This is a genomic window from Shinella sp., from assembly GCF_052438155.1.
Classification (GTDB): Bacteria; Pseudomonadota; Alphaproteobacteria; order Rhizobiales; family Rhizobiaceae; genus Shinella.
In genome coordinates, this window is record NZ_JBQVPI010000004.1 from 301,958 (window position 1) to 412,972 (window position 111,015).

The 111,015-nt window shown below is 62.6% G+C and carries 111 protein-coding genes and 1 pseudogene (2 of these 112 only partly in view); 47 read left to right on the plus strand and 65 right to left on the minus strand.

Going from position 1 to position 111,015, the window contains the following annotated elements; translation table 11 throughout:
* The 14 genes from sctU to ACT6VE_RS10330 form a co-directional block, all read right to left on the minus strand.
* A protein-coding gene (gene sctU, locus ACT6VE_RS10265) for a type III secretion system export apparatus subunit SctU (RefSeq protein ID WP_444798511.1) crosses the window boundary here: on the minus strand, window positions 1-824 show its 5' portion. It extends 292 nt beyond the left edge of the window; 824 of the gene's 1,116 nt are visible here — the first part of the coding sequence; it begins with the start codon at window positions 822-824; its stop codon lies beyond the left edge, outside the window.
* Window positions 821-1,654, minus strand: a complete 834-nt coding sequence (gene sctT, locus ACT6VE_RS10270; protein ID WP_444798512.1) for a type III secretion system export apparatus subunit SctT — start codon at window positions 1,652-1,654, stop codon at window positions 821-823. The genes sctU and sctT overlap by 4 nt, the downstream gene beginning before the upstream one ends.
* Window positions 1,651-1,917: a type III secretion system export apparatus subunit SctS gene (gene sctS / locus ACT6VE_RS10275; RefSeq protein ID WP_444798513.1), complete on the minus strand. Its 267-nt coding sequence runs from the start codon at window positions 1,915-1,917 to the stop codon at window positions 1,651-1,653. Before sctS ends, sctT begins: the two co-directional genes overlap by 4 nt.
* Before the next feature lie 12 nt (window positions 1,918-1,929).
* A complete protein-coding gene (sctR, locus tag ACT6VE_RS10280) occupies window positions 1,930-2,571 on the minus strand; it encodes a type III secretion system export apparatus subunit SctR (protein WP_444798514.1) in 642 nt (213 codons plus the stop codon).
* Between the two features lie 9 nt (window positions 2,572-2,580).
* Entirely contained in the window at window positions 2,581-3,705 is a 1,125-nt protein-coding gene (locus ACT6VE_RS10285) for a FliM/FliN family flagellar motor switch protein (RefSeq protein WP_444798515.1), read from the minus strand.
* Window positions 3,702-4,442: a hypothetical protein gene (locus ACT6VE_RS10290; RefSeq protein WP_444798516.1), complete on the minus strand. Its 741-nt coding sequence runs from the start codon at window positions 4,440-4,442 to the stop codon at window positions 3,702-3,704. Before ACT6VE_RS10290 ends, ACT6VE_RS10285 begins: the two co-directional genes overlap by 4 nt.
* On the minus strand, window positions 4,439-4,906 hold the full coding sequence (gene sctO, locus ACT6VE_RS10295) for a type III secretion system stalk subunit SctO (protein WP_444798517.1): 468 nt from the start codon (window positions 4,904-4,906) through the stop codon (window positions 4,439-4,441). The genes ACT6VE_RS10290 and sctO overlap by 4 nt, the downstream gene beginning before the upstream one ends.
* An 8-nt stretch (window positions 4,907-4,914) precedes the next feature.
* Window positions 4,915-6,309 (minus strand): type III secretion system ATPase SctN, encoded by a 1,395-nt coding sequence (gene sctN / locus ACT6VE_RS10300; RefSeq protein WP_444798518.1) that lies wholly within the window; start codon window positions 6,307-6,309, stop codon window positions 4,915-4,917.
* Window positions 6,306-6,965, minus strand: coding sequence for a type III secretion system stator protein SctL (gene sctL / locus ACT6VE_RS10305; protein ID WP_444798519.1), 660 nt, complete (start codon window positions 6,963-6,965; stop codon window positions 6,306-6,308). The genes sctN and sctL overlap by 4 nt, the downstream gene beginning before the upstream one ends.
* A complete protein-coding gene (locus tag ACT6VE_RS10310; protein WP_444798520.1) occupies window positions 6,944-7,672 on the minus strand; it encodes a hypothetical protein in 729 nt (242 codons plus the stop codon). Before ACT6VE_RS10310 ends, sctL begins: the two co-directional genes overlap by 22 nt.
* 108 nt (window positions 7,673-7,780) lie before the next feature.
* Entirely contained in the window at window positions 7,781-8,584 is an 804-nt protein-coding gene (gene sctJ / locus ACT6VE_RS10315) for a type III secretion system inner membrane ring lipoprotein SctJ (RefSeq protein WP_444798521.1), read from the minus strand.
* Between the two features lie 57 nt (window positions 8,585-8,641).
* The gene (sctI, locus tag ACT6VE_RS10320) at window positions 8,642-9,106 is read right to left on the minus strand and encodes a type III secretion system inner rod subunit SctI (protein ID WP_444798522.1); all 465 of its coding nucleotides are present in this window, start codon (window positions 9,104-9,106) and stop codon (window positions 8,642-8,644) included.
* Between the two features lie 71 nt (window positions 9,107-9,177).
* On the minus strand, window positions 9,178-9,543 hold the full coding sequence (locus tag ACT6VE_RS10325; protein ID WP_444798523.1) for a tetratricopeptide repeat protein: 366 nt from the start codon (window positions 9,541-9,543) through the stop codon (window positions 9,178-9,180).
* A 61-nt stretch (window positions 9,544-9,604) separates the two neighbouring features.
* On the minus strand, window positions 9,605-10,264 hold the full coding sequence (locus tag ACT6VE_RS10330; RefSeq protein ID WP_444798524.1) for a hypothetical protein: 660 nt from the start codon (window positions 10,262-10,264) through the stop codon (window positions 9,605-9,607).
* 144 nt (window positions 10,265-10,408) lie between these two features.
* Here ACT6VE_RS10330 and ACT6VE_RS10335 point away from each other — a divergent pair, with 144 nt between their 5' ends.
* From ACT6VE_RS10335 to ACT6VE_RS10435, 21 genes are all read left to right on the plus strand, one after another.
* Window positions 10,409-10,774 carry a hypothetical protein gene (locus tag ACT6VE_RS10335; protein ID WP_444798525.1) on the plus strand — a complete coding sequence of 122 codons (366 nt, stop codon included), beginning with the start codon at window positions 10,409-10,411 and terminating at the stop codon, window positions 10,772-10,774.
* Window positions 10,775-10,783: 9 nt separating this feature from the next.
* Window positions 10,784-12,883 (plus strand): hypothetical protein, encoded by a 2,100-nt coding sequence (locus ACT6VE_RS10340; RefSeq protein ID WP_444798526.1) that lies wholly within the window; start codon window positions 10,784-10,786, stop codon window positions 12,881-12,883.
* A 25-nt stretch (window positions 12,884-12,908) separates the two neighbouring features.
* A complete protein-coding gene (locus tag ACT6VE_RS10345; protein ID WP_444798527.1) occupies window positions 12,909-13,289 on the plus strand; it encodes a hypothetical protein in 381 nt (126 codons plus the stop codon).
* Window positions 13,286-13,714, plus strand: a complete 429-nt coding sequence (locus tag ACT6VE_RS10350; protein ID WP_444798528.1) for a hypothetical protein — start codon at window positions 13,286-13,288, stop codon at window positions 13,712-13,714. The genes ACT6VE_RS10345 and ACT6VE_RS10350 overlap by 4 nt, the downstream gene beginning before the upstream one ends.
* An 86-nt stretch (window positions 13,715-13,800) precedes the next feature.
* A complete protein-coding gene (locus ACT6VE_RS10355) occupies window positions 13,801-14,370 on the plus strand; it encodes a hypothetical protein (protein WP_444798529.1) in 570 nt (189 codons plus the stop codon).
* Between the two features lie 52 nt (window positions 14,371-14,422).
* Window positions 14,423-15,601: a type III secretion system translocon subunit SctE gene (gene sctE / locus ACT6VE_RS10360; RefSeq protein WP_444798530.1), complete on the plus strand. Its 1,179-nt coding sequence runs from the start codon at window positions 14,423-14,425 to the stop codon at window positions 15,599-15,601.
* 42 nt (window positions 15,602-15,643) lie between these two features.
* Entirely contained in the window at window positions 15,644-16,636 is a 993-nt protein-coding gene (locus ACT6VE_RS10365; protein ID WP_444798531.1) for a hypothetical protein, read from the plus strand.
* Window positions 16,637-16,640: 4 nt separating this feature from the next.
* Complete coding sequence (locus ACT6VE_RS10370) at window positions 16,641-17,126, plus strand: hypothetical protein (protein ID WP_444798532.1); 486 nt, start codon at window positions 16,641-16,643, stop codon at window positions 17,124-17,126.
* Between the two features lie 26 nt (window positions 17,127-17,152).
* The gene (locus tag ACT6VE_RS10375) at window positions 17,153-17,650 is read left to right on the plus strand and encodes a tetratricopeptide repeat protein (RefSeq protein ID WP_444798533.1); all 498 of its coding nucleotides are present in this window, start codon (window positions 17,153-17,155) and stop codon (window positions 17,648-17,650) included.
* Window positions 17,651-17,683: 33 nt separating this feature from the next.
* On the plus strand, window positions 17,684-18,283 hold the full coding sequence (locus ACT6VE_RS10380) for a hypothetical protein (RefSeq protein WP_444798534.1): 600 nt from the start codon (window positions 17,684-17,686) through the stop codon (window positions 18,281-18,283).
* On the plus strand, window positions 18,280-19,464 hold the full coding sequence (locus ACT6VE_RS10385) for a hypothetical protein (protein WP_444798535.1): 1,185 nt from the start codon (window positions 18,280-18,282) through the stop codon (window positions 19,462-19,464). Before ACT6VE_RS10380 ends, ACT6VE_RS10385 begins: the two co-directional genes overlap by 4 nt.
* Before the next feature lie 106 nt (window positions 19,465-19,570).
* Entirely contained in the window at window positions 19,571-20,809 is a 1,239-nt protein-coding gene (locus ACT6VE_RS10390; protein WP_444798536.1) for a hypothetical protein, read from the plus strand.
* Window positions 20,810-20,852: 43 nt separating this feature from the next.
* The gene (gene sctV, locus ACT6VE_RS10395) at window positions 20,853-22,991 is read left to right on the plus strand and encodes a type III secretion system export apparatus subunit SctV (protein WP_444798537.1); all 2,139 of its coding nucleotides are present in this window, start codon (window positions 20,853-20,855) and stop codon (window positions 22,989-22,991) included.
* Window positions 22,988-24,130: a MotA/TolQ/ExbB proton channel family protein gene (locus ACT6VE_RS10400; protein ID WP_444798538.1), complete on the plus strand. Its 1,143-nt coding sequence runs from the start codon at window positions 22,988-22,990 to the stop codon at window positions 24,128-24,130. The genes sctV and ACT6VE_RS10400 overlap by 4 nt, the downstream gene beginning before the upstream one ends.
* The gene (locus ACT6VE_RS10405) at window positions 24,123-24,611 is read left to right on the plus strand and encodes a hypothetical protein (protein ID WP_444798539.1); all 489 of its coding nucleotides are present in this window, start codon (window positions 24,123-24,125) and stop codon (window positions 24,609-24,611) included. The genes ACT6VE_RS10400 and ACT6VE_RS10405 overlap by 8 nt, the downstream gene beginning before the upstream one ends.
* Window positions 24,612-24,628: 17 nt before the next feature.
* Window positions 24,629-25,360 (plus strand): hypothetical protein, encoded by a 732-nt coding sequence (locus tag ACT6VE_RS10410; protein ID WP_444798540.1) that lies wholly within the window; start codon window positions 24,629-24,631, stop codon window positions 25,358-25,360.
* Between the two features lie 88 nt (window positions 25,361-25,448).
* Window positions 25,449-25,736 (plus strand): hypothetical protein, encoded by a 288-nt coding sequence (locus tag ACT6VE_RS10415; RefSeq protein WP_444798541.1) that lies wholly within the window; start codon window positions 25,449-25,451, stop codon window positions 25,734-25,736.
* Between the two features lie 127 nt (window positions 25,737-25,863).
* Window positions 25,864-26,277 (plus strand): type III secretion system chaperone, encoded by a 414-nt coding sequence (locus ACT6VE_RS10420; protein ID WP_444798542.1) that lies wholly within the window; start codon window positions 25,864-25,866, stop codon window positions 26,275-26,277.
* A 48-nt stretch (window positions 26,278-26,325) separates the two neighbouring features.
* Window positions 26,326-27,261: an ADP-ribosyltransferase gene (locus ACT6VE_RS10425; RefSeq protein ID WP_444798543.1), complete on the plus strand. Its 936-nt coding sequence runs from the start codon at window positions 26,326-26,328 to the stop codon at window positions 27,259-27,261.
* Between the two features lies 1 nt (window position 27,262).
* A complete protein-coding gene (locus ACT6VE_RS10430; protein WP_444798544.1) occupies window positions 27,263-27,442 on the plus strand; it encodes a hypothetical protein in 180 nt (59 codons plus the stop codon).
* Window positions 27,443-27,446: 4 nt separating this feature from the next.
* On the plus strand, window positions 27,447-27,905 hold the full coding sequence (locus ACT6VE_RS10435; protein WP_444798545.1) for a type III secretion system chaperone: 459 nt from the start codon (window positions 27,447-27,449) through the stop codon (window positions 27,903-27,905).
* Between the two features lie 50 nt (window positions 27,906-27,955).
* Here ACT6VE_RS10435 and ACT6VE_RS10440 read toward each other — a convergent pair whose 3' ends face one another.
* The 5 genes from ACT6VE_RS10440 to ACT6VE_RS10460 form a co-directional block, all read right to left on the minus strand.
* A complete protein-coding gene (locus ACT6VE_RS10440) occupies window positions 27,956-28,333 on the minus strand; it encodes a hypothetical protein (RefSeq protein WP_444798546.1) in 378 nt (125 codons plus the stop codon).
* 166 nt (window positions 28,334-28,499) lie between these two features.
* Complete coding sequence (locus tag ACT6VE_RS10445) at window positions 28,500-29,678, minus strand: HrpJ domain-containing protein (RefSeq protein ID WP_444798547.1); 1,179 nt, start codon at window positions 29,676-29,678, stop codon at window positions 28,500-28,502.
* A 112-nt stretch (window positions 29,679-29,790) separates the two neighbouring features.
* Entirely contained in the window at window positions 29,791-30,117 is a 327-nt protein-coding gene (locus ACT6VE_RS10450) for an EscF/YscF/HrpA family type III secretion system needle major subunit (protein ID WP_444798548.1), read from the minus strand.
* Entirely contained in the window at window positions 30,118-30,402 is a 285-nt protein-coding gene (locus tag ACT6VE_RS10455; protein ID WP_444798549.1) for a hypothetical protein, read from the minus strand.
* A 16-nt stretch (window positions 30,403-30,418) separates the two neighbouring features.
* Window positions 30,419-31,156 (minus strand): Crp/Fnr family transcriptional regulator, encoded by a 738-nt coding sequence (locus tag ACT6VE_RS10460; RefSeq protein WP_444798550.1) that lies wholly within the window; start codon window positions 31,154-31,156, stop codon window positions 30,419-30,421.
* A 377-nt stretch (window positions 31,157-31,533) separates the two neighbouring features.
* Between ACT6VE_RS10460 and ACT6VE_RS10465 the strand changes: the two genes are divergently transcribed.
* Both ACT6VE_RS10465 and ACT6VE_RS10470 read left to right on the plus strand, forming a co-directional pair.
* Complete coding sequence (locus tag ACT6VE_RS10465) at window positions 31,534-34,323, plus strand: FHA domain-containing protein (protein ID WP_444798551.1); 2,790 nt, start codon at window positions 31,534-31,536, stop codon at window positions 34,321-34,323.
* 87 nt (window positions 34,324-34,410) lie between these two features.
* Window positions 34,411-35,016 carry a L,D-transpeptidase gene (locus tag ACT6VE_RS10470; protein WP_444798552.1) on the plus strand — a complete coding sequence of 202 codons (606 nt, stop codon included), beginning with the start codon at window positions 34,411-34,413 and terminating at the stop codon, window positions 35,014-35,016.
* A gap of 144 nt (window positions 35,017-35,160) precedes the next feature.
* On the opposite strand, the gene ACT6VE_RS10475 is transcribed toward ACT6VE_RS10470, so the two are convergent.
* The 5 genes and pseudogenes from ACT6VE_RS10475 to ACT6VE_RS10495 all read right to left on the minus strand — a co-directional run bounded on the left by ACT6VE_RS10475 (window position 35,161) and on the right by ACT6VE_RS10495 (window position 41,722).
* Window positions 35,161-37,074, minus strand: a complete 1,914-nt coding sequence (locus tag ACT6VE_RS10475) for a protein kinase domain-containing protein (RefSeq protein WP_444798553.1) — start codon at window positions 37,072-37,074, stop codon at window positions 35,161-35,163.
* Between the two features lie 12 nt (window positions 37,075-37,086).
* Window positions 37,087-37,542, minus strand: a complete 456-nt coding sequence (locus ACT6VE_RS10480; protein ID WP_444798554.1) for a type III secretion system chaperone — start codon at window positions 37,540-37,542, stop codon at window positions 37,087-37,089.
* A 174-nt stretch (window positions 37,543-37,716) separates the two neighbouring features.
* Window positions 37,717-39,813 (minus strand): type II secretion system secretin GspD, encoded by a 2,097-nt coding sequence (gene gspD, locus ACT6VE_RS10485; protein WP_444798555.1) that lies wholly within the window; start codon window positions 39,811-39,813, stop codon window positions 37,717-37,719.
* A gap of 921 nt (window positions 39,814-40,734) precedes the next feature.
* A pseudogene (locus ACT6VE_RS10490) lies at window positions 40,735-40,907 on the minus strand (IS30 family transposase); the annotation flags it as partial.
* Window positions 40,908-41,044: 137 nt separating this feature from the next.
* Window positions 41,045-41,722 (minus strand): CerR family C-terminal domain-containing protein, encoded by a 678-nt coding sequence (locus ACT6VE_RS10495; protein ID WP_444798556.1) that lies wholly within the window; start codon window positions 41,720-41,722, stop codon window positions 41,045-41,047.
* A gap of 109 nt (window positions 41,723-41,831) precedes the next feature.
* Between ACT6VE_RS10495 and ACT6VE_RS10500 the strand changes: the two genes are divergently transcribed.
* Genes ACT6VE_RS10500 through ACT6VE_RS10515 form a run of 4 tightly spaced genes read left to right on the plus strand, consistent with a single transcriptional unit; the run spans window position 41,832 to window position 46,787 of the window.
* Window positions 41,832-42,755: an efflux RND transporter periplasmic adaptor subunit gene (locus tag ACT6VE_RS10500; protein WP_444798557.1), complete on the plus strand. Its 924-nt coding sequence runs from the start codon at window positions 41,832-41,834 to the stop codon at window positions 42,753-42,755.
* Between the two features lie 4 nt (window positions 42,756-42,759).
* Window positions 42,760-44,523: an ATP-binding cassette domain-containing protein gene (locus tag ACT6VE_RS10505; protein WP_444798558.1), complete on the plus strand. Its 1,764-nt coding sequence runs from the start codon at window positions 42,760-42,762 to the stop codon at window positions 44,521-44,523.
* Window positions 44,520-45,668, plus strand: coding sequence for an ABC transporter permease (locus ACT6VE_RS10510; RefSeq protein WP_444798559.1), 1,149 nt, complete (start codon window positions 44,520-44,522; stop codon window positions 45,666-45,668). Before ACT6VE_RS10505 ends, ACT6VE_RS10510 begins: the two co-directional genes overlap by 4 nt.
* A complete protein-coding gene (locus ACT6VE_RS10515; RefSeq protein WP_444798560.1) occupies window positions 45,669-46,787 on the plus strand; it encodes an ABC transporter permease in 1,119 nt (372 codons plus the stop codon).
* Between the two features lie 70 nt (window positions 46,788-46,857).
* Here the strand turns inward: ACT6VE_RS10515 and ACT6VE_RS10520 are convergent, their stop codons facing one another.
* Entirely contained in the window at window positions 46,858-47,304 is a 447-nt protein-coding gene (locus tag ACT6VE_RS10520) for a VOC family protein (RefSeq protein ID WP_444798561.1), read from the minus strand.
* Window positions 47,305-47,561: 257 nt separating this feature from the next.
* Here ACT6VE_RS10520 and ACT6VE_RS10525 point away from each other — a divergent pair, with 257 nt between their 5' ends.
* The gene (locus ACT6VE_RS10525) at window positions 47,562-49,457 is read left to right on the plus strand and encodes a potassium transporter Kup (protein ID WP_444798562.1); all 1,896 of its coding nucleotides are present in this window, start codon (window positions 47,562-47,564) and stop codon (window positions 49,455-49,457) included.
* Window positions 49,458-49,479: 22 nt separating this feature from the next.
* Here the strand turns inward: ACT6VE_RS10525 and ACT6VE_RS10530 are convergent, their stop codons facing one another.
* From ACT6VE_RS10530 to ACT6VE_RS10545, 4 genes are read right to left on the minus strand one after another with little or no spacing between them, the layout of a single operon-like run.
* Window positions 49,480-49,725 carry a hypothetical protein gene (locus ACT6VE_RS10530; protein ID WP_444798563.1) on the minus strand — a complete coding sequence of 82 codons (246 nt, stop codon included), beginning with the start codon at window positions 49,723-49,725 and terminating at the stop codon, window positions 49,480-49,482.
* 36 nt (window positions 49,726-49,761) lie between these two features.
* Window positions 49,762-49,914, minus strand: coding sequence for a hypothetical protein (locus ACT6VE_RS10535; protein WP_444798564.1), 153 nt, complete (start codon window positions 49,912-49,914; stop codon window positions 49,762-49,764).
* An 11-nt stretch (window positions 49,915-49,925) separates the two neighbouring features.
* The gene (locus tag ACT6VE_RS10540; protein WP_444798565.1) at window positions 49,926-50,846 is read right to left on the minus strand and encodes a dihydrodipicolinate synthase family protein; all 921 of its coding nucleotides are present in this window, start codon (window positions 50,844-50,846) and stop codon (window positions 49,926-49,928) included.
* Between the two features lie 14 nt (window positions 50,847-50,860).
* Window positions 50,861-51,280: a hypothetical protein gene (locus tag ACT6VE_RS10545; RefSeq protein ID WP_444798566.1), complete on the minus strand. Its 420-nt coding sequence runs from the start codon at window positions 51,278-51,280 to the stop codon at window positions 50,861-50,863.
* Here ACT6VE_RS10545 and ACT6VE_RS10550 point away from each other — a divergent pair.
* The gene (locus ACT6VE_RS10550; RefSeq protein ID WP_444798567.1) at window positions 51,279-51,497 is read left to right on the plus strand and encodes a hypothetical protein; all 219 of its coding nucleotides are present in this window, start codon (window positions 51,279-51,281) and stop codon (window positions 51,495-51,497) included. The genes ACT6VE_RS10545 and ACT6VE_RS10550 overlap by 2 nt on opposite strands.
* 116 nt (window positions 51,498-51,613) lie before the next feature.
* On the opposite strand, the gene ACT6VE_RS10555 is transcribed toward ACT6VE_RS10550, so the two are convergent.
* The 9 genes from ACT6VE_RS10555 to ACT6VE_RS10595 form a co-directional block, all read right to left on the minus strand.
* Window positions 51,614-52,060: a PTS sugar transporter subunit IIA gene (locus ACT6VE_RS10555; RefSeq protein WP_444798568.1), complete on the minus strand. Its 447-nt coding sequence runs from the start codon at window positions 52,058-52,060 to the stop codon at window positions 51,614-51,616.
* A 23-nt stretch (window positions 52,061-52,083) separates the two neighbouring features.
* A complete protein-coding gene (locus ACT6VE_RS10560) occupies window positions 52,084-52,776 on the minus strand; it encodes a response regulator transcription factor (protein WP_444798569.1) in 693 nt (230 codons plus the stop codon).
* Window positions 52,773-55,478: a DUF4118 domain-containing protein gene (locus ACT6VE_RS10565; protein WP_444798570.1), complete on the minus strand. Its 2,706-nt coding sequence runs from the start codon at window positions 55,476-55,478 to the stop codon at window positions 52,773-52,775. The genes ACT6VE_RS10560 and ACT6VE_RS10565 overlap by 4 nt, the downstream gene beginning before the upstream one ends.
* Window positions 55,479-55,537: 59 nt before the next feature.
* Entirely contained in the window at window positions 55,538-56,104 is a 567-nt protein-coding gene (gene kdpC, locus ACT6VE_RS10570) for a potassium-transporting ATPase subunit KdpC (protein ID WP_444798571.1), read from the minus strand.
* An 11-nt stretch (window positions 56,105-56,115) separates the two neighbouring features.
* Window positions 56,116-58,164 (minus strand): potassium-transporting ATPase subunit KdpB, encoded by a 2,049-nt coding sequence (gene kdpB, locus ACT6VE_RS10575; protein WP_444798572.1) that lies wholly within the window; start codon window positions 58,162-58,164, stop codon window positions 56,116-56,118.
* 199 nt (window positions 58,165-58,363) lie between these two features.
* Entirely contained in the window at window positions 58,364-60,067 is a 1,704-nt protein-coding gene (gene kdpA, locus ACT6VE_RS10580; protein WP_444798573.1) for a potassium-transporting ATPase subunit KdpA, read from the minus strand.
* 31 nt (window positions 60,068-60,098) lie between these two features.
* Window positions 60,099-60,188 (minus strand): K(+)-transporting ATPase subunit F, encoded by a 90-nt coding sequence (gene kdpF, locus ACT6VE_RS10585; protein WP_444798574.1) that lies wholly within the window; start codon window positions 60,186-60,188, stop codon window positions 60,099-60,101.
* 519 nt (window positions 60,189-60,707) lie between these two features.
* Window positions 60,708-62,444: an adenylate/guanylate cyclase domain-containing protein gene (locus tag ACT6VE_RS10590; RefSeq protein ID WP_444798575.1), complete on the minus strand. Its 1,737-nt coding sequence runs from the start codon at window positions 62,442-62,444 to the stop codon at window positions 60,708-60,710.
* A 142-nt stretch (window positions 62,445-62,586) separates the two neighbouring features.
* The gene (locus tag ACT6VE_RS10595; protein WP_444798576.1) at window positions 62,587-63,360 is read right to left on the minus strand and encodes an SDR family oxidoreductase; all 774 of its coding nucleotides are present in this window, start codon (window positions 63,358-63,360) and stop codon (window positions 62,587-62,589) included.
* Between the two features lie 140 nt (window positions 63,361-63,500).
* Here ACT6VE_RS10595 and ACT6VE_RS10600 point away from each other — a divergent pair, with 140 nt between their 5' ends.
* Together ACT6VE_RS10600 and ACT6VE_RS10605 are read left to right on the plus strand one after the other, a co-directional pair.
* On the plus strand, window positions 63,501-64,421 hold the full coding sequence (locus ACT6VE_RS10600; protein WP_444798577.1) for a LysR family transcriptional regulator: 921 nt from the start codon (window positions 63,501-63,503) through the stop codon (window positions 64,419-64,421).
* 101 nt (window positions 64,422-64,522) lie between these two features.
* Complete coding sequence (locus tag ACT6VE_RS10605; RefSeq protein ID WP_444798578.1) at window positions 64,523-65,104, plus strand: tyrosine phosphatase family protein; 582 nt, start codon at window positions 64,523-64,525, stop codon at window positions 65,102-65,104.
* 112 nt (window positions 65,105-65,216) lie between these two features.
* On the opposite strand, the gene ACT6VE_RS10610 is transcribed toward ACT6VE_RS10605, so the two are convergent.
* Window positions 65,217-66,110, minus strand: coding sequence for a LysR substrate-binding domain-containing protein (locus tag ACT6VE_RS10610; RefSeq protein WP_444798579.1), 894 nt, complete (start codon window positions 66,108-66,110; stop codon window positions 65,217-65,219).
* Window positions 66,111-66,206: 96 nt separating this feature from the next.
* On the opposite strand from ACT6VE_RS10610, the gene ACT6VE_RS10615 reads away from it, so the two are divergent.
* From ACT6VE_RS10615 to ACT6VE_RS10635, 5 genes are all read left to right on the plus strand, one after another.
* The gene (locus tag ACT6VE_RS10615) at window positions 66,207-67,229 is read left to right on the plus strand and encodes an agmatine deiminase family protein (RefSeq protein ID WP_444798580.1); all 1,023 of its coding nucleotides are present in this window, start codon (window positions 66,207-66,209) and stop codon (window positions 67,227-67,229) included.
* Window positions 67,230-67,333: 104 nt separating this feature from the next.
* On the plus strand, window positions 67,334-68,332 hold the full coding sequence (locus ACT6VE_RS10620) for an agmatine deiminase family protein (RefSeq protein WP_444798581.1): 999 nt from the start codon (window positions 67,334-67,336) through the stop codon (window positions 68,330-68,332).
* Window positions 68,333-68,358: 26 nt separating this feature from the next.
* A complete protein-coding gene (locus ACT6VE_RS10625) occupies window positions 68,359-69,444 on the plus strand; it encodes an extracellular solute-binding protein (protein WP_444798582.1) in 1,086 nt (361 codons plus the stop codon).
* A gap of 236 nt (window positions 69,445-69,680) precedes the next feature.
* Window positions 69,681-70,592, plus strand: a complete 912-nt coding sequence (yghU, locus tag ACT6VE_RS10630; protein WP_444798583.1) for a glutathione-dependent disulfide-bond oxidoreductase — start codon at window positions 69,681-69,683, stop codon at window positions 70,590-70,592.
* 9 nt (window positions 70,593-70,601) lie between these two features.
* A complete protein-coding gene (locus ACT6VE_RS10635) occupies window positions 70,602-70,979 on the plus strand; it encodes a hypothetical protein (protein ID WP_444798584.1) in 378 nt (125 codons plus the stop codon).
* A 68-nt stretch (window positions 70,980-71,047) separates the two neighbouring features.
* Here the strand turns inward: ACT6VE_RS10635 and ACT6VE_RS10640 are convergent, their stop codons facing one another.
* Window positions 71,048-72,055, minus strand: coding sequence for an iron ABC transporter substrate-binding protein (locus ACT6VE_RS10640; RefSeq protein ID WP_444798585.1), 1,008 nt, complete (start codon window positions 72,053-72,055; stop codon window positions 71,048-71,050).
* Between the two features lie 274 nt (window positions 72,056-72,329).
* Between ACT6VE_RS10640 and ACT6VE_RS10645 the strand changes: the two genes are divergently transcribed.
* On the plus strand, window positions 72,330-73,853 hold the full coding sequence (locus tag ACT6VE_RS10645; protein ID WP_444798631.1) for an ABC transporter permease: 1,524 nt from the start codon (window positions 72,330-72,332) through the stop codon (window positions 73,851-73,853).
* Window positions 73,850-74,884 (plus strand): ABC transporter ATP-binding protein, encoded by a 1,035-nt coding sequence (locus ACT6VE_RS10650; protein WP_444798586.1) that lies wholly within the window; start codon window positions 73,850-73,852, stop codon window positions 74,882-74,884. Before ACT6VE_RS10645 ends, ACT6VE_RS10650 begins: the two co-directional genes overlap by 4 nt.
* Before the next feature lie 111 nt (window positions 74,885-74,995).
* Here the strand turns inward: ACT6VE_RS10650 and ACT6VE_RS10655 are convergent, their stop codons facing one another.
* The 9 genes from ACT6VE_RS10655 to ACT6VE_RS10695 all read right to left on the minus strand — a co-directional run bounded on the left by ACT6VE_RS10655 (window position 74,996) and on the right by ACT6VE_RS10695 (window position 84,173).
* On the minus strand, window positions 74,996-76,192 hold the full coding sequence (locus ACT6VE_RS10655; RefSeq protein ID WP_444798587.1) for a GGDEF domain-containing protein: 1,197 nt from the start codon (window positions 76,190-76,192) through the stop codon (window positions 74,996-74,998).
* Window positions 76,193-76,462: 270 nt separating this feature from the next.
* On the minus strand, window positions 76,463-77,785 hold the full coding sequence (locus tag ACT6VE_RS10660) for an NAD(P)/FAD-dependent oxidoreductase (RefSeq protein ID WP_444798588.1): 1,323 nt from the start codon (window positions 77,783-77,785) through the stop codon (window positions 76,463-76,465).
* A 109-nt stretch (window positions 77,786-77,894) separates the two neighbouring features.
* Window positions 77,895-78,815 carry a DMT family transporter gene (locus tag ACT6VE_RS10665; RefSeq protein WP_444798589.1) on the minus strand — a complete coding sequence of 307 codons (921 nt, stop codon included), beginning with the start codon at window positions 78,813-78,815 and terminating at the stop codon, window positions 77,895-77,897.
* Window positions 78,816-78,881: 66 nt separating this feature from the next.
* The gene (locus ACT6VE_RS10670) at window positions 78,882-79,274 is read right to left on the minus strand and encodes a Rid family hydrolase (protein ID WP_069062759.1); all 393 of its coding nucleotides are present in this window, start codon (window positions 79,272-79,274) and stop codon (window positions 78,882-78,884) included.
* A 51-nt stretch (window positions 79,275-79,325) separates the two neighbouring features.
* Window positions 79,326-80,060: an SDR family NAD(P)-dependent oxidoreductase gene (locus ACT6VE_RS10675; protein ID WP_444798590.1), complete on the minus strand. Its 735-nt coding sequence runs from the start codon at window positions 80,058-80,060 to the stop codon at window positions 79,326-79,328.
* 23 nt (window positions 80,061-80,083) lie between these two features.
* The gene (gene proC / locus ACT6VE_RS10680; RefSeq protein WP_444798591.1) at window positions 80,084-80,899 is read right to left on the minus strand and encodes a pyrroline-5-carboxylate reductase; all 816 of its coding nucleotides are present in this window, start codon (window positions 80,897-80,899) and stop codon (window positions 80,084-80,086) included.
* 11 nt (window positions 80,900-80,910) lie between these two features.
* The gene (locus tag ACT6VE_RS10685; RefSeq protein ID WP_444798592.1) at window positions 80,911-82,209 is read right to left on the minus strand and encodes an acetoin dehydrogenase dihydrolipoyllysine-residue acetyltransferase subunit; all 1,299 of its coding nucleotides are present in this window, start codon (window positions 82,207-82,209) and stop codon (window positions 80,911-80,913) included.
* A 15-nt stretch (window positions 82,210-82,224) separates the two neighbouring features.
* Window positions 82,225-83,202, minus strand: coding sequence for an alpha-ketoacid dehydrogenase subunit beta (locus ACT6VE_RS10690; RefSeq protein WP_444798593.1), 978 nt, complete (start codon window positions 83,200-83,202; stop codon window positions 82,225-82,227).
* Complete coding sequence (locus ACT6VE_RS10695) at window positions 83,202-84,173, minus strand: thiamine pyrophosphate-dependent dehydrogenase E1 component subunit alpha (protein WP_069062754.1); 972 nt, start codon at window positions 84,171-84,173, stop codon at window positions 83,202-83,204. The genes ACT6VE_RS10690 and ACT6VE_RS10695 overlap by 1 nt, the downstream gene beginning before the upstream one ends.
* Window positions 84,174-84,435: 262 nt before the next feature.
* Here ACT6VE_RS10695 and ACT6VE_RS10700 point away from each other — a divergent pair, with 262 nt between their 5' ends.
* The 7 genes from ACT6VE_RS10700 (at window position 84,436) to ACT6VE_RS10730 (ending at window position 90,935) form a co-directional block, all read left to right on the plus strand.
* Window positions 84,436-85,476 carry a transporter substrate-binding domain-containing protein gene (locus ACT6VE_RS10700; RefSeq protein ID WP_444798594.1) on the plus strand — a complete coding sequence of 347 codons (1,041 nt, stop codon included), beginning with the start codon at window positions 84,436-84,438 and terminating at the stop codon, window positions 85,474-85,476.
* Between the two features lie 69 nt (window positions 85,477-85,545).
* Complete coding sequence (locus ACT6VE_RS10705) at window positions 85,546-86,706, plus strand: ABC transporter permease subunit (RefSeq protein ID WP_444798595.1); 1,161 nt, start codon at window positions 85,546-85,548, stop codon at window positions 86,704-86,706.
* A 10-nt stretch (window positions 86,707-86,716) separates the two neighbouring features.
* Window positions 86,717-87,829, plus strand: a complete 1,113-nt coding sequence (locus tag ACT6VE_RS10710; protein WP_444798596.1) for an amino acid ABC transporter permease — start codon at window positions 86,717-86,719, stop codon at window positions 87,827-87,829.
* Window positions 87,830-87,841: 12 nt separating this feature from the next.
* Window positions 87,842-88,582 (plus strand): amino acid ABC transporter ATP-binding protein, encoded by a 741-nt coding sequence (locus ACT6VE_RS10715; RefSeq protein ID WP_444798597.1) that lies wholly within the window; start codon window positions 87,842-87,844, stop codon window positions 88,580-88,582.
* A gap of 113 nt (window positions 88,583-88,695) precedes the next feature.
* Entirely contained in the window at window positions 88,696-89,430 is a 735-nt protein-coding gene (locus tag ACT6VE_RS10720) for a GntR family transcriptional regulator (RefSeq protein WP_069062750.1), read from the plus strand.
* 220 nt (window positions 89,431-89,650) lie between these two features.
* The gene (locus ACT6VE_RS10725; RefSeq protein ID WP_444798598.1) at window positions 89,651-90,364 is read left to right on the plus strand and encodes an SDR family oxidoreductase; all 714 of its coding nucleotides are present in this window, start codon (window positions 89,651-89,653) and stop codon (window positions 90,362-90,364) included.
* A gap of 34 nt (window positions 90,365-90,398) precedes the next feature.
* Window positions 90,399-90,935 (plus strand): hypothetical protein, encoded by a 537-nt coding sequence (locus tag ACT6VE_RS10730; protein ID WP_444798599.1) that lies wholly within the window; start codon window positions 90,399-90,401, stop codon window positions 90,933-90,935.
* Window positions 90,936-90,956: 21 nt separating this feature from the next.
* Here the strand turns inward: ACT6VE_RS10730 and ACT6VE_RS10735 are convergent, their stop codons facing one another.
* The 7 genes from ACT6VE_RS10735 to ACT6VE_RS10765 all read right to left on the minus strand — a co-directional run bounded on the left by ACT6VE_RS10735 (window position 90,957) and on the right by ACT6VE_RS10765 (window position 97,818).
* Entirely contained in the window at window positions 90,957-92,246 is a 1,290-nt protein-coding gene (locus ACT6VE_RS10735) for an NAD(P)/FAD-dependent oxidoreductase (RefSeq protein WP_444798600.1), read from the minus strand.
* A complete protein-coding gene (locus ACT6VE_RS10740) occupies window positions 92,239-92,988 on the minus strand; it encodes an ABC transporter ATP-binding protein (RefSeq protein WP_171902486.1) in 750 nt (249 codons plus the stop codon). Before ACT6VE_RS10740 ends, ACT6VE_RS10735 begins: the two co-directional genes overlap by 8 nt.
* Complete coding sequence (locus ACT6VE_RS10745) at window positions 92,912-93,742, minus strand: ABC transporter ATP-binding protein (protein WP_444798601.1); 831 nt, start codon at window positions 93,740-93,742, stop codon at window positions 92,912-92,914. The genes ACT6VE_RS10740 and ACT6VE_RS10745 overlap by 77 nt, the downstream gene beginning before the upstream one ends.
* Window positions 93,739-94,734, minus strand: a complete 996-nt coding sequence (locus ACT6VE_RS10750; RefSeq protein ID WP_444798602.1) for a branched-chain amino acid ABC transporter permease — start codon at window positions 94,732-94,734, stop codon at window positions 93,739-93,741. Before ACT6VE_RS10750 ends, ACT6VE_RS10745 begins: the two co-directional genes overlap by 4 nt.
* Window positions 94,734-95,684, minus strand: coding sequence for a branched-chain amino acid ABC transporter permease (locus ACT6VE_RS10755; protein WP_444798603.1), 951 nt, complete (start codon window positions 95,682-95,684; stop codon window positions 94,734-94,736). The genes ACT6VE_RS10750 and ACT6VE_RS10755 overlap by 1 nt, the downstream gene beginning before the upstream one ends.
* A 121-nt stretch (window positions 95,685-95,805) precedes the next feature.
* On the minus strand, window positions 95,806-96,915 hold the full coding sequence (locus ACT6VE_RS10760; RefSeq protein ID WP_444798604.1) for a branched-chain amino acid ABC transporter substrate-binding protein: 1,110 nt from the start codon (window positions 96,913-96,915) through the stop codon (window positions 95,806-95,808).
* A gap of 132 nt (window positions 96,916-97,047) precedes the next feature.
* Window positions 97,048-97,818 (minus strand): GntR family transcriptional regulator, encoded by a 771-nt coding sequence (locus ACT6VE_RS10765; RefSeq protein ID WP_444798605.1) that lies wholly within the window; start codon window positions 97,816-97,818, stop codon window positions 97,048-97,050.
* Window positions 97,819-97,930: 112 nt separating this feature from the next.
* Between ACT6VE_RS10765 and ACT6VE_RS10770 the strand changes: the two genes are divergently transcribed.
* A complete protein-coding gene (locus ACT6VE_RS10770) occupies window positions 97,931-98,689 on the plus strand; it encodes an NAD(P)-binding domain-containing protein (protein ID WP_444798606.1) in 759 nt (252 codons plus the stop codon).
* An 18-nt stretch (window positions 98,690-98,707) separates the two neighbouring features.
* On the opposite strand, the gene ACT6VE_RS10775 is transcribed toward ACT6VE_RS10770, so the two are convergent.
* Both ACT6VE_RS10775 and ACT6VE_RS10780 read right to left on the minus strand, forming a co-directional pair.
* Window positions 98,708-99,568 (minus strand): hypothetical protein, encoded by an 861-nt coding sequence (locus tag ACT6VE_RS10775; RefSeq protein ID WP_444798607.1) that lies wholly within the window; start codon window positions 99,566-99,568, stop codon window positions 98,708-98,710.
* Window positions 99,569-99,681: 113 nt separating this feature from the next.
* Window positions 99,682-101,343, minus strand: coding sequence for a cobalamin-dependent protein (locus tag ACT6VE_RS10780; protein ID WP_444798608.1), 1,662 nt, complete (start codon window positions 101,341-101,343; stop codon window positions 99,682-99,684).
* Window positions 101,344-101,651: 308 nt separating this feature from the next.
* Here ACT6VE_RS10780 and ACT6VE_RS10785 point away from each other — a divergent pair, with 308 nt between their 5' ends.
* Window positions 101,652-103,256 carry an FAD-dependent oxidoreductase gene (locus ACT6VE_RS10785; protein WP_444798609.1) on the plus strand — a complete coding sequence of 535 codons (1,605 nt, stop codon included), beginning with the start codon at window positions 101,652-101,654 and terminating at the stop codon, window positions 103,254-103,256.
* A 316-nt stretch (window positions 103,257-103,572) separates the two neighbouring features.
* Here ACT6VE_RS10785 and ACT6VE_RS10790 read toward each other — a convergent pair whose 3' ends face one another.
* From ACT6VE_RS10790 to ACT6VE_RS10820, 7 genes are all read right to left on the minus strand, one after another.
* Window positions 103,573-104,361 carry a triose-phosphate isomerase gene (locus ACT6VE_RS10790; protein WP_444798610.1) on the minus strand — a complete coding sequence of 263 codons (789 nt, stop codon included), beginning with the start codon at window positions 104,359-104,361 and terminating at the stop codon, window positions 103,573-103,575.
* A gap of 58 nt (window positions 104,362-104,419) precedes the next feature.
* The gene (locus ACT6VE_RS10795; protein ID WP_444798611.1) at window positions 104,420-105,352 is read right to left on the minus strand and encodes a sugar phosphate isomerase/epimerase family protein; all 933 of its coding nucleotides are present in this window, start codon (window positions 105,350-105,352) and stop codon (window positions 104,420-104,422) included.
* 72 nt (window positions 105,353-105,424) lie between these two features.
* Window positions 105,425-106,114, minus strand: coding sequence for an HAD-IA family hydrolase (locus tag ACT6VE_RS10800; protein ID WP_444798612.1), 690 nt, complete (start codon window positions 106,112-106,114; stop codon window positions 105,425-105,427).
* 9 nt (window positions 106,115-106,123) lie between these two features.
* Window positions 106,124-107,533, minus strand: coding sequence for a dihydrolipoyl dehydrogenase (gene lpdA / locus ACT6VE_RS10805; RefSeq protein WP_444798613.1), 1,410 nt, complete (start codon window positions 107,531-107,533; stop codon window positions 106,124-106,126).
* An 81-nt stretch (window positions 107,534-107,614) separates the two neighbouring features.
* The gene (locus ACT6VE_RS10810; protein ID WP_444798614.1) at window positions 107,615-108,952 is read right to left on the minus strand and encodes an acetoin dehydrogenase dihydrolipoyllysine-residue acetyltransferase subunit; all 1,338 of its coding nucleotides are present in this window, start codon (window positions 108,950-108,952) and stop codon (window positions 107,615-107,617) included.
* A 13-nt stretch (window positions 108,953-108,965) separates the two neighbouring features.
* Window positions 108,966-110,186 (minus strand): transaldolase family protein, encoded by a 1,221-nt coding sequence (locus ACT6VE_RS10815; protein ID WP_444798615.1) that lies wholly within the window; start codon window positions 110,184-110,186, stop codon window positions 108,966-108,968.
* A gap of 25 nt (window positions 110,187-110,211) precedes the next feature.
* Window positions 110,212-111,015: the 3' portion of an alpha-ketoacid dehydrogenase subunit beta gene (locus ACT6VE_RS10820; protein WP_444798616.1), read on the minus strand. The gene runs 201 nt beyond the window's last position; the window shows 804 of its 1,005 coding nt (coding positions 202-1,005); the start codon falls outside the window, past its right edge; it ends in the stop codon at window positions 110,212-110,214.

Consider the following 111,015-nt stretch of genomic DNA (forward strand, 5'->3'; position numbering starts at 1 on the left):
GGAGAATAGTCGATGACCACCGCGAAATGCGTCGGGTTGACGACGACGGCCGTGCCCTTGCGCGCGGCAATGCCGCCGTCGCCCATCGCCATTTCCTGTGAAAGCTGCTTGCGCTTGCCCTTGATATGGGGATCGCCCTCGCTTTCCTTATATTCGCGCTTCACCTCGTCCTTGGACATCATCAGGCTCTTGGTGTGGTGATGTTTCTGATAGGCAAAATCGGCGAGCGCCACGACGATGAAGGCCAGCGACGAATAGACCAGGGTCTGGCCGAGCGCACTCACGGTGATGTCGAGGATGCAGGGAACGCCGCAGGCGAGCGCGTTCATGTAGGGCGAGATGGAATCGCGGATAATGTAGTAGAGCAACCACGACAGGAGCGAGATCTTGAGAACCGACTTTAACAGCTCGACCACCTGCTTCATCGAAAAGATGCGCTTGAAGCCGGCCGCCGGGCTGATCTTCTCTCCCGACGGCATGATCGATTCGAAGGAAAACAGGCTGCCAATCTGCATGTAGTTCGCGGCAGTGCCGGCAAAGACGACGACCGCCAGGATCGGCAGCATGATCACCACGCTGTCCCACGCCGCGCTGTAGATGCCGGGTATGTAACTGTCCTCAAAATCCCCAATCGCGAGCTTGGCCACCGTGTCGAAAAGCGCGGTGAGCCGCTGGTTCGTCGCCCCCCAAGTCACCCAGACATAGAGGATCACCGATAGAAGCGAGATGGTGGTAACGACCTCCTGGCTCTTGGCGACCTGCCCCTTTTGGCGGGCGTCGCGCTCCTTCTTGGGTGTCGGGAGTTCTGTTTTCTCGCCGCTCACGGGTCGCCTCCGGACGAGGAGAGGCGCATCACCTCGTAGAAGCGGTTCATATAAGGCTCGAAGACCTGCAACTGGTCGCTCGCATAGGGCAGCAGCCGCGAAAAATAGAAGATCAGGATAAAGATCGCCAAGGCGCTTTTGATCGGCATGGCGAGGATGAAGACCTGCACCTGGGGCGCAAAGCGGCTCACCACGGCCAGCGCGAACTCGGCCAGGAACATGATCGCGACGATGGGCCCAGCGATGACGATGACGATGCGCATCGCCTGGTCGGCGATTGCCAGCACCAGTTCCGGGAACTGGTCCGTCAGGATCGGGATGCCGTTCGTTGCCGGCCAGAGCGCGAAGGAATGGTAGAGCAGGCCGAGGATCGGCAGCACCGCACCGCTGCTGAAAATATAGGTCACGAAAGCCTGGCTGAAGAGGATTCCAAGCGGCGAGGTTTCGTGACCCTGAAGCGGATCGATCGATGCGGCGATGGCCGCGCCGCGCTGGTTGTCAATCAAGGCGCCGGCCGACTGCACGGCCCAGAAGACCCAGCCGACAATGTAGCCGAGGATGAAACCAATCGCACATTCCTTGACGAAGAACAGCGCGTAGGACGGGATGGTCCGGTCGAAATTATCGATATGGGCGTAGTTGATGGGTGCTGCCACCATCGCCAGCGTCAGGATGATGGCCGTGCGCGCCATGCGCGGAACGGCCGTCTGGGCGATAAGCTGCGAGGTTGCCATGAAGGCATAGAGGCGCGGAAGGGTCAGCAACATCGCAATGACTTCACGATCATAGAGACCGAGAAACAGCTTGATGACTTGCTGGATGTCACTCACGTCATGCTCGGGAAATCGGTGAAGAGTTTCGTGGCGAAATTGACCAGCTCACTGCCGAGCCATCCGGCCATCATGGCAATGGTCAAGGCGACCGCGATGAGCTTGATGGCGAAGGAAACGGTCTGCTCCTGCACCTGCGTGAGGGCCTGGATCAAGCTGATCAGAATGCCGACGACGGACGCCACGATGATTGGCGGCATCGACAGGACCATCACCAGGAGCATCGATTCCGTGATCTGCTGGAGGGCAACATCAGGCGACATGCGGTTTCCCCATCAAACGTAGCTCTTCACAAGCCCAAGGATGAGCCGCGACCAGCCATCGATCATCACGAAGAGGAACAGCTTGAAGGGCAGCGAAATCGTCAGCGGGCTGACCATCATCATGCCCATGGCGAGCAGGATGTTGGAGATGATCAGGTCGATGGCGATGAACGGCAGATAGAGCAGGAAACCGATCTCGAAGGCTTCGCGCAGCTGCGTCACGGTGAAGGACGGCAGCACCACCGCGATACTGTTCATGTCCAGCGTGGCGGCCATGTCAGGGGGCCAGAGAGAGCGGGCGGCTTCCAGAAAGAACAGTTTTTCGCGCTCGGCGGCGTGCCGCGTCAGGAATTCGAGGATCGGCCCCTTGCCCGCGTCATAGGCGGTGCGCAGCCCGTCGACGGTGTCGAACTGAAAGTTACCGACAGATATGATGTTGTAGGTAGCAACGATGACCGGGGCCATGATGTAGCCGGACAGGATGATCGCCAGCGCATTCAGCGCCATGTTGGGCGGAATGTTCTGCACGCCGATCGCGTTGCGAACGAGCAAGAAAACGACGGAGATCTTGATGAAACTGGTGGCGACAACCGCAATGAAGGGAAACAGCGCCGCAGCGCCGACGATGAAGATGAGGTTTAACGGATCGACCATGCTGTGGGCCTAGGAACGCAAGAGAAAACGGGTGACCCGCACGGCGATACGCTCATCGATGCGCACCAGATCGCCCGTCCCGACCACATCGCCATTGGCCCGGATGGTGACGGCCACGCCATCGGCAAGTGCTGGCGGGTCGAGGTCGACGATCGTACCGGTCTGCCATTGGGAGAGCGCTGAAAGCGGCACCGTCGCGCGGCCGATGTCGAAATCGATCGTTACGCGCAGGTCATCCCGGGAGAGGCTGTCCGCATCCGTTTCGACCTCCTGTGCGGCGGGTCCGGTCGAACTGCCGGATGCGGCCGGATCGTGGTCCAGTTCATCCGTGTTGGCGTCGTCGTTCATGCCTCGTCCCCAATCCTGCTTGCAAATTCGGGCGCGCGCCCGAAACCCGTTCAAGGCCTGTATTCCCACGCAGCGCCAACCGTCGTCGGCCTGTTGCAGATCGAGCACCCGCTCCTCGAGGCGAACCTGATGCGTCAACGGATCCCGTTCAGCCAGGACCACGACGGCGCCCGGCTCAAGGGCTGCGAGTTCCCCGAATGTCAGCGAAATCGATCCAAGCGTGATGTCCGCCGGGACCATGATCCGCTCAGCGAGCTGCAAATGGGCCGCCGACCCCGGCGGCAGGCGGTCGCCGATGAGACGCAGCAAGCCCGCCCGGTCGACACCGAGGTCCAGGTCGATCGTCAACCCGTCCCGACCGGTGACCTGAACCGAAAACCACTGCACCGTGCTCGTCGCAAAGGCCGCGAAGGCTGTGAGGACGTTCTGTTCGCCGATATGGAGTGCGCCGGGCTGCCCGGGCGACACCGACGCGGCAAGCGCCGATACGACACCCTGGTACATCGCCTCGCGCAGGCCCGCAGGCAGCGAAGGAAGGTCCGCCACATCGAGCTCGACCTCATGGCGTTGCCGGAACGGATAGACGCGAACATGTGCAAGCAGAGTGACGTCGGAGCCGCGCGGGATCAGCTCAAGACACCAGGCATCGCCGGGCGGCGGATCGGCAAGAGCGAAGCTGACCGAGCCCCCGTCCAGCGGGATCGGTTGACCGCTCAGCGCGACAAGCGCGTTCCAGACATCGGTGCTGCCGAGACCGGCACGCGGCGGTAACCAGGGCGTCGTCACGATCGATCTCCCGGCCGCGCAAACAGCGCCGATATTTCGTCCATGCTTCGCGAAACCTCTCTTGCCGCGGAGGTTTCGAGCGCCAGGATCTTCACCGTACGGTGAGCGAACCGTGTCTGGAGACGTTCGGCCAGCGATTGCACCGCCTGGGTCATTCCAGCGAGATCGCTGATAGCGCCATGCCGGAGCACGATATCGACGCTGTCGCGGTTCATCGAGATGGTTATTCCGGCCAATCCGGCCTCGCCGCCGGGCAAATCGAGATTGAGCTTCACTGTGGCGGTCGGGTTGCCGCGTATCTCGGCCAGAATGGCCCGCTCGATCCGGTCCCCAAGGGCATTCACCCGCATGGCAGCCTCGCCGCCCGGCACCGCGGGGATCGTCACCGACACCTGCTCGGCAGCCAGAGCAGGAAGGGGCAAAGGGACGAATGCGCTTGCCATGGCAATTGCAAGAAGACGCGGCTCCCTTGCGCCATCGCTTGCACTTCCAGCGGCGTCCCGATCGCCAATTGCGCGCGCCATCTTTTCGCGGAACGCATGTTCTCGCTCGTCCGGGACGCCATCGTGGAAACCGGAATTGCCGAAACGGCCTTGCAACCCGAAACCTTCGCCGCGATGGTCCGCCTTGCCGAAGGCCGGATCGTCCTTGCCTCGATGAAGCAGCGGCTGGGTATCGGCCTGTCCTGTCGACAGGCCATCCTGCCGAGTGCCGCCTGTGCCGCCAATCCGGGTCATGCTGTCCTCGCTCTCGGACGGGAAAACAGGTCCTCGACCTCGATCTCTTCCTTGTGTTCCACCTCGACGGCCGCCGCGAGCACCAGATCGTCGGTGATGATCTGGAACTTGTCGCGCTTCTTCTGCGCATGACGATAGGCCTGCGTCAGGGTTACAAGCTCGCCTTCGAGGCCATGCTCGATGTGGCGGCATCGCTCCGCGATATCCTTGAGCACCGTGTGGTCCCTCTCCAGCCGGACGATACGGCCCTTGATGCGGTCGATCTCGCTCTGGTCGACAACTTCGCCGAGGATCTCGGCATAGATCGCGTTCTCGCGGCTCGGGAGTGCCGCCGCGCTTTCGGCGACGTCGGCCTCGGCACCGATGCGCCGGCGTCGCGCGTCGTCGAGCTGCCGGCGCTTGGCCTGCATGGCGCTGAGAGCCTGCTCTTCCTTGAGCTTCTTGACGCGCAACAGCGTCTTCATCTGCCCGATCATCGTGTCAGACCTCGCAGCTTGGTAAGCATCGTGTCGAAATCGTCGAATTCGGTCGTGCGCTGGCGCAGAAAGGCGTTGATGTCCTTGTATTTGGCGATGGCGCGATCCGCCTCGGCGTCGCTCCCCGACTTGTATTCGCCAACCCGCACCAGCAGTTCCACTTCGGCATAGGCGGCAAGCCAGCCATTGATCTTGGCCGCCATCTCCTGATGTTCCGCGCTGGCGATGGCCGTCATGACGCGGCTCTTCGAGCTCAGGATATCGATTGCCGGATAGTGGTTTGCGCTGGCCAGCTTTCGCGACAGAACGATATGGCCGTCCAGAATGGAGCGCGTCTCGTCCGCGACGGGTTCGTTCATGTCGTCGCCCTCGACCAGCACCGTGTAAAGCGCCGTGATCGAACCCTTGTCGTTCATGCCGACGCGTTCCATCAGCTTTGGCAGCGTGGCAAAGACCGAGGGGGGAAAGCCGCGACGCGTCGGCGGCTCGCCCGCCGCAAGACCGATCTCGCGCTGGGCGCGGGCGAAACGCGTGACGGAGTCCATCAGGAACAGCACCTTCATGCCCTGGTCGCGGTAATATTCGGCGATTGCCGTTGCGGTGAAGGCTGCCTTGGCGCGCTCCATGGAGCTCTTGTCCGATGTCGCGACCACGACCACGGCGCGCTTCATGCCCTCGGGACCGAGATCATGTTCGATGAATTCGCGCACCTCGCGGCCGCGCTCGCCGATCAGCGCCAGCACGGTGACATCCACCGCCGCACCCTTCACCAGCATCGAAAGAAGGGTCGACTTGCCGCCGCCGGCGGCGGCAAAGACGCCCATGCGCTGTCCTTCACCGCAGGTCAGCATGGCGTCTATGGCGCGCGTGCCGAGTGGCAGCGGGCTGTCGATGATCCGGCGCGTCATCGGGGCTGGCGGATCCTGATACACCGGGTAGTGGGTTTCCGGCACGAAGACCTCGTCCTTGCCATCGACGAAGTTTCCGAGACCATCGAGTACCCGCCCCATCAGGCCGGGACCGACGCCGATCTGCTGCACGCGCCCGGTCCGACGCACCTCCGTCTGCGGACTGATGCCTTGCGTGTCGCCAATGGGGGACAGCAAAGCCTCCTCGGCGATGAAGCCGACACACTCGGCCAGCATGCGTGATTTCGAGGCGCGGTTATAGAGTTCGACGATCTCGCCGACCTGAACGTCGGGCACGGCCGCATGGATGATCGTGCCGATCACCTTGCGCACGCGGCCTGTCAGGCCGAATGGCGTGAACGCATCGATCGAGCGCTTCAGCCGGCCATGTAGCTGGTTGAAGCGCTCGCCGATCAATTCGGAACGGCTACCGGCCAGAGTGGCGACGGTCGCGGCAGGTGGGGCAGGCAGATTGATCGTCATCCGGCGTCTCCGGCGATCGCAAGCTTCTGCAGTACCGGCCGCGCGCCCGCGGCATTGCGAATGGCAAGGGCGAGGTCGTCGATGTTGCGCCCCATGTCGCCCTCGACACGACCTATGGACGTTTCGACGATGATCTGCGGCGCTTCAAGCGTGTCGTCTGCCACGACGTCCACCAGTTCGACCTCCGGGAAATCGGCGATGATCGTGCCGATGACCTCGCGGACATGCTTGTATTGCGCAGGCGAGACACGCAGTTGCGCCTTTTTTTCCCGGCGCATCTGGCGCACTGACGCGCGCACCAGAATCTCTGCCTTGGCCTTGTCGTCGAACGTATCGACCAGCGAGCGAACCGCCGCAATGACAAGCTCCGCAATATCGCCTTCAAGCCCGGCGATCCGGCCATCCAGCATGCGCTGCTCTTCCAGAAGCCCGTTGGCGGCCTCAAGCCGGGCTTGCGCCATGCCTTCCTCATAACCGCGCCTGGTCATCTCCTCGAAGCTGCGCTGCGCGTCTGCCACGATGGCATCGGCGCGCCGGCGCGCAGCATCGACGATCGCACAAGATTCATCGACGGGCTCGAAGACCGCCTTCGGAATGATGTGGGCACCGGAGGCAAGCCGGAAGCCGAGCTCCTTCAGCCTATAATAGCCGACCACGATGGCACTCTCCGACGAATGAGTTTGACGATCAGGTCGCGATCGAGTTCAGGCATGCGCCCGTTCAAGGAAAGGTCGAAATCGGGCGGCAGGTGCCGTTGAACCAGCCGTGCGATCATCGGCGCGCCCGCCCCCGCCAAAGGCAGGAGCTGGGCAAGTCCGAAGCCGACAAAGCCACGCCGGACCTGCGGCTCGTCCATGGAAGCGGGCAGCAGCGCGCGCAAAATATCGGGCGCCTCGGGCATCGCCAACGCCGGATAGAGAACGGGCGCTTCCTGCGTGGCCACCACGAAGGCCGTCGGCCCGAGAGCAAGCTGGACGCGCTGCCGTTCGGTCTTGACCGTCGTATGGAGAACGGCGCGGTGCAGGACGGCAGCAGCGACGAGCAGGCCGATCTGCTCGATCTCCTCGACCGGCGCGCTCACGAGCCCGAGCACGAGCCGCCCCTCCGCCGTTCCGGCCATCGCCCGGACCGTGGTCGCCGGCAGGTTGAAATCCGACCCGACGACGGTGCGCATGGCGACGGCGCGCACAGCACTCCCGAAATACGGAGAGGCCGAAAGATTGCGCATTTCGCGGGGCGGCAACGACGCGCTGGACCAGGCGCTTTCATCGAAACTGTCGAAAGGGCGCGCAAGAGCGCTCGCAAAACGGGTGACATGACCGAACGCCATCCTGTCGGCAACTCCTTCCGCATTCGCCTCCATCGTTCCCTCCCCTGGGATAATCCTGTGCCCGCCGCACATCGCTCTTCACGAAATACCAATTCGGAACGGTGCGTCCCGATCCGTCCCGACCACCGATGGCGCAACGGCTCAGGACGGCTCGAGAACCATCTCTGCGCCTGTTCCCGACGCGGCTTTGCGCTGACGCGGCCGACGCCGGAACAGAAGAATTCCGGTCGCCACGATGGCCGTGAACAGGAGAAGAATCATCGTTAGCCCGCCATAGAGGAGCCACCAGAAATACGACGCGTCGGACTGTTTCACCGTGAGGCCGGGAATGACGCTGATCATCGACTGATCGGCCTGGGCGGCCGAAAGCTCCGGCGGCAGCGCCTCCGTCAGCACGACCGTCACGGCCGAATAGTCCATTCCTTCGATCGAGCTGCTGACGAGGCGCCGGATCTGGGGAACGAAAAATTCGAGATCGACACCTGGCTCATGCTTGATGAAAACGGCCGCCGAGGACGGTTTTACCGGCTGGCCGAGCTGGGGCTGATCGGGAAGCACGACGTGAACACGCGCCGTCAAAACGCCGTCGATCTGGCTGAGCGTCTGGGCGACCTCTTCGCCGAGCGCATAAATATAGCGGACGCGCTCCTCGAACGGAGACGAAATGATGCCGCCCTTTTGAAAGACGGAGCCGATCGACTGCCGCGCGATCTTGGGATAGCCCTTTGCCGTCAGGATCGTGATCGCCCGCACCATGTCGTCTTCTTCGATCCGCAAGGTGAAGGTTTCGGCCAGTTTGGACTTCTCGGTGGCAACCCCGTTGGACATCAGGATGGCCAACATTTCGTTGGCCTCGCTCTCGGTAAGGCCGGAATAGAGTTCCACCTTGCAGGCGCTCAGCACCAGCATGCAAAGCAGAACCAGTGGCAATACGAATGCGCCCATTCGCCCGCGACGAACGTCATGCAAGGAAGCGCAAGGAGCCAAGGGCATGTTCACCCGTCACTGCCCCTTCATGAGGGTATCGAGCGCCTGGGTCGACTTGCCCGTCAGTTTTGACGAGATGTCGACGAGCAGTGTGAAGTTCGCCACTTCCATCTGCACCGCCATCAAGGTGCCGGCATCGACGGTGGAGCGGTTCATCAATTCCGCCACGCGCGATTCCCGTGCGTCGAAGACGCCGCGCAGCTTCTGCAGACCGTCGAGGATCATATCGCCCGGCTGAGACTTGACCGCCTCGCCCTGAACCCCTTCAAGGCCGAGCGCACGGCGGGCGCGTTCCTGCGCGTCGAGGTCTGTTTGCGCCGTTCCGGCAACCGAGCCGACCGGCTGAACGTCCGTGGACTGGTTGACGTTCTGTCGTTGCAACGCATTCTGGAAAGCGTCCACCTGCTCCGTTGCGACAGTGCGTACAGTATCCGGTGTCGGAACGGTTCCGACGGCGGCAAGCGGCAGGGCCGTTATCATGTTCGTGTCTCCAGCAACTGTATTTCACGAGGCAAATTGATGTGTTGGCGAGCGAGATCGGGAGCCCGGGATTATCCGTCCAGATCCTTCAAGCCAGCCGCAGCGAGCGCCCCGAACGAGGTGGCGTGCGCCGTCTCCGTAACCATTTCGAAGGCGCGCCGCGCACCGTCGCGGTCCCCCGCACGGGCGAGCGCAAGGCCCAGATAGGCCATTGCCGCATCGCTCGGCGGCAGCGCCTTCAAGGTGGCGATCGCCTTGTCGAGGTCGTTGCCCCCCATCTGCACGAGCGCCAGCCCGAGGAATCCAGCTTCCGATCCCGGCCGCGCAGCCGTGACGCCCGCGAAAATCTTCCCGGCCTCTCCGTTCAAACCGGCAGACAGCGCCGTGAACCCCAGTTCAACGAGCAGTCGGACATCAGCCGTCTCCAGTAATTCCATTGTCGCCCTCGTCCCCGTCCGTGTTCTTCAATCGTGCCGACCGCGCTTGCGGCCCGCTGTCCTAGGCCAGATGCATCAAGAGCAGCGCGCGCTGCGCCAGTTGCAGTTCGCTGCGGAAATGGCCGACGCGCCGGGCGTGCCGGCACGCCGCCGCCAGATAGGCCTGCCCCGATGCCACGCGCCCTCGTTCGAGTTCGCAGATGGCAAAGATGCTGCCGGCGCGCGGATGGATCGGCTCGGCGGAAAGGCACGTCGCAACGAGACAGACGGCCTCGTCGATGAGGTTTCGCCGCAAAGCCAGAACGGCAAGGCCGAGCATCCCGTCATGGGCTCCGGCATCCGTTCCCGCCAGAATCGCCAGGAGCAGCGCGGCGTCGTCTTCGCGCGCATCGGAATCGGCTTCCAGCGCCTCGCCATAGAGGCCGCCTATCGGTGCCTCGACATCGCCCGAGCGGTCCGGCTGCTCGCCCTGTGTTCGCCCAAGGGCTGCGAGGGCTGCTTCGGCATTGCCGCCGGCTATCGCCAAAGCGGCGGCGGCCGACTTGTCGCCGCCATCGGCGCGGTTCTGGAGCGCCGACAGGCTTTCATTCACCAGCTGTAGCCGCGTCGCGAAATCCTGCGCCGGCAACATCGTGTCAATACCGACGGGAACGAACGGAAGCGTCCGCGAAATCTCTCCCCTTGGGCTTGGCGCCTGCATCGAATCAAAGCCCTTTTCCACGCCGGTGTATCCCGCCGGCGCCTCAGCTGTTTGCCGACATTCCCATATCCGGACTGGCAAAACTGTGTCGAACGGCACAGTCACGGCGCTTGCGAGGGCTATAGTTGCCGAGCCCCCCACCGAGGCGGCGTTTAAGGACAGCCAATGCTCGAAGGTCCAGAAACCAGCGTTTCCGCCAATCCGAATCCGGTTCGCGACGCCCATAAGGCAGCGCAGTGGATAGAGCACTGGCTGGCCGCGCGGGCGCCTTCGCCAACGCACCCCGAGGCCGTCTTCAACGCGCTGCGGGTGCAAATGCAGAAGATCGAAGATCGCTGGCGATCGCACTCGCCGCGCGCCGCGGAGATCATCGACGAGATCGGCGGCAGCGAGACGATGGACGACATTTTGCGCCACCTGACCCGTCTCGAACAGCATCTTCGGACAAAGGACAGCGCGCCATCGACGGGCGCAGGAGAACCCGGCTTGCCACCGCGCCGTCGTGCGGTGCGCACATTGCTCAGACTTTAAGGGGTCGTCATGGTTATCTCGAATTTCTGGGGCGGCTCCGTCGGGCTGTCGTCAAACCGCCCGGGCTGGATGATGCCGACGGCTGGCGACCTCACCATCGCGCCCGCCGCGCTGACCCCTGACAAGTTTCTGTCCTGGCCGCGTGCCGAACAGGTCAACTACATCAACCTGCATGGCGGCGGACCTCTCGAGATCGGCACGCCACCGAACGGCATGAGCGTGTCGCTCGCCGACAAGCCCACGGTTCTCCTGCAATTGCCGAACACGCCAGGCTCAGCCGTGCCAGGACAGGAGTTCACCGTCAGCCACCCGGCGCGCGACGCAACGCCGCTTGAACTGGCGACCAGCCCGAGCCTTCTCGATCCGGCCGTCTTCCTCGCCTGGAAGCGTGAGGATCAGGTCACCTATCTTCAAGGTAAACCAAGCCCGCTCGCACTTGGCGGCCAGAACGGGCAACCCAAGATCTTCGCCAGCGCCGTTCCCGACGTGCAGGCGGGCGCGGGCGTCATCCAAAGAACGTCCGGAGACGACCAGCCGATCCCCTACTACCACCTGAATGGCAGTGCGGCGGGGTCACCGTCGAGCATCGTCGCGGCAAGTGCGGAAGCGCTGTTTCCCTCGCTGAACGGCGGGAGCACGATCCTCCCCGTCGAGGAGCGCCCTGCACTGTTCGACACGCCCCCCTCCGCGCTCGGCACAGACGCGGCGAAACGGGACTTCGTGGAGGATTTCAACAGCTGGCACTCAGCCTACCAGCTCGAATACATCAAGACCCACGGCACGAACGGCGTCATCAGTATCGCTGGCCAGGACGGCAAGGCGCTGCTGACGGCGTTCATCTCCGAGACCAAACTGAACAAAGTCTACATCCTGCAATCGCTCGACAAGAACGCCATCGCGACGATGTCAAAGGCCGATCAGGTCAGAATCCCGACATTGCAGGGCGGCGCAGCGCTCATCGAAGCACTCCAGCTCAGCGCGGATGTGGCGGCGCAACTTGTCAAGGTCGATGCCCTGATCAGGCTTGTCAGTGTTCTGCGGCCGGACAAGGTGAACGGCACGACCAACAAGCAGCCGTCCCAGCTGATGCCGGCAGCCGACCAGAAGCCCTTTCTGGACCAGCTTGAACTTTTGAAGAAACAGATCGGAAACTCCGGCCTGATCGCGGGTGTCGACGTCGAGACGAAGATCAAGGACCTCAAGGATCGGTACGACAGGGCCTTCGCTTTCTTCGACGTAAAAAAGGCTGCGCAAGAAACCGCGTATATGAACAATTCAGACAGGCCGGACGGGTATACGCCGTCCGATCCGATCACCATCTTCAAGGATGTTGTCAGCCTGAACGGCGACATCTCGGGCATCGAAAACGGCTACAAGATCTTCATCGCGCAGGAACGGCGCGTTGCAGAGCTTGCGCTCAGGCGCGATGAAGTGTCGTCCATCACAGGCGCCAAGTTTGACGTTCCCTACCTCGTGGCGACCCTGCAGGCGATGTACAATCTGGAACTCGAAGCCCACGTCGTCATCGAGACCGAAGAGATCAATCAGCAGAACGCACTCCTGAAAACCTATGCGGCGATGCAGGACATCGTGAACCAGACGCTGCAGAAATTTGCCAAGGCGGACGAGGGCGGAAAATACGTTCTCGGGATTGCCAATATAGACGACTACAAGTTCCTCACCAATCCGGAGCGCAAGTGGGACGCGGCCACCAACAAATGGATCGAGGGCCCGGACAATTTCACCAATGCGATCCTGATCTCGATGTTCGAAGACATGCTCGGCAAGGGGCAGAAGCATCCGCTCGAAAAGCTCCGCAGCATCAGCAGGCCCTTGAGCGATATTTTCGACAATCCGCCGCTCTTCGTCGATCCCCAGGGAAACACGCACTACACCGGTCAGGACTATGACTTGAAGAGGTTGACGCACCCGCAATGGAGCACGATCGGCACCCGCCTTTCCGAAACCGTCACGCTGATCAACCAGAACAGCCAGATCAAGATGAACGACATCAACTCTCTCGACAAACAGCGCAACCGCCATTTCGAGCTGTCCAACAACGCCTTGGCGAAGATGAACGAAATCCTCCAGAACATCGGCCGGGCATAGGCCTGCTGGGGAAGGGAGAGCATCCATGCGGATCAGGAATCTGGATGTCGGCGTCGAGCGCATTACGCACTGGGCCGTCGGCGACGACCTCCATCTGCCACAAGAGGGCGGCAGAATTCCGGCGTTCCTGCCGCAACAGCCGGCGCTCGACGAAGTCCTGCGCCGGCCGTCGCTCGACGAACGCCTTCCCGACCTTTTGCAACCCACCAATCTCGACCCCGGCCTTCTCGACCCCTCGGCCATGACCGAGACCCGGTTCGAGCTTCAGCAGATCTTTGCACAGGGTGCAGCGACACAGGATGGCGAAACGGCCGACCTTCTACGCTCCGCCGCCGGCCTGCTTGGCGCCGACGCCTTCCTGGACCGCGAAACGCGGGCGGCCCTCGCAATGCTGCTGCGCGGATGACCACTGACGAGCATGCCTCCTTTCCGCTTGCTGCGGCCATGACCCCGCCTCGCCTGACGCGGCGCCAGCGAGACTTTCTCCTGCTCAACATTTTTGTCCTGCTGCGGCACGGCTATGTCGAGCGGGCGCGCGTGCTCGCCGAAGCGCTGCACCGTCTTGGAGACGACAGCGTGAACGTGCACCTCGCGCGCGCCGTTCTCCGTTTCGCGGCGGGTGACTGGCAGGAAGCACTCGACGTGCTCGAGAAACTGGATCGCGTCAGCCCCATCGAACGCTTCGGCTCCTACCGACTGAACGAGCAGCAGCGCGCGCGCCGCTATATCCGGATGAAATGCTTTTCCGAGATGGGCGACACGCTTCGCACCCGCGATGCGCTCGAAGCCTATCTGCGTCACGGCGACGACGCCAGCGACGCGATCGCCTAGTCAACCGCCTCGAGCTGTCATCTACGACACAGCCCCCGCCTGCGCACACGCTATCAATAGCCAATACAGGGTAACGAGGGCTTCTGATGTCCATCCTCGATGGCGCTTTCAACGACGCAAAGACCATGCATGGTGCGATGGAATTCGCTCAAGCCGTGCTTGACCAGGCAACGCCGCAACTCGACGAGAAGACACGGCACATCATCGAGCTGACCGCCGACGGCAGCTCGTTGGGCGACGCGCTCGGTATCACCAAGGAGCAGCGGTCCGCGCTCTACGACCTCGGCTCGCGCCTGTTGCAGGTCGGCGAAACGCAGAAGGCATTCGATGTCCTGATGCGCCTGAACCAGCTCGACCCGCTGGACGAGCGCGCCTATTACGGCCTCGGCGTCGCCTGCCAGACCCAGGGCGAATTGCCCAAGGCCGCCAAGATGTACGTCATGTTCCTCGCCCTCGATGCGACCAATCCACTGGGCTATCTGCGGCTCGGCGAGTGCCTTCTGCAAGCCCAGGAATATGCCGACGCCTACGTGTCCTTCGAAGCTGCACGGGATTTTGCGCAGCAAGGGCTCGGCGGCCCGGACGTGCTTCAGGAAGCGCTCGCAATGCTGGCGGTTCCTGAAATCGCGACGGCCGGCAAACGGCTCAAACCCTAGTTTCTGACGATCAGACACTTTCACACCAATTGCGAACATTGGGGACCCGATCATGACCACAATCGCCAAGCCGCTCCACGTTCCGAACAACGCCGATCTTCAGAACATCCAGGGGCATCAGGATGTGCGCGCCGAGACGGTGGGCAAGGGTGCCCTGACCGACGCCGGCGTCGTTCCGCCAACCCCGAGCGGCACCGGTGAAAAGCCCGAGCTCTCCAATGCGCTGAAAAGCCTGTCCGCATTCATGACCGGCAAGTCGTCCATCGATGTCGAGGTCCTGCTCGTCCAGGTCGCCATCGCCATGCGCGACACCGAGGCGACAACGCAAAAGAGCAAGATCAACACCGATCAGGAGACCAAGAAAGCCCAGATGCGGGAGAAGGAGCATAAGCTCGAAGAGTCCGCGAAAAAGCTTGAGAAACAACAGAACGGCAGCATCTGGGACAAGATCAAGCTGGCTTTCGAATGGCTTGGAGCCATGCTCGCCGTCGCCTTGGCGGTTATCGCAGCCGTGGCGTCTCTCGGCGGCGCATCGGCGCTGATCGTTGCCGCGGTCGCGGCGGTGGCGCTGGTCATCAACTCCACCGTCCAGCAAGCGACCGGGCAAGGCATCATGGGCAACATCGTGCTCGCCGCCGGCGGCAGCAAGGAAGAGGCCGCCAAGGCCGACATGGGGTTCCAGATCGCCGTAGCCGTCATCGGCATCGCCGGGGCCGTTTCGGGGTCAGGACTTGGCAAGTCCATCAAGGACATTGCCGGGGCAATAATGGACAGCGCCATGTCGACCCTCGGCAAAGCGATACCGGCGCTCGCGAAAACCGCAACCGATGCGGCAAGCAAGGGCGCCGATTCGGTCGCCAAGGCCGCCGGCACGGTCGCAAGTTCGACCGACGACGCCCTGAATGCCGTCCAACTTGGGGCGAAGGAGGCGATCGCCGCACAGAAGCTGATCGAGAAGGGTGCGACCGCCAACGCCGCACTTTCCGCCACGTCTGCCGTCACCGACACAGGCGTGAAAACCGTCGCGGCCGATCTTCGCGCCGAAGCGAAGCGGCTCGAGGCCAAAGCCAAGGCGAGCGAGGCCATCATGCAAGGTCTGGACGACATGATCGATCAGGCGCTGTCGCGCCTCATGGCTTCCAGCGAGCGCTTCAATGCCATCCTGGATGAAATCACATCAGCGATGAGCGATCGTGGAAACACGCTCAGCCGCGCGCGTTTCGCCGGCTGACGGCCCTGCATTCAAATCCACCTCAACGGTCAGGAGAACGTCATGATCGACCCGAATTACAGCTTGCCGAAGCCGCTCCAAATCGGAGGTGAAGGACAGAATGCGCAAGCGGTGGATAAATCTTCCGGCAACGCCGGCCTTGCACGGTCCGGCGTTCAGGCAGATCTGCAGAACGTGCCACAAGCCCGGAAAGACGGCCTCGCCGCCGTTGTGAACGATCTGACCCCGGGCGGCATTGTTCCGGCCGGCGATGTCGCCGAAAGGCTGGCGGCCGTCGACAAGGCCGCGAAGGCGATGGCCGACCCTGCCTTCGATTTTTCGGCAGTTGTGGGAAACATAGCGAAGTTTCTCGCCCGCGCCATGATCGAATCCGCCGGTGAACAACGCCAGAACGCGCTCGCCGACCGGCTGGCGGCGCGCGAGACGGCGAAAGCCGAATTGATCAGCCAGGCTGGCAAGATGGAAAAGGCCGCCGACAAGATGGCCGCAGGCGCCATCACGAACCTGGTTGCCGGCATGGTTGGCGGCGCCATGTCGATCGGCGGATCTGCGTTCTCGACGGTGAAGGGCATGGGCCAGCTCGCGGAGATGAAGGGCGTCCTCGGATCCCTGAAGACCGCGAATGCCGACGCCGTTCAATTGGGCAAGCTTGAAAAGCTGGCGCCGGGCATGAGCAAGCTGGCGCCGGATGCGATTGCGCAAAACAAGGGTACGCTTAGCGGGCTCGACAAACAGTTCAACGCACTGAATTCGCAAATGCAGGTGACGACAGCCAAGAGCCAGATCGTTACCTCTTCGGGCGATGTCACGAAAATGCTGGGCAGCACCACCGATGCCAGGCTGCAGGCCGAGGCCAAGCGTGAAGATGCCGGCGGCGCTCGTGACGCGGCCGACGCGCAGGTTGCGCAGCAGCAAGCGGAGCTGAAGAAGGACGTCCAGGACACGATGAACGAGATGATCAAGCAGATCATCAACTTCCTCAAAGAGATGAAGGATGCGGAAGTCGACGCCATGCGCGCGCTGACCCGGGTCTGAGACGGTGGCGCACGCTGTCCTGCCAGAGTTCCGGTCGGCAATCGAGGCGCTGTGGCAATCGTTGCGATTGCCCGCGCCGAAATTCGCCGAGCCTGGCGAAATCCGGCTGCGGGTCGAAAGCCTCTCGCTCAGCCTCAGCGATAGCGGACGCGGCACCATCGTCATCGAGGGGGGGGCCGGGCTCATCGCGAACGAACAGGCCCTCGCGGCCGCGCAGATACGCAAGGTTCTGCACACGAACCTCGGTTTTCTGCTCGACGGCGCGGCGGCTGTCTATCTGAAGCCCCTGCCCAATCGCGGCTTTTCCCTGGTCGCACATGCATCCTATGCCTACAGGGCGCTTTCCCCCGCCCTTCTCATGCGGACGATCGAGGATGTCATTCGTGTCATCGAATATTATTCGGCCGAACTGAAATCCGTCGTTTCGGCGCCCCGGCCACACATTTCGAAATTCGACGAATCCGAACAAGCCGTTATTTTTCGGCCTTGAAGCAAGATGAACTGGAGGCCCTCACCGTGAATGCCATGGGAAACGACAGCCTGGCCCATACCCCTTCTGCGGGGAATGACGACCTTTCGGCCGGAGATCTGGCACAGCTCCTGTCGGGCGGCCTGCGGGACGAGCTGGGTCTCACCTCCGATGTCCTCAATGTCGGCCTCGCCATCGCCGCAAACCACCTTGCGCGCGGTGCCAACAGCGAGGCGATGCGGATCTATGTCGGACTTGTCATGTGCGAACCGATGAACGTGGATTTTCAGGTCGGCCTTGCAAACTGTGCCAACGTGATGGGCGAACAAAGCGTCGCCTTGCAAGCTGCATCCGTCGTCATCATGCTCGCGCCAACCGATCCGCGCGGATATCTCCTGTCGGGTCGAAGCTGCATCATGATGGGCAATCTCGATGAGGCACGCGAAGACCTTCATGACGCGCTGAAATATGCCGGCGGCAACGAGCCCGTCGTCAAGGAGATCGAGCTGCTGCTGGGGAGTATCCCGGCGCAGACGGCAGGCTGACCTCATCCGCAACGCAAGCCGTCAAGGTGATGCATGAATTCCACCGAGGCAAAGGACGAGCGCGCGAGGGGCGACACTGCCGGGATCGGCACACACTTCGGGCTCGACCGGGAAGATGCCACGTTGATGGTCAGCCTTTGCAGCGGCCTGTTGCAGGAGGCGGGCATCGATGGCGACCGGTTCCTCGCGCGGCTGGAACAGGGAGACGATCTCGGCGCGGCCCTGGGGCTGCCTGCGGAATTGACGGAATTCCTCTATGCACGCGCCCATCGATGGTTCACCGTCGATCGCATCGACCGTGCGGAGCCGCTGTTTCGCGCGCTGTGTGTGCTGGATGGCGAGGTGGCCGACTACTGGATCGGGCTCGGCATCTGCCTGCGCATGCGGGAAAATCTCAATGCCGCCGCCCTCGCCTTTAGCACCGCAGCGCTGCTGCGCCCGCAATGGGCAGTGCCGGCCTTCCATGCGGCCGAACTGGCGGTTCTTGCCGGCGACTATGGCAAGGCAGCCATTTTTCTCACGCGCTTTCGCGAAACGGCGGATTCCACAATCCCCGACCGGATGGCGGCGGAGGCCGCGCGCATGACCGCGGCGCTGGAGCTTCGGCACACGAGCACCGGCAGCGTCCGATGAGCATCGATCCGGGCGGCATGCCTCTTCTCGCCGATCGGCTGGAGCTTATCCGAACGATCAGCAGAAACATCGCAGGCACATCCGAAACGCCCGACGGCCGAGGGGCCAAGACGCAAGAAACACCGGCTCTGCCCGATGACCCGACCGTCGATGGCTTCGTCGCGAAAGACGATGGATCGCGCTTGTCGACCGATAGCGCCGGGCGCGATCGTGCGACCCTGCTGTCTTCACTGATGCAAGCGCTTCGCCCGCCCATAGCCGGGCCGGGGCAGCATGTCCGCCAAGTGCTGAACGCGGCACTAGCCCAGCCGCTTGCGGACCTTGCGCAAGAGGACGGTACGCGCACGGCATCCGATCTGCTGGCACCGGTCAGGCTTGCATCGGGATCTTCGGACCAAATCCCGTATCCGGTCCATTATGGTGCCGGCGACGCTTTCGCGATGCCGGCCGACCTCGACCTTTCCCTGACGACGCACATTGTGACAGATCTTTCCGTGCCCGACGTCGAGGGCTCATGGATAGCAGACGCTGAGCCGTCCGGCGTAGAAACGCCCGCGACGGCCTTGAATGCCATGGCGGACGACAAAGCCATGGTAGAGGCGACGCGCTTGCCGCCCGCTTCGATGGCGGATGGGGTCGAAATGGCGTTACACCCTTCCGGCTACAGCGCATCGTCGGCCTTGGCTTCCAGAACGTTTGACGCAGCGATCCAGGCGGAGTTGATCCTCCGGGCGCTCGGCGAACTTGAACTTGGCGCCGTTGCGACCGGCATGGCGCCGATGGCGACAGAGCGCGCGGGTGTGCTGGCGTCCTTCGTGCTGAACGCCCATTTCCTGCCCGGTTGGCCACCCGCCCGCCCTATCGAGAGCCCCGAGGCCAGGGCTTTGATCGGCGCGCTTGCCCAGGACAAAAACCTGTCGAAGAGCGATATCGAACTTCTCACCTATCTGGCGAATTTCGGCGTCTCGCGCGGGCATCTCGAAAAACTCCTCAAGACCCTGAAGCGCGCAGCGCAGCGCCCAGGGCTGCTGCGTGCCCTTGCTTGTTTTCTCACCAATCTCAGTGCGGCCCTGCGGGCGCTCGGCACGGAGGTGGACGCCATCATCACGGATTTGACGCTTGAGGAGCAGTTGCAGGCCCGACACGCTTCCGGCAACCGTCGACGCATCGACCTCGGTTAGCCGACACATCCGTCTGCGGGGATCAGTCATCTTCGACACAGATGGCGCCGATAACTGCCGCTAAGCTCGTTCCCAGCAATAGCCATCCTGCGGAATTGAGGCCAGAATGTCGACGATCGCGCCATCCATTCTCCCCGGCTCCGGAGCTTTACCGGGCGCGGCACCTGCCGATGTTCAGATTGCCGGTAAAACCGATGCCCAGCAGAGCTATACGCCACTCTGGCTGGTCGGAACCGGCTCGAGCCAGGGCCTGTTTCAGAGCCTGGGCATCCGAACACCGAACCCTATCGGCGACATTGCGGCGCTGTTGTCCCAGGTCACGCTTAACCTTGAACTCTCGGACGGCGAAGGCCGCAAGGACAATGCCCTTGCGGGTCTTGCAAGCCTCGCCTCCGCGCTCTCGGCCTTCGGTCTGGACGCCATGCGCGAGACTGCCGAAAACCAACGGACCGGAAAAGAAACATCGAGCGGCACGCTGAAGGACCTTCGCGACAAATCGGCGCCACTGATATCCGAGCGCAACGCCGAAAATACCAAGATCGCCGACTTCAAGGGCAAGATCGCGACCCTCACCACACAGCTTCAAAACCCGAACCTCACGCCGGCCGAGCGGACGCAGCTTCAGGGACAGCTCACCACCGCGCAGACCGGGCTCAATGCCGCTTTGACGAAACGCGAGGGGATCGACATCAAGCTGGCAAACGTGCTGATCGACAGCCTGGACCAGCAGATCTCCGACGTCGAGGCCAGCTTGAAGCGGCTGAAGCCCGGGTCTGATGAGGCGGGTGAGGCATCCGCCCTGCTTGCCTCCCTGACGAGCCAGCTCGGCACCGCCGAAACCCGGCTGACGGCATTCGTCAACGGGCCGCGCACGGAAGCAACGCGCACGGCCTTTTCCAACAGCACCATCGCGGCGCTGAACAGCGCGACCACGGCGCTGGCATCGCGGCTGGACAAGGACGAAAAATCCTACCTCAAGACCACAAAGGACCTGGAGGAACTGACATTCCAGGCGACGGCATCGGCAGCCAACGCGCTCGCGGCCTATCGCTCCGGCCGCCTGCAGCAGGATGTTGACGACACCGATCAGAACAAGGGGTTCGAGCAGATTTTCGGGTCCGTGAGCGAACGAACGCGGGAGGCCGGAAGCAAGATCACCGCGACGATGGAGACATTGCGCAAGCGGCTTGGCGACCTGCAGGACGACAGCCGGAGCCGCACCATCGAACAGTCGGCGCAGGCGCTGCTCGCCACTCTCGCCACGGTCGTCGGCGCCATGTCGGATGCCGATCAAACGGTTCCGACCGCACCGGTCGTTGCCAACCGCTTCCGCCTGGACATCTGAAATCTCTCCGGCCCGATCCTGACGGGATGGTCAAAGGAATTGTATGCAGCGTTTTTTGATCGCGCTCTCCAAGCGAAACGACCTCCTGCTGGCGGTCCTGCTGGTCAGCATCATTTTCATGATGATCCTGCCGCTGCCGACGGCGCTGGTCGACGGATTGATTGCCATCAACCTAACCCTGACCGTTATTCTGCTGATGGCCGCAGTCTACCTGTCAGACGTGACGCAGCTTTCCGCATTTCCGTCCATTCTGCTGCTCAGCACGCTGTTCCGCCTCGCCCTCTCTATCTCCACGACACGCCTCATCCTTCTGCAGGGGGACGCCGGCCATATCGTCGAAACCTTCGGCAAGTTCGTCGTCGGCGGCAACCTTATCGTCGGCATGGTCGTCTTCCTCATCCTGACGATCGTCAACTTCCTGGTGATCACCAAGGGTTCGGAGCGTGTCGCGGAAGTGTCGGCGCGTTTCTCGCTGGATTCGATGCCCGGCAAGCAGATGTCGATCGACAGCGACATGCGCGCCGGCCTGATCGAACTCGATGAGGCGAAGCGACGCCGCAACAAGCTGGAGCAGGAAAGCCAGCTCTACGGCGCCATGGATGGCGCCATGAAGTTCGTCAAGGGCGATGCCATCGCCAGCATCATCATCATTTTCGTCAATCTGATCGGCGGCATCAGCATCGGCGTGTTCCAGCGCGGCCTTGAGGCCGGGGAAGCCCTGAACCTCTACGCACTTCTGACGATCGGCGACGGCCTGATCGCCCAGATTCCGGCCCTCTTCGTTTCGATAACGGCCGGCTTCATCGTCACGCGCGTTGCCTCCGAAGACAACAGCGATCTTGGCAGCGACATTGCCAGCCAATTGATCAGCCAGCCGAAGGCGCTGATGATCACGTCCGCGATCCTCGCGATCTTCGCGGTCGTGCCCGGCTTTCCCTGGCACATCTTCCTGATCCTGTCGGTTATCGTCGGCGGCGGCGGCTATCTCCTCGCACGCAAGGCGTCGCGCAAGACCGCCACACGCAGATCAGCGGAAATGCCGTCGCTCGCCAGCGATCTGGCGGCAATGTCCGCGCCTCCGACCCTGCCGGACGACCGGGAAGACACGACGCCCGTCGATCCTGTCAATTTTGCGCTGACAGTGCCGCTGATCGTGGACATCGCGGCAACGGTGCGCAACTCGATCCGCCCCGACAAGCTCGACCGCGAGGTCGCAAGAGTGCGGCGAGCGCTCTATTTCGATCTCGGTGTTCCGTTCCCCGGCATCCATCTGCGCCTCAACGAAAACCTCAAGGATGGGGAATATCGCATACTGGTGAACGAGATTCCGGTCGCAGCCGGCCTAGCCCGTCCGGGCTTCGTCATCGTGCGGGAAACCGAAAGCAATCTCGCGATGTTCAATATTCCGTTCGAGCGCGGGCAGGATTTCTTGCCCAACACGCCGAGCCTTTGGGTTGCAACGAAGCATCTGCCCGTGCTCGAGAAGGCGGGCATGCAGGTCATGACTCTGTCGAGCATGCTGACCTACCATCTGGCCCACATCCTGAAAGCGAATGCTCCGGATTTCATCGGCGTTCAGGAGACGATGTTCCTGATCAACCAGATGCAGAAGAATTTTGCCGAGCTGGTGCGCGAGGTCACCCGCCTGCTGCCGATCACGACCATCACCGACGTTCTGCAACGCCTCGTCAGCGAGGAAATATCGATCCGCGATTTCAGGACAGTGCTGGAAGCGCTCGTCACCTGGGGGCAGCGCGAAAAGGACGCCATCATCCTGTCCGAACATGTCCGGGGTGCGCTCAGCCGCTACATCACGCACAAATTTTCCGGCGGACAGAATATCCTTCCCGCTTACCTGGTCTCCAAGGAAATCGAGGACGCCGTGCGCGGCGCTATCCGGCAGACAAGCGGCGCATCCTATCTTGCCCTGTCGCCCGACATCCATCGCGAACTGATCGCCAGCATCAAGAACGTCGTCGGCATCCGCAAGAGCGCTGCCGCCGGCGCCTCTCCCGTTATCCTTGCGCCGATGGATATCCGGCGCTTCATGCGCAAGATCGTGGAGCGCGACTTTCCGAACCTGGCCGTCCTGTCCTATCAGGAGCTCACGCCGAGCGCGAACATCCAGCCGCTGGAGCGGATCAGGATGGCGCATCAGAGCCAACTGACCGCCGCCGAATGAAGATGCGGGCGACGGAGACGCAACCGGATGCGGACACTGGCCGGCTGCGCGCCTATCTGCTGTGTCTTACCGTCATGTTCGCGCTCTACTGTGCAATCCACGCCTATGGGCAAGGTTTTCGCGTCTTCGCATTCTGCGCGCTGACCCTCGCCGCATTGGTGGCGAGCGTGCTCCTGCCTGCAACCAACAAGCGCTTCCAGTTACTCGTACGCCTCACCGCGACCACCGCCGGGGCAACCGCGACCCTTGTTCCATTGATGGGCGAGGTTCTGGCCGGCAAGCCATTGGCCGTCGCCGTTCAGGCAGAGCCGGTCTGGCCGCAGATCCTGGTTGCGCTGTTTGCCGCGCGTGTCCTGTCCGAAGCCTGCGACCTGCGTTTTTCAGCCCTGTGGCGCGACCCGCTCGGCAGCAGCATCGCCAGCACGCAATCCATGTCCGCGGCCATCCTGCTCGGTTGCTGCCTCACACTGGTCTTCTACCAGTTTACCGGCAGTATTTCGATCGCACCGGACCGGCTGGACCCGTTGGCGATCGTCATCCGTGCCTTCACCGGGGCCACGATCATCCACGCCGCGATCATCCTGCTCTTTTTCGTCGTTGCCGCCGCCACCCTGGATGCCGCATTGCTCGCCCGCCAGGACAGCATGGCGCTCGCCAGCCTGCGCGCCCTGTGCCGCCGGCATCTGGCCGAAGCTGGTGGCCTCACCAAGGCACAGCTCGGCCATCTGGCGGGCACCGCTTTGCCCCAATACGCACATACGCGCAGCCTCAATCTCGTTTGCGAAGCCGTGCGGAATCGGGACCATCCGATCGCGCGCCGCTCGCTCGAAGCCTTTCATGCCGCTTCGCGGCATCTGGTCCGCGCCCTTCTTGCCTTCATCCCGCTTCTGGGTTTTCTCGGCACGGTCATTGGGCTGACGGCGGCGGTCGGTGGGTTGCCCAATGAACTGAACGCACCCGGCAGCGGCAATCTCGACATTGGCGCAAGCCTCCTCGGGCTCGCCGTAAAGTTCGAGACGACGCTGCTGGGGCTGACGGGCGCGCTGATTGCCTCGCTCCTCCTCGCTTTCCTGGAGAAACGCGAAGGCGAGATTGCCGCGGAATGTCTTCATCTCGTCGAAACGCTTCCCGATGAATGATCACGACGGCCCGCTGGACCTGCCCGCCTCGATGGCGGACATTTTTCTGGCACTGGTCGCCGTCGTCATCCTGATGCTGCTCTCCTTGCTTCCCGCGCTCCAGAAGCCGGGCGGGCTCGCCACCCAGCGACCTTCTGCACTCTCCTGGAACGAGATTGTCATCGATGGTGAGAAACCAGCCGTCTATGTCGCGGTGGGTGCCGGCATTGAGGTTGCCGACACCGAAACGCGGATCGGGCTTGATGACGTCCTGCAAAACCAGGCGCTGCTGGATGGTCTCCGGACCGCAGCGCAAGAACGCAGCATCCTTCTTGTCGTTCAGCCGGATGGACAGGAGAGCGCCTTTCTCTTCGCATCCTTGATGGGCACACTCAGCGCCGCTGAATTCTACCAGCTTCGGGTCGATTCCGGCTGCATCTATGTTCTCGACCCCAAACGCGCGGACCTCTGCCGGTCCTCGGCGGGGGCAGAGGTGCGATGATCGCGTGGCGGATAAACATGACCGTCCTGACCGACCTGTCGGCGAGCATGTTTGCCGCCTGCTTCATGATCCTGCTGATTTTTCTGAGCCTCGTCCAGAAGGGTGAACCGGCATCGCCCGCGCCGCGCGCCTTCGAAGCCAAACAGGCATTCATGGTGACGAGACAGCAGGTTCTCGCCCCCGCCGCCATGATCGACCACCTGTTCGCCCACGGCCGTAGCGGCACCAGCCTCGACCTGTTCGCGGATCGCGTCGAAATAAGCAACGCGGGCCGAAAAGAGGTTTGGCAGCTTTCGGGCAGCGATCTCGTTTCCAGACTTGCCGACCTTACCCCGGTCGACGACCCCGTCCGCCTGCAGGTCTTCTCACATGCCTTTTACAATCAGGTTGCGGGTGCCCTCGAAGCCGGTGGAACGGCGTTCACCGAACTGACCGTGCCCGCAGCGCTGCGTGATCCAGAACGGCAAAGCCTCGCCTGGGTTCCGGCTTTTCTTCAGCTCCGTGAAACATCCGCCGACCGCCAGTCCTTCCGCATCGGCCTTGCCGCTTTGTTGCACGGAGCCGCCGAACACGCGCCCGGTACAGGCGCCACAGCCATCGCCCGGCCAACGACGTCGCCGACGCAGAGCCTGCTCGATCGGCTCGCAGACTGGATCGACCGCGTCACGGGGATCTTCTTTCTTTTGGCGGGGTTCGCCTGCGTGGCTTGGATCGAGAGGCGACGCTTCAGTGCCGTACATGACACATGACGAGGCCGGATCGCCCTATCTTGCGGGGGGTCGCGATCCTCGTTCCCGATACCGCGGGACCTGTCGCTGCACCAGCGGGAGATAGGCAATGGTCGATTCAGTTCAACGTTCAAGCAGCATTCCGGTGCCGGATTTCGTAACGGCGAAGGGGAGCAGGGATCCCTTGCCGCTTACCTCACCCGCCGAGCGTACCAAGGTGGGCGACAAGGCCAATCGGGCAAACAGCCAGACCAGCCGGGACGCATTCGAGGACTATCTCAACCAATCCGGCATCTCCTCCCTTGAGCAGGCCCAGAAGGGCGGAACGTTCGATCCGGTGAACGACATCGTCGCAAACAGCGTCTACACGCAGCCCAAGGACAAGACCCAGTACTGAAACCGGCCACCGGCGTTGCGCAGGGTCTCATCCCGGTCTGATCGACAAATCGGTCCCGCTGTACCATTCGTCACCAACGCTGCTGCCGAACCAGACTACTGCTTGCCTAGGTAGAGGAGATGGCGGCATGGCGAACCCGGCGACTGAAAACACACTCGCTCTGGCACTCGAGGAAAAGCTCGGTACCCGCATTGGCGAGATGCCCACCGACCGCATCGTCATCCACTTCGCAGATGGCGGCCTCTCGGAAGCGCACTTCCAGCCGAATGGCCGGGAAGTGCTGTTGAGCGCCCCGATCGGCAACGCCCATCGGGGCGTGCCAGCTCCGATTCTTCGCGGCCTGCTGGCGCACAATGCGCCGGGGGACACGCTTGCCGGCGGCACGCTGCGCGCGCGGCCGGATGGGGAAACGCTGGAGGTGGCGGACATGCTTCCGCTGGCTCTCGGCGCGGACGCAATCGCCAACATCATGATCAACCAAGTCAACGCAGCCTCGGCGATTTCTCGTCAGATCGCAGAACAGATCGCCGCATCGGCTTGATGCCGAGGCCCAGCCGCAAGGCAACGTGCAAAACAGGGAGAGCAGCAAGTGTCAGTCGCAATTGGCGCCCATCGTGGCGTCGCCGCCCTTCAACCTGGCCAGAACCAGGACAATGCCGACCTCCGGTCCACGCTCAAGGAGGGTCTGCGGACGATCGGCAACAGGATCAGCGAATTCGGCGTCAAACTCTCTACATACTTCACGCCGATCGATGTCACCCAGACCCGCGCCAATTTTACGCCCGGCGCTCCAAGCGCCCCGATCGTCCCGCGCGTCCATGTAGAGGCGGGCTACCTCAAAACATTCAAGGAAGAATCCCAGAAAAGCGACCTGTATAATTTGCTGCCCTCGACGAATGCCGAGAATGGCGCCTTGATAGATCCGCATTTGAACAGGGAAAAATTCGACGAAAACGTCCACAAGATCCTGACATCACCCAAGGCGCTTGCGGTAATGATCGAAAACAAGCTGACGATTACCGAAGCAGTTGCCATCAGGATGTACACGACAGGTGGGTTTACGACGGTAAACGCGAACCTCCGTGGCGAGGTCAGAGACCAAGCGACCGACGAATTGACGAAGCAGTTCACGAATGGCCTTGCAAAGCTGCCCTCTTTTGACGGCAACCCGATTACCGGCCCGGGTGGAAAAACATATCACCAGTGCTTCCGTGGTTTCAATTTCAACAACAATACGGTGAATTTGATGGAGAAGGGCACGGGATTTGGCGACAGAGGTATAATGTCGACCAGCTCCGATCCATCCAAGGATTTTCAATATAACGGTGTGTTGACTGTTCTCCTGAAACCTGGATCCCAGGGCAAGGATATCTCCATGTTCTCTCAATTTTCATCGGCAGAAGCCGAAGTCGCGTTCCCGCCGGATGTAACGTTCAAGGTGGTGGATCGCGTTAAGACAGAACATGAGGACATAACGGTAAACCCCAACAGAGTACGTCATAACGTACTCCTGAAGGAGGTTTGAAATGGCTGACGAGATGGACGAGGATCTGAACTCACCGGAGTGGCAGGACTTCGCGGCAAGGCTGCTCAAGGAGCACCGCGAAACGCCGAAGACATCCATTGCGAGCCCCTCCTTCCTCGCGCGCATGACGTCCTCGGCGACGGAGCCGGATGGCGCCGAACCAACCGGAGAGAAGGACTGACACGATGCAGTTGAGCACAAGGGCCGAGGGGCTCGTCGCCGAACTGGCGCGCCAGCAAGGCCTGTCCGAACTCGGTTTCAACGAGAACGGACACATCCCGATCCGGCTTGACGGGCAGATGGAGATCGCGATCGGCTATAGCCCGGCCAATGACGCCCTATTCCTGATCGGCATTGTCGATCCAGCACCCGATATGGATACACTCGCGGCATGGGACCTGTTTTCCCGCAACACGGAACTAGCGGAACGCCGAACCCGGCTCGCCATCGAGCCGACCTCGCGCGCCCTGATCCTGGTGCGGGACAGCTACGTCAATGATCTCGAATATTACCAGTTCAGCCGCATGATGGATCAATTCGTCATCGACCTCGAAGGCGTCATGAGCGACGCAGGCCGTAGCAGGATGACGGCATCCGCGGCGCCAAGCCCGGACATCGCCGACTACATGATCTTCAGACCCTGACCCCCATTCCGCCGCGCCAGCTGGAACGCCTTGCACGCACGACCGGACCTTCAGGCAATGGCCGCGCGGGCGGCGAGCAATTGCTGCAGACAGGTTTCGATCTGCGGCAGGTTCATGTCCTGCTCGCCAATCTTCACGACCAGCATCGCCCCGCCGTCACTGGTCACGCCAACCGACAGGAAGCGACCGCTCGACCGTTCTGGCCCTGCCAGCTGCATGAGCCGAAATTCGGCTTCTTCGTTGAGGAACGACGTCGAGACGTGAAGGCTGAGCAGCGTCGCATCGCCCGCGGGCGTGGACGTGAAAGTCAACGTCCCCGAATGCTGGAAGGCGAAACTGTAGCTGCCATCGGCAGCGGCGCGCGCCGCGATGTTCATGCTTGCCGCGAACGCGTCGATCGTACGGACGACCTGATTGGAAAATGCCATCCTCACCCACTCTCACTCTGCCCGCACAGGCGGGTGCCCACGGCGCTGTCCAACCCCGTTGCACTAGAGCATTTCCAGCCGAAGCGGCATCGCTTCGGCGTCGGATAATGCGATAAAAACAATAGCCTAGAAAATTTCCAGTGAACCAGATTTCACCGGAAATGCTCTAGTGCAGCGAACTGCCCGCGTATTCCCGTTCCTCTTCCGAAACGAGCATATCCAGCATGCCGACGATTGCAGCACCCTGTTGCAGACGGGCCTGCGGCGAAGGCGCGATCCCGTCCGGTATTTCGCCGTGCAACGCGCGCAGGCCGTTTGCAAAGGCGACCTGTGTTGCCAGCGAGCATTCGCCGTAGCGCGAGAGCATGGCGCGGGCATCCAGGGGCCCCGGAGACACATTCGAGGCGAAGGTCAGGATATTGCCCGTCATATCGATCGCGTCGCCGGCCGGACGTTCGCCCGGTTGCAGAAGCCGGTCGGTCGTCTGCATCAGGGTGAGCGAGGCATCCACCATGCTCTGCATCTTCTTGAGCCGTTGCAGTTCCGTAATCAGAGCGTGCAGATAGGCGGGATCGGTCGAGGGGCCTGTGCTGGCGAGATCCCGGCCAGCCGCGTCCATGAAGGCTGTCACCGTCTCGCTGAAATTGCTGAGAATGTCGAAATCCCGGAACGTCGCAAAAAGCTGGCCCATGTTCTGTGTTTCGCGCAGCATGGCACGATAGGTCTCGCGTGCTGCCGCCGGATCGCTCTGTAGCGAGACCGAAGCCTGCGAGCCGACAAAGCCGGCGCGAACCTCACGGCCCAGATCGCCCTTGCCAAACTCGGCATGTGCCTCGTCCAGCAACATCTGGAATGCGTTGCTGGCACCGGTGACCGAAAAGAATTCGCGCGCGACGTCGAGGGCCGCGTACTGGTGCGTGACGTCCAGATCGAATTCCCGCAACTTGGCAAGGATGTCGTCCTTGGTGAGGCCGCCGCCAGCCCCGCCGCCCTCGTCCATGAGCCGCTCGAAACCCTGGAGCGTTTCGACAAGGTTGCGCAGCTCCGACTCCCGCGGCATATCCGGGAGCTTGTCATAGTAGTCGGCAATTCGCGCCAGAGCTTGCAGGCTAGCGGACTGGCCCTGGCGCACCTCGCGGCGATCGAGGCTGCGCTTGTCGGCGCGATGGGCAACCGACATGCCAAGCTCTTCCGTGGCATCCTGCAATTTTGATGCTTCGGACGAGACCGTGACGCTTTCTCCGCGATAATTGCCCCGGACCTCGCGGGCGACCTCGGCGCCGACCGGCGACGTCACGTTCAATGCAGCGAGATTCTGCCTCAGCGTTTCAATCGCACCCGACATCGTCATCCCTCCTGCGAATTTTAGCCTTGCGAGGTATCCTTGCGCGCGGCGCAAGGCATCCGGCAGGGTCCTCCCCTGCCAGGTGCTACGCGAGCGGTCTGCCGCGTGTCGATCAGGCGACGTTGCGCGCGATGCTCTTCAGCGTATCGGCAACCGTCTTCAGCATGTTGGTGCGAAGATTGCTGACAGCCGACCAGGTGTTCATCGCCATCTGCATGGAGAACATCTTCTCGGTATCCGAGAGGTTGGCATTCTGCTCGATCGAGCGGATGTCTTCCTCGATGGCGCCCATCTGCTCCTGCAATTTCTGCTGGCGCCAGATCAGGTCGAAGCCGTTCTTGTTGACGTAATCCACCGGGGTAAACGAGTAGACGCCCGCGCCGGGCGTCGTCTGCGTATCTTCAAACGTCTTGACATATATGCCAGCTGTTCCAGCCATTTACTGTCTCCCGCTTCTTTCCGTTTCGATTGCCATGCGCCCATCACCTGCGCGCAATTTCACGAGCAACGACATGATCGTCGTTGCCGAACCGAGAGCCTCAGACACCGCTCTGAACCCCTCATAGACGTCCTGCCCGACCCCTTTGCCGATCTCGCGATCGACCGTCTCCTTCAACATGAGAAGACGCTGCAGCGTGTTTCCTGCAAACTCTGCTCCGTCGTGTTCGGAAAGCCGATCCGCAAGATCCGTGAATGTGAACGACACATCTGGTTCCAGGCTCATTGGTAGCGCCTCCGTTTCATGAATCCTGTCTCAAACGTGACAGGTCGTCTTCAAGAGCGATCGCCTCCAGGCCCGGGCGGTCCAGAATGAGGATGTTCCGGCTCTGGATGGCGATGTATCCGTCACGCTCCCAGCTCTTGAGCGCCCTGTTCACATTCCCGCGGGCGCCGCGCGCAATCAGCCCGAGGTCGGACTGGGTGATGAATGCGCGCACCCGCAGGACTGTCCGGCCCATATAGTGGGTGCGATCGTTGAGACCGTCCGCGACCCTTAGGAGACATTGGGACAAACGTGACTGCAATGTCTTGAGGCCGAGGATGCGGGTCAGGGAAATGTAGGAACGATAGCGATTGGCGATGGTGCGCGCGAGCGCGAGATTAAGATCGGGATGGCGCTGCGCGAGCGCGTGGAAGGCCGTCGCCGGAATGCAGTAGATGGAACCGGCGCCAATCGCCGTCGCCATGTCATAGTGCTGGCCGCCGTGGAACACGCCAAGTTCCCCAAAACTCTCGCCGGGCGGAAGCACGCCGAAAAGGATCGGAGAGCCGTCTTCCAGAAGATAGGAGAGGCGGATATGCCCCGAGCGCACGAAAAACAGGAAGTCGGCTTCGTCCTCCTGAAGGTAGATGAATTCGTTCGGCGCCAGCATTCGATAGGATGCCGCCTGTTCGAGCGCGCGACAAACCTCGTCTGCCAGCGAACCGAAGGCAGAGATCGAGAAATGCGGCATCTGGCTGAGGCGGTTCGCTGTCACGGGCGTCGCAACCCGCAAGGCGAGGAGACCACGACCGGCCTCGACGCGGTGGCCAAGCGCCTTACCCGGGAGCGCTCTCCTCTCGCATATTCAGGATCGATGCCCATTCATTCCTCGGCTTGGTGCGACCCGGGTCCGCCATGGACCTGATCCGCAATCGCGCGGAATTTTAGGGGAAAGCGGATCTCAAACGCCATGACCATCCGCCTCAACCTCTTGACTGTCCGACCCAACTTCGCGTCTTCCCGCCCGATATCGTTGACTTTTTTCGAGCACTGCTGACTTTGGATCGGGCGAAGGAAGCGCGACGAGCGATTTTTCCTCGGAACGGGACAAGCAGGACCGGCGACCCGCCCGACTGTCGAAGGAAAGTCGTTATGGCCGCAAGTGGATCTGCCGATATCGTTCTCAAGATCTTGAGCGGCGTCCAGTCCGGCGTCGATATCGTGCTGGCTGAAGGCGAGTATGCCGTCGGCTCGGGTAGCGCCGACGATATCCAGATCTTCGACGTCAGCCTGTCTGCCGCGCATCTGCGCATCGTCATTCGCCAGGGCAAGATCGAGATCGCCGGAGGCACAGGCTCGCTCAAGACGGGCAACGGCTTTGCACTCGAAGCTGGCGGCGACTTTCAAGAGATTGAGCCGCTCGACATCGTAACCGCCGGCACGTCCCGATTTGCCCTCGGTCCAACGACCGCAAACTGGTCGTCGGTCGTTGACGTCGGCGGGCTTTCAGAACAGTCGCCCGCAACGCCGCCAAAACCCGGCGCCTTGAGCGATCTCGCAATCCTGTTTTCGCGCCCCGGCAGGAAGGCGCTGCTCCCCGTGGCAGCCGTGCTTCTGCTCGCCATGGCAGTGTTCGCGATGAGCTATAGCCTCGGCTGGGACAAGACGCCGGAAAGGCAGGAAGCGGTGAGGACGGACCTTGAGCTTGTCGATGCCTCGCTCGGCAAATTTCCCTTTGCGAAACGCCTGGCGACCCGGCAGGAAATTGACGGCACTGTCTTCGTCACCGGCTACGTCACCTCGCCGGTGGAGCGCCGTGCGGCGCTGGCCGCGATCCGCGACGCCGGTATTGCGGCAAGGGTCCGGATCTCCGTGACGGACTTGATCCGCAACGAGGTTGCGAACTTCCTGGACTCCGAAAGCTCAGGCCTGACCTTCGCGCTGTCGGATACGGGCGTGTTGTCCCTAGACGGCGTCATGCTCGATGCCGACCGCCTGAATCAGCTGACCGAGACGCTTAAGGAGCGCGTCATGGGTGTGGCGTCGATCACATCGAATGTGCGGACCGGAGCGAGCCTGCTCAGCGATGTACAGGCACTTGCCGAGCGGTCGAAGATCGTGCCACTCGTGTTGCTGCGCCGCGACAATGACCTCATCGAGGCCAGCGGCGTTATCCCGACCGATAAGATCGACGCGTGGGCGGGCTTCCTGCAAGCCTATTCCACCCAACTCGCCCCCATCATTCCGTTGCGCTCCCTCGTTTTCCTCCAGGACCCGTCGAAACCGGAGGCCACGATCGGCATTGGCGACGACAAGGCGCTGTATCTTGGTGCCGGCACAGGACAGGGCGGCGATGTGAGCGTGGATGTAAACCGGCTGAAAGCCGGCAGTTTCGATCTGTCGGATATTTTCGTCGGGCAGCCGCGTCAGGTGCCGGGTGTTGGTGCGCTCGGCGCATCCGCTTCCGGCTCGAATGCCGGGGACTTCCCGAACGACGGGAGGCCGACGGTCGAAAATGCCGCCGGCATCGATCTGAAAGCGACCGACGACAAGGCGCCATATCTTGGTCCCGGCACACGGCGGCGCAATGACGTGAACCGACTGAAGGCCGACAATTTCGGTCTGTCGGATGTTTTCGCCGGACAATCGCGTCAGGTACCGGGTGCTGGGGCTCTCGGCCTATCCGTTTCCGGATCGGGTTCCTGCACGGGACAGGGCAGTGATGTGAGCGTGGATGTAAACCGACTGACCGCCGACGGTTCCGCCCGGTCGGATACCCTCGTCGGGAAGCAGCGCCAGATGCCTGGTTCGGAAGCTCTCGGAACTGCCGTTACCAGATCGGAGGCCGGGGGCCTGCCGAGCGACGGGAGGCCGACGGGCGAAAATGCCGACGCCAGTGAGCAGAAAACGACAACCGACAAGGCGCTATACCTCGATCCCGGCACACGACAGGGCGATGATGCAACCCGGCCGACGGCCGACAGTTCCGGCCTGTCGGACATCTTCGGCGGGAAACCGCGCCAGGTAGCTGGGTCGGAGGCTCTCGGAACGTCCGGTTCCACATCGGATGCCGGGGACTTGCCGAACGACGGGCGGCCGACGGGCGAAAATGCCCGCGCCGTCGATCGCGACAGGAAAACGCCGGTCCGCATGGTGGGCACGCCCTTCCTCCCGGCAGCGGAGGATACGGCTTCCTCTCTGCCGATACCGGGTCTTCTCGACAGCGAGAATAGCGACCTTGCGTCCGCATCCCCAGGCATCCTCTCCGAGGACGAGCTGGCAACGATGGCCAGGCGGCTGCTCGAGGACGCAGACAACGGCACGTTCGACGCGAGCGAAAACGGCGCGGCGCTGAAGGACGGGATCAAAGCCCTCGAGGAGGCGGATCCCGATGGCGATAGCGCCGGAAAAACCTCCCTGCCCGCCCGCTATGAGCGCATGCTCGCCAGCCTTCGCAGCACCGAGGCGGATGCGCGGCAATGCTGGCAGGGTTCGCGCCTGACCAGGAGCAACGCGCTCGGCACGTTGTTCTGGCTGGATCTGCTCAGCGTCACCAATCAACTGTCGCTGTCTACGTTCAGCCCGCAATCCCAGGAATTGATGTTCGAAGCTGCTCTCAATCCCGAGATGACGGGGCGTTGCGTGGAGCAGGCGGACGGGACGCGCCCGTCCTCCGTCTATCTGCGGGAAGTCTCGCAGAACCCCGAATTCGTCCGCCACATCCTGCGCGACATCGAACCCTATGCGCTTGATGTCAGCGGCGTCAGCCTGGCGGGCGAACGCTACGTCCAGACCCGCGGTGGCGCGAAACTCCGGCAGGGTGCTGCGCCGGACGAAGGCAGCCGGATCCTGACTGTCGGCGAACTGGGCATGGCGCTGGAGCGGCAGTCCGGTTACGCCTCGGTGATCTTCAACGATACGCTGAACTGGCTGACGCGGTAGCGCTCAAGCTGCTTTGCCCGGATGGGTGCAGATCCAGACAGTATGAAACGGCGGTGCGCCGCAAAATGGAGCCACAGGGCAGGAATGATGAACCGTCGTACCCTCATGATAGGCCTGCCGCTGCTGTTGGCCGGCTGCAAGCCGGAACCCTACTTCGCCTCCAGTGCGGGCGTCGGTCCATCCGATCCGTTTCCCTTCTGGTCCGGGAGCCCGGATCGCTCGACGGGTGGCGCAGGTTCAGGGCGGGAGGTTGCCTATGCGGGTGACTATGCGGCGGGCACCATAGTGGTCGATACCGCGGCACGCCAGCTGTCCTATGTGCTCGGCAATGAGCGTGCCATGCGCTATCCCGTCGGGGTGGGCAGGGAGGGCTACACCTTTCGCGGTCGCGCTGTTGTTGGCCGCAAGGCGGAATGGCCGGCCTGGCACCCGACTGCCGACATGGTCCGCCGCGATCCGGCGCGCTACCGCCCGCTACAGGCCGGCATCCCAGGCGGGGAGCAAAACCCGCTGGGCGCGCGGGCGCTCTATCTCTATCTCGATGGCAAGGACACACTGTTTCGCGTCCACGGCACCAACCAGCCGGAGACGGTTGGAACGGCGTCGTCCAGCGGCTGTATCCGGATGCACAACGACGACGTGATCGACCTCTATTCCCGCGTGCCGATCGGTGCGCCGGTGGTGGTCGTTTGAGGTCGAGGATTTTGCCAGTCGGCCAAAGGATCGCAGGCCGGAGCCAGCATAGCGCCGGCCGTGGATCAAATCCGGCGGCCGGCGCGCTTGCAAAGGCTTTCGGCCTTCATCCGTCGGCAGCACGGAGAGCCCGCATCGTCCTGCTTAGATCATGCTCCAGAGAAGCTTGGCCTTTGCAGTCTCGATCGCGTCATCCTTGCCGCTGCCGATCGCTGCGATCAACGCCCGCGCCTCATCCGACCCCACACCAGGAGACTTGAGCGCTGCGCTTTGAAGCACGTCGCCGGCCGTGTAGCGATCCTTCGGCTTTGCTTGGAGCAACCCCGTCAGCAGGTCATCGATCGCCGCGTCTCCCGTCTTCACGCCGGCAGACCCGTTCAGCGGCTTGCCATCGTCGCCTCTTCCATCGGCCAACGGCGTTTCGGTTGGCTTGACGCCGTACGCTGCCAAACCGAAGGAATCCAATTGCGCGTCGGGTTTGGAAGACTCGAAGGGAAGGAACCCGGTCAGCATCTCGATTGCCGAGGCTCCCAAGCCCCAAGCATCGGCAGCAGACGTAATGAAGGCATTTTCCCTTACGCTTTTTATGGATTTGGCTTTTTCCGCATCTGCTATGCTTGTGGCAAGAGCTTTAACCGTTTTGTCATTCGCATTCGGAAGCAGGCTCTGAACATTTATGCGCGCGCTGTCGATCGCCTTTTTATAGTCCTTGTTACCCGCACTCCGTGCATCATCGTCTTTTTGAAGAATTTCCGGCGCCAGGTAATTTGCAACCGGGATAGCGCTGAAATGATTTATGCTCACGTCTTTTCCAAAAGCGGTCAATCCGAAGTCAGCGACTTTGATCACCCCATCCGAACCGACAAAACAATTCGACGATTTGAAGTCCAGATGCTGAACGCCCAGCCCCGTCATATGCTGGAGACCGAGAGCCATGTCTTTCAGCATCGTCAGGCGCAGCACGTCCGACTCGGCTTTTGTCATTTCGCCCTTCTCGACCATCTCGCTGATCGATTTTGATACCTTGAACGCATCACCGTTCGGAGCGATCTCCATCGCAAGGCCAAGCGTTCCGTCCGGAAAGCGGATTTCCCCCTTGAGGCCAAGCACATGTTCGTTGCCGTCGCCCTGCGCCTTCCTGTGCATGGCGGCTTCCTTGGCAAATTCGTCAACCGCTTTCGCTTTATCCTCGATGGACGCGGTATTTTGGGCCAGAGGCAGCTTGAGGGCGATTGTCTGCGACGGATTATCGACATTCCGGTATTCGAACGCCACGCCAAATCCGCCCTTGCCAAGGAGGCCTGCGGGCGCAAACTCCTGACCGCCGATCGTGATGTTGTGCAGGACATAGCCGTCGATGGTGGCTTTGCTGTTGGCCACAGCCCGATCCGGCAACATCTGCGAGACGGCGCGATTGACCGCCGCATCGACAAACGTTTCGATGCCGTCACTACTGCCACGCTCTTGCGTCAGGGCGGCCGTCAATTCCTCTCTCAACCGCGTCGCACCGGATCGGCCGAACGCATGCAGGTCTTCCTCGCCGACCCCCGGCTTGTTCCTGAACCCGGCGGCAATCCGGTCGCCGAGCCCGTCTGCGGACGGATCCGATAGGTCCGCGGCATTCACCCCGAGGTCACGCATGCTCAGGCCAGCGGCAATGCCGGACTGCGCATCCGGTTTGGCCAGACGCGGGGGCAACATATCGACGACCTTGCGGACATTCGAGGCGAGCGCGCCGATGTCGCCGGTGCGCACTGTCTGGCCGATGGCGTCCTGTGCGACATTGCCGAGGGTTCTAACGCCGATCTTGGCATCTTTCAGCGCGTTCATTTCATTGGAAAAAATCGTTTTCACCGCTTCGGCTGCGCGGTTTTCCCGTCGTTCGGCGCGCCCAAGCGCCTTGTCCAGGAAGGAGGACTTGCCCTCTTTCACGTAGAGAACCAGATCGCCGCACTCATTGTGTTTCGCACGCAGGGTTTTCGTCGCGTCCCCCTCGTGGCTGGTCAGCGCTTGCAGCTTGTAAAGCCGGGTGTTTGCATCAACGGTGATGTTCGCCATGGTCGCGCTCCCTCATGCCCGGATTGCGGTGGATAGATCGAAAGGTTCCGGCATGCTGACCTCGCCGCCGCCCGTCTGCAGGTAGGCCTGCCAGATGCGCGTGAGATCGGCCATGTTGACCGCGACCGTCACGATCTGCCTTGCGCTGATTTCCTCGCCGGCGAGGTCCACCAGTTGAACCATGGCGCCGCCACGACCGGTCAACGCCATGCGTAGCCCCCCGGTGGCGCGCCATAGGAGATTGTAGCTCAGCATCGTCTCGTAGACATCGGCGGCGCGCGCCCGCACCGGCGTTCCGATCTCGCTCGACAGGACGATACGGCCGCGGTCGGCTTCCACCTCAACGAAGACGTCCAGATCCTCGAAGCGGATGGCATAGGTGTCGTCTGGCGTTTTCAGGCAGGCGATGATGGAATCGTCCATAGCCCCGACGTCTTCCATCATTGCGGTGATGTCCGGAATGCTCATCGAAAACTCCCTTGTGATGAAACGCCCTACGCTTTGCGCCACCATAAGCGGTGCCGCATCGGCCGATGTCGCAAAGATGACAGACAGGAGAAGAGCACCCGGATCGCAGCCCGCGGCGGCCGAAAACATACCGGGCCGCACAAGGCGGCCCGGTATGGTCAGGGCGGGTGCGCCTTACGGCGCCTTGAGATCCCTGGTCCTGGTCTGGGTCAAGTTATGCATCTGTGCCTGCGATCCCTGCAGCATGCGCGTTATGCCCTCGATCTCGGAGGAACTGCGCACGACGCGCGGCGTGATCAGCACCAGAAGTTCGGTGCGATGCGCCGATGCCTTGTTCTGCTTGAAAAGCTTACCGAGGCCCGGCACCCGCGCGAGGCCCGGCACGCCGTTCTCGCCCTTCTCGATCCTGTCCTGGATCAGCCCACCCAACAGCAGCGTGCGTCCCGATTGGGCGAGGATACGCGAGGCAATATCGCGGGTGGCGATGGTTGGCGTCTGGCCGTCAGCGGTTTCCTGGCTGACCGGCGAGGAGACGGATTGCACCACGTTCAGATCGACGGAATTGTTGGCGTGGATGCGCGGCGTGATTTCCAGCACGACACCGGTGTCGAGGATATCGACATTCTGCGTGACCGTTACGTTGCCGCCATTGCTGGATGTCTGCGAGGTCGACACGAACGGGATCTGATCGCCGACCACCAGTCGCGCCGTCTGGCCATCGATAACGGTCAGATAGGGCGAGGACACGACCTTGACGCCGGTCACCGAGCGCAGCGCCCTGACCACGGCATCGACCGTCACGGAACCGATGCTGGTGCTCACACCCAACACGCCGCCATCGTCAGGCGACTGGCTTCCGCTCGGAATGCCCGAGCCGACGACGATCCCCTTGCTCTGCAGGAAGAACTGGATGCCGGTCTCCAGGCGGTCGGTGAGTTTGACCTCGAGAACGGTCGCCTCGATGATCACCTGGGCTTGCGCCACGTCCAAGGTCTGAACGACCTCGCGCATTCTCTTGTAGACCGAGTAAGTCGAGAAGACGAGAATGGAATTGGTGCGCGGATCGGCAACAATCCGGGTCTCGCCGGCCTGCGGCGAGGCAACCGAGACGTCCGAGGCTGCACCACCCTTTCCCTTTTCGGACGCGGCCGCACCCTCGCCGGCGACCGGCTGTCCCATCTCCGGGCCGGGAACCGCGAGTTCCGTTCCGTCCTCATTGTCGGACAGCACGGCCTTTGCCGGCGCCCGAAGGCGGGAGCGCACACCCGTCGACGAACGAACCTCCTCGGCAGAACTCTGATCGGACGGCCGGGAGGAGAATGTCGCATCCGACCCGAATATCTGCGCGAGTTGCGGCGCAAAATCGACCGCCTGCAAATGGGTCAGGGCAATGATGCGCAAGTCCGAGACATCCGTCACCGAGCGATCGATCTGCGCGGCGATCTGCCGGATGCCATCCATCAGGGACGCATCGGAGGTGCGCACGAAGATGGCTTGCTGGTTCTCAAGCGCCATCACCGTCACCGTGCCTTCGCCCGGGCGCAGGGATGGCGCATAGAATTCGTTAAGCTGGGCGGCCGCGGCTTCGGGCGAACTGCGCGTCAGCGGAATGATCGCGACCTTGTCGCTGCCGACCGCGGATTGCGACAGGGTCAGGATCATCTGCTCGACGGAATTGATGTCGTTGGGATTCGCCTGGATGATGACGCTGCTGGCCGAGCTTGTCGGCAGGATACGGACGTTTGCCGGCACGAGTTGCGATGCCAGCGCCACGACTCCCGCGGCATTGGCGCTCTTGAGCTTGACGACCCGCGTCACCTCCTCGCCCGTCCGGCCGACAACCGAACCGCCCTGCAGGGCGTCCATGTCGGCCTGGTTGCCGATCTGATAGACACCATTGGAAAATCGCATCAGGAACCCATTGCGCGACAGGATATCCCGCACGATCTGAAGCACGCGGCTCTTGGGAACGGGCTGTTCGGTGCGAAACGTTATCCCCCCCGGCAGGTTGCCCGGAGCGACGTAGTTTATCCCAAGCGCTCCGCCGAGAAGCTGCTTCAGCACATCGGCCAGAGACGCGTCCGTGAAGTCGATCTTCACGCGTTCGTTGGGGTCGAAGGTTGGTGGAACCACGCCGCCGAGGGTGCGCAAATCCTCCTCGATCTCCGCTCTGTCGCCCTCGTGACTGACGCGGAGCGACCCGACGAACCCGTCATATCGCGCTATGGTCGCGGTCACGGCCGTCTTGTTGAACGCCGCCTCGTTGATCACGGCCCCCGCCCTCGCGGGCTCGCCGTTCTGCAAGCGCGGCTGGATATCAGTGCTGAACTCATCGAAAACATCTGCAGTACTTGCACAACCGGCAAGCAAAAAGGCCAGGATGAAGGTCTTGAAAATCAGGCGCGAAAACGTGCGCAGCTGGTACAGCTGACGCGTCCCCCTCACCGTCCGGCCACCTGCGTCGTGAAAGCCCGATGAAACAACCATCAGTCCCGCATTTCGCAAGAGCAAGACACGCCAATGTTCATCATTACAAGATTTCTGCCACTCTTCACAAAAACGACCTGGAGTCGTCATCCCCGGCCCCATCTCCCAGCGGCCCCAGCGTGGCTGGCTGAACCCAGGAGCATATTCGCTAAGGCAGCCGATCTAAGCAGTGGCATGCTCCAAACACCATGACGGCGCGTCCCAACCTCTTGATCGCACGTCCCTTCTGCGGAGGAGTTTAGATGCCCCCAACCTGGTGTATGTCGCACCCGTATTCGTTCGCTTGCCTACCCTGGCCTGCGTTGTCAACGAAACCTGGTGTCCGTGAAACAGCTGGAAATGGTGGGATGGCGAATTCGAGCGTCAGCAAAAAGCGGTGGTCCACTAGCGCCTCCGGAATATTTGGCTCTAGCCTCGCACCATGTGTGATCACCTGATTGTTCAATACCCGCCCAGCCAATATGCCGACATCGGAGAGGCGGCGGCATCAGCCGGAGAACTGAAGAGCATCCCCCCGCCCTCTAGAAGAACAATTCGGTTACGCTCCAGATGGAATGCTCCATTCCCTTTGGCGCGACGGCGTCGACGGTTCGCCGAGATCGATCAGCGCAGCCCCGAGATAGGTCCGGAGCCTGCGGCACAGACCGGTTGGTGTCTCATGCGATGCGAGTTCATGCTGAACCGCGACTGGCGAGGCGGTTCAAGCTAGCTGGCATGCCTCATTTGCGCGAACAGTTTCCTACGAAGACTTCAGCCGGCGTTCGGTAGCCAAGGCATTTGCGCGGCGTAGCATCAAGCCGGTTGCAGATCACGATCAGGTCGGAATCGGTCACGGATAATGGGTCAACCCCTCTCGAAAGCCATTTGCGAACCCGGCTACCCGTTCGGCCAGCGACGTTGCGTTGGCCTTGCCGAGCCTCTTTCGAAACGAAAACCCCATCCTTGTGCCGCCCGAATCCAGGCCCGCGAAGAGTAATCGGTCTCCCTCGCCGGGACTTTCATGCAAGCCGCCCGCCTACCCGCCAAGCTCCGCCGCCACCAGTTGGGCGATGCCGCCGAGCGTAAAATTCGCCAGCCTGTCCGCCAGCGTCTCGTTGCTGACGCGCGCGCGGTCGAGCGGGGTCAACACCTCCGTCAGGCGTTTCTCGGCAATCAGCAGCATGAAACAGGGTGCCATGATCGACAGGGCGGCCTGGGCGACGAGCGGGTGATCCGGCGCCACGCCCATGATATGGGAAATGACACCGAAAATCAGGGCCTTCTTTGGCTCCAGTTCCTCGCGACGAAGCTTTTCGAAGTGGGGCGTCGGCGCGATCAGCTCACGCACGATGACCTTGGCCGGCCATGACGCGCTGCTTTCCGAGCGAACCACGCCGACCAGAAGGCCGATCAGCCGGCGCAGCCGGTCCTTCGGGTCCTGGTCAGTGGAAACCACCCGGGCGAGATCCTGATAGTTGACGAGCCGGCGGTGCGCCTCGGCCAGCACCTCTTCATAGAGCGGTTCGATCCCGCCGAAATGGTAGTTGACGGCGGCGGCATTCGCGCCGGCGCGATGGGCGATCTCCTTCGCCGTCGCGCGGTCAAAGCCCGATTCTGCAAAGACCGCTCCTGCCGCCTCGAGCAGGCTTGCCCGAGTCGCGGCGCCGTCAGGCCGTCCGCCAACCGTCGACGACCGCCTTGAACCTCTCGCCATTCCTGCTCCTCCTTGACCTAATTCAAATTTAGATTTAAAATTATGATTTGACAATCCCGTTTGGTCGCTCCTGACCGACTTCTAGGGGCGCATTTCAGGAACCAACAGAATGAAACGCCTCTTCATCGTTGCCCTGCTTCTGGCGATCCTCGCCGCTGGCGCCTGGTGGTATCGGCAGCGCACACAAGCGCCGGCCGAACTTGCCCTTTACGGAAACATCGACTTCCGGCAGGTAACCCTTGCCTTCAACGGCAACGGGCCGGTGACCGAGGTGCTTGTCGAAGAGGGCGCGCAGGTGAAAAAAGGCCAGGTCATCGCCCGGCTGGACACCAGCCGCATCGTACCGCAGATCGACCAGGCGCGCGCCAATCTGGTGGCCGCAGAGGCGGAGGCCGCTAATGCACGCGTGCAATTCGAGCGGCAGAGCGCGCTCGTCCCCCGCGCCGCCGCCAGCCAGCAGACGCTCGACAATGCCCGGTCGGCGGCGGCAGTAGCCGACGCCAAGGTCGTTGCGACCCACAAGGCGCTGGACCTGCTCGTCGCCGGAACGCGGATCGAGGAAATCCAGCAGGCTGACGCTCAATTGCGCGCCGCCGAGGCGCAAGCGGCCTTTCTGCGGGCGCAGCTTGCCGATACCGACCTCCGGGCACCGGTCGATGCCGTCGTCCGTTCCCGGCTGATCGAGCCTGGCGAGATGGCATCGCCGACACGCGCTGCATTTTCGCTCGTAACCATCAGCCCGAAATGGGTTCGCGCCTATGTTTCGGAAACCCAACTCGGGCAAATCCGCCCCGGGATGAAGGCAGAGGTTAGCGTCGATTCTATGCCCGGCCGCGCGATTGCGGGCTGGATCGGCTTCATCTCGTCGGTCGCCGAGTTCACGCCGAAGACGGTGCAGACCGAGGAATTGCGCACCAGCCTCGTCTTCGAAGTCCGCGTCTTCGTCGAAGATCCAGACAACGTGCTGCGCCTCGGAATGCCGGCCACCGTTCGGCCGCGTCTCGACGAGACGCCGCAGAAAAACGGTGGATGAGACCATGGACGAGCGGCCGCTCTGCCTTATCGCGAGGGATGTGCACAAGACCTTCCGCCAGAATACCGGCGAACCGGCCGAAGCGCTTGCCGGCATTTCGCTTGCGGTGCGCAAGGGTGCGCTGACCGCCCTTGTCGGCCCGGACGGTGCCGGCAAGACGACGCTTCTCCGCTTGGCGAGCGGGCTGGTCGCCGCGGATTCCGGCAGCCTGGAGGTCGTCGGGCTCGATGTGAGCGCCGTGCCGCAGGCGGTTCAGGACCGGATCGGCTACATGCCGCAGCGTTTCGGCCTCTATGAAGACCTGAGCGTGCAGGAAAACCTCGACCTCTATGCCGATCTGCACGGCGTCACCGGTGCGCAACGTGCGGAAATCTACCCGCGCCTTTTCGAAATGACGCAACTTGGGCGGTTCAGGGAGCGGCCAGCTGGAAAACTCTCGGGCGGCATGAAGCAGAAGCTCGGCCTCGCCTGCACGCTGGTGCGCGCGCCGGAACTGCTGCTGCTCGATGAGCCGACGGTCGGCGTCGATCCGCTGTCGCGGCGCGAGTTGTGGGACATCGTTTTCAAGCTGATCCGCGAGGATGGCCTTTCGGTGGTCGTCGCCACCTCCTATCTCGACGAGGCGGAGCGCTGCGACCATGCGGTGCTGATGCATGCGGGCAAGATACTCGCCGAAGGGCCGCCGGCGGAGATCACCGCCAAGGCGGAAGGCTGCTGCTTCCTCGTCAACGGACCGCCAGGCCTGCCCGCCCGCTCCCTGCAAGCCCGCCTGTTCGCCCTGCCCGGCGTCGTGGATGCCGTGCCGGAAGCCGGGCGGGTCCGGGTAGTGCGCCGGCCCGCCCAGCAGGACGCCGCCCTGCAGATCGAGGGGCTTTCGCTCGACACGGAACCGGTCGAGCCCCGCTTCGAGGATGCCTTCATGATGCTCTTCGACAGCGTTGCGGGAGAACGGGACCGTGCCAGCCACACGGCGATTGGCGCGGGTGGAAGGGGTTCGGGTGACGAAACGGTCGTCGAGGTGCGTGACCTCGTGCGCATGTTCGGCGATTTCACGGCCGTCGATCATGTCAGTTTCAGCGTCCGTCGCGGCGAGGTCTACGGGCTTCTCGGACCGAACGGCGCCGGCAAGAGCACGACCTTCCGCATGCTCTGCGGCCTGCTGCCGGCGACCGGCGGCACGCTGAAGGTGGCAGGCGCCGACCTGTTGCGGGCGGGCGCGAAGGCCCGCGAACGGCTCGGTTATGTCGCCCAAAAATTCTCGCTCTACGGTCAACTGACGGTCGACGAGAACCTGGAATTCTTCGCCAGCGCCTATGGCCTGCGCGGCAGCGGTAAGAAAGACAGAATCCGCGCGCTGAAGAACGAATTCGCGCTTGAAAGCCTCTCCGATCTGCCGAGCGGCCAGCTTCCCGGTGGCTTCAAGCAGCGCCTCGCCCTAGCCGCAGCACTCCTTCATGAACCGGATATCCTTTTCCTCGACGAGGCGACGAGCGGCGCCGACCCCATCGCCCGGCGGCAGTTCTGGGGCCGGATCACCGCTCTTTCGGAACAGGGCGTGACCGTCATCGTGACGACCCATTTCATGGAAGAGGCGGAATATTGCGACCGGATCATCATCCTCGATGCCGGCCGGAACCTTGCGGAGGGAACACCTCTCGAAATCCGCGAGCATGCCGCAACGTCGGACGAAGCCGCCCCATCAATGGAGGAGGCCTTCATCGCGATCGTCGAGCGGGAGCGGCAGAGGCGAACGGAGAAGGCGGCATGAGCGGGCGTTCCGACCAGTCCGGCGGTCTTGCCGCGTCGCTGCGCCGGACGCGCGCCCTGATCCGCAAGGAAACGCGGCAGCTCCTGCGCGACATCAGCAGCATCACGATCGGCATCATCATGCCCGTCACGCTGCTCATCCTGTTCGGCTACGGCATCAACCTGGACGTCGAGAACGTGCCCGTCGCGATCCTGATGGACGACAGTTCCGTCGAGGCGCGCGGCGTCGCCGCCGCCTTCGAACTCTCGCCGTATTTTTCCACGCGAACCGTCCACACAATGAACGAGGCCGAAAGGATGCTGATGGCCGCCGACGTGCGCGCCATTGTCCGCATCCCCTCGGATTTCGCCCGCAGCATCGATCTCGGCGCAGCAGAGGTTCAGTTGATCATCAACGGCGCCGATGCCAATACCGCGCGCATCTCGCTCGGCTATGCACAGGGGGCCGTCGGCATCTGGGCGGCAAAGGAGGCCGCGCGCACTGGCGGCATCGTGAGCGGTGGCATCGTCATCGAGCCTCGCCTCTGGTTCAACGAAGCCAATGACAGCAGCTACTTTCTCGTGCCTGGCCTGATCGTTCTGGTGATGACCCTGATCGGCGCCCTGCTGACGGCATTGGTGATGGCGCGCGAATGGGAACGCGGCACGTTCGAGGCGCTGTTCGTGACGCCGGTCCGCTCGAGCGAAATCCTTCTCGGCAAGACCGTGCCCTATTTCCTGCTTGGCCTGATCGGCCTTGCGCTCTGCGTCGTCGGCAGCAAGCTATTGTTCGGCGTGCCGCTGCGCGGGTCGCTCGTCATCCTGACCGTCGTGTCGATGCTCTACCTGCTCGTCGCCCTCGGCCTTGGCCTCGTCATCTCTTCGGCGACCAAGAGCCAGTTCGTCGCAAGCCAGGTGACGGTGCTGCTCACCTTCCTGCCGGCGATGATGCTGTCCGGGTTCATGTACGACCCGCGCAGCATGCCCCTTGCCGTCCAGGTGATCACCTATGTGTTTCCGGCACGCTACTTCGTGACGCTGCTGCAGACACTTTTCCTTTCGGGCAACAACTGGAGTGTCATCCTTCCCAATGCCGCCGTTCTTGCCGGAATGGCAATCGTGCTCCTGACACTTGCCGCACGCCTCACGCGCAAGAGGATTGCCTAGATGCTGGCCTCTTTTCTTCGCATCCTGACCCTCATCCGCAAGGAGCTTCTCGTCGTCCTGAAGGATCCGAAAAGCCGCGCCAGCCTCGTCGTGCCGCCGATCCTGCAATGCCTGATCTTCGGCTACGCGGCCACCTACGACCTCAACAGCGTGCCCTATGCGCTGGTGGACCAGGATCGCAGCACCGCGTCGATCGCCCTGGTCGCCAAGCTCGAAGGCTCCGGCCTTTTCCAGCGGCAGGGCACGTTCACGCAGACGGCCCAAGCCGCACCGCTTCTCGATGCCGGGCGCGCCATGGTGATCGTGGTGATCGGACCCCGCTTCGAACGCGACCTCGAGGCGGGCGCGACGGCCCCCGTTCAGGTGATTGCCGATGGCCGGAATTCCAACACCAGCGGCATTGCCCAAGGTTACGCGAGCACGATCATTGGCGATTTTGCGGCCGCTCGGCAGGCGGAAACGGGTGCCAGGAGTGCAGGCGTCAAGGTATCGACGCGCGCCTGGTTCAATCCGCAACTCGAAACCCGCTGGAGCATGGTCCCGTCACTCATCGGTACCATCACCATGATGATGACGATGATGCTGACTGCGATGTCCGTGGCACGTGAACGGGAAGAAGGCACGTTCGACCAGCTTCTGGTCGCTCCCTTCACACCGACGGAGATCATGATCGGCAAGGCCGTGCCCTCGATGATCGTCGGCATCACACAGGCCTCGGCGATCCTGCTGGTTGCGCTCTTCTGGTTCCAGATCCCCTTCGCGGGATCCCTCTTCACGCTCTATGTCGGCCTGGCCCTCTTCCTCGCCGCCGCCATCGGCTTCGGCCTCTTCCTCTCGTCGCTTGCGGGAAACATGCAACAGGCGATGATCCTGTGCTTCGTCTTTCTCATGCCGTTCATGCTGCTTTCGGGCCTCGTGTCACCAACCGACAACATGCCCGCCGCCCTGCAATACCTGACGATGATCAATCCGCTGACCTACGCCATCCGCATCACCCGCACGGTCTATCTCGAAGGTGGTCAGTTCGCCGAACTCCTCCCCGACATGCTGGCGCTCGTCGCAATCGCGGCGGTGACGATGCCCATCGCCGCCTGGATGTTCAAGCACCGGCTGAACTAGCGGGCACACAAATAGGACTGCCGGTGCAAAAGCAGCGCCGGCAGTCCCTGTCCGAAAGGCACAAGGCCGATCAGCCCTGCGACGGTTTCCAGTCGCCCGAGGGGATGCTGTTGATCATCCAGGGCACGCCGAACTTGTCGACCAGCGAGCCGAAACCGGGGGACCAGAACGTCTCCGCGAACGGCATGACCTGCTTGCCGCCTTCGGAGAGCTGATCGAACCAGCGCTTGCCTTCGGCCTTGTCGGTCGTATGCAGGGTGACGTCGAAACCGTTCTTGGGCTTGTCGACATTCGGCGCCCAGTCGACATCCATGTCGGCCCCCATCAGCGCCTGATCGCCGACGTCCAGCCAGCAATGCATCAGCCAGTCTTTGTATTTCGCATCGCTGATCGGCATGTCCGGCGGGGCATCGCCATAGGGCATCGCCGCGGTAATCTTGCCGCCCAGCACCTTGGCATAGAATTCGAAGGCTTCGCGGCACTGGCCCTGGAAACTCAGACTCGTCACGATCTTCATGGTTGGCTCCTCGTTATTATTCCTCCCTTCGCGGGCCGGCCGCCCGCGAATGAATTGATATCAACGTAAATAACACTCCGAGTCAACCTGTGGACGGGCGAACCACCGCCAACGCGCCAGCTCGCTTCAACCGCGTGCTGAGCGGAAATGCTTGCAGCATCGGCCCCTTCTGCATTAGGGATCGCCGCTCATTGCCAGCAAACATGCTTTTGAACCATAGTGCCGCCCGTGGCGCGAACCCGAGGACAACGCACCGAATGACATCGCTGGACGCCGACGGCAAAATCCATTCGCGCAAATTCCTTGTCCTGCTTCTCGGCTCGATCGGCGTTGTCTATGGCGACATCGGCACGAGCCCGCTCTATGCCTTCCGCGAAGCGTTGCGGCCGTTCGTCGCCGACGGGGTTGTTCGCGAGGATGTCGTCATCGGCCTCATCTCGTTGATGGTCTGGACGCTGACGATCATCGTGACCTTCAAATACGTGCTCTTCCTCCTGCGTGCCGACAATGACGGCGAAGGCGGAACCTTGTCGCTGCTGGCGCTGCTCATGAAAAAATCGGGCAGCTACCTGCCGGTGCTCTTTTTTGCCGGCGTCATTGGGGCCGCCCTCTTCATCGGCGATGCGATGATCACGCCAGCGCTCTCCGTCATGTCGGCGCTGGAGGGGCTGAAGCTCGTGACACCGGCCTTCGCCGATTATGTGCTGCCCATGTCGGCGGCGATCATGGTCGGGCTCTTCCTCGTGCAATCGAAAGGCACGGCCGCGGTTTCCAATTTCTTCGGGCCGATCACCGTCATCTGGTTCCTCGCCATGGCCTGGGGCGGCCTGATCCATATCGGCGACAACCTGACGATCCTTCAGGCGCTCAACCCGTTGAATGCGCTGTGGTTCATCACCCATGCCGGCGTCGTCGGTCTCATCGTGCTCGGCGCCGTCTTCCTCACGGTCACAGGCGCCGAGGCGCTCTATGCCGACCTCGGCCATTTCGGCCGGCGGCCGATCCAATGGGCCTGGTTCATCCTGGTCTTCCCCGCACTCACGCTCAACTATCTCGGACAGGGCGCCCTCGTCCTCACCAACCCCGAAGCCGTCGAGAACCCGTTCTACCTGCTCTATCCCGACTGGGCGCTGCTGCCCATCGTCATTCTCGCTACGATGGCGACCATCATCGCCAGCCAGGCGGTCATCACCGGCGCCTTCTCTCTGGCACGCCAGGCCGTGCATCTCGGCTTCCTGCCGCGCCTGATGATCAAGTTCACCTCGGAGACCAATACCGGACAGATCTACGTACCGGCGGTCAACTGGGTCCTGTTCATCGGGGTGATCGTGCTCATCTTCTCCTTCGGGGATTCGGAATCGCTGGCGACCGCCTATGGCATTTCGGTGACCGGCGCGATGGTGGTGACGACCCTGATGGCGCACCAGTTCCTGCGCCAGATCTGGGGCTACTCCACCTTCACCGCCACGCTCCTCCTCCTGCCACTTCTTCTGGTCGAGACGGTGTTCCTCGCCGCTAACCTTATGAAGATCCATGATGGCGGCTGGGTTCCGGTCGCTTTGGCGATCGCCATCATGCTGGTCATGTGGACCTGGACGAAAGGTAGCAAATATCTCAAGACCAAGACCGCGCAGAGCGATATCCCGCTGACGGATTTCATCGCGGCGCTGGAGAGGAAGTCCAAACACGCCCCGGCCATCGTGCCCGGCACGGCCGTGTTCCTGACCAGCGTGCCGGATCGCACGCCGGCGGTGCTTCTGCACAACATCAAGCACAACCACGTCCTGCATGAGCGAAACGTCATCCTGACGGTCTGGACGCAGGACAAGCCCTACGTACCGGAAGAAGACCGTATCCAGATGCAGAAGCTCAGCGACCGCTTCCTGCGCATCGACCTGACCTTCGGCTTCATGGAGGAACCGAACGTCACCAAGGCGCTCAGTATCTGCCGCAAAAAAGGCTTCAAGTTCGAGATCATGCAGACCTCGTTCTATCTCGGCCGGCGCGTCCTCGTGCGCTCGCCGACCGTCGGCCTGCCGGTCTGGCAGGAGCGCCTCTATATTGCGCTTGCCAATTTCGGCATTGATCCGTCCGATTACTTCAAGCTGCCCGCCAACCGCGTGGTCGAACTCGGCGAGCAGGTCGCGATCTGATTTCTTTCGGGGGAACTCCGGTTCACCGGGCGAGGCGGAACTCGACAGAGGCGCCGCGCCGCTGGCAGCGGACTGCCCTGCGGTCCCGGTTGCTCTCTTCCAGGGCATAATGCATGGCGGCGTCTTCATTGGCGAAGATGCCGCCGACGCGGCCGAGACGATCCTCGACGACCCACCAGCCGTGGTGATCGCGCCCGACCGTGAAGCGGGGCGGTTCGGTTTGCGCGGCAGGGCGGCGCGGACGACGGTGTCGGGCAGGACTACGCATGGATGTTTCTTTCGGAAGGTATGGCGCGGTCTGCGCTCAAAGTTGCGGGAGAAAATGCTGGACGGCGGCGGCAGTGGCCAGGATCAGGCCGACGCGCAGCAGCAGCGCCGGTATCGGCAGCAGCGGCTGTGGCTGCGGCATTGCGGCGGCGATCGCCACCGCCTTGTGGGTCTTCTTCTTGCGTGTCATGTCGTTTGTCCTCAGCTTGCCCTGGCAAGTTGCGCGGCGCTTTCCGGCAGACCGGCAAGCGCGCGGCGCACGGTCGCGCCGGCGGCTGACGTTGTTGGCACAAGCGGCAGTCGTACCGTCTCGGACAGGCCGAGGATGGGCGTGAGACCGTGCTTGACGGCAGCAGGATCCGGCGTGTCGCCGAGCGCCACGAAGAGCGGCGCAAGACGGTCCTTCAGGTCGAGGGCGAGATCAACATTGCGCGTGCGCAGCGCCTGGTGCATCGCGCTCGTCAAACGCGGCGCGAGATTTGCCGCAGCGGAAAACGTTCCGCTTCCGCCGAGTACGTTGAAGGCGAAGGCCGTCGTATCGTGCGCGGAGTAAAGCACGAGCCGCTCGCGCAGCCGGCGGTCGATCACGGCGAGGCGTGCCATGTCGCCCGATGCGTCGATGAAGCCGTGGATGCCGGGAATGTCGCTGAGCGCCCAGAGGGTTTCGGCCGTGACATCCGAACGGGTCGTCGCGGGGTCGGCAAGGACGAGGATCGGCAGTGTGGTCGCTTCCGCTACGGCGCGCATATGGGCGATGATGCCCTTCTGCGTCGGCTTGCTGTAATAGGGCGTGGTGACGATCAGCGCATCCGCCCCCTCCTCTTCTGCATCAAGGGCAAGCATTATGGTCGCCTCGGTCGCATAGGTGCCGATGGAAGCAAGAACCGGCACGGCGAGACCCGCGGCGCGGAGGACGGTGGCGAGGACGGCACGGCGCTCCTCGCGACTCAGCGAAGACGCCTCACCAAGCCGGCCGCAGACGGCTAGGCCGGACACGCCGCTGGCGATCTGCCAGTTGACGAGGGATGCAAGCCCCTCATGGTCCACCCCATCGCCGCGGAAGGGCGTGACGAGGTCTGCGATGAGGCCCTGTACGGGATTACGACGTCGAAAGTCTGGCATGATATCTGTTCCTTTCAATGTTTGACCGGGCCGGGGCGATCGAGCGCCACCAGCGCGGCCATGACGGCCGCCACCCGGTCGCTATGGACCGCAACGGCGCGGGGGATGGCGCCGTTCGAGAGGATGCGTGCGACCCAGCTGCCGTCGAGGCATACCAGTTGATCGAGGTGGCACACCGGACGCGCGGCATCGACCAACGCCTGGCTCGCGGCCAGAAAGTCATCACGCTCCATCAGCGCGCGGAACCGATGCCGGACGTCGGCATCGTCGCGAGCCTCGGCCAAAGACGGCAGGGTGCGCAGGATTTCCCACAGATGATGCTCGCGCAGGCGGCGGGCGGCAGCGATACGGTCGGCAAGTGCCTCGACAACCGGCAGATCCGCCTGCGCCTCAAGACGGTGCATCGCCGTTTCGGATGGTGCGGCCCTAGGCATGAATAACCCCGAGCAGAACAGCGGCGACAAGAAGCATCGTCACAAGCAATGCCCCAGCGGCGAGCGGCATCGGTTCGCCGCGCCCTTCCGTATGAAGGGCCCGGTCGTGCATGCGCACGCGATGATGGAGAAAGATCATCCGCGTCGAGAGCGGTGGAAGAGCGTGGTCCGAAAAATCTTTCCGCATGGCGGCACCTCTGCTGATGGATCGCCGTGACCCCACCCGGAAGGGCATCGGTCACGACGATCTGAAGCTAGGCATCCGCGGATATTTTCTCGATTGGAGGGCGGGGGCGAAAAAATAGGAATTGCATAAACGACGGCCTGCTACGGTCACGACCGCGTGAGGAGAACGAAGACTTCCTCCGCACTCCGCGCGGCGCGGATGGCGCCGACTGTATGGTCATCACGCAGTTGCCGCGCGATGCAGGAAAGGATGTTGAGGTTCTGCCCCTGCCCCGAGGCAGGCGAGAGGAGCAGCACGACGATATCCACCGGAATATCGTCGACCGCCTCGAAATCGATCGGCCGGGCAAGCCGGGCGACCAGGGCAAGGCTCTTCGGCAGCCCTTCGATGAGTGCATGCGGGATAGCGATTCCCCGCCCGATGCCGGTCGAGCCGAGGTTTTCGCGGGCAAGCAGTGCCTTGGCGATGATGCCGGCATCGATGCCGCTCTTCAGAGACGACATGTCGGCCAGCTGCCGCAGAAGCTTGTGCTTCGAAACGAACGGCAGGTCGACGGCAATGTTTTCCAGCGCCAGGTGGTCGCTGAGCTGCATGATGTACTCCATGAATGCGGTGATCAGCTCGCGTCAACGAGCCTGTAGCCGACACCGGTCTCGGTGAGGATGTATTGTGGCTGGTCCGGCATGCGCTCGATCTTCTGCCGGAGCTGGCGGACATAGACGCGCAGGTACTGCACGTCGGTCAGGCCGTCCCAGACATGTTCGAGCAGGAAACGATGGGTCAGCACCTTGCCGGCATGCTGCACGAGGATGCGCAAAATATCATATTCCTTCGGCGAGAGCTTCACCTCCTCGCCCGCCACCTTGACGATACGCTTGACGAGATCCACCGAGAGATCACCCGTCTGGAAGATGGGTTTCTCCCCCTGCGTTTGCAGCCGGTGACGCAGCGCCACACGGATGCGCGCGGCCAGCTCGTTCATGCCGAAGGGTTTTGTGATGTAGTCGTCGGCGCCAAGCTCCAGCGCTTTCACGATACCTGCCTCGTCGGTACGGCTCGACAGGATGACGATGGGCAGGTCGAGCCCCTCCCCGCGCCATTTGGCGAGCAGGTCATGCCCCGGCATGTCCGGCAGGCCGAGGTCGAGCACGATCAGATCCGGCTTTTCCGATTTGACCAGTTCTATCGCCACCTTGGCGTTCATCGCCTCGACGACGGCATAGTCTTGCGTGGAGAGCCCGACGCGCAGCAGCTTGCGGATCGGTGGCTCGTCATCGACGATCAGGATGCGGACGGCGGTGTTGGTCATTCGTTTCCTCGCAAGACGGGCATTTCGGCCGGAACCGGCATGCGGATCGTGAAGATGGCACCGGAGCGGTCGGTGCGGTTGGTGGCCGTGATCGTGCCGCCCATGGCCTCCACGAAACCACGGCAGATCGAAAGCCCGAGCCCTGTGCCGGCCCGCACATGATCGCCCTTCCGCACCCGATAGAAGCTATCGAAGATGCGTTCGATGTCATCCGGCGGAATGCCGGGGCCTTCATCGACGACGGACAGCAAAAGGGCATTGCCGTCCTGCCGGCCGCGGATTTCGATCAGCGTGTCCTCCGGCGCGTATTTGGCGGCATTGTCGATGAGATTGAAGAGCACCTGCTCGAAAAGCACGGGATCGACCCGCAGCATCGGCAGGGTTTCGGGCATGCGCACCCCAATCTTGTGATGCGACACAATCTTTCCCGCGCGCGAAAGCGCTGTGCCGACGATATCGCCGGCAAAATGCCAGGCATAGTTCGGTTCCATGGCGCCGGCGCCGAGGCGCGTCATGTCGAGCAGGTTGGCGATGAAGCGGTTGAGGCGCTCGGATTCGTCGATCACCGTCGACAGCAACTCGCGCCGTGCCTCCTCGTCCAGTTGCGCGCCAAGCCCCTTCAGCGTGTCGGCCGAGCCCATGATGGCGGCGAGCGGCGTCTTGAGGTCATGCGAGATGGAGGTCAGCAATGCCGAGCGCAGCCGGTCCGTCTCGACGGCAAGTTTGGCCTTGTCCACGTCTGAGACGAGCTGCACGCGCTCGATCGCCAGCGCAGCCTGATCCGACAGGGCATCGAACAGGCGCTGCTGCTCCGGCGTCAGGATCGGTCCCTGCTTGTCGTTGTCGAGGCCGATGACGCCGACCGCGTCGCGGCCGGTGCGTAGCGGAAGATAGAGCCGCTTGGCGCCCGGCAGCGTATCGGCACCGCGGCCGGCCGGCCGGTTGTGCTCCCAGGCCCATTTCGCGGCGGCGATATCGGCGTCGACCAGCGTATCGTCCGGCGGGTAACCGGCCTTGACCGCCACCGAACTGCCTTCCGGCAGCAGGATGACGACCCGCACCTTGAGCATCGAGGCGATCTGGAAGGCGGTCGCCCAGAGCACGTCGTCGAGCGTGCCGGTGCCGGCAAGCTTCTTGGAGAAGAGATAGAGGTCCTCCGTCGTGCGGGCCCTCTGCCGCGCCGCCGCCGCCTGGCGCTGCACGGCGGCCGTCAGGTTCGAGGCGACAACCGCGACGCCGAGATAGAAGAACAGCGCGACGATGCTTTCCGGGTCGCGGACCGTGAAATTGTATCGCGGCTCGAGGAAGAAGAAGTTGAAGGAAAGCGCGCCGAGCAGCGAGGCGAAGAGACCGGCGCCAAGCCCGCCCTGCACGGAAGCGGCGAGCACCGCCATGAGGAAGACGAGCGCGAGGTTCTGTACATCGAGCGTCTGATCAAGCGCGATGCCGGCAAGAATGGCGAGCAGGATAAAAATGACGCTGAGCAGATAGGGCTTGATGCGAAAGGGTTTTGGCGCCGGGGCGGCCTTCACGCCGCGCGTCGGCTGCCCTTCCTTGTCATCGCCGGAAATGACGTGGACGCTGATATTGCCGGCATAGCGGATCAGGTCATGGGTGACCGAGCCCTGCCAGAGCTGCCGCCATCGCGATCCGCTCGGGCGGCCGACGACGATATGCGTGAAATTGTTGGTATTGGCATAGGCGATGATGTCGCGTGATGGCGAGAGCGCCGGCAGCGTCACCGTCTCGGCGCCAAGCTGTTCGGCGAGCCGCATGTTGGCGGCGAGCCGGTCCTTGTCCTCCTCCGGCAGGCCGGCGGCCTGCGGCGTGTCGAGATGCAGCACCGCCCAGGGGGCGCGCAGCCGGTCGGCCTGGCGTCGGGCGTACCGAACGAGGCTCGCGCCATTGCGGCCGTGATCGAGGCAGACCAGCAGCCGTTCGCCGGCGGCCCAAGGCCCCGAGATGGCATGGGTCTGCATGTGATTGAGCAGCTGCTCATCGACGCGCTGGGCGGTGCGGCGCAGTGCCAGTTCACGCAGCGCCGTGAGGTTGCCGGGCGAAAAATAGTTCTCGACCGCTCGCTTGGCTGTCTTCGGCATATAGACCTTGCCGTCCGCCAACCGCTTGATCAGGTCGTCCGGCGTGATGTCGATGATCTCGATGTCGTCGGCCCGGTCGATGATGGAATCGGGAACGGTTTCGCGCACGCGGATGCGGGTGATCTGCGCCACCACGTCGTTGAGGCTTTCCACATGCTGGATGTTGAGCGTCGAATAGACGTCGATGCCGCGCGAAAGCAGCTCCTGCACGTCGAGATAGCGCTTGGGATGCCGGCTGCCGACGGCATTGGTATGGGCAAGCTCGTCGACCAGGACGAGCGCCGGCCGGCGTTCTAGGATCGCATCGAGATCCATTTCCTCAAGCGTCTGCCCACGATAGTCGATCGCCCGGCGGGCGATGACCTCGAAACCCTCGACGAGCGCCTCCGTCTCCTTGCGGCCGTGCGTCTCGACCACGCCGATCACGACATCGACGCCGTCAGCCCGCCGCGCGCGGCCGGACATCAGCATTTCATAGGTCTTGCCGACGCCCGGTGCGGCGCCGAGGAAGATTTTCAAGCGCCCGCGCGTCTCCCGCTCCGCCCGCTCCAGCAGGGCATCCGGCGACGGTCTGTTATCAATCTCGCGACGGTCGTCCGGCATGAATATCCATCCAATTCCTCCGACCGGCCGGAAGGCCGGTCGGAGACGCCCATTTCAGTTTACGAACGGGCCTCGTCAAGCGCCATATTAAGGCGCAGCACATTCACCACAGGTTCGCCGAGGAAACCGAGTTGACGCCCTTCGATCTGCCGGTCGACGAGCGCGCGCACCGCGGCCTCGTCCATCGCCCTCGCCTTGGCGACCCGCGGCACCTGGAAATAAGCGGCGTCCGGCGAGATATGCGGGTCGAGACCGCTGCCCGAGGCCGTAACCAGGTCGATCGGCACCTCGGCGCTCGGATTTGTCGCCTTCGCCGCCTCGTAGTCCGTCTTCACCCGGTCGATCAGCTTCTGGCTGGTCGGGCCGAGGTTGGAACCGGAGGAGCCGGCGGCGTTGTAGCCGTCGCCCGCCGCCGAGGGACGGCCGTGGAAGTACTGTTCACCGGCGAAGGCCTGGCCGATGAGGGTCGAACCGACGGCCTGGCCATCCTTCTCGATCAGGCTGCCATTTGCCTGGCCGGGGAAGACGGCCTGCGCGATGCCGGTCATCGCGGCGGGGTAAAGAAGGCCGGTGATCGCCGTGGTGGCGACGATCATGACGATGGCCGGACGGAGTTGCTTGAACATGGTTTTGCTCCTTAGACGAGGCCGAGGGCCGTAATGGCCATGTCGATCGCCTTGATGCCGATGAAGGGCACGACGATACCGCCGAGGCCGTAGATCAAGAGGTTGCGGGAGAGCAGCGCACCGGCGCCGACGGCGCGGTACTTGACGCCCCTTAGCGACAGCGGGATCAGCGCGATGATGATCAGCGCGTTGAAGATGATCGCAGAAAGGATCGCCGACTGCGGGTTCGTGAGGCCCATGATGTTCAGCACGCCGAGCTGCGGATAGAAGGCGAGAAACATGGCCGGGATGATCGCGAAATATTTCGCGATGTCGTTGGCGATGGAGAAGGTCGTCAGCGCGCCGCGGGTCATCAGGAGCTGCTTGCCGATCTCGACGATCTCGATGAGCTTGGTCGGATCGCTGTCGAGATCGACCATGTTGCCGGCCTCGCGGGCGGCCACCGTGCCGGTGTTCATGGCGACGCCGACATCCGCCTGGGCAAGTGCCGGCGCATCGTTGGTACCGTCGCCGCACATGGCGACCAGCTTGCCCTTGGCCTGTTCCTCGCGGATGAGCTGGAGCTTGTTTTCCGGTGTCGCCTGGGCGAGGAAGTCATCGACGCCCGCTTCTGCGGCAATCGCCGCCGCCGTCATCGGATTGTCGCCGGTGATCATCACGGTGCGGATGCCCATGCGGCGCAGTTCGGCAAAACGCTCGCGAATGCCGCCCTTGACTATATCCTTCAGCTGGATGACGCCGAGCAGCTTTCCGTCGCGCGCAACCGCAAGCGGCGTACCGCCGGCCTTGGCGATCTCGTCGGCGGACGCCTGGAGTTCCCGCACCACATCCGACTGCGCAACGCCACTAACGGAGGCGAGCACCGCATCGACCGCACCCTTGCGGATCTGCGAGCCTTCGAGATCGACGCCACTCATGCGGGTCTGCGCGGTGAAGGGCACGAAGGACGCCTTGAGGCTCGCCATGTCGCGGCCACGGATGTCGTACTTCTCCTTCGCCAGCACGACGATCGAGCGGCCTTCCGGCGTCTCGTCGGCAAGCGAGGCGAGCTGGGCAGCGTCGGCAAGTTCCTGCTCGGTAACACCGCGCACCGGCATGAAGGCCGTCGCCTGGCGGTTGCCGAGCGTGATCGTGCCGGTCTTGTCGAGCAGCAGCGTATCGACGTCGCCGGCCGCCTCCACCGCGCGGCCGGACATGGCCAGCACGTTGAAGCGCACGAGGCGGTCCATGCCGGCAATGCCGATCGCCGAAAGCAGCGCGCCGATGGTCGTCGGGATCAGCGTCACGAACAGCGCCACGAGAACGATGACCGGGATCGAGCCGCCGGCATAGGCGGCAAAGCTTGGAATGGTGGCAGTCGCAAGCACGAAGATCAGCGTCATGCCGGCAAGCAGGATGTTGAGCGCGATCTCGTTCGGCGTCTTCTGGCGTTCCGCGCCTTCGACGAGCGAGATCATGCGATCGAGGAAGGTGGAACCGGCAGCCGCCGTGATGCGCACCCGGATCCAGTCGGACAGGACCTGCGTGCCGCCGGTGACGGCCGAGCGGTCACCGCCGGATTCACGAATGACGGGCGCGGATTCACCGGTGATAGCCGCTTCGTTGACCGAGGCGACGCCTTCGATGACCTCGCCGTCGGACGGGATGATGTCACCCGCCTCGACGAGCACGACGTCGCCAACCTTGAGGCTGGTGCCCGGCACCATCCGGTAATCGGTGGTGCTGCCGGTGGCGAGCAGCTTGGCCTGGGTTTCGCTGCGCGCCTTGCGCAGTGAATCGGCCTGCGCCTTGCCACGACCTTCGGCGACGCCTTCGGCGAAGTTGGCGAAGAGCACGGTGAACCAGAGCCAGAGGTTGATCTGGAAGGAGAAGCCGAGGTCGCTCCCGCCGGTTGCGAGATCGCGCAGGAAGAGGACGGTGGTGAGGACCGACACGGTCGCCACGACGAACATGACCGGATTGCGGGCAAGCGTGCGCGGATTGAGCTTGGTGAACGCAGCGCCGATCGCCGGGATAAGAATGCGAGAATCCAGGACACTCGCGGATTTTGCCTGGCTCATGAGAGACTCCAGCTTTGAAACAAAATGCGGAACCGGGGACCGGTCAACCGCGAAGGAATTCGATGATGCAGGCGATGGCGAAGAGGGCGCCCAACATCGCCAGAATGGCATTGGATGCGCACCATCGGCTGCTTTCTCCACCCCGGCGAACCGGGGTGGAGACGGAAGGTCTTGTCACGCGACGCATCGTGGTCGCTCCTCAGAAGGTCTGCCCGGCCAGCATGGCCAGGTGTTCGACGACCGGACCGAGCGCCAGTGCCGGGAAGAAGGTGAGACCGCCGACGATGAGGATCGTACCGACGAGCAGGCCGACGAAGAGCGGGCCGTCCGTCGGGAAGGTGCCGGCCGAAGCAGGAACCGTCTTCTTGGCGATCAGCGAACCGGCAATCGCCAGCGCGGGAATGATGACCAGGAAGCGCCCCATCAGCATGCCGAGACCGAGTGTGACATTGTACCAGGGCGTGTTGCCGGTCAGACCGCCGAAGGCCGAACCGTTGTTGGCCGCAGCCGAGGTGTAGGCATAGAGGATCTCGGAGAAGCCGTGCGGGCCGGCCGTGCCGATCGAGGCGACCGCCGAGGGCATGACGCTCGATATAGCTGTGAAGACCAGCATGGCGAGCGGCAGGCAGAGAATGGCAAGGATGGCCATCTTCATCTCCTTCGCCTCGATCTTCTTGCCGAGATATTCCGGCGTGCGACCGACCATGAGGCCTGCCACGAAGACGGCGACGATGATGAACAGGACGATGCCGTAGAAGCCTGCGCCGACACCGCCGACGATAACCTCACCGAGCTGCATGTTGATGAGCGGGATGAGGCCGCCGAGCGCCGTGAAGCTGCCATGCATGGCATTGACCGCGCCGCACGATGCCGCCGTCGTGACGACCGCGAAGAGCGACGACATGACAATGCCGAAGCGGACTTCCTTGCCCTCCATGTTAGCGCCCTGCAGGCCGAAGGCATGCATCAGCGAATTGCCGGAGGTTTCCGCCCAGTAGGTAATGGCAACGCCCGCAATGAACAGCACGCCCATGGCGGAGAGGATCGCCCAGCCCTGGCGCTGGTTGCCGACCATACGGCCGAAGACATTGGTGAAGGCCGCGCCGATCGCGAAGATCGAGACCATCTGGATCATGTTCGAGATGGCGCCCGGGTTTTCGAACGGATGGGCCGAGTTGGCGTTGAAGAAGCCGCCACCATTCGTGCCGAGCATCTTGATGGCGAGCTGCGAGGCGACCGGGCCGAGCGCGATGGTCTGCTGTGCCCCTTCCAGTGTCGTCGCCGTCACATAGGGGCCGAAGGTCTGCGGTACGCCAAGCGCGACATAGACAAGCGTCAGCACGATGCAGATCGGCAGCAGTATGTAGAGCGTGGCGCGGGTCATATCGACCCAGAAATTGCCGAGCGTCTTGCCGGAGGCGCGCGAGAAGGCGCGGATCAGGGCAACGGCGATCGCCATGCCGGTGGCTGCAGAAACGAAGTTCTGCACCGAGAGCCCCGCCATCTGGGTCAGATAGGACATGGTGCTTTCACCGCCATAGTTCTGCCAGTTGGTATTGGCGACGAAGCTGATGGCGGTGTTGAACGACAGTTCCGGCCCGACCGCGGTCATGCCGGCGGGGTTGAGCGGCAGCATACCCTGCATGCGCTGCAGCCCATAAAGGAGCAACAGGCCGGCGAGGTTGAACGCGAGCATGGCGAAGGCGTAGCCCGTCCAGCGCTGCTCTTCGCGGTCGCTGGTGCCGGCCAAGGTGTAAAGCCCCCGTTCGATCGGAACGAGGATAGGAGAAAGGAATGTCCGTTCCCCGGCAAAGACGCGCGTCATATAGGCGCCGAGCGGTTTGACGAGGGCAAGGACGATCCCGCAGAAGAGCAGGATCTGTAGCCATCCGTTGAGGGTCATGGGAGGAAACTTTCAATATCCGGCGGCTTCATCAGAAGCGTTCTGGCCGAATGAGAGCATAGGTCAGGTAAATGGTGAGAAAGACTGTAACGGCACCGCTAAAGATATAGTCGAACAACATCGTGTGCTCTCCTCACAGCCTGTCGCAGGCTTGCGTGTAGGCAAAGCAGAGGGCGAAGAACACGACCGCTGTGCCGATAAGAATGACGTCGATCATCATTCGGACTCCTTTGGTTTGGACGGAGCAAGACAAGCCAAACGGCGCCGCCCGGAAGGGCGCCACCGAAAAGCTTTCTGGCGTGGAGAGCATCCTTCGATCTCTCTCGCCCCGATATGGGGTCAAACCGGATAGGCATTCGAGAGCAGCCGGGCGGCAAAAAAATAGGAATCCTATAGGAATTTTGGCGGGCGCCGTTCCAATACGAGCCCAGGGCTGCGGCCGATGAGCCGCACGATCGCGGCCTCTTCAGCGTCGACATGAGAGCAGGAACGTGCTGCTCGAAATATTTCAAGAAGGTGGCGATGCGCGGCGGCAGGACCTGATAGGCGGATAGAGAGGGTGGGCCAAAGGTCAGGTGGCGACCAGCGCGGCGAAGTAAGCTGAACGGGGCTCCCCGAAACCAACCATAAGGGCCTGCCCTTATGAGAGAGGTTCTATCTCACCGTCGAGACTCCGGGACAGATCGTGCATATCGTCGAATGCAACGACGTCCAGGGCCACAGAGCGCCCACGCACGTCGATCCTGCGCTTGCCCTTTGCCGATAGATCGAGACCTGCCCGCAGGGCTGCCCGTTCGGAGGCGACCAGATAGGCGTCGAGCTCCTTCGCCGCGCCTTCCAGTCTGCTTGCAATATTGACCGTATCACCTATCGCCGTAATGCCGATCGCCGATCCGTAGCCGATGGCTCCCACGACGGCGGGGCCGACATGAATGCCGATTGCCAATCTGAGTGGAGCCCTCAGTTCCTCGGCAAGCTCTTGATTGAGTTCACGGATGCCCTCGCCGATTGCAACGGCTGCGGCAAACGCGCCACGGCAGGGATCAAGCGCACTGGGCGTGACACCGAACAGCGCCATGACCCCGTCGCCGACGAACTTGTCCAGTTTGCCCCCTTCCGCCTCCACGGCACGCCCAACCACGGCAAAATAGCGGTTGAGCAGGAAGACGACATCAAAGGGCAGGCGCGCCTCGACGAGTTTGGTAAAGCCGCGGATATCGCAGAACATCACCACGACCTCCTGCTCCCTGCCCGGCGCGACACTCAGGCGAGGTACCGTTTCCGCCGCAGCAACCGCGGTCGATAGCAACGGTATAACCGTGAGATCGCATACGGCGCGCAGTTGGCAGGCCAGCCTGACATCCTTGCCGGCATTGATCCTGGCCAGCGTCTTCTGCTCGGTCTCCGTTGGCGGCGGCAGACGATCCAGGCCCTCGATGACGCGGACACGGCACGTCGAACAGCGCCCCTTGCCGCCACATGTGGAGTTATGGGGTATGCCGTGCCGGCGGCTCGCTTCGAGGACGCTGAAGCCGCGCGGCACCCGGACGGTGTGTCCCGCACCATAGCGGATTTCCACCATGTTGCGGCGCAGACGCAGATATCGAAGGAAACGGAAGACGAAAAGACCGCCGACCAATGTTGCCAGAAGCGAATAGACGATCGTGCGCACCATGCCGATCAGCGCGGTGCCGTCGCCCTCGGGAGGCATGGCCGTCACCGAGGCATCAAGGCCGCCTTTCGCAGCCAGTCTAGCGATCGTCTGGCCGGCATCGACAAATCCGAGCAATGCCAGGGAAGGAAACAACACCGCGGCGGCAAGGAAAACGGGCTGGTGCCGCGCAAACCAGGGCCGCTGCCGCAGCCAGAAATACAGCCCGATACAGCCATGCGCCCAGGCGAGAATGAGCACCAAGGACTGCTTTACGCCACCGAAGGGAGATACGACCCATAGATTGTAGACCACGCGGGCATACTGATCCCTGATGCCGGTGGTTTCATGGAACACCCTGGTGCCGAGGACATGATCGATCAGAAGGAACGGGAGTAACAACCCGAAGGCTATCTGGGCAAATTCGCCAATCGGCATGCGCCACGCGCGGCGCAAATAGATGGCCCGCAGCGCCAGCGCAAAATGAACGACGAAAGCACCATACAGGGCAAAGGTGCCCGGCGTGCTTCGCCAGATCGCGAGAAAAACACCTCGCCCGGCTTCCATGGCGCCGAGAGAAATAACCCCGAGCGCATGGTTCGCAAGATGCGTCGCAACGAACGAGAAGAGCACAAGCCCCGACACCAATCGAACCTGCCGCGTCGAAAAGGAAGGACTGATGATGTTCGGCCTCCTACGGTCGCGCTTCGCATCGCATGGCCCCATCTAGCGGGAACGGAATCGCGGTACGCCACCGGATAAACATGATTTGACCGTGCAGCGTCAATCCATGGCTGTTTCCAGGGCAATCGACCCACGAAGTCGTGAACCGTTCGGGATCGCCAATCCCGAACGGTTCCTCTCAGGTTTACTTCGTCGTGTAGCCACCGTTGACCAGGATGGTCTGTCCGGTCATCCACCAGCCGTCCGAAACAAGGAAGCGGATATAGGGAACGATGTCCTCGATATCGGTAAGGCCGGTCTTTGAGAAACCCGACAGCGCGGCCGCTGTCTTGTGATAGGCCACCGCATCGGCCCCTTCGGCGGGATAGAAGAAGGGCGTATCCATCGGGCCTGGGCCAATTGCCGTCACCGAGATGCCGCGCTCGCCGAACTCCTTGGATGCCGCGCGCGTAAAGTGCTCGACCGGCGCCTTGGTGCCGGCATAGCTGGAATAAAACGGCGTGTAGGCGCCGAGCAGCGATGTGACGAGCGTGCAGATCTTGCCGTTGTCGTTCAGCGCCTTGCCGGCCTCCTTGAGGAAGAAGAAGGCGGACTTCGTGTTGACGGCGCTCATCTCGTCATATTCGGCCTCGGAAATGTCGACGATCGGCTTCTTCAGCACCTTGCCGACGGTGTTGATGGCGATGTCCGGACGGCCGAGCGCGGTCACGACATCGGCAAACAGCTTTTCAACAGCACCGGCGGTCGTCAGATCGGCCTGGAAAGCGACCGCCTCGGCACCCGCCGCCTTGACCGCGGCAACCGTGGCGTCGGCATCCGCCTTCGTGGCGGCGCTGTTATAGTGGATGGCAACTGCCTTGGCGCCATGGGCGGCGAAGTCGCGGGCGATCAGGCCGCCGAGGTTTTTTGCACCGCCGGCGATGATGACGGTCTTACCCTTGATGGAATGGTCGGTCATGGTGTGGTTCTCCTTGAGCAATCCTTCGGCCGGGCATGGTGCCCGCCTGACGCCGGAGCAAACTTATCGGCTGGAATGTTGCAATAAAGCCGGACAGTCTGACATCATATGTCAGGATCAACGAACAATGGCGTGGACGCTTGGATCGCATCGACCTCTTTCGCATCTTCACCCGTGTCGTCGAAAGCGCGAGTTTCACCCGGGCGGCGGATACGCTCGGCCTTCCGCGCTCATCGGTCTCGGCGGCTATAGCGACCCTGGAGGGCAGGCTTGGCGCCCGCCTGCTGCACCGCACGACGCGGCGCGTTTCCCCCACACAGGATGGCATGGCCTTTTACCAGCGCTGCCTGCACCTCATCGCCGCCGTCGAGGAAGCGGAAGGACTGTTCGGCGACAACAACGCCGCACCCGCCGGTCGGCTGCGTATCGACGTACCGGGGCGGATCGGCCGGCTCATCATCGCGCCAGCGCTGCCGGATTTCCTCGACCGGTTCCCGGCAATCGACATCGATCTCGGCGTGACGGACCGGGCGATCAACCTGGTAGAGGACAGCGTCGATTGCGTGCTGCGCGTCGGCCCGTTGACCGATTCCGGGCTGATTGCCCGTTCGATCGGGCATCTGCCGCTGATCAATGTCGCCAGCACCGGCTACATTGCCCGGCACGGCGCGCCGCAAACACCCGACGATCTGGCCGCGCATTGGGCGGTCAACTACGCCTCGCCGTCCACCGGCCGGGTCGAGCCTTGGGAATGGCTGGAGGACGGCGTGCTGCGCACCCTGCCTATGCGTGGACGCGTCACCGCCAACAGCGCCGAAGCCTATATCGCCTGCTGCCTCGCCGGCCTCGGCCTGATCCAGATCCCTGCCTACGACGTTCGCCAGCATCTCGACGCGGGCGACCTCGTCGAGGTCATGCCGCAGCACCGCGCCGAACCGTTGCCTATGACGCTGCTTTACCCGCACCGCCAGCATCTTTCCCGCCGCCTGCAGGTCTTTGCCGATTGGCTGGAGCATGTGCTGAAACAAGCTGTACTGCCCCAACCATCAAGCGTCCCCTGACGACCGGCATGCGTCGCCGCCGAAACGAAATTGCCTTCGCTTCCCCCCGCTGTATCTCTATCGTCCCGAAAACCACCCATCGACTAAGGACTGATTCGAAAATGGACGTCGTCTTCTCTCCAGAGCTCTCGGTTTGCGGGATCGAGGAACTGCCGGGCCAGCAGGCCCGGAACGTGACCCACGTATTGTCGATTATCGACCCGGAATACCCGGAGCTGGACGTGTTCCAGACCTATGGCCAGCACCACCGAACCACGTTGCGCTTTCACGACATCATTGCCGCGGCGCCGGAACGGACCATGCCGCATCCCGACCATGTCGAAGCGATCCTGCAATTCGGCGCGGACTTTCACGGGCGAGAGGGAGCGAGCCATCTGCTCGTGCATTGCCATATGGGCATATCGCGCTCGACGGCCGCCATGCTGACGCTGATGGCACAGGCCAATCCGGACGAACCGGGCGAAGCCTTGTTCACCCGTCTTGTCGGCATGCGTCCGCAGGCCTGGCCGAACTCGCAGATGGTGAGCTTTGCCGACGAACAGCTCGGCCGAAAGGGTGACCTCACGGCAGCCCTCGGCCGCCATTATGGCCGCCAGATCAGGAACCGCCCGCAGTTCACCGAATGGATGACGACGTTGGGCCGCAAGGCCGAACTCGACATGGCAGTTTTCGACGCCGCTTAATTCTCGAACAGCACAAACGCGGCCCAGACCAGTAGATTCCGACCGCAAGGGATCCGCTGGTCTGGGCCGCGTTTGTGCAATCACATCCGATTGCCGGATGGCCTGCTGCGTGTCAGCCGGTTTCCTTTTCCGCGGCCTGCTGCCCCAACCAACACCAGACATCCCGCACGTCGCCATCCTTGAGCCGTTCCGCGTTGGAAAGCGCATACCAGGCACGACCCGAATCGACGGCCGCGGCAAAGGGCTGGGCCAGCGCGCCGGCAGCGATAGCACCCTCCGCCAGAAACAGGCTCGCCAGCGCGACACCCTGTCCCAACTCCGCGGCGGCAAGGGCAATGTCGCTGTCGCTGAAATTCGTTCCCTTCCAGGCCTTGCCGGCTTCGATGCCGACATGGGCCAGCCAGTCGGCCCAGCCGATCGGGCCCTCCTCATGGATCAAGGGCGCTTGCAGCAGGTCAGACGGCTGGTGCAGTGCCGCTGCAAGCGCCGGCTTGGCAACGGGCGACAGGCGGTCGCGGGCGATCTGAAGGCTTTCACAACCGGACGGCGGCTCGTGGGCGTGGATGAGGGCGATGTCCACTTCCATCGTCTCGAAATCGACAGTCACGCCGCTGGTATCCAGCCAGGGTTCGCAGGCCGGCACTGCCGCTCTCAGCGCCGGCAGACGCGGCAGGAGCCAGCGCCGGGCAAAATCCTGCGGCGCATAGACGACGACGCTGCCGGGCTTGCGATACGGCTCGAGGCGCCGGTAGCCCTCCTCCATCATGTCAAGGCAGCGCCGCACCGTGCGGTGATAGTCGCGCCCGGCATCCGTGAGGCGCACCTCCCGGCCGATGCGCAGGAACAGCGGCTGTCCGATCTGGCCTTCGAGCAGCCGCATCTGGTGGCTGATGGCCGATTGGGTGAGGCCCACTTCTTCTGCCGCTCGGCTGAAACTTTCAAGGCGGGCAGCAGCCTCGAACCCCTTCAGGAACTGGGTCGGCGGAATATGCCGGAACTTCACCATTCATGAATTCCATTCATTTCAAGCAGGAATGATTCTCGTTTGTACGCCGCATTCGTTCGGCGAATAATGAGCGCAGCAAATGAACAGGAGTCAAGAATGGATACGAGAGTATCACCGCAACCACAGGTGAAGCTGCGCCGGCCGGGTGAATTCGAACCGCATGCCAAGACCTGGATGGCCTGGCCGCACCGCAAGGATCTCTATGGCGAGCGCCTGCCGGCCATGCTGCGGGCCTATGCCGACGTCGCCCATGCCATCGCTGGTTTCGAGCCCGTCAGCATGGTGGCGCATCCAGCGCACGCCGCAGACGCCCGTGCCTATCTCGGCGATGGAATCGAGGTCGTCGCGATGCCGATCGACGATTGCTGGATTCGCGATTCCGGTCCGACCTTCATGAAGCGGGACGATGGCGGTCTTGCCGGCGTTTCCTGGCGCTTCAATGCCTGGGGCGGCAAACACACGCCTTTCAACGCCGACAATGCTTTGGCCGCCCGCGTACTGGCGCACGAAGGAGCGGAGATCGCGCAATCCTTCATTCATTGCGAAGGCGGTTCGCTGGCCTGTGATGGCGATGGCACGCTCATCGCCACGGAAACGAGCCTGCTTCATCCCAACCGCAATCCGGGCCTTTCGAAAGCCTGGGTGGAGCAGGAACTCCTGCGGATGCTCGGCCTTGAAAAGGTCGTCTGGCTGCCAGGTGATCCGCTGGACCTGGAGACGGACGGTCATGTCGACGGCATGTGCTGCTTCGTGCACCCGGGCGTCGTGATGTTCGAATACAACCCCGATCCGACCGATCTGCACGGGCGCATTCTCGCCGACAATCTCGCCGCCCTGCGCAGCCAGACGGATGCGCGCGGCCGCAGCTTCGAGGTGATCCCCATCCCGGAAGCCTATGACGTCGAGGCGACCAGCGAGATCTTTGCGCGCTCCTACATCAATTTTGCGCTGACCAATGGCGGCGTGGTGATGCCGACCTTCGGCTGCCCCTCCGGCGAGGAGGCCAAGGCAGCCGTTTCCGTCGCCTTCCCGGACCGCCGGATCGTCACCGTCGATGTCGGCGCCGTCGTGCCCGCCGGTGGCGCGATCCACTGCATCACGCAGGAACAGCCCCTGTGACCGGACAATACACTGCCCTGTCACGCCGTAACTTTGTTCTGGCAACCGCAGGACTGGCATTGATGCCAGCAGCGCGCAGCCGAGCCGAAGAGGAGAATATCGGGATGATAGCCGTTCCCGCCGAAGCCGAACCACACGAGAAAACATGGATGGCCTGGCCGTCGACACCAAGCCTCTACGGCGGCCCCGGCGCATATTTCGAAAGTGTTCAGGAAACGCTCGGCCGGCTTGCCGCGGCGATCGCGGAAAACGAGCCCGTTTCCATGGCCGCTTCGGCGGACCAGCATGGTTTGGCTGCCCGTCTCTGCGGGCCGAAGGTCCAGCTTGTCGATATCCCGACCGACGACATGTGGGCGCGCGACAGCGGCCCTGTCTTCGTCCGCAAGGCAGATGGCGGTGTCGCCGCCGTCGATTTCGGCTTCAACGGCTGGGGCAACAAGCAGGCTCATGCAAGCGACGGCAAGCTTGCCGCACGGATCGCGGCGCTGGCGGGCGTCGACCGTCACGATGCGGGCCTCTGTGGCGAAGGCGGCGGTATCGAATATGACGGCGACGGCACGCTTCTCCTCACCGAAAGCTGCTGGGTGAACGACAATCGCAATCCCGGCATGACGCGCACCGACATCGAGCAGCGCCTGAAGGCCGCCCTCGGTGTCGAAACCGTCATCTGGGTTCCAGGCGTGCGCGGACTCGATATCACGGACGGGCATATAGACGGTTCGCTACGCTTCGTGGCGCCGGGTCTCATCGTGGCCAGCAGCTATCCCGGCGACACGTCGGAATGGGCGCACGCCCATGACGAGGCGCTTGCCATCCTGGCGAAAGCGCATGACGCCCGCGGCCGGACCTTCGAGATCGCTTCCATTCCCTCGGCGACCGAGGGTCGTTCGACGAGCGAGGACTTTTTGAGCAGCTACGCGAACTATTATGTCGGCAACGGCGCGCTCTACACGCCGCAATTCGGCGACAGGAAAGCGGATGCGCTGGCGAAGGATGTTCTCGTCCGGCTGCATCCCGGCCGCCGCATCGTCCAGATCGACGCCGACCGCATCTACGAAAACGGCGGCGGCATCCACTGTGTCACGCAACAGCAACCCCGATGACCCGCCATCAGAAACGGAGAACGACGATGAAACGCTGGCTGGCACTTGCGACGGCATGCCTTTTCGCCACCTCGGTCGAGGCCGAAGAGAAGGTTCTCTACCTCTATTCCTGGGAGTCTTATTTCAGCGCCCAATCGATTGCCGAGTTCGAGAAGGAGACGGGCATCAAGGTTTCCTACGATCTGTTCGATTCCAACGACATCGTCGAGACCAAGATGCTGACCGGCAAATCCGGCTATGACCTCGTGACCGTCAACCTTTCCCCCCACCTGCTGCGCCAGCTTACGGTCGGGGTCTGGGCGCCGCTGGATCGCACCCGTCTTTCCAACCTCGGCAATCTCGATCCCGCCGTTCTGGCCCGCGGCGAAAGCGTCGATGCCGGCAATGCCCATAATGTGCCCTGGATGTGGGGCACGACCGGGGTCGGCTACAATGTCGAGAAGGTCGCGGCGATCATGCCCGACGCACCGGTCGATTCGCTCCGCATGGTCTTCGATCCGCAAATCGTCGAAAAATTCGCGTCCTGCGGCGTCGGCATGCTCGACGATGCCGAGCAGGTGCTGGGCCTGGCGCTCATCTATCTCGGGCTCAACCCGGACACCACCGACAAGGCCGAACTCGAAAAGGCAGTGGAAGTCGTCACCAAGGTCCGGCCCTATGTGCGCAAGTTTCATAGCTCCAGCTATGTCAACGATCTCGCCGACGGCAGCCTCTGCCTCGCCATCGGCTTTTCGGGCGACATGCTGATCGCCAGCAGCCGCGCCAAAGAAGCTGGCAAGCCATTCACCGTCACCTATCGTCTGTCTAAGGAGGGCAACCTGGTCTGGGCCGACGTGCTCGCCATACCGGCCGACGCATCCCACCCGCAAGCCGCACACGCCTTCATCGACTTCTTCATGCGCCCCGAGATTGCGGCCGCGGCCGCGACGGAGACCGGCTTCTCGACAGCGAACAAGGCAGCACTCCCCCTGCTCGACGAAAAGCTGCGGACAAATCCCAACCTCTATCCTTCCGATGAGGCGCAGAAGCGCCTGCATCTGCCGAAGGCGCTGAGCCAGAAAGCCCTGAAAATGTGGTCGCAAGCCTGGGATCGCGCGAAGGGATTGCGATAACCGTCAGGGGCGTCGCATTCGCTTCGCCTCACCTTCGAGCCAGCCGCGTAAAAAGCCGCCTTCTGTCTGACAATGTCGGGAGGCGGCTGTCGCAGTTTCTCAAAACCATCCCTATCTGAAGGATGCCCGGGCATGCGGGCACGATAGAACTGTGCAGAGATGCAGCGCGCCGCCTTGTGCCGGGTGACGCTGCGCTCGCAAATTGGATATGCTCCTTCAGAACAAGGATATTTTGCATGACTGAGAAATCCCCCGCCGATAACTTTCCGGCCGGATATGAACCGCCGAAAGTATGGACATGGGAAAAGGGCAATGGCGGCGCTTTCGCCAATATCAACCGCCCCATAGCCGGCCCGACCCATGACAAGGCCTTGCCGGTCGGGAAACATCCGCTGCAGCTCTATTCGCTTGCCACGCCGAACGGCGTGAAGGTGGGAATTTTGCTGGAGGAGCTTCTGGCGGCGGGCCACACGGGTGCCGAATACGACGCCTGGCCGATCCGCATCGGGGACGGCGACCAGTTCGGTTCCGGCTTCGTCGATGTCAACCCGAACTCCAAGATCCCGGCGCTGTTCGATCACGCCCCGAAGGGTGGCGGGGCACCGGTCCGCGTCTTCGAATCCGCCTCCATCTTGCTCTATCTTGCCGAAAAATTCGGCGCCTTCCTGCCGGACGACCTGCGCGCCCGGACCGAAACCTTCAACTGGCTGTTCTGGCAGATGGGCTCGGCACCCTTCCTCGGCGGCGGCTTCGGCCATTTCTACGCCTATGCGCCGATACACATCCAATACGCCATCGATCGCTACGCGATGGAGGTGAAGCGCCAGCTCGACGTGCTCGACAGGCATCTGGCCGAAAACCAGTTCATGGCGGGTACTGCCTATACCATCGCCGACATGGCGATCTGGCCCTGGTATGGTGGCCTTGCGCAACACAAGCAATATGGCGACGCCGGCACCTTCCTCGATGTCGACAGCTACAAGAACGTCCAGCGCTGGACGGCCGAAATCGCCGCCCGACCCGCCGTCAAGCGCGGCCGCATGGTCAACCGGCTGAACGGCGATCCATCCGAACAGTTGCACGAGCGGCACGATGCCTCCGACTTCGAGACGAAGACGCAGGACAAGATCGGCCAGGAAACAGCATAGGAGCATCCCATGGCAACCCTGCCCGACATGATCAAACACCGCAGCTTTCCATCCGGCATGCCGGGCACGGGCGTGCAGTTCACCATCCGCCGCGCCAATCCGCGCGGGGTGACGCCGATCAAGGCGCTGCCCCGCCGTGGCCGCCCCGGCACCGCGGAACACCGCATCGACGCCGCCTTCCTGCATGCGCTCTGGCACTATTTCGGCCCGGAACCCTTCGAGCGCGGCAACCTCGACGCCGCCCGCCTCAGCCTGCTTTTCGGACGCGAAGTCGTGGCGGTGGAGAAGGAGTTCGACCCGCTATCCTATGAGGCAATGCTGGTCATCGACGAGCGGGTCGCCCGCAAGAGCTTCCCTGAATCCTTCGAGGACGTGTTCGAAGTATAGGCCGGCGCCCTTCGATCCCAGCTTGTGAAATGGACGGTGCGCGGCCGATAGACGCGCACCGCCAAGCATCAAAGCAGGCCGGCGGCGGTCATCAGTTCCACGACCTTCTTGTTGTCGAGCGTTGAGGCCTCGACCTTCGGGGCATCGAGATCCTTGAGCGGAACGAGCTTGGGATTGGCATCCCCTGCAATCGCATATTCGAACGAGTCGCCATCGCGCAGGATGGACTGGCCGGACTTGCCGGTGATCCATTTCAGGAAGGCCTGCGCCTCCTTCTGGTGTTTGCTGGTCTTCAGGATGCCGCCACCGGAAATGCTGACGAAGGCGCCCGGATCCTGGTTCTTGAAATAGTGCAGCGCCACGTTGTTGCTGTTTTCGCCGGTCTTCGCCTGATCGCCGAACCAATAATAGTGATAGATTACCGCCCCTTCGATTTCACCGGCATTGACCGCCTTCATGGCAACGCTGTTGCCTCTGTAGGGCGTCGCATTCTCCTTCATCGCCGTGAGCCAGGCGGATGTCGCCTCCTCGCCCTTGAGCTGCAGGAGTGCGCCGACGATCGCCTGAAAATCCGCGCCGGCAGGTGACGCGCCCCAACGGCCCTTCCAGGCCCGATCGGCAAGGTCGAGCATCGACTTCGGCAGCGTCTCCTCACTGAGCTTCGTCTTGTCATAGGCAAAGACTGTCGATCGTGCGGCGATGCCGGTCCACATGCCATCTGCCGGGCGATACTCCGCCGGCACCTGATCGAGCGTTTCCTTGTCGACCGGTGCAAAGCGTCCTTCCGTATCGAGCAACGCCATCCCCGGCGAATTTTCCGTCAGGAACACGTCGGCAGGCGTCAGGTCGCCTTCCTGGAGGATCAGGTTGGCGAATTCCATGTCGCTGCCCTTGCGGACCACCACCTTGATGCCCGTCTCCTTCGTGAAGGCCTCAATCCAGGCCTTTCCGAGCCCTTCGTGCTGGGCATTGTAGATGACGAGTTCATCCACTTCCTGCGCGCGGACGCCTGACGCCAGCGACACCGCCGCAAAGAGCGATAGCGCTGCCGCTGTCATTCGGGTCGACATGTTCATGGTGTTCTCCTGCTCGAAATCCGGGTGCCGGCACAAAACTGGCCAACAAGACTCTACTTATAACGGGATTGCGACCGATTCCAGAAGCGATGTGCTGTTCGCTGGCTGCCTGTGACAAACCATTGCCTTTTACTCAGGAAATCCTTAGGGCAAGGTCGGATGGCCGCGGAATGCTGCAACGGCCTCCACTTGTTCGCGTGGCATGAAGGCATGGGCCGTGTTGCAGGATAGCACAGCGGAAGCATTCACCGACGCCTGGCCGGCGCGCCGGCGCATGGGTACGTCGCTCCCGCATGTGCCGGTGGTCGTGTTTGCCGCGCTGGTGGCGCTGTTCAGCCTCGTGCCACTCGGTTTCATCGGCTGGGTGACCTACGACGTAGGGTGGGAAACGGTAAAGACGCTGGTCTTCCGCCCGCGCGTCGGAGAGCTGATCCTCAGCACCCTCTATCTCGAAGTCCTGACCATTCCGCTGTCGATCGCGGTTGCCGTGGGGCTTGCCTGGCTGACCGAACGCACCGACATTCCGGGCGCGCGCCTCTGGGCGTGGCTGGCGATAACGCCACTCGCCGTGCCGGCCTTCGTGCACAGCTATGCCTGGGTCAGTCTCGTGCCGGGCATGCGGGGTCTCGCCGGTGGCGTGTTCGTCGCGATCCTCGCCTATTTTCCGTTTCTCTACCTGCCGGTGGCCGCGGCTCTCCGGCGGCTGGATCCCGCGGTGGAGGATGCCGCCGCCTCGCTTGGCCTTGCACCCGTCGCCGTGTTCTTCCGCGTGATCCTGCCACAGCTGCGCCTTGCCATCTGCGGCGGCTCGCTGTTGATCGGCCTGCATCTCCTGTCGGAATACGGCCTGTTCGCGATGATCCGCTTCGATACGCTGGCCACGGCCATCGTCGATCAGTTCCAGTCCTCCTACAACAGCCCGGCCGCCAGCATGATCGGCGGCGTGCTGATCGCCTGCTGCCTTTTCCTGCTTGGCCTCGAAGTGCTGCTGCGCGGCAACGAGCGCTACGCCCGTGTCGGTGCTGGCGCGGCGCGGCCGGCCACCCGGCAGCGGCTCGGGCGCCTCGCGCTGCCGATCCTGCTCCTGCCCGCAGCGCTCGCGGTCCTGACCCTCGGCGTGCCGCTGCTGACGCTCGGCCGATGGCTTTGGCTCGGCGGCGCCGCCATCTGGAACAACGAGGTCACGGGCGCGGTGGGACAAACCATGGTGCTGGCCCTGGCCGGCGGCATCCTCGCGACAATTGCCGCAGCACCCATGGCCTGGCTGTCCGTGCGCGCACCCGGCCGGCTGCAACGCTTTCTCGAGGCCTGCCATTACTACGTCGGCTCGCTGCCGGGCGTCGTGGTGGCACTTGCGCTGGTGTCGGTCACGGTGCGGTTCCTGCTGCCGCTCTACCAGACCTTCACCCTGCTGCTCGCCGGCTATGTCCTGCTCTTCCTGCCGCGCGCCATGGTGGGCCTGCGCGCCAGCATTGCGCAGGCGCCGGTGGAGCTGGAGCGCGCGGCCATGGCGCTCGGCCGCACGCCCGGTCAGGCGGTGCGCCAGATCACGCTCAGGCTCGCCGCGCCCGGGGCTGCAGCCAGCGTCGCCCTTGTCTCGCTCGGCATCACCAATGAGCTGACCGCCACGCTGATGCTGGCACCGACCGGCGTCGATACGCTCGCCACGCGTTTCTGGGCGCTCACCAGCGAGATCGACTATGTCGCCGCCGCACCCTATGCGGTGATGATGGTCGTGTTGTCGCTGCCGCTCACCCTTCTCCTCCATGCCCAATCGAAACGGACCGCCGGCCAATGACGCTGCTGCATCTCGAGACCATCAGCAAGCGGTACGGCCCGGTGGCGGCGCTGGACGATGTCAGCCTTTCGGTCGAACCCGGCAGCCGGACCGCCGTGGTCGGCCCCTCCGGCTCGGGCAAGTCGACGCTGCTGCGCATCATCGCCGGTTTCGAGTTTCCCGATGCCGGTACGGTGCGTTTCGATGGAAAGCGGCTCGCTGAAGGACCAGCGGGCGTGCCGGCACACAAGCGCGGCATCGGCATCGTGTCGCAGGACGGTGCGCTGTTTCCGCATCTGAGCGTCGCCGACAACGTCGCCTTCGGCTTCGAGCGTGGCGCGCCGGATCGGGCACGCCGCATCGCCGAACTGCTGGACATGGTCGAGCTTGACGACGCCATGGCGACGCGTCGACCGCACCAGCTATCCGGGGGGCAGCAACAGCGCGTGGCGCTGGCCCGGGCGCTCGGCCGACGGCCGCGCCTCATGCTGCTCGACGAGCCCTTCTCCGCCCTCGACACAGGTCTGCGCGAGACTATGCGCAAGGCGGTCGTGCGCGTTCTCCAGACGGCCGGCATCACCGCCATTCTCGTCACCCACGATCAGGGGGAAGCGCTCTCCTTCGCCGATCAGGTCGCCGTGCTGCGGGAGGGGCGTCTGGTCCAGGCCGGCTCGCCCCAGACGCTCTACCAGCATCCGCGCGACCGGGAAACCGCGCGGTTTCTCGGCGACGCCGTGCTGCTGCCGGCAACGGTCACCAACGGTTTCGCGGACTGTGCCCTGGGGCGCGTGGCGGTCGAAGGCGGCCATGCGGGCAAGGCGGAAATCATGCTGCGGCCGGAACAGATCAGTATCGTCGTTGACGGCACCGCACCACAGGACGGCGGACGCGTGGTCGATGTCCAGTTCGGCGGCGCCGTCTGCACCGTCGCCGTCGCCCTTCCCGATATCGCGTTGCCGCCAATCCTCATCAAGACGTCGAGCATAGCGCTGCCTGCGCTCGGCGCCCTCGTGCGCCTCGGCGTGACGGGCAAGGCCCACGTTTTCTCATAATCAGAATGGAGCGCAGGCTAAGCCGCAGGGCGGGTGATGAAACCGTTCAGCCTGAGGCACACCGGACGGTAATCCGGGCCAAGCACTGCCGTGCGCCTTTAAACGTTGATCCTAGGCAACACGAGTGCCGGCGACCGGCCCGCCGGCAATCGCCACCATGTTTCTACCCTTGCGCTTTGCCTCGTAGAGCGCGCTGTCGGCATCCCGCAGAAGTCCTTCGAGCGTCACCTCGGACGGCGCCGCGAAGGCTACACCCAGACTGACGGTCACGCAGCCTTCTTCGAGCCCACGATGGCGCATGGCCAGGTTTTCTATCGCGACCCGGATGCGCTCCGCCGTTGCAAGTGCCGTCAGGGGCTCCCGGATGGGCGAAAGCACGAGCATCTCCTCTCCGCCGAAGCGGAACACGAAGGATGCCTCATCCGCCGTGTCGCGGATGCACTGCGAGATGGTGCGAAGGCAGGCATCGCCTTCGATATGGCCGTGGACGTCGTTGAACCGCTTGAAATGATCGATGTCGAGCAGGATCGCGGCGACCCCGGATTGGTGATTGCCGCTCCACAGCCGCTCGCAAATCCGCGCAAGCGACCGCCGGTTCAGCAGTCCCGTCAGTTCATCGCGTTCGGAATTGTATTCGAGCTGCCCGTAGAGCAGGCTGGCCCGCAGTTGGTTGAGAAAATTCTGCCGGTCCGTCTGCTCCAGGAAATAGGCACTTACCGCGAGGAAGATCGAGAGCGTCACATAAAAGGTGACGATGCCGGAATAGGTGACGGCGTCGAAGGCGCCGGTCAGCTGCGTGGTGGTGAAATGCGAGGCGCACATCAACACAAGCCCTGCCAGCACGGCGGGAAACCGTGGCCGCAATGCGATGACGAAGAACAGGAAGGCGGCGGAATTGCCGTTCTGGTAGACGAAAAGGTAGGGGCTTGAGCTCTGCGTGGCGACGGCCATGGGCAGGGTGACGCCCAACACGGCGATAGCAATGGAGAGAATGTCGTACAGAAGCGCATCCGGCCAGCGACGAACAGCAAGGATGCATCCGATCACAAAGGGCGTGAATACCAGGAAGCGAACGATGACCAGCTGGGTGAAGACGTCCGCCATCATGGTGCGATCGCCGAAATAGACCAGGTCGTAGATAACCGTGCCGATCACACCCCAGATCGCGGCCAGCCGCACCCGTTCCGCCGCGTAGTCCTTGCGGAACGCGGCCTCGATATCCGGGGCGAAGCGCAGAAGGCGAAAGCCCCGCGCTATCTGGCGCTCCACCTGGTCCAGCGTCACGACGCCCATCCGAAATCCCCGCATGCAAGATTGCCTGACGTTAGGGCAGAAAGCTGAACAACGACCTAAAGCTGCCGCGCGTTGACCGGCACTCTGTGCCGTAGCGTGACATATTTCCGCATTGAAGCAAGCGCGGGCCGCGGAAGATTGTATGAAAACCCGGCACGGACTTCTTGGCAAAACCGACCAGAATTGCGCCGGGCCGCCAGCCAAACGACGCGCGGGGGGCGGCGTCGCCTAGCCGATGACTGCCCTCTCGTACCGGGACACACCGAGGCTATAGGGTAACGCGCGCTAACTCAGCCCCATCGCGTCTTTCAGACGATAATATGGGAAGACATAGCGTGCTGCCCTTGTCTTTATCGACCAGAGCGGCACGTCGTGGCGCTGGTCGTAGATGTTGACCGGAATACTGTCGAGATCACGTTTTCCCGCCACGAACTCTCCCATGACCCGTCCGAGATTCTGGGCCAGATTGACCCCGCGCGTCGAAAAGCCGCCGACAGAAAAGACGTTGCGGCCAAGCCGCAGGATATGCGGCAGATAGCTCTCCGTCACGGCGCAGTAGCCCTCCCAATAGCTTTCCAGTTCGATGTCCCTATCCGTCAGCCTGGGGAAGAGCAGCTTCATGCGCGCGCGGGCATGGTCCTGCCCATAAGCAATCTTGTTGCCGAAATCGAAGACGGCGCCACCCGAGATCAGGCGTCCGTCCGCATCGAGACGGCCGAAGCCGCCGGACTTGCGCAGGTCCGTAAAGCAAAGCTGGCTTTTCAGGATTTCGCCGCGCAACTCCTCGCGCAGCGGCTTCGTCGCGACATGATAGAGGTAAACGGGAATAACCGACTTTTGAATCGCCGGCAGGAAATCGCCCGTATAGGCATTGGTGGCGAAAACGGCAGATTTGGCGGAAACGCGATTTGCCCCACAGCGGACGACGACACCCTGCCCCGTCTCCTCAAAGCCATCGACCGGACTGTTCTCGAAGATACGCACGCCGCTCTGCTCCGCGGCACGCGCCAAACCCACGGCGAGGCTGTACGGATTGACGGTCCCGCCCTCGGCGTTGGACCAGCCGCCGAGATAGCCCCGTGCACCGAGAAGATCGGCGACATCAGCGGCGGAATGCCATTCCACCTTGGCGCCGAGCGCTTTCCACTCGTCATGGACCTTGCGCACCTTCAGCATCGAGGCATCGGAATGTGCCGGCTGCATCCAGCCGTTCTGCACTGCCGAGCATTTGATCTGGAACGCCTCTATCTGTCGGAAGACGGCATCCGCCCCGTGAAGCACCAGATCGGCGAGCGCGCGGCCTTTGCGAGGACCGATGGCGGCTTCGACGACGGAAGGCGTCATCCCACCCGGGAAATGGGGCACGTTGTAGCCGCCATTGCGACCGGCGGCCCCGTTTCCGACGCGCCCTGCCTCGACCACAACAACATTCAAACCATTTCGCGCCGCATGGATCGCCGCGTTGAGGCCGGAGTAACCGCCACCAACAATGACGAGGTCAGCAGTTTCCTCGCCGGCGAGGCGGGGATAGTCGCGAACGGTTTCCTGCAGGGTTTTCGTCCAGACGACGCCTTGCATGGTTGGATCGATCGGGCTTGCCATAGACATGATCAGGGACTTTCGATGAGGTGTTGAGAATGTGTTTGCGAAACGCGCCGACGCTCACAGGTCCGGGCTAGCGTGTGGTTCTTAGTCGCACACCGCCATTGACATGGGCTCATGGCAGTTGCGCCGGCAGGTCGCTGTCCGGAACCGTCTCCACCTTTCGCGCCTTGCGGTGGGAGATGAACAGGCCGGCAACGACGATAATCGCCGATCCGACGATCATGTTGGGACCCGGAACGTCGCCGAAGAACAAAAATCCGAACAACATTCCCCACAGCAGAAGGGTGTATTGGAACGGCGCCAGGATCGATACCGGCGCAAGCTTCAGCGAACGCGTGACGACGAGATGGGCAAATGCGCCGATCACGCCCAGAAGAAGCATGGATGCGCCTTCGGCCATGGTGAAGGATCGCCAGTCGAAAACAGAAGCAGCGCCGGCGAGAATGAAGGTCGCAAGCCCCTGGTAGATGCCAAGCGTGGCGTCGCCCGTCTGCGCAAGAGAACGATTGAGCACCAGTGTGAGTGCGTAGGCAAGTCCGCCGATGAGCGCAAACCAGGCCGGCGCCGAGAACGCCGATGTTGATGGATCGAGCGCGACCACGACGCCGATGAAGCCGAGCAGAACGGCACTCCAGCGTCGCCAGCCGGCCCGCTCGCCCAGCAGAAAATGCGACGCCACGGTCATGTAGATCGGCCCGGCCATATAGAACGTCATGACGTCGGCGAGGGGCAGATAGACGACGGCGGCGTAAAACAACGCCGTATCCAGCGTGATGAGAAGGGCGCGCAATATCTGCACGAGCGGTCGATGCACGTTGCGGAAGGGATGTTCGCCCTGCTGGCGGGCCAGCGGCACGAGAACGGCAAAGGCACCGATTGCACGGATGGTCAGCACCTGCCCGACGCCGAAGCTTGCGACCAGGAACTTGGCCACCACGTCATTCAGCGCGAAGAGGAAGTAGCCAATGATGACAAGGCCTATTCCTACGGTGAGGGCATGCCGGTTGTCGGGATGAATGAGATTTCGAAGCATGCCGGACGCCCGCAAGGAGGCCAAGAAAGGGAGCGCCCGCCGGGAAGTCCGGCGGGCGCCATTTTATCAGGCGCCGCAGCCGATGACAGCCGTTGCGGAGATTTCGACCTTGACGTTCGGGACCGGGAATTGGACGACGAGCGCTGCATTCGTCGGCAGGATCTCGCCGAAGATTTCCTTCAGCGTCGGGCCGATGGCGGCAAAGACTTCGGCGGAGGTGACATAGGTCGTGATCTGCACGACGTCCTTCAGCGAAGCACCGGCCTTTTCCAGCCAGGGCTCGATATTGCCGATGACCTGGCGAAGCTGTTCGACCGGGTCGGGGCTGCATTCACCCGTCTCGAAATTGATGCCGACGGTGCCCGACACATAGACAGTGTCGCCGACCTTCACGCAACGGGAATAGCCAAAGGCTTTCTCGAAGGAGGATCCGGAAGAGATGTTGATACGCTTCGTCATTGTCTCAGCCTTTCGTGTCTGAACGGAAAAAGGGATGGTTTGAGAAACACGTCACCAGGTGAAGCCGTTGGCGATCCAGCCGCCATCCACCGGCAGCACGGCGCCGTGAACCATCGCGGCTCCCGGCGAGGACAGGAACGCGGCGGCGGCGGCGATTTCTTCCGGCTCGGCGATACGGCCAAGCGGCGTGCGGTTGCGCACGCCCGTCATGTTGTAGAGGCCGTTGTCGATGAGGTTCTGCACCATCGGCGTACGTACGCCTGTGGGTGCCAGGGCGTTGACGCGAATGCCGAGCGGTCCCCACTCTGTCGCGAGCGACTGCATCATGTTGTGAACCGCGCCCTTCGAGGCGCAGTAGGCGGTGCGCTTCGGCGCACCGACGGAGCCGTAGACGGAGCCGATGAAAACGATGCTGCCGCCGCCATTCTCGCTCATGTGGCGCGCGGCGCTCTGGGCCGGCAGGAAGCTGCCAAGCACGTTCACGTTCATCATGCGCATGAATGCCTCGGGCGCCACATCGAGCGCAGGCTCGACCGTCACGATGCCGGCTGCGGTGACGAGGGTGTCGAGCCCGCCAAAGGTCTCAATCGTCAGGGCGACAGCGGCGTCAACCTCCGCCTGGTTGGTGACATCGCCTTCGATGGCCAGAACATCCGGGCCGAGCTTTTCCTTGGCTTCGGCCACGCCGGCACGGTCGAAAATGCAGACCTTGTCGCCCCTGGCAATGAAGTGTTCCGCCGTCGCAAAGCCAATGCCCTGCGCGCCGCCCGTAATGAGGCTTATCATGTCTATGTCCTTCCAGATTTATGTCAGTTCGGTTTACCGAGTGCGATGCTGCGGTCGCGGGCGGCGCGCGTGGCCTCGGCCACGAGCCGCCCGGTGCGATCATCGTTCATGAAGACGTCCAATGCGGCGGCGGTCGTGCCGCCGGGGCTCGTGACCTGCCGGCGCAGGGTCGCGGGATCGACATCCGCCTCCATGGCAAGCCGGCCGGCACCGCGTACGGTCTGTTTTGCAAGCAGGGCAGCGGTTGCTGCGGGAAGGCCGAGTGCCACGCCGGCTTCCGTCAAGGCTTCGATGAAGTGGAAGACATAGGCTGGACCGGAGCCGGAAATGGCCGTGACGGCGTCCATCTGCGCTTCGTCATCGATCCAGGCCACCACGCCCGAAGTGGCAAGCAGTGTGGAAACAAGGTGCTGAGCACCGTCCGAGACACCGTCACGCGCATAGAGAACCAGCATGCCGTCGCCGACCGCGGCCGGCGTGTTGGGCATGCAGCGTATGATTGCCGCCCCGGCGGGAAGGACGTCGGCCATAGAAGCAGTCGTGACGCCTGCCGCAACCGAAACAAAGGTCGCGCCGCGTTCGACGAAGCCGCCGCACCGTTGCAGAACCGGCTGGACAAGGTTCGGCTTGACGGCAACGAATACGAGAACGGGCGCAAGGCCCTCCGGCAGATCGGCAATATCGGAAACAGTATTTGCACCGGCCTTGGCTGCACGTTCGCGAAGCTCGTCCGTAGGCTCCACAACATGAACGATGAGTGAGGGATCCTCCCTCAACCATCCGCGCAGCATGGCAAAGCCCATGTTCCCACAGCCGATAAGAAGAAGCGTGTGCGACATGACGTTTCCTCTCAGACGCTCTTGATCAGCGCAGTGACGATGCCGAGGGTAAGATCCGGCGCTTCCAGTTGCGGAACGTGCCCGACATCGGCGAGCAGATGCAGCCCGACATGGCCGGGCGCCCGCAAGGCGTCTTTCCAATCGAGTACCCTGTCCTTGCGGCCCCAGACGATCCGCGCCGGGCATTCCAGTCGTTGCAGGGCGGCGGAAAGGTCGAAACCTTGCGTGCCGTCGGCAAACAGCGTTTCGCCCATATGAGTCTGCGCTGCGCGCAGACCGGCGTCCGTGCGCGCCGCAAAGGCAGCGTTGACGAAGGCCGGGTCAATGAGGCGTGGATCGTGAACCATCACCTTCAGCCAGCTCTCGAGGCTTTCCGGTCGGGAGGCCCGAGCGATTCCGCCGATGAAGTCGCCGTTGATCTTTGGCCCCAACCCGCCGGGTGCAAGGAGTGCCAGCGAGGCCACCCTGCGGGGGCGTGTATCCGCCAGCGCAAGCGCAAGCGCACCGCCGAGCGAGTGCCCGATCACATGCACGCCATCGAGATCGAGAGAGTCGAAAGCCTCGCGCACTTCACGCACGAGATTGGCAAAGGTGCCAACCTGACGTTTCGGCGAAGCGCCGTGATTGGGCAGGTCGAGCCGATAAACGGGGTGGCTCTTGGCAAGATGCCGGTCGAGCGGATACCAGGACAGGGAGTCGCTGGCAAAACCATGAATAAGGAAAACCGGCGCGCCACTGGTGGTGCCGCTGCGGTGAATCTTGAGTGGGCCACTCTCGTCGGCGGGCAGGCTGGCCGGCGAGATTGCCGTAACAACCGGCAAAGCGCGGGATGCCGCAGCTATATCGCGCAGCTTGATGCGGCCCGACGCGCTGCTCGATCTGACGGTCCGCAGGTCGACGCCCGCTTCCCGGGCAGCCAGGCGCGCAGCAGGGCTTGCCACGATCCGTGACGTCGCGGACACGATCTGCGTCATCTCTGCGATAGACGCGACCTGGACAGCCGGCAATGCGGGCGGATTGCCGGCATCGGCAGCCTGTGTTTCATCACCGTCATAGCTCACATCCGACAGGTCCTTGCCGATCAGGCATAGAACCGCTGCCGCCGGCACCTCGCTCTCCGCTTCGGCGAAGATCGCGCTGATGACACCATCGCAGGGCGCCTCGACGTCGACCGCGGCTTTTGCCGTCTCGATGGTCAGCAGAACGTCGCCCTCGGCTACGGTGTCACCCTTTGCCACGCGCCATTCGACGATCACCAACGTTTCCATATATTCGCCGGCGATGGCGCCTGCTGTTATCGGCGTTGCCATATTTCTCTCCCGGCCCTAAGCGAGCGCCTTTTTTGCCGCGGCGGCGATCTTCGCTGCATTTGGCAGAACGGCCATTTCCAACGGCTCGGAATAGGGGATCGCCATGTCAGGCATCGCCACGCGCACGACCGGCGCATCCAGATCGTCGAAGCAATACTCCATGATCGTCGCAGATAGCTCGGACGCGTAACCACAGAACGTCCAGCCCTCATTCACGACGACGGCGTGGTTGGTCTTGGCGATGGACTGGCGGATGGCGTCAAGGTCGAGCGGGCGAAGCGTGCGAAGATCGATCACCTCCGCCTCGATGCCGTCCTTGGCCAGCAGCTTAGCGGCATTCTCCGCTTCGATGACCATTTTCGACGAGGCGAAAATCGAGACGTGCTTACCCTCGACGACGGTCCGCGCCTTGCCGATCGGCACCAGCACGTCATCACCGTCCGGAACCTCGCCGCGCGTGTTGTAGAGCAACTTATGCTCCAGAAAGACCACGGGCTGGCGATCGCGGATTGCCGACTTAAGGAGACCCTTCGCGTCCGCTGGTGTTGCCGGCGCCACGACCTTGATGCCGGGAATATGGCAGACCATCGCGTCCAGGCTCTTGGCATGCTGGGCGCCCGTGCCGACGCCGCCGCCGCCCTGGGTGCGAAGCACGAAGGGAATATCCACCTGGCCTTCCCAGAGATAGGTGAAGACCGAGGCCTGGTTGACCAGCGCATCAAGCGACAGCGGCAGGAAGTCGGCATACATGATTTCGAGAACGGGGCGCGTGCCGGACATTGCCGCGGTGACAGCCATGGCCGTCATCGCCTGTTCCGAGATCGGCGTGTCACGCACCCGGGCATCGCCGAATTCATCACGCAAGCCCTTGGAAACCTTGAAGACGCCGCCATAGCGGCCGATGTCCTCGCCGAACAGGAACACGCTCGGATCGCGCTGCATTTCCTCCCTGAGGGCGGCGTTCAACGCTTCTGCATAACGCATCAAGGTCATTACTTGGACTCCGAGTAGGCGGCCGAGGGGGCATGAATTTCGAAGGTGGGAAACGGGTCGGCAAGCGCGACCTCGAAGGCGCTTGCGACCTCCGCACGGGCCGCAGCCTCGATCGCCGACACTGTTTCGGCGCCCACCAGGGCTGCGAGTTTTTCAGCCGAAAGCTTGATCGGATCGCGCTCGAGCCAGGGCGCCATTTCCTCTTCGGACTGATAGCCGCCCATATCGGACGTGGAGAAGCCCTTGACCCGATAGGTTTTCGCCTCGATCAGGCTCGGCCCCTCGCCACGGCGTGCGCGCTCGGCGGCGGCGGCCACGGAACGGTAGACCGCCTCGGCATCGTTGCCATCGACGATTTCACCAGGCATCGCATAACCGGCAGCGCGAATGCTGAGATCGGCCACCGGCGACTGCACGTCCTGGCGCACGGTGAGGCCATACTGATTGTTCTCGAGAACAAAGATCACCGGCAGCTTCCAGAGCCCCGCCATGTTCATGGCCTCGTGGCAGATACCCGTCTGGGCAGCGCCATCGCCGAAGACCACCATCGCAACGCGATCCTGCTTGAGGATCTGGATGGAAAGCGCCATGCCCGTCGCAGCCGGAATGCCGGCGCCGACAATGGCGTTGCCGCCCAGCATGCCGGTCGTCACGTCGCCAAGCAGCATGTGACCACCCCTACCCTTACAGTAGCCGGTCTCGCGGCCGAAGATCTCGGCAACGATGCCGCGCGCCGTCAGTCCCTTGCCGACATAGACATGGTGTCCGCGGTGGGTGGTGCAGACATAGTCGTCGGAACGCAACGCAACGCAGGCTGCGACACCGACGGCCTCCTGGCCATCGCAACGATGGATAGGCCCGCGCGTCTTGCCTTCCTTCGCGTAGGCGCCAAGCACCTCTTCCAATTCGCGCGTCACCACCATCTTGTGGTGGATTTCCTTCAGCTCGTCCGTGGATGGCGCGTTTCTCATCGTAATCCTCGTCTTCAGATTTGTTATAACACGTATCATATTCGAAAATTGGCGCAATTCGTTTTTTGTTAGCTGTGGAAAAAAACCTGCGCATAAACCCAGATAATCCCGCTAAATTACGCATAAACAGTGGCTTATTAAATTTCCTGCGCCATGCGCTAATCCATCTGGACAAAAGCAAAAGGCGTCATATTATATAACAAATAACTTTTGATGCACGGGCCGTCCGGTCATCGCCAATCAGCACAAAAAAGGGGAATTCATGTCTATCAAGCTGACACTTGCCGCCGCGCTCGCGGGTACCGTTCTTCTTTCCATCACCCCGGCCCACGCCGAATACGGTGAAACGCTCAAGAAGGTGAAGGAGCGCGGCGCGCTTTCCTGCACCGGTCACAACGGCTCCTACATGGGCCTTGCCGAGGTTGACGACAAAGGCAACTGGAGAGGCTTCGACATCGATCTCTGCCGTGCCGTAGCAACCGCCGTCTTCGGCGCCTGGGAAAACCACCTCGACGTCAAGCCCACGAGCTGGGCGCAGCGCTGGCCGTCGCTCCAGTCCGGCGAGCTGGATCTCGTCATCAAGTCCTCCGGCTGGACGTTCAGCCGCGACACCGAAATCCGCGCGCAATTCGCGCAGCCCTACATGATGGCCGCAATTCACTACATGGTGCGCAAGGAACTGAACATCACCTCTGCCAAGGATCTGGATGGCGGTACGCTTTGCCTGCCGACCGGCACGACGATGGAGCGCTACGCCGTCGAGCATGAGGCCGAAAACGGCTACAAGCTCGAGGTTGTGCCCTTCGAAAAGACGGAAGAAGCCAATGCTGCCTTCCTCTCGGGCCGTTGCGACGCCATGATGGAATGGGATCTGCAGCTCGGCGTCCTGCGCGCCACCGAGGCAAAAAATGCGGACGACTTCGTGATCCTTCCCGACGTCCTGTCTGCCGAGCCGGTGGGCATCGTCATGCGCCAGGGTGATGACAACTGGGTCGATATCGCCAACTGGGTGCAGACGGCATTGCTTCTGGCCGAACAGTCCGGCGTGACCAGCGCGAATGTGGACGAGATGAAGGCCAATCCCCCGACGCCTGCGGTCGGCAAGCTTCTGGGTGCGACGCCCGGCATGGGCACGCCGCTCGGCCTGACGGACGACTGGGCCTACAACGTCATCAAGACCGTCGGCAACTATTCGGAAATCTGGGACCACAACATCGGCAAGGATTCGCCCTACAAGGTCGAGCGTGGCGTCAATGCGCTCCTCAAGAATGGCGGCATCCTCTACCCGCTCGTTCTCGACTGATCCTCCTCCCAGGACGGCCGCCGGCGCTCGACGCGCCGGCGGCCACGATCAGAGCGGAGAGGTGTTCCGATGCAGATATTGAGAAACAGAAAAACGCGCAACGTCATCTATCAGGTTGCCTTTCTCGTCATTCTCGTCCTCGCCATCACCGGCGCCGTACATGAGGCGACGACCAAGATGGCCGCGCAAGGCATGACGGGCGGTTTCGACTTCCTGTACAAGTCGACCGGCTTCAGGATCGGCTTTTCGCTGATCCCGTTCGATCCGTTCAGCTCCTATGCGCGCATGATCTGGGTCGGCATCGTCAACACGATCTTCCTTGGCCTGCTCAGCATCGTCCTCGCCAACATCGTCGGCCTGGTCATCGCGATTTTCCGGATTTCATCGAACGGTGTCCTCAATGACATCGGAACGCTGTACATCGAAGCCTTCCGCAACGTACCGCTCATTCTCCAGGCCCTGTTCTGGTATGCCGCGCTCACGCATTTTCCGCCGCCCAAGCAGGCGTATGCGCTGTTCGATTCCATCTTTCTCTCTGCCCGTGGCGTGTTCATCCCGAGCCTGAACGTGGAAGGCAAATGGTTTGCGGCCGTAGCCCTGGTGCTGTTTGCCGGCCTTGCCGTTCTTGCCTGGTTCTCGATGACCCGCCGCTTCCGGCGCACTCGAAGCCGGGGTAAGGTTCAAGGCGTTATTGCCGGGACCACGCTCGCAGCCATGGCGGCCATCCTCGTCTATGCGCGCGAGCCGGGCTCCGCGCTCATTTCGGTCCCCTCGCTGCAAGGCCTCAATTTCCGCGGCGGCATCACCGTCCCGCCGGAAATGGCGGCTCTTGCCATCGCCACCGCCATCTATGGCGGCGCCTATATCGCCGAGGTCATCCGCGCCGGTTTCATCTCGGTCGGCAAGGGGCAGGTCGAGGCAGCACGTGCACTCGGCCTTTCGCCTTGGCACGTCTTTTCGCGCGTGCACCTTCCGCTCGCCATCCGCGCCGTTCTCCCCACGCTGATCAACCAATATGTCTGGCTGTTCAAGGCGACGACGCTCGGCATCGTCGTCGGTTTTGCGGACTTCTTCTCGGTCATTTCCGTTTCCATCAACCAGAGCGGCCAGACGCTGGAGCTGATCGCAATCCTGATGGCCGGCTTCCTCATCATGAACAACACGCTCTCCTTCGTGCTCAATCGCGTCAACAAGGCGATTGCCCTCAAGGGCACGCAGCTGAGAACCTGAAGAGAGCCCCATGGCAACCGTTTCCGCGACAACCACCCCTTCTCCGCTGAGCGCCTCCGGCTTTCGCCCCACAGGCTTGCTGGAAAAAATCCGCCGGCGTTATTTTCGAACACCCTTCAACGCCCTTATTTCGGTGTCGGGGATCATCGTCCTCGCCTATTTCGCCTTCCTGGCCGCCGATTGGGCCATTCTGAATGCCGTTTGGACGTCGCCTGACGGCACCTCGACCGTCTGTCGCGGCATTGAAGGCGCCTGCTGGGCGGTGATCCATCAGCGCTGGCGCATCATCATCTTCGGCCTGTTTACCTACGACGAACAATGGCGCTCGATGCTCGCCTGCATTGCCGTGGTGGTCACGATCGTCTTGTCCTGCGTGCCATGGTTCTGGAAACCGCTGAGGCTGGCAAGCCTCTGGTGCACCGGCTTTCTGGTCTTCTACATCCTCATGCGTGGGGGCATTTTCGGAATGCCGGTCGTCATGCCGGCGGACTGGGGTGGCCTGACGCTGACCGTCTTCCTGTATGCGGCCGGCGTCCTCATCGGCATGCCGATGGCGATCGCGCTGGCGCTCTTGCGGCGCTCGGAACTGCCCGTCGTTTCGAGGACCACGGGCGCATTTATCGACGGCGTGCGCTCCCTGCCCCTCATCACCATCCTCTTTACCGCGGCACTGATCCTCCCCTTCGTGTTGCCCGGCTGGCTGCAGGGTGACAAGATCTGGCGTGTCATCATCGGCTTTGCGCTTTTCTTCGCCGCGTATCAGGCCGAGATCATCCGCAGCGGCATTCAATCCGTTCCTGTCGGGCAGGAAGAGGCCGCGAAAGCGCTCGGGCTTGGCTATTGGCAGCGCACCGGCCGCATCATCCTGCCGCAGGCCTTCCGCAATGCCCTGCCGCCGACGATCAACCAGCTCGTGATCACCTTCAAGGAGACCTCGCTGATCGTGATCATCGGCTTCTTCGATATTCTTGCCTCCGGCCATGCGGCCTACGGCACGGGCGAATGGTCCTTCGCCTACTTCGAGGTCTATATTTTCGTCGGTCTCGTCTACTTCCTGTTCGTTTTCAGCCTCTCCCGCTATGGCGCCTATCTCGAACGGCGCATGCGTATCGGCCAGCATTGAAAGAGATTCGTGATGAGCGCAGCCGCAGTCCACATTTCCGGCATGAACAAGTTCTACGGCCGTTTCCAGGTCCTGCGGGATATCAACCTGGAGGTCCGCACGGGCGAGCGGATCGTCATCTGCGGCCCGTCGGGCTCGGGCAAGTCTACCCTGATCCGCTGCATCAATCGGCTAGAAGAACATCAGGATGGCCTGATCAACGTTCTCGGCACCGAGCTGAATGACGATATCGCCAAGATCGATCATATCCGCCGGGACGTCGGCATGGTGTTCCAGCATTTCAATCTGTTTCCGCACCTGACCGTGCTGGAGAACTGCACGCTCGCCCCTACCCTCGCCCGCAAGGTACCGATCGAGGAAGCCGAGGCGACTGCCATGACGTATCTGGAGCGCGTTCGCATTCCCGAGCAGGCTGAGAAATTCCCCGGCCAGCTCTCCGGCGGCCAGCAGCAGCGCGTCGCCATTGCACGCGCGCTGTGCATGAAGCCGAAGATCCTCCTCTTTGACGAACCCACCTCCGCCCTCGATCCGGAAATGATCAAGGAGGTGCTGGACGTCATGGTGGAGTTGGCGAACGACGGCATGACGATGGTATGCGTGACCCATGAAATGGGGTTTGCCCGCCAGGTCGCTGACCGTGTCATCTTCATGGACAAGGGCGAGATCGTTGAGGAAGGCCCTCCGGCGGACCTGTTCGACAATCCGAAGAGTGAGCGAACCCGCACATTCCTGAGCCAGGTCCTCAGTCACTGAGGCGGGGAGAGAGTTGTGCGGCTTGTCGCGCTCTTGTATGCAATGACAAGTAACAGAAATGCGATGAGCGGGACTGCCGCGTGGTCGGCAGGTTCACACAGTTTGGCGGCAGAATGAGCAAGAAGAAGCCTTTGGACGTTTCGCTGGCCGGCGTGGATCTGGCGCCGATCGGTCGTAGCGAGACCCTCGGTCAGCAAGTTCGCACCCAGCTTGGAAGCGCCATCATGGCTGGCCGTTTCAAGCCCGGTCAGAAATTGACGATCCGTGCGGTCGCAACCGCGCTCGACGTAAGCCTGACGCCCGCCCGGGAAGCACTTTACAACCTCGCCGCCGAGGGCATTCTCGAAATGCGGCCGAACGGCTCCGTCTATGTGCCGACGCTCACGACGGAGCGAATCGTCGAGCTGACAAAGATCCGCACGGCGCTCGAGGCCTTGGCCGCGCGCGAGGCGGCCATGCGTATCACCGACGAGGGCATCGCCAACATCACGCGCATCAACGAGATGATGGTGGAGGCGAACGAGCGGAAAGACTATGCCCAGGTCATGGAATTGAACTGGGAATTCCACTTCGCGATCTACCGTGCCAGTGGCATGAGCGAGCTGGTGCGAATGATCGAGAAGCGCTGGATGATGAACAGTTCCTATCTGAACGTCATCTATCCCAGCTTCGGCCAAATGGACCAGGGCATAAACAATCACCACACGATGGTCCGCGCCCTTCATTCGCGCGATCCAGAGCGTCTTGCGAGCGCCGTCGTCATCGACATCAATTTCGCAGCAGACACGCTGCTGGATATGATCACGGCGCAGCAGGGAGCAGAGCGCCGCCAAAAGGCTGGCCGATAAGACCGAAAAACAGGATGCCCAAGCCTCGGGGCGGCGCGGTACGTCCTGCACGCGCCGTATTGTGGGCGCTGTTTCGCTTTTTGCCATTTTCAGTCGCGAACCCGCGACACGCCTTTTCATCATAAGTCGACGATTTCCTGCATCTTTTCCTTGACGCGCAAGAGAGCGTCACGCAAAATGTTACAACAAATAACATGATGCCCTCTGGTGGAGAAAACGGATGGCTGGAACAGCAATCGTGACGGGCGCAACAGGCGGCATCGGCCAGGCCGTGACGCGACAGCTAACGGAAAAGGGCTTTCAGGTTCTTGCCCTTGGGACGCGCCGGGATGCCCTTGAACAACTCTCCGACGCATGTGGCTGCACGGGTATTGCGGTCGACATCTCCGATGCCGAGGCGGTCGACGCCGCACTGGTGGGCGTGAAGGCGGACGTTCTGATCCACGGCGCCGGCCTTCTCGGACCGAACCTGCCGATCCATCGGACACCGGCAGAGACGATCGCGCAACTGATCGCCGTCAATGTCACCGGCATGTTCAACATCTTGCGCGCCGTCGTTCCCGGGATGGTCGAGCGCCAGCGTGGCTCGGTCGTGCTGCTGGGCTCGATTTGCGGCAATGTAGCGGGCGCGGGACCCGGCGCCTACAGCGCCACCAAGGCCGCCATGCAGTCGGTTGCGGCAAATCTGCGCTTCGATCTTCAGGACACGCCTATCCGGGTCGGCGAAATCCGCCTTGGCCGTGTGCGAACCGGCATTCACGGCCAGCTCGAGATGGATACTGATTTTTACGATGGCTACGAATGCATCCTCCCGGACGACGTCGCCCAGACGATCCTCCACATGCTCGCCACCCCGCCGGCGACCGATATTTCCACCGTCGAGATGATGCCGACCCGACAGGTTGTCGGCGGAACGCGTTTCTCGAAGGGCTGATCCCCACACTCGAAATCCAACAAAAGGCATTCCCATGTGCAACGGCACTGTCCACCACGGCTCGATCGACTACAAGACCATTGCGCTTGAAGAGTGCTTGCCACTTGCCAACCGCCTTCAAAGCGAGGGAAAGGCGTGGCATTCGCACGTTCTGTCGCCCGGCTGCCGTTTCAACCCTTTCGAGGGCCGCTATGCTGCCGTCGTGGAAGACGATTCAACGCAGACGGCCTACATCGCCCCCTCGGACGGCTTTCCGGAGGTGGACAAGCAACTTGTGAAGATGCTGCATGGCGACGACATCCTGGATGCAGGCCACCCGGCAAGTGCCGAAGGCGCATTGCTAGACGGGTCGCCGCTGCTGCGCCGTCTCGTCGACATCGATGATGCGGGCAAGTCCTGGCACCATCACATGAATTTCCCGGATTGCGCGCTCAACCCGCATCGTGGCCGCTGGGCGATCACGATTGAAAGTGGCGATGACCAGTTTTCCGAAAGCTACGACGAAGAACCGCGCGATATCCTGCGCGCGATCGAGGTTCGCTACTTCCGCAATCTCGACGGTAAGCGGTAACGCCCCGGCGACGCTTCAAGGTCAGGCACGCCTGTCCTTGAAGCGGTTCCACGGATGAATGCGGTTGGCGACCTGCACGGCGAGGGGATGGAAGGCAATCGGCTTCATGGCCGTCACTGGCAGCGGCATGTCCGCATCGGTCCGGCGGCCGGCAGCCCAACGGCCGATATCCTGCCCCAGAGCCATGGAAAGCGCCACGCCCCGCCCGGAATAGAGGCCGCCGAAGACCAGGCCCGGTGCCAGCCGATAGAGGTGCGGCTTCAGATCCGGCACCACCGCAAAGGTACCATGCCAATATTCGGTAATGCGCGGTTCGCCGCCAAGGGCCTTGAAGGTGTTGGCGAGCATCTTCGCCACCTTGGCCCGCCCGCGGGCCGCCTCGTCATGCCAGAATGTATGCGTCGCACCACTGACAAGACGTCCGTCGCGGTCATAGTGGAAGTAGCGAAGGTCGTTGCGCATGTCGGAGACGGCTGGATTGCCGACGAGAATCTGTTCCCTCAGGTCCTCGGCGAGCGGCTCAGTTGCCGCTTGAAAGACCTTCATCGGAATGAGCGTGTGCTTCAAGCCCGGCCATAGGTCATCCGTCAATGCATTTGTGGCCAGCACAACCGCGCGCGCGGTCACACTGCCGCTGCCGGCATAAACTTTCCAGCCTGCCGCCACCCTCTCCAGACGGAGCGCCCGGGTGTTTTCGAAGAGCTTCACGCCCTCGCGCTCGACCGCACCAGCAAGCCCGACCGTCATCGCGAAGGGATTGATGTGCCCGGAATTGCGCACCATCCAGCCACCAAGATACGGGCTGCCCACCCTCTCCGTCACCTCGTCCCGGTCGAGCCAGGAGACGTGTGCGCCGAAGGCTCGCCATTCGTCATGGAACCGACGCGCACGAGCGAGTGTCGCCTTCGTGTGCGCCGGCTGGATCCAGCCCTCCTGGACTTGATGGGCATCGATGCCGAAGCGCTGCATCAGCCCGAAGGCGACATCGGCTGCGCCTGCGACAAGAGCGTTGAACCGCGCGCCATGCACCTTCCCAAAACTCGCTTCGAGCTCTGAGGGCGAGGCCTTGGAATGATGCGAAATGACGAGGCCGTTGTTGCGGCCCGACGCAGCTGACCCAATCTCGTTGCCCTCGAGAAGGACGACATTCGCCCCGCTGTCGCGCGCACCCAGCGCCGCGGCGAGACCGGTAAAACCACCGCCGACCACAAGCACGTCAGTCTCGAGATCATCGGTGAGGGCGGGAGATGCATTTCGGGTCGCTGTCGTCTTCCGCCATAGATGCGGGCTCTTCCAGTCGACATCAAACACGGACGGTGTCCTCGTTGGCCCCGCCGAGATAGAGTTCGCCCAGCGCTGAGTGCTCCGCCATTTCCTGTGCGGGTCCATGGAGCTTCACCTGCCCCATGTTGAACAGATAGCCATAGTCGCCGCATTCCAGCGCAAGCTGGACATTCTGCTCCACGAGCAGGATTGACATGCCGGTTTTCGACAGGTCGAGGATGATGCGGAAGATCTGGTGGACGATCTTCGGAGCAAGGCCGAGAGAGGGTTCGTCCAGCATGAGAAGCGTCGGTTCCGCCATCAGCGCACGACCGATCGCCAGCATCTGCTGCTGGCCGCCGGACATGCGGCTCGCCATGCCGTTGCGGCGCTCCTTGAGAACGGGAAAGAGATCAAACACCTCTGTCCGCAACGCCTCGAAACTCTTGCCGGCACGGCCGATATGGGCGGCGACGAGGTTTTCCTCGACCGTCAGGCGCTGGAAGATCTGCCGACCCTCCGGGCAGTGGGTAAGCCCCATGCGCACCACCTGCTCCGGTCGCGCGCCGGTGATATCGCGGCCCTCGAAGTGAATGGTGCCGGCCGTGGGACGAGCCACACCCGAGATGGAGTTGAGCAGCGTCGTCTTGCCCGCACCATTGGGTCCGAGGATAACGACGATCTCACGCGGGTCGACCTCGAGATCGACGCTTTCAAGAACGCCGACGCGCCCGTATCCCGAGCTGAGCCCGGCGATCTTGAGCAGCGGCTCTGATGTCATCGATGTCATTATCAGTCCCCAGATAGGCAAGTTGAACGTCGCTGCTCGCCTGAACTTCGGCGGGCGTTCCCTGGAAGAGGAGTTTGCCGTGATGCATCACGACAATCCTGTCGCAAAGCGTCATCACCAGATCCATGTCATGCTCAACGACGAGCATGATCCGATCAGGCGAGCGCAATTCGGCGAGCTTGGCCGTCAGATCGGCCGTTTCATGGTGGTTGAGACCCGCGGCAGGCTCGTCGAGCAGAAGAACGCGCGGGTTCATGGCGAGGGCGCGGGCGATTTCCAACATGCGTTGGCGGCCATAGGGAAGGCTGCCGGCTTCCATGTCGGCATACCCCTGGAGATCGAAGAAGCGCAGGATTTCCATACAGGATTCGCGACGTGATCCCGCGCGAGCGCGCCCATAGGGCGGCCAGAGAACCTCTTTCCACGTGTCGCGCACCTGCGCCGGATAGGAACAGACTTCCAGATTCTCCAGCACGGTCATCTGATCGAACAGGCGGATGTTCTGGTAGGTGCGCGCGATGCCGGAATTGGCGATCTGGTATTTCTTCATCCCGTCCAGACGCCGCCCGTCGAGGGAGATGGAGCCGGCAGAGATCGTGTAGGAGCCGGCAGTCATATTGATAAGCGTCGATTTGCCGGCACCGTTCGGGCCGATGACGCCGTGAATGAGGCCGGGCGCGAATTCGGTCGATACGTCGTTGATGGCGACGTTGGCCCCGTACTGCTTTCGCAGGTTGCTGAAGACGAGTGTCATTTTCCGAAAAGCCCCCGAATGAGTTTTTCCGGGCCGAAGCTGCGCGGCACGATGCCGGCCGGGCGCACAATGATGAGAACGACCATCAGGATGCCCAGGAAGAGGATGCGCCACTCGGCAAACTCCCTGAGCATTTCCGGCAACAGGATAAGAATGGCCGCACCCGCGACGATGCCCAGAATGTTGCCGATCCCGCCGATGACGATCATCAGGACGATGAGTACGGATTCCTGCAGCGTAAAACTTTCCGGGCTGACGAAACGCTGCGAGGCGGCAAAGATCGTCCCGGCAACGGCACCGATGGTGGCGGACGTTGCGAAGGCGGCCAGCTTGGCATTGGTCGTGTTGATGCCGATGCCGCGCGCAGCATCCTGGTCCTCGCGGATCGCCGCCCAGGCTTTGCCGAGGATGGAGCGCTCGAGCCGCCAGACCAGGATCCCGGTCAGGACGACGGTGACCAGCAGCAGCCAGTAGATTTCCACAGGCTTTGCGATCTCCACGCCGAGAATGGACGCCTTGTCGAGACGCGCAATACCCTTCGGGCCGCCGGTCAGCCAATCGACATTGTTGATGACGATGCGGATGATCTCACCAAAACCGAGGGTCACGATGGCAAGATAATCACCTCTCAGCTTCAGCACCGGGATACCGAGCAGAATGCCGGTGATCATGCCCATGAAGGCCGCGATGCCGACGATCAGGAGGAAAGGCAGATGCAGATCGAGCTGCGGGCTGGCGAGCAGCGCATAGGTGTAGGCTCCCACAGCATAGAACGCCACGAAACCAAGATCGAGAAGGCCGGTGTAGCCGATGACGATGTTGAGGCCGATCCCGAGCAGGATGTAGATCAGCAGACTGTTGACGACACGGATGTGGTAGTTCGACAAAACCGGGATCGCAACGACCAGGGCTGCAATGGCGGCGAGCACGAGAAACGCGACGAGACGCCCTGCCTTTGGCTTGGCCGGGGGAGAGGTATCTACGACAGACATCAGAACTCCCTCTTGTAGACCATGCTTTCCTCGGACACCGGCTCGCCAAGAATACCGGCGGGTCTCACGAGCAGCACGAGGATGAGGATGACGAATGAGAGCACGTCACGATACTCCGTGCCGAGCATGCCGTTGGTGAGGATCGGTAGCAGCGCCGTGCCTCCCACTTCGACGAAAGCCAGAATGTAGGCGCCCAGCATGGCGCCGGGAATGGAGCCTATCCCGCCGAGGATCGCTGCCGTGAAGGCCTTGAGGCCGATGACGGCCCCCATGGTCGGCGACATGATGCCGTAGTAGCTGGCATAGAGAATGCCCCCGGCGGCGCCGAGCAACGGGCCGGAGAAGAAGACTGCCGAAATTGCCAGATTGACGTTGATGCCGAGAAGCTGCGCCGTGGGGCGGCTTTCCGAAACGGCGCGCACGATGATGCCCATGCGGCTGCGGTTGACCAACATGTAGAGCGCGAACATCAGAACGAAGGCCGCAACGAGAATGCCGATCTGCACAGACGTCACGGAGCCACCGAAAAAATCGTAGCGCGTGGCCGGGAAGAAACTGGGGAAGGCGACGGGCTGCGGTCCTGCCAAAATCTGGAGGCCGGTGACCAGCGTGAGCGATACGCCGAGCGAGGACAGCATTGGCGCCAGGCGGGTGGAATTGCGCAGCGGCTTGTAGGCCAGCCGCTCGATGCCGACGCCAAAGAAACCAACAGCGACGACGGCGCCGAAGAAGGCAAGGGTGAAGGCGAATGCACCGGCCGCGCCGATCTCACCGACAAACAGGCTGAGTGCAAGAAATGCGGCGTAAGCGCCGAGCATGAACATCTCGCCGTGGGCGAAATTGATCATGCGCAGGACGCCGTAGACCATCGTATAGCCCAACGCGATCAGAGCGTAGATCGAGCCGATCGTCAGGGCGTTGACAGTCTGTTGAATAAGGGTTCCCAGCATGGAGGTCCGCCCGGAAGGTCCGCGGCCGAACGACGGCGGACATCAAGAATGAAATGCGCGGCAGCAGAAAGGAGCTACCGCGCGGCGGACGGACGGGCCGGCCGAGGCCGGCCCTGCCCGCTTACCTGGATCCGATCAGAACGAAATTCTTGCCTTCCACCTTATAGAGGTAGGACGGCGCGACCTTCAACTCGCCAACATCGTCGAACTCCAGTTCGCCAACAGCGGTCTTGACCTTTACGGCGTGCAACGCCTCATTCATCTCTTCGCGGGAGAGCCCCTTGGTCGTCTTCAGCACGGCCTCGACGATCTGCCCCTGGACATAACCATAGATCGAGTAGGGTCCGGCTTCCTCACCGAACTTCTCCTTGTAGAGCTTGGCGAACTCGGCAATCGCCGGCGAGCCATCCATCGGGGGAACCTGGATCGCGACCAGTGTACCCTGCACGTTCGCTTCGCCCGCCTGAGCGATGAAGTCCGGCGTATAGCCGCCGTCCGGGACCATGAGGGCCGCCGTCACGCCCTGCTCATGCATCTGCTTGGCAAAGAGGGCGATCTGCGGCATGACCGCTCCGACATAGATGACATCCGGCGACTTGGCCTTGATCTGGGCGAGAACCGAAGAGAAGTCCACGTCCGTCGGCGCAATGGCAAGCGTGTCGAGCAACTGCCCACCGCCCGCCGTGAAATTCTTGCCGAAGATTTCGGAAATGCCCTGGCCAAACACCTGCTTGTCATTGACGACGACTGCCGTCTTCGCCCCGAGTTTCTGCAGCGCGTATTCAGCCGGCAGCAGCGCGCCAGCGAGGTCGTTGGCCACGGGGCGCACCATGTATTTGTAGCCCTGCTGCGTCAAATCCGGGTTCGAGCCGAAGGACATGGTCGGCAAGGTGCAATCTTCGAAGATCGGCAGCGTCGACTGCGCTACACCGGAATTGAAGTTCACGAGGCCGATCACGACACTGTCGTCGTCGCAGAATTTCTGGGCAACCAGCGTGCCCTCGCGCGGGTCAGCTTTGTCGTCCTGCTGGTTGTAGGCAACGGTAACGCCATTGACGCCGCCGGCCGCATTCAGCTTGTCCCAATAGAGCTTGAAGCCGTTGTGCCAGGTGTTGCCGAAGTAGGCCTGCGGCCCGGACAGCGGCCCGGCAATGCCGATCGAAATTTCTTCTGCGAGGCTAGGCGTGGCGAGAAGCGAAACGCCGAGGCAAAGTGAAGCGACAAATTTCATAACAGTTCCCCTGTAAATGACACGATCCGGTTTTTGGCAGGCCGTTCCGGTCTCTTGCCACTGCCTGCATGGAAGCAGACATTCACAGTCGCGTCAAGAAAGTGTCGACACTATTGCGTTCAATTTATGCATTTAGCCTTCTTTGATGGAACGACGGCGCGGCCGCGCTGCCGAATCGGCCGATGTATAGACCTTGAGCAGCGCACTCTTCAGTGCCTCCTGTGTTGCAGAAACGGTCATTTCGATGTGATCACGCAGCAGCGCCGTACCGCGCTCTGCATCACGCCGGATGGCGGCAGCGACAATATCCGAATGAGAAACGATCTGTTTTCTGTCGTGCGTGTGCTCGATCTGGATGCGCCGGATGAAGCGGATGCGCGCATTGATCGCAGCAAGCTGATTGGCAAGCTCGGGATTGCCTGAAAGTTCCGCGATCAGCAGGTGAAACGTTTCGTCCTTCACCAGGATCTCGTCAGGCGGACTTTGTTCGTAACCGTCGACAACGCTGGCCCAATAGGCCGTGAGTCGGGCGATCTGCGCATCCTCGGCCCGCTCGCACATCAGCCGGAACGCGGCACATTCTATGATCGAGCGCAACTCGTACAGGTCGAGCAAGCCCTCCGTCGAAAGGCTGCGCACGAAAAAACCGCGGTTGGGCGTGAGGGAGACGAACCCCTCCGAGGCAAGCCGGTTCAATGCCTCGCGAATGGGCGTACGCGACACACCAAGGCTGCGCGACAACTGAACCTCGTTCAGGCGCTCATCCGGCTTCAACTTGAACTCTATCAGCAGCTTCCGGATCGTGTTGTAAGCGCGTTCGCTGCTGTCTGCCGAACGGCGGCTCTCCTGTTCGGCTTCAACGGGTACGTACTCCAGCGCATCCGTCTCTATTCTTTCGGTCATGGCGCCTCCGGCGTCTTGCTGCGTCGATTCAAAGTGTCTACAGTTTTGCGCAATATCTTGTTCCTAATTTCGCATCGATGGCAAGCCGCCGTCATTAATTTGGAGGCGAATGATGATTGTCGGCATTATCGGCGTAGGTCACCTTGCAGCCGCCGTCCTGTCTGGTCTCCTACGCGCGGGCGTCGACCCTGCGTCCATGCTGTTGTCTCCCCGCGGTCAAGCCCGCCAGCTGGCGCAGCGCTGGAACATCCCCCTCGCCCGCGACAACGAGGATCTCGTTTCACGCGCCGACATTGTGCTGCTTTCCGTGCGCCCTGTCGATGCGCCTGGCGCCGTTGCCGGTTTGCCGTGGCGTGCGGACCAAACGTTGCTTTCGTTTTGCGCCGGCGTGCCGCTCTCCAGCCTCGACGTCGGCCTTGCACACGCCGTGCGCGCGATGCCACTGACTGCGGCGGCGATCAACGCTAGCCCGACGGCCTGCTTTCCTGCCAATCTCGCGGCCTTCGATGTTCTTGAGAAGCTCGGCCCGATCATTACCCTTCGTGACGAACGAGAATTCGAAGTGGCATCCGTGAGCGCGGCAATCTATGGCTGGGCACAGGATTTGATCCGGCAATCTGCCGGATGGGCGACGTGCCAAGGCGGCGATGCCGACGCCATGCGCCGGCTGGCCGCCCTGACCTTTGTCGCCGCGGGGCGCCTGATCGCGGAAACCGATCGGCCGATGGATGTGCTGATCGGGGAATTGGTGACGCCAGGCGGCATCACGGAACTTGGCCTCGATGTTCTGGCCAGGGAGAGGCAGCCGCAGGCATGGCAAGCCGCCTGCGACGCCGTTCTTCATAGGCTATCGGAGCAAGCGTCCACTTAGGACGCGAGCGAACCGCGCTCAGTCCAGCGCGGCCCGAAATGCCTCATTGAGATCGTTCCACGGAATGAGAAGGTCCAGCCACGCGCCGATGCGCCCCGCGACAAGAATGGCCTCGTCAACAAGCGCTGCGACGGGCACGGCTTGTTCCGCCGCGTCACGCAGGCTGAAAAGGAGCGCCGGCGTTTCGTCCATGTGACAGAAATCTCGCAGCCGTGTCGCGGTTTTATCAAGCGCAATAGCCATGGTCTGCCGCAGGACAGCCTCGTCATACTGGCCTTGGCCGGCGCGGATCCACCAGAGCAGCTCATGCAGCACACGCGCCTCCGCCTCGGCCGCGAAAATCGGACCGGCAGGATGCATGATCGCACGCGAGGCTGTCAGGCGGGCAATGTCCGCGGGCATCGCCTGCCAGAGTACCTTCCGACGCGCGATCAAATCTGCAGGCAAGACAGATGATGTGTCGCCAGCCGCTACCGGCTCCGTGCCCTCTGCCAGCGCCAGAGTTCCCTCGATAATACGATGTCCCTGCTCGCGCTTGAGGGTTGTGGCCAGCTCGGCAATGCCCTCCACCGCGGCGTCCAGATGACCAAGGACGGTGATCTGCGCGTTCTCCGCCTGCAACGGCGCAAAGGTGATCTCGAGGAACTGGCGAACCGGCCAATAGATGAAGGCGCCCGCTTGCGCGTCGAGGACATGGGTTGCCCCTTCCACATCTTCGACGAAGGGCGCATGCCAATAAATGTGGCTCCCGGCAATCTTTGGCGTATGCAGCTGGAGACGCAAGGGCAGGCTGGCCAGCAGCGCACTGCGCGTGCGCAGGGCATCGCCGGTAAGGCGGATTGGCCAGCTACGGCCTTCGGCGGTGAAAACAAGTTGCATCCCTAATCCTTCATTTTCGAAGCGTGAGGCGCGGCAGCATGCTCACACGTAATAATCCAATACATTTCTGTCGACACTTTTGTGCCTAGCCAATCGCCACCGACAAATCCCGTCTAGTTTTCAGCCGAACAGGCTTCGAGTGCGACCAGCATCCCATCCAGATCCGAGCAAGGGATGCAGCCGATCGCTGCAATGTCGCTCGAAACATCGACAGGAAGGCCGGAGTTGGAATCTTTCGGCACCTCGTTCAGCCTCCCGCCGATGAGGACCGGAAGGTCAAGGCCGCGCTGCTGCATGGCGGCCTTGACCGCGCGCGAATAGGAAAGTGCCACGCCGTTGTAAGTGCTGACGGCGATCACGTCGGCACCGGTTTCCGCCGCTTTCGCAACGAGCGTTTCCGGGTCGACAGCGACGCCGGCATCGATGGTTTCGATGCCCAACCCTTCGAAAGCCTTCTCCACGAGATATTTGCCATGTTCGTGCACATCAGTCGTGCCGATACAGACGGAAAGCGGCTTTGACGGAGCGAACGAACGGTGCGACGCGACCCAGTCTTCCGCCTTGTGATTGAGTTCACGTGCCCATTCCGCATGGATCAACGGCGTTCGTCCTCGCCCCTCCAGCGCGCCCGGGCCAAACAGAGCCTCCATGCGCTTCGGCCCCATGCGGCGGATTGCCAGCATCAGTGCGGCCGGGTCGTTCACGGCCACGCCGCGCTCGGCGAGACCGTCCAGAACCGCGGTGGCGAAGCGTTTCCCGCCGTCCACCAGGACGTCGGCCATGGCCTCCACCTGCACCCAGTCGAAAACCGGGTCGTAGAACGGTGCCTGCAACGTGAGGCGATGGGCAAAGGTCTGCGCATCGATGATCTCATCGATGTCGGGAATGCGCTGGTTCTCCGTCACCGGAACCGGATTGATCGCGTGGCCCGCCGGCCAGCGTCCGAGCGCCAGAATATCGGCAAGAAGATAGCTTGCGAGACTGGCATAGTTGCCAGCCGGCGTTGACTGGTAGGCGACCGTGTTGCCAAAGATCATCGTGCCGGGCGTATCGTTGACCCGCACCAGCGCGGCATGGAAGGCGGTGCGCGACAGCGGATCGCTGAAGTGGTGCCCGTAACAATGGCCAAGCCGAGCACCGATAAGCCCTTCGACGATGTGCTTTTCAATGATCACCATGCCGAGCGCGCAGGCCATGTCCACGAACAGGCCAGCGAAGCCGTCGTCGAGATTGGAATGAACGAGGATTTCCGCATCCTGCGCTGCGATAAGGCCAAGCGCCGTGACGGTTGCTTCCGTGGTCGCCACGTCATCGTCCCAGTAGGGCAGCCGGAACGTGAAATATTGCCCCAGATTGCCGATGGCCGTGGCGCCGGCCACGATTGCGGCTCTGGTGTTTTCGAGCGCACCGGGAAGCCCCAGCATGAAATCGCCAAAGTGCGCCGCTGCGGGTGCGGCTTCGATGATACGCGCAAAATCCTCTGGGCCGGTTAGGACAATGCCGGTTCCGCGGGATGCCTGGGCACGCCAAGCCTCAGGATAGCCCATCGACCAATCCAGCGTTATGCCGAAACGATCGACCGTGATACCCGCATCGGCGCATGCACCATGGACCGCGCGGATGCCCTCGATCGTGCGGTTGACATCGCGAAAGCCGATATGGGCATGTTGCATGATGCGTTTGTTGGCGGCCGCCTGCCGCTTCCATTCCGCCTCGGATGCCACGCCCGCCTCACGCATGAAGCGGCTTGTTCCAAGCCGCCAGTCCCGGGCCATCGACCGCCCTTGGCTGAGCAGGTCGGCGCCCGCTGTGAGGCGAGGATCATGAAGACCGGATATGTCATCTCTTGTCATAGGCTGCCCGACATTCGAGAAAGATGTTTGGTGCGCAGATATGGGGCCGGACGCACCACACCATTGCCGGACAGTGAGCCCGTTACGACAGCGCGGCTTGACCTGCAGTGCCCTGGAAGGATCCTCCCGACCTGATTGCAGGTCAGATTAGCGCGCAAAAAGTGTCGACACAAGAGTAGACAGATAAAGATTATTCTTCTTATAGTGTGACTTCGGCATCGGAGAAGACAATGAACGAGTTCGACGTTGTGGTGATTGGATCGGGCTCAGCCGCGTGCGCCGCGGCCTTGCGGTCTGCGAAGGGTGGCCTGAAAGTCCTCGTCCTCGAGAAGTCGGCTCAGCTCGGCGGGACGTCCGCCATGTCCGGCGCGGGCATCTGGATTCCGGCGAACCATGTGGCAGCGGCCGCGGGCGTTGCAGACAGCCGGCAGGACGCGCTCGCCTATCTCCATGCCGTGCAGCCACCCGAGCTCAAGCAGCGCGATAGCAGACGCTGGGCCGCCTTCGTTGAAGCGGCCCCCGACATGCTGCAATTTCTCGCGGAGAACACGCCCCTGGAGTTCCAGCTCGTTGCCGAGCCGGACCCCTTCACGGAAGCGCCAGGCGGCAAGGTCTTTGGCCGTATGGTCACGCCTCGGGCGTTGAGCCGTCGTCTTCTCGGCCGTTTTACCAATCGGCTCCGCCGATCAACCCTCCCCCACAGCTTCACATATAAGGAGGCAGTCGACCTCGACATCTACCATCATCCGATAAAGGCGGGTTTCAAGGTCTGGCATAAACTCCTCCGCAGATGGCTGACCAATTCTGGAGGACAGGGAACCGCGCTGATGGTCGGGCTCATAAAGGGCTGCCTTGATGCGGGCGTCGAGTTTCGCCTGGAGGCGCGGGCGGTTCAACTCGTCCGCGACGCAGAGGGCCGGATCAACGGTGTGGACGTCGAACAAACCGGCCAGACGCAGCGCATCGAAGCCGCACGCGGTGTCGTCATAGCCAGCGGCGGGTTCGAGTGGAATCCGGAGATGGTCGCGCGCCATTTTCCAGGTCCGATCGATCGCATTGGCAGCCCGAGCAGCAACGAGGGTGACGGTCAGCAGCTGGCCGCACTGGCCGGCGCTGCGTTGTCGTGCATGGATCAGGCAAACATCTATCCTTGCCTTCCCACGCGCTATGAACGACGCCCGAGTGGCCTTCCGATGACATTCCAGGCCGAACCGCACTCCATCATGGTGAACCGTCACGGCAAGCGCTTCGTGAGCGAAAGCGACTTCAACATCGGCGAGGCGCTTGATGCGCGTGACGAGAACGGAGCGCCTGTCAACCTGCCTTGTTTCCTCGTCGGCGACCACCGCTTCCTGGGCGCGGCCCTCCCCTTCCGCTGGTACGCCTCGTACGATCCGGGCTGGGTCAAAAAGGCAGAAACGGTGCAGGAACTCGCACAGAAACTGGGACTTCCGGCGGAAGCGCTTGAGGAAACGATCACGCGTTGGAACGCCCATTGCAAGACAGGCCGCGATACGGACTTCCAGCGTGGCGAGAACAGTTGGGAAGCCTACAAGGCGCATGGCGAGGCAACGCGCCTCAAGCCAATCGACAAGCCGCCCTATATCGGCATGACGCTCAACCGATCAATCCTTGGCACAAAAGGCGGTGCGACGACCAACGAGCGAGGCCAGGTGCTCCGGGAAGACGGCTCGATCATTGCCGGCCTCTATGCCGCCGGCCTCGCAATGGCCAACCCGTTTGGCACACGCGCCATCGGAGCCGGCACGACGCTCGGCCCGAACATGACCTGGGGTTACATCGCTGCCGAGACAATTCTCCAACAAAACCGGTGAGCCTGCGGCACTGCTCGGAATCTCTGGCGCTGGTAAGCGGATGGGTCGTGATAAATACCTTCCCACTTCGCTAGACCGTCATAGCGCGCATTGCCGTTGAAACAATCGGTGCGCCGGCAACGGCCGCCGCTCCTGGCTTCAACGTCGTGCGCAACGTTGCATTCCTTCGAGGGCAAATCGCAAGGTACCGATCCAGCATGATCCGGCTCGACAGGCTCAGGGGCAGGCGGTGCACCTACACTTGACACTGCCACCGCGCTCATACTTTGCTCTCAAGCATATTCATCGCCGCTATAGTCAATTTCTGATTATGACTTTAACGAGCCCTCGCACTACTTTGGCAGCAATTGCGGGCGGTTTGCTCGAGGATATCGAGATAGCCTTCCACGGTCCAAGCTGATCGTCCAATGAACAGGCCGTCGATGAAGGGCTGACTGACAAGTTCGGCGCAGTTGCCGGAATTGACGCTCCCGCCATACAGGATCGGAACGGAACGTCCGAGGACCACGCGCGCGACCTCGGCAATTTTCTCGTGGCGGGCGTTGGCATAGTCCATGGTGGCCGGAATCCCGTTGATGCCGATGGCCCATACAGGTTCATACGCTATGAGGATCGGGGCCGTCTTCTCGTCATCGGAAAGAAGCGCCAGTGCCTTTTCGACCTGACGCCTGAGCACCGCATCCGCCTTTCCGGCTTCGCGTTCGGCAAGCGTTTCGCCAATGCAGATGAGCGGGATCAGCCCGTGACGCACCGCGGCAGCCGTCTTCTTGCCAACCGCTTCGTCCGTCTCGTTGAAGAATTCACGACGTTCGCTATGGCCGATTTCCACGAGATCAAGATTGCAGTCCTTGAGCATGGCGGGAGAAATCTCGCCTGTCCAGGCACCGCCGTCGTCCCAATGCATGGTCTGGGCGCCGACCTTGACGCTCGTGCCTTCAAGCCGGCTCTTCACCTCGCGAACCGCCGTGAAGGCGGGAATGATGAAGCGCTGCACATTGGGATGCCGACTGGCGTCCGCCGCCTTCAGACCGTCGGCGAAGGCAAGCGCCTCCGCAAGCGTCTTGTTCATCTTCCAGCTTGTGCCAACCCAGATCGTTTTCGTCATCCCTGCTCTCTCCCTTGAGGCACCATTACGTCGAACCTCTGTTGCCGTGATGACCGCGCTAGCCGCGGGCGCCGTTCATGCCGGTATCGATGTGCGGCTCCCAATAGGCGACCGACTCGCGGATCATCTCGACCACGCGGCCGTCGGTCGGCTCGCGCTCGCGGAACGACAGCTCCATGCAGATCTCGTTGTCCGTCCCGCCGGCCTCGCGAACGGTGCGGATGAGCTTCTCGGGCTGAATGCGTCCGTCCTTGTTGTGTTCTGCGGTAAAGGGCCAGTGGCCGCCCTTGTTCATGGAGGACTGCTTGACGTGGATGATGGGCGATTCCTGCGGGAAGGCCGCGGCCCAGGCATAGGGGTCCGTGTCGTCTGGATTGGCGGAGGTCACGTCACCATGGTCGATATCGACGATCATGCGGAAGGGAATGGCGAGACCGGCACCCGCCAGCCTCCGGTCCAAGGTCCGGCAAGCAGCGATCGTATGGCCGAACTCGCGACCAACCGACATCGGTTCCCAGAAGAGATACTTGAGGCCTGCTGCCTTGCCCTGTTCTGCGACGTCGCGCCAGCACTCGATCGCCGTCTCGATCAGTTCCTGCCGCCGGACCGGGTCGTTGTAGTCCTTCTGCGCGAAGACGGCGAACTGCGAGCCCATGCCATCGGCGCCGAGTTCACCGGCAATGTCGGCAAGCGTGCGGAACCAGTCGAGATAATAGGCGCGAACGTCCGGGTCGGAATGACCGAAATGGTTGAGCCGGCCGTAGGTGCTTGTCATCACCGAGGTGACGCGCACGCCGGTACGGTCGAGAGCGCGGCGAAAGGCTCGAACCCGCCGGGTAATGACGGAGGCCGGCCAGGATGGATTGACGAATTCCGGCGTAAGCTGCACGTAGCCGATGCGGATCTTCTCCGCGATCGTATCAACGAGATCGTCCACGTCGGCGAAGCGATTGACCAGCGGGTTGGTGTTGAGCGACAGCCTCAGCGCCATTTCGTTTCCTTCCAGGCTTCTTGAATGGGCTGCCCGCCGGGTGGCCGGCAGCCGGGTGTTTCATGTCACCGGTTACCGCGCGGCCAGAACCGATGCGATGGCGTCGGGCAAGTCGGCAAACGCGTCGATCAGCCGGTCGGCGCCGAGGCCGTCGAGCGGCGTCCTGGTGTAACCGTAGGTCAGCGCGATGACCGGAACTCCGGCCGCCTTGCCCGTTGCAATGTCCACCTCGGAATCACCCACGAAAATGATCGGCTCCCTGCCGCCGGCAGCCTTCGCCGTCTCCGTCAGGTGACGCGGATCGGGCTTGCCTACCTTGAACGTATCGGGGCCGGCGACGACGGCGAAGAAGTGCCCGAGATCGAGATCCCCGACGATGGCACGGGCGAACCGCTCCATCTTGTTGGTGCAGACCGCCATTTGCCACCCGTCCGCCGCAAGCTCTTGCAGTACGCGCGCGACATCGCGATAGGGGCGCGTCTCCAGTGAGACGCGGGCACCGTAGATTTCGGTAAAGCGCCGCACCGCATCCGCCCCGGCGCCATCTTCCCATTCGACGCCGCGTTCAGCGAGCGCCCCGCGCACGAGATTGGGTATGCCGTGACCAATCAGCCGCCGGGTGGTATCGACGCCGATCGGCGCAAGTCCCTTTTCCGACATCAGCGTATCAAGCGCGCCTGCCAGATCCGGCACGCTGTCAACCAGCGTTCCGTCCAGATCGAAGACGATCGTACCTCTGCTCACCGTGGTTTTTCCGTCCATTTCCACCTCCTATGCATGAATCGCGCACGCGTCGGCGGCGAGCGTAGCCTCATACAGCGCCTCCGACAGGGTGGGATGCGGAAAGATCATGTGGACAAGGTGTTGGCGCGTAGCGCCCAACGAAAGCGCAAGGGAAAAGACCGGCACGAGTTCGCTGACCGAAGGGCCTATCATGTGGGCGCCGAGCAGCCGGCCGCTTTCCTTTTCGAAAAGCACTTTCACCATGCCGTCCGTCTCTCCGAGGGTAACGGCCTTGCCGTTGCCGCGGAAACTGAACCGGCCGATATCGATTGCCTGCCCCTCCTTTTCCGCCGCCTCTTGCGTAAGCCCGATCGACGCGACCTGCGGACTGGCGAAGATGCAGGAGGGAACTGGCGCCATCACAGCGCGCGGCGCCTGTCCGGCAATGGCCTCGACGCAGCGGATGCCTTCATGTTCGGCCTTGTGGGCGAGCATCGGAGGGCCGGCCACATCGCCGATCGCGTAGATCCCCGGAACATTGGTCCGGCCGAATTCACCCGCCGCAATCGCACCGTTGCGCAGGGCCACGCCGAGTTTTTCCAGCCCGAGCCCGTCGACATTGGCAACGACACCGGCCGCCGAAAGCAGTTTTTCGGCAGTCAGCGCAAGGCATTCTCCACCGTCGTTCAGGCGGATCGCCACCCCCCCCGGCACAATCGAGACATCGGAAATCTCTGCGCCGGTGATCACCTCGACGCCGCGCTTGCGCAGGGCCTTGCCCATGTGGTCGGCGATCTCGCCATCCTCCTGCGGCAGGAGGCGCGGAAGGCGCTCGATGAGCGTCACCCTGCTGCCGAGCGTGTTGTAGAGGCTCGCGAACTCGACGCCGATCGCGCCGCCGCCGATGATGGCAATCGAGGCCGGGACAGCCGACGCCGTCATGGCATGGCGATAGGACCAGATATGGTTGCCGTCGGGTATGATGCCCGGCAAGCGGCGTTCGGACGCACCAGTCGCGATCACGATGTGCGAGGCTTGGTATTCACCGGGCGGCAAGGTGCCCTTCGGCGCATCGCCCGGCGTGGCCCCCGCGCGGATGAGGCCGGGCTCGAGAATTTCCGCCGCACCCCAGATGACGTCCACCTTGTTCTTGCGCAAGAGAAACTGCACGCCGGCATTGAGCTGCCCGGCCACGGTGCGGGACCGGGCGACCGCGGCCGCGATATTAATCGACGGCGACCGCGTTTCCACACCGAAGGTGGAGGCGTGGCGTGCCTGCTCGAAAAGCTCGGCGGAATGGAGCAGCGATTTGGTCGGAATGCAGCCCCAGTTCAGGCAGATGCCGCCCAGATGGCTCCGCTCGACGATGGCCGTGCGCAGACCGAGCTGGCCGGCGCGGATAGCCGCGACATAGCCGCCCGGCCCTGCGCCGATTACGATGACATCATAGGCCGACATGCGGTTTGCCTTTCATGGAGAGGTCCGGCGGACACGGCCACGCGCCGGAAAGACGCGTGGCGCGGCCGGGAGGCGAAGCGCTTAGCCAGCGCTTCGTATCGTTTGGGTGACCAGGCGACCGACGAGCGAGGCGGCTTCGAGCTGCGGCAGGTGCCCGACCTGGGGAAGGCGATGCAGCGCCACATGCGACGGCACGGCATCCGCGTGGTCGGCGAACACGATGCGATCCTCGCGACCGATGATAACTCGTGCCGGCCCACTGAAGCGATTGAGGGCATCGCGCACCGAAAACAGCTGCGTGCTGCCCGAGAAGACACCCGCGGCAAGGCGCGCCTGGTTTTCGACCATCGCGGTCCCTTCGCGGCCGGCCAGCGTGGCGCGGACCAGAACGCCCGGCAGGCTTGCCGGATCGTGGACCAGAAGATCGAGCCAGACCCGCAGTGGCGCCTCCGTGTTCGACTCCAGGAAGCCCCCGACATAGTCGCCGTTGATCCTGGGGCCGAGGCCGGCCGGCGCGATCAGCGTCAGCGACCGCACATCAATATCGCCCCCGCCGGCCAGAGCCGCCGCAACGGCCGCACCCAGTGAATGACCGACCAGATGAAGGCGTTCGACTTTCTCTGCCGCAAGTGCGGCGCGTACGATGGCGACGAGATCGTCGAAACTCTCCGCCGAGGCGTTCGCAGCACCGCCGTGCCCCGGAAGGTCAATGGCAAGGATCGGGTTTTCCACGCCGAGATGCGCGAGGAATGGCCGCCACGCGGAAAGCTCGCCGCCGAAGCCGTGCACGAAGAGCACCGGATCCCCGACACCGGGCTTCAACACCTTGAGCACCGTATGCCCGCTCGAGGGCGCCGGACGCGAGGCGGATCCGCCGAAGGCCACCACCGACGACGATGCGCCGGGCGTGTCGCGCCGATAGGCTTCCACATCGCGCTTGACGACGGCGCCACGCGGGCCCGAGCCCGTTATCCTGGCGATGTCGATGCCCGCGGAAACGGCAAGGCGACGGGCGAGCGGCGAAGAACTTCCGGTGCCGGTCTGAAGGAAGGCGGTCTCTTCCTGGCGTGCCGGCTCCTTCGGGAAGAGCGCGATAGTCTCCGTGGCGGTCTCCACGATCGACTGGGCGTCCTCGCCGGAAAAGCCAGCGGCTGGAGCAGCTTTCTGCTCCAGCGTCTCGCCCTCTTCCCCGACCATCATCAGGGGTTCGAGAACAATCGCCATCTCGCCGACCTGATAACGGACGTCAAGGATCGTACCGGTCTCGAACGCTTCGACTTCGAAGACCGCCTTTTCCGATTCCACCTCCGCGACGATGTCGCCCTTTTTGACCTTGTCACCCAGCTTTACGTGGATCGCCGTGATCTTGCCTTCGGTCAGGTCCTGACCGACCTGCGGCATTAAAATGGGACGTGCCATGACAGTACTCCTCTCAAGCCACGCGCCGGCGAAGCGATTCAACGGATTGGGCAACGAAATCTACGGTTTTCCGGGTGGCGGCCGCAAATTCCGCCGCCGTGGTCGCAAAGGCGCCGAAGCGCGCGAACTCCTCCGGCTTCATGCCGTTGAATTCATAGGCCTGGCGGAAGTACGGAATGCGCAGCAGCTTCTCGATCAATTCCGGAGATGCATCCGTGTCGATCGACGCAGCATCGAAATCCGGCAGCCGGTCCTCCGCCTGCATCAGCTGGGCAATGTAACCGGGCGGGCACGTATAGACAAAATCGCCACCGGCGATCATCGCGATGTGTCCGCTGGAGGCCTTGCCGCCTGGCCCCTCATCCTGGACGCGCATGGAGCACTGCAGCATCTTGCTCGGATGGTTGCGCTCCTTGCCATAGCGATAGGCCCGCTTGAGGACAGCCATCTCGCCGAGGAGAATTTCCTCCGGGGAAAGCGGAATGCCGCGTGCTTCAGCCTGTGTCTTCAGATCGCCGACATTCCCGAGCCGCGAAGACATGTGGGTAATGACGGAACGCCAGCGCGACAGATCGATGCCCGCCGCCCTCGCCCGCTCCAGGCCGCGCGAGACGGCATCCATGCAAGCGACATATTGCGACACGGTGAAAGAGGTTGTGTTGTTGGTCGAAATGCCACGGGCCGTCAGTTCCTCGATGACCTCGTAGCCTTCCTTCGAACCCGGGATCTTCACCATGACATTCGGCGCGATCTCGGCAAGCTGCAGGCCCTCTGCGAGCATGCGTGCCTTGTCCGTGACGAAACGCGGATCGACCTGGCCGGAGACGTAGCCGTATTTCCCGCCAGACGTTTCGAAGGCCTTTTGGATCATCGCCGCGCCGCGCCGTACCACGTCGAGATAGACCGCCCAGTAGATGTCCTCGACATCGTCGGCACTACGCTCCGCGGCAAGCTTGCGTATCTCGTCGGCCCAGAAGGCCGGGTCGGCCTGGATGGCCTGCAACGAAAGCGGCGGGTTGGTCGTGACCCCGCGAAAACCCATTTCACCGGCCGTTGCAACGTTTTCGGCATCGAACAGACGCGTCAGCTGCGCGTCCCATTCGGCCCGCTTTTCCGCGGGCGCGTCCTTGAGCACGGAGGCTTTCCAGCCATCGTATATCAGCGGCGAAGAATCCCACCAGATTTCACAATCCGGGTTGGTCGCCGCGAGCTTTTCCAGCACATGAAGAGACATTGTCGTGTTCCTGTCCTCTCGACGATTATTCGGCGGCCTGCGCCAGCGGCTTCGCATGAAGCGTGCGGCGGGCGGCAAGGACGATGTCGTCCACTTGCGGGACGCTCGCCTTTTCGAGTTCGAGGTTGAACGGGATCGGGATGTTGAGACCGGCAACGATCTCGATCGGAGCGTCGAGGTCGTAGAATGCCTCCTCCTGGATGATCGAGGCGATGTCGGACGCCACGCCGCCACGGCGCACGGCCTCCTGCACGATCACCGCACGGTTGGTCTTGGCAACCGAGCCGAGAATCATGTCCTTGTCGAGCGGCACGAGCGTGCGCGGATCGATGACTTCCGCATCGATGCCCTCGGCGGCAAGCTTCTCGGCGGCCTCCAGCGTGCGCGGGATCATGTTGGACCAGGCGATCAGCGTAACGTCCTTGCCGGGACGCTTGATGTCACCCTTGCCGAACTCGATGACATGCTCCCCATCAGGAACGAGCCCTTTCGTCATGTAGAGGTGCTTATGCTCCAGGAACATGACGGGATCCTGCTGGCGAAGCGCGTATTTCAGCAAGCCTTTCGCATCCGCGGGCGTCGACGGCATCACGACCTTCAGGCCGGGAATGTGGTAGAACAATGCCTCGAGGCTCTGGGAATGCTGCGCCGCCACGCCGCCGCCCGTTCCACCCTGTGTGCGCATGACGAAAGGCACCCTGCCGCTGCCGCCCGTCATCAACCGGAACTTCGCGGCCTGGTTGACGAGCATATCCATGCCGAGCATCGCAAAATCGACATAGAGGATTTCGACGATCGGCCGCGCACCCGCGATCGCTGCACCGACGCC

What these genes read in the sequence shown, in the direction of transcription:
- sctS (WP_444798513.1), bottom strand. Translation starts at nt 1,917, where the DNA reads ATGTCGCCTGATGTTGCCCTCCAGCAGATCACGGAATCGATGCTCCTG.
- sctR (WP_444798514.1), bottom strand. Translation starts at nt 2,571, where the DNA reads ATGGTCGATCCGTTAAACCTCATCTTCATCGTCGGCGCTGCGGCGCTG.
- ACT6VE_RS10290 (WP_444798516.1), bottom strand. Translation starts at nt 4,442, where the DNA reads ATGACCCGGATTGGCGGCACAGGCGGCACTCGGCAGGATGGCCTGTCG.
- sctO (WP_444798517.1), bottom strand. Translation starts at nt 4,906, where the DNA reads ATGAAGACGCTGTTGCGCGTCAAGAAGCTCAAGGAAGAGCAGGCTCTC.
- sctN (WP_444798518.1), bottom strand. Translation starts at nt 6,309, where the DNA reads ATGACGATCAATCTGCCTGCCCCACCTGCCGCGACCGTCGCCACTCTG.
- ACT6VE_RS10310 (WP_444798520.1), bottom strand. Translation starts at nt 7,672, where the DNA reads ATGGAGGCGAATGCGGAAGGAGTTGCCGACAGGATGGCGTTCGGTCAT.
- sctJ (WP_444798521.1), bottom strand. Translation starts at nt 8,584, where the DNA reads ATGGGCGCATTCGTATTGCCACTGGTTCTGCTTTGCATGCTGGTGCTG.
- sctI (WP_444798522.1), bottom strand. Translation starts at nt 9,106, where the DNA reads ATGATAACGGCCCTGCCGCTTGCCGCCGTCGGAACCGTTCCGACACCG.
- ACT6VE_RS10325 (WP_444798523.1), bottom strand. Translation starts at nt 9,543, where the DNA reads ATGGAATTACTGGAGACGGCTGATGTCCGACTGCTCGTTGAACTGGGG.
- ACT6VE_RS10335 (WP_444798525.1), top strand. Translation starts at nt 10,409, where the DNA reads ATGCTCGAAGGTCCAGAAACCAGCGTTTCCGCCAATCCGAATCCGGTT.
- ACT6VE_RS10340 (WP_444798526.1), top strand. Translation starts at nt 10,784, where the DNA reads ATGGTTATCTCGAATTTCTGGGGCGGCTCCGTCGGGCTGTCGTCAAAC.
- ACT6VE_RS10345 (WP_444798527.1), top strand. Translation starts at nt 12,909, where the DNA reads ATGCGGATCAGGAATCTGGATGTCGGCGTCGAGCGCATTACGCACTGG.
- ACT6VE_RS10350 (WP_444798528.1), top strand. Translation starts at nt 13,286, where the DNA reads ATGACCACTGACGAGCATGCCTCCTTTCCGCTTGCTGCGGCCATGACC.
- ACT6VE_RS10355 (WP_444798529.1), top strand. Translation starts at nt 13,801, where the DNA reads ATGTCCATCCTCGATGGCGCTTTCAACGACGCAAAGACCATGCATGGT.
- sctE (WP_444798530.1), top strand. Translation starts at nt 14,423, where the DNA reads ATGACCACAATCGCCAAGCCGCTCCACGTTCCGAACAACGCCGATCTT.
- ACT6VE_RS10365 (WP_444798531.1), top strand. Translation starts at nt 15,644, where the DNA reads ATGATCGACCCGAATTACAGCTTGCCGAAGCCGCTCCAAATCGGAGGT.
- ACT6VE_RS10380 (WP_444798534.1), top strand. Translation starts at nt 17,684, where the DNA reads ATGAATTCCACCGAGGCAAAGGACGAGCGCGCGAGGGGCGACACTGCC.
- ACT6VE_RS10385 (WP_444798535.1), top strand. Translation starts at nt 18,280, where the DNA reads ATGAGCATCGATCCGGGCGGCATGCCTCTTCTCGCCGATCGGCTGGAG.
- ACT6VE_RS10390 (WP_444798536.1), top strand. Translation starts at nt 19,571, where the DNA reads ATGTCGACGATCGCGCCATCCATTCTCCCCGGCTCCGGAGCTTTACCG.
- sctV (WP_444798537.1), top strand. Translation starts at nt 20,853, where the DNA reads ATGCAGCGTTTTTTGATCGCGCTCTCCAAGCGAAACGACCTCCTGCTG.
- ACT6VE_RS10400 (WP_444798538.1), top strand. Translation starts at nt 22,988, where the DNA reads ATGAAGATGCGGGCGACGGAGACGCAACCGGATGCGGACACTGGCCGG.
- ACT6VE_RS10405 (WP_444798539.1), top strand. Translation starts at nt 24,123, where the DNA reads ATGAATGATCACGACGGCCCGCTGGACCTGCCCGCCTCGATGGCGGAC.
- ACT6VE_RS10410 (WP_444798540.1), top strand. Translation starts at nt 24,629, where the DNA reads ATGACCGTCCTGACCGACCTGTCGGCGAGCATGTTTGCCGCCTGCTTC.
- ACT6VE_RS10415 (WP_444798541.1), top strand. Translation starts at nt 25,449, where the DNA reads ATGGTCGATTCAGTTCAACGTTCAAGCAGCATTCCGGTGCCGGATTTC.
- ACT6VE_RS10420 (WP_444798542.1), top strand. Translation starts at nt 25,864, where the DNA reads ATGGCGAACCCGGCGACTGAAAACACACTCGCTCTGGCACTCGAGGAA.
- ACT6VE_RS10430 (WP_444798544.1), top strand. Translation starts at nt 27,263, where the DNA reads ATGGCTGACGAGATGGACGAGGATCTGAACTCACCGGAGTGGCAGGAC.
- ACT6VE_RS10435 (WP_444798545.1), top strand. Translation starts at nt 27,447, where the DNA reads ATGCAGTTGAGCACAAGGGCCGAGGGGCTCGTCGCCGAACTGGCGCGC.
- ACT6VE_RS10440 (WP_444798546.1), bottom strand. Translation starts at nt 28,333, where the DNA reads ATGGCATTTTCCAATCAGGTCGTCCGTACGATCGACGCGTTCGCGGCA.
- ACT6VE_RS10445 (WP_444798547.1), bottom strand. Translation starts at nt 29,678, where the DNA reads ATGTCGGGTGCGATTGAAACGCTGAGGCAGAATCTCGCTGCATTGAAC.
- ACT6VE_RS10450 (WP_444798548.1), bottom strand. Translation starts at nt 30,117, where the DNA reads ATGGCTGGAACAGCTGGCATATATGTCAAGACGTTTGAAGATACGCAG.
- ACT6VE_RS10455 (WP_444798549.1), bottom strand. Translation starts at nt 30,402, where the DNA reads ATGAGCCTGGAACCAGATGTGTCGTTCACATTCACGGATCTTGCGGAT.
- ACT6VE_RS10465 (WP_444798551.1), top strand. Translation starts at nt 31,534, where the DNA reads ATGGCCGCAAGTGGATCTGCCGATATCGTTCTCAAGATCTTGAGCGGC.
- ACT6VE_RS10470 (WP_444798552.1), top strand. Translation starts at nt 34,411, where the DNA reads ATGAACCGTCGTACCCTCATGATAGGCCTGCCGCTGCTGTTGGCCGGC.
- ACT6VE_RS10475 (WP_444798553.1), bottom strand. Translation starts at nt 37,074, where the DNA reads ATGGCGAACATCACCGTTGATGCAAACACCCGGCTTTACAAGCTGCAA.
- ACT6VE_RS10480 (WP_444798554.1), bottom strand. Translation starts at nt 37,542, where the DNA reads ATGAGCATTCCGGACATCACCGCAATGATGGAAGACGTCGGGGCTATG.
- ACT6VE_RS10495 (WP_444798556.1), bottom strand. Translation starts at nt 41,722, where the DNA reads ATGGCGAGAGGTTCAAGGCGGTCGTCGACGGTTGGCGGACGGCCTGAC.
- ACT6VE_RS10500 (WP_444798557.1), top strand. Translation starts at nt 41,832, where the DNA reads ATGAAACGCCTCTTCATCGTTGCCCTGCTTCTGGCGATCCTCGCCGCT.
- ACT6VE_RS10505 (WP_444798558.1), top strand. Translation starts at nt 42,760, where the DNA reads ATGGACGAGCGGCCGCTCTGCCTTATCGCGAGGGATGTGCACAAGACC.
- ACT6VE_RS10510 (WP_444798559.1), top strand. Translation starts at nt 44,520, where the DNA reads ATGAGCGGGCGTTCCGACCAGTCCGGCGGTCTTGCCGCGTCGCTGCGC.
- ACT6VE_RS10515 (WP_444798560.1), top strand. Translation starts at nt 45,669, where the DNA reads ATGCTGGCCTCTTTTCTTCGCATCCTGACCCTCATCCGCAAGGAGCTT.
- ACT6VE_RS10520 (WP_444798561.1), bottom strand. Translation starts at nt 47,304, where the DNA reads ATGAAGATCGTGACGAGTCTGAGTTTCCAGGGCCAGTGCCGCGAAGCC.
- ACT6VE_RS10525 (WP_444798562.1), top strand. Translation starts at nt 47,562, where the DNA reads ATGACATCGCTGGACGCCGACGGCAAAATCCATTCGCGCAAATTCCTT.
- ACT6VE_RS10530 (WP_444798563.1), bottom strand. Translation starts at nt 49,725, where the DNA reads ATGCGTAGTCCTGCCCGACACCGTCGTCCGCGCCGCCCTGCCGCGCAA.
- ACT6VE_RS10535 (WP_444798564.1), bottom strand. Translation starts at nt 49,914, where the DNA reads ATGACACGCAAGAAGAAGACCCACAAGGCGGTGGCGATCGCCGCCGCA.
- ACT6VE_RS10540 (WP_444798565.1), bottom strand. Translation starts at nt 50,846, where the DNA reads ATGCCAGACTTTCGACGTCGTAATCCCGTACAGGGCCTCATCGCAGAC.
- ACT6VE_RS10550 (WP_444798567.1), top strand. Translation starts at nt 51,279, where the DNA reads ATGAATAACCCCGAGCAGAACAGCGGCGACAAGAAGCATCGTCACAAG.
- ACT6VE_RS10545 (WP_444798566.1), bottom strand. Translation starts at nt 51,280, where the DNA reads ATGCCTAGGGCCGCACCATCCGAAACGGCGATGCACCGTCTTGAGGCG.
- ACT6VE_RS10555 (WP_444798568.1), bottom strand. Translation starts at nt 52,060, where the DNA reads ATGCAGCTCAGCGACCACCTGGCGCTGGAAAACATTGCCGTCGACCTG.
- ACT6VE_RS10560 (WP_444798569.1), bottom strand. Translation starts at nt 52,776, where the DNA reads ATGACCAACACCGCCGTCCGCATCCTGATCGTCGATGACGAGCCACCG.
- ACT6VE_RS10565 (WP_444798570.1), bottom strand. Translation starts at nt 55,478, where the DNA reads ATGCCGGACGACCGTCGCGAGATTGATAACAGACCGTCGCCGGATGCC.
- kdpC (WP_444798571.1), bottom strand. Translation starts at nt 56,104, where the DNA reads ATGTTCAAGCAACTCCGTCCGGCCATCGTCATGATCGTCGCCACCACG.
- kdpB (WP_444798572.1), bottom strand. Translation starts at nt 58,164, where the DNA reads ATGAGCCAGGCAAAATCCGCGAGTGTCCTGGATTCTCGCATTCTTATC.
- kdpA (WP_444798573.1), bottom strand. Translation starts at nt 60,067, where the DNA reads ATGACCCTCAACGGATGGCTACAGATCCTGCTCTTCTGCGGGATCGTC.
- kdpF (WP_444798574.1), bottom strand. Translation starts at nt 60,188, where the DNA reads ATGTTGTTCGACTATATCTTTAGCGGTGCCGTTACAGTCTTTCTCACC.
- ACT6VE_RS10590 (WP_444798575.1), bottom strand. Translation starts at nt 62,444, where the DNA reads ATGGGGCCATGCGATGCGAAGCGCGACCGTAGGAGGCCGAACATCATC.
- ACT6VE_RS10595 (WP_444798576.1), bottom strand. Translation starts at nt 63,360, where the DNA reads ATGACCGACCATTCCATCAAGGGTAAGACCGTCATCATCGCCGGCGGT.
- ACT6VE_RS10605 (WP_444798578.1), top strand. Translation starts at nt 64,523, where the DNA reads ATGGACGTCGTCTTCTCTCCAGAGCTCTCGGTTTGCGGGATCGAGGAA.
- ACT6VE_RS10610 (WP_444798579.1), bottom strand. Translation starts at nt 66,110, where the DNA reads ATGGTGAAGTTCCGGCATATTCCGCCGACCCAGTTCCTGAAGGGGTTC.
- ACT6VE_RS10615 (WP_444798580.1), top strand. Translation starts at nt 66,207, where the DNA reads ATGGATACGAGAGTATCACCGCAACCACAGGTGAAGCTGCGCCGGCCG.
- ACT6VE_RS10620 (WP_444798581.1), top strand. Translation starts at nt 67,334, where the DNA reads ATGATAGCCGTTCCCGCCGAAGCCGAACCACACGAGAAAACATGGATG.
- ACT6VE_RS10625 (WP_444798582.1), top strand. Translation starts at nt 68,359, where the DNA reads ATGAAACGCTGGCTGGCACTTGCGACGGCATGCCTTTTCGCCACCTCG.
- yghU (WP_444798583.1), top strand. Translation starts at nt 69,681, where the DNA reads ATGACTGAGAAATCCCCCGCCGATAACTTTCCGGCCGGATATGAACCG.
- ACT6VE_RS10635 (WP_444798584.1), top strand. Translation starts at nt 70,602, where the DNA reads ATGGCAACCCTGCCCGACATGATCAAACACCGCAGCTTTCCATCCGGC.
- ACT6VE_RS10640 (WP_444798585.1), bottom strand. Translation starts at nt 72,055, where the DNA reads ATGAACATGTCGACCCGAATGACAGCGGCAGCGCTATCGCTCTTTGCG.
- ACT6VE_RS10645 (WP_444798631.1), top strand. Translation starts at nt 72,330, where the DNA reads ATGGGTACGTCGCTCCCGCATGTGCCGGTGGTCGTGTTTGCCGCGCTG.
- ACT6VE_RS10650 (WP_444798586.1), top strand. Translation starts at nt 73,850, where the DNA reads ATGACGCTGCTGCATCTCGAGACCATCAGCAAGCGGTACGGCCCGGTG.
- ACT6VE_RS10655 (WP_444798587.1), bottom strand. Translation starts at nt 76,192, where the DNA reads ATGCGGGGATTTCGGATGGGCGTCGTGACGCTGGACCAGGTGGAGCGC.
- ACT6VE_RS10660 (WP_444798588.1), bottom strand. Translation starts at nt 77,785, where the DNA reads ATGTCTATGGCAAGCCCGATCGATCCAACCATGCAAGGCGTCGTCTGG.
- ACT6VE_RS10665 (WP_444798589.1), bottom strand. Translation starts at nt 78,815, where the DNA reads ATGCTTCGAAATCTCATTCATCCCGACAACCGGCATGCCCTCACCGTA.
- ACT6VE_RS10670 (WP_069062759.1), bottom strand. Translation starts at nt 79,274, where the DNA reads ATGACGAAGCGTATCAACATCTCTTCCGGATCCTCCTTCGAGAAAGCC.
- ACT6VE_RS10675 (WP_444798590.1), bottom strand. Translation starts at nt 80,060, where the DNA reads ATGATAAGCCTCATTACGGGCGGCGCGCAGGGCATTGGCTTTGCGACG.
- proC (WP_444798591.1), bottom strand. Translation starts at nt 80,899, where the DNA reads ATGTCGCACACGCTTCTTCTTATCGGCTGTGGGAACATGGGCTTTGCC.
- ACT6VE_RS10685 (WP_444798592.1), bottom strand. Translation starts at nt 82,209, where the DNA reads ATGGCAACGCCGATAACAGCAGGCGCCATCGCCGGCGAATATATGGAA.
- ACT6VE_RS10690 (WP_444798593.1), bottom strand. Translation starts at nt 83,202, where the DNA reads ATGACCTTGATGCGTTATGCAGAAGCGTTGAACGCCGCCCTCAGGGAG.
- ACT6VE_RS10695 (WP_069062754.1), bottom strand. Translation starts at nt 84,173, where the DNA reads ATGAGAAACGCGCCATCCACGGACGAGCTGAAGGAAATCCACCACAAG.
- ACT6VE_RS10700 (WP_444798594.1), top strand. Translation starts at nt 84,436, where the DNA reads ATGTCTATCAAGCTGACACTTGCCGCCGCGCTCGCGGGTACCGTTCTT.
- ACT6VE_RS10705 (WP_444798595.1), top strand. Translation starts at nt 85,546, where the DNA reads ATGCAGATATTGAGAAACAGAAAAACGCGCAACGTCATCTATCAGGTT.
- ACT6VE_RS10710 (WP_444798596.1), top strand. Translation starts at nt 86,717, where the DNA reads ATGGCAACCGTTTCCGCGACAACCACCCCTTCTCCGCTGAGCGCCTCC.
- ACT6VE_RS10715 (WP_444798597.1), top strand. Translation starts at nt 87,842, where the DNA reads ATGAGCGCAGCCGCAGTCCACATTTCCGGCATGAACAAGTTCTACGGC.
- ACT6VE_RS10720 (WP_069062750.1), top strand. Translation starts at nt 88,696, where the DNA reads ATGAGCAAGAAGAAGCCTTTGGACGTTTCGCTGGCCGGCGTGGATCTG.
- ACT6VE_RS10725 (WP_444798598.1), top strand. Translation starts at nt 89,651, where the DNA reads ATGGCTGGAACAGCAATCGTGACGGGCGCAACAGGCGGCATCGGCCAG.
- ACT6VE_RS10730 (WP_444798599.1), top strand. Translation starts at nt 90,399, where the DNA reads ATGTGCAACGGCACTGTCCACCACGGCTCGATCGACTACAAGACCATT.
- ACT6VE_RS10740 (WP_171902486.1), bottom strand. Translation starts at nt 92,988, where the DNA reads ATGACATCGATGACATCAGAGCCGCTGCTCAAGATCGCCGGGCTCAGC.
- ACT6VE_RS10745 (WP_444798601.1), bottom strand. Translation starts at nt 93,742, where the DNA reads ATGACACTCGTCTTCAGCAACCTGCGAAAGCAGTACGGGGCCAACGTC.
- ACT6VE_RS10750 (WP_444798602.1), bottom strand. Translation starts at nt 94,734, where the DNA reads ATGTCTGTCGTAGATACCTCTCCCCCGGCCAAGCCAAAGGCAGGGCGT.
- ACT6VE_RS10755 (WP_444798603.1), bottom strand. Translation starts at nt 95,684, where the DNA reads ATGCTGGGAACCCTTATTCAACAGACTGTCAACGCCCTGACGATCGGC.
- ACT6VE_RS10760 (WP_444798604.1), bottom strand. Translation starts at nt 96,915, where the DNA reads ATGAAATTTGTCGCTTCACTTTGCCTCGGCGTTTCGCTTCTCGCCACG.
- ACT6VE_RS10765 (WP_444798605.1), bottom strand. Translation starts at nt 97,818, where the DNA reads ATGACCGAAAGAATAGAGACGGATGCGCTGGAGTACGTACCCGTTGAA.
- ACT6VE_RS10770 (WP_444798606.1), top strand. Translation starts at nt 97,931, where the DNA reads ATGATTGTCGGCATTATCGGCGTAGGTCACCTTGCAGCCGCCGTCCTG.
- ACT6VE_RS10775 (WP_444798607.1), bottom strand. Translation starts at nt 99,568, where the DNA reads ATGCAACTTGTTTTCACCGCCGAAGGCCGTAGCTGGCCAATCCGCCTT.
- ACT6VE_RS10780 (WP_444798608.1), bottom strand. Translation starts at nt 101,343, where the DNA reads ATGGCCCGGGACTGGCGGCTTGGAACAAGCCGCTTCATGCGTGAGGCG.
- ACT6VE_RS10785 (WP_444798609.1), top strand. Translation starts at nt 101,652, where the DNA reads ATGAACGAGTTCGACGTTGTGGTGATTGGATCGGGCTCAGCCGCGTGC.
- ACT6VE_RS10790 (WP_444798610.1), bottom strand. Translation starts at nt 104,361, where the DNA reads ATGACGAAAACGATCTGGGTTGGCACAAGCTGGAAGATGAACAAGACG.
- ACT6VE_RS10795 (WP_444798611.1), bottom strand. Translation starts at nt 105,352, where the DNA reads ATGGCGCTGAGGCTGTCGCTCAACACCAACCCGCTGGTCAATCGCTTC.
- ACT6VE_RS10800 (WP_444798612.1), bottom strand. Translation starts at nt 106,114, where the DNA reads ATGGACGGAAAAACCACGGTGAGCAGAGGTACGATCGTCTTCGATCTG.
- lpdA (WP_444798613.1), bottom strand. Translation starts at nt 107,533, where the DNA reads ATGTCGGCCTATGATGTCATCGTAATCGGCGCAGGGCCGGGCGGCTAT.
- ACT6VE_RS10810 (WP_444798614.1), bottom strand. Translation starts at nt 108,952, where the DNA reads ATGGCACGTCCCATTTTAATGCCGCAGGTCGGTCAGGACCTGACCGAA.
- ACT6VE_RS10815 (WP_444798615.1), bottom strand. Translation starts at nt 110,186, where the DNA reads ATGTCTCTTCATGTGCTGGAAAAGCTCGCGGCGACCAACCCGGATTGT.